The organism is Streptomyces sp. NPDC096013, from assembly GCF_044763565.1.
Classification (GTDB): domain Bacteria; phylum Actinomycetota; class Actinomycetes; order Streptomycetales; family Streptomycetaceae; genus Streptomyces.
Genome location: NZ_JBIWGK010000007.1, coordinates 228,730 through 342,914, shown reverse-complemented (window position 1 = coordinate 342,914; position 114,185 = coordinate 228,730). Strand labels below are relative to the sequence as shown.

The following is a 114,185-nucleotide window of genomic DNA, read 5'->3' as shown; positions in this document are numbered from 1 at the left end:
AAACTGCTGCTCCGCATCGACTACGACGACCCGGGCTCCCTCACCACCCTGGAGTCCACCGCCCGCGCCATCGACGACATGGCCGCGCGTCAACTCCCGTTGTTCGTGGAGCCGTTCATCAGCCGCCGTACCGACGAGGGCAAGCTGAGGAACGATCTCTCCGCCGAGGCCGTCATCAGGTCCATCGCCATCTCCTCGGGCCTGGGCGGTACTTCGGCCTACACCTGGCTCAAGCTTCCCGTCACCGAGAACCCGGACGACATGGCCGAGGTCATGGAGACCTCCACCCTCCCCGCCGTGCTGCTGGGCGGCGAGGTCGGCGACGACCAGGACGGCGCCTACGAGAAGTGGCGCGGCGCCCTGCAACTCCCCACCGTGCGCGGCCTGGTGGTCGGCCGCTCGCTGCTCTACCCGCCGGACGGCGATGTCGCCGCCGCCGTCGACACCGCCGTAGGACTGCTGTGAGGGCCGCGTTATGACGACCGTCGAGCCGTACGTCCCCGAGCTGTACGTCCCGAAGGGCTCCGCCGCCAACGCGCAGTACGCCGTGGACATCGACCCCGAGCGGGCCGGCTGGACCCACAGCAGTCTGCGGATCGTCGAGCTGGAGCCGGGCGGGACCCACCATTTCACCACCGGTGACAGCGAGTGGATCGTGCTTCCGCTCGGCGGTGGATGTACCGTGCGAATTGCGGACGAAGAGTTCCAACTCCTGGGCAGGGAAAGCGTATTCGCCGGAGTCACCGACTTCGCGTACGTCCCCCGAGACGCCCAGGTCAAGATCGCCTCCGGCGCGGGAGGCCGCTTCGCCCTGGCAGGAGCGAAGTGCGAGCGACGACTCCCCGCTCGCTACGGCCCCGCGCCGGAGGTTCCGGTGGAACGACGCGGCGACGGCACCAGCCTTCGCCGTGTCCGCAACTTCGCCTCGGCCGACGCCTTCGACTGCGACAAGCTGATCGCGGTCGAGGTCATCACCCCCGGCGGCAACTGGTCCTCGTACCCGCCGCACAAGCACGACGAGCAACGCGCGGGGGAGGAGACCGAGTTGGAGGAGATCTACTACTTCGAGATCGACGGCCCGAACGGTTTCGGCTATCAGCGCGTATTCCCCTCCCGTGAGGGCGGAGCAGACGTCCTCACGGAGGTCCGCTCCGGCGACGGCGTGCTCGTGCCCGACGGCTGGCACGGCCCGTCGATCGCCCAGCCGGGTCACGACATGTACTACCTGAACGTCATGGCGGGACCCGGCGAGGCGAGGGAGTGGCGGATCTGCTTCCACCCCGAGCACACGGAGGGTTACCGATGACCTCGACGACGAGGCTCACGGTCGCGCAGGCGCTGGTGCGGTTCCTGACCGCCCAGTTCACCGAGCGGGACGGCACCCGGCAGCGGCTGATCGGCGCGACCTGGGGCATCTTCGGCCACGGCAACGTGGCCGGGCTCGGCCAGGCCCTCATCGAGTACGCCGATGAGATGCCGTACCACCAGGGCCGCAACGAACAGTCCATGGTCCACGCGGCAGTCGGCTACGCGCGTCAGTCGAACCGCCTTGCCGCACAGGCCGTCACGACCTCGATCGGCCCCGGCGCCACGAACCTCGTCACCGGCGCGGCCCTCGCGACCGTCAACCACCTCCCGGTCCTGCTCCTCCCCGGCGACACCTTCGCGACCCGCCCCGCCGACCCGGTGCTCCAGCAGCTCGAAGTCCCGTACGCGGGCGATGTGTCGGTCAACGACTGCCTGCGCCCGGTGTCGACGTACTTCGACCGGATCACCCGCCCCGAGGCGCTGATCCCGGCGGCGCTCCAGGCGATGCGCGTGCTCACCGACCCCGTGCGGACCGGAGCCGTGACGCTGGCCCTGCCGCAGGACGTCCAGGCCGAGGCGTACGACTGGCCGGACGAGTTCTTCGCCGAACGCACCTGGCACGTACGGCGATCGGCCGCCGACCCGGATGAACTCGCCGCGGCCGTCAGGGCAGTTCGCGAGGCCAGGAGGCCGCTGATCATCGCGGGCGGCGGTGTCCACCACAGCCGCGCCGAAGCCGTCCTCGCCGAACTCGCCGCCGCCACCGGCATCCCGGTCGCCTCCACCCAGGCCGGCAAGGGCTCCCTGAACCACGACCACCCCCAGGACGTCGGCGGCATCGGCCACACCGGCACCGCCACCGCCGACGAACTCGCCCGCCTGGCCGACCTGGTGATCGGCGTCGGCACCCGCTACACCGACTTCACCACCGCCTCCGGCACCCTCTTCGAGAAGCCCGGCGTCCGCTTCCTCAACCTCAACATCGGTGCCTACGACGGCCACAAGCTCGCCGGACAGCCGCTGATCGCCGACGCACGGAGCGGACTGACCGCGCTGGCGGGGGAGTTGGGCCAGGGCGCGTACCGGGTCGCCGACTCCTACATCGCCGAGTACCGCGAGGACAAGGAGCGGTGGGAACAGCGCGTCGACGCCTGCTACGAGGCCGAGGAACCCGACGTACGCCCGACGCAGCCCCAGGTCCTGGGCGCGCTGGACGAGATCGTCGACGCCTCGGACATCCTCGTCAACGCGGCCGGATCGCTCCCCGGCGATCTGCACAAGCTGTGGCGGACGCGGTCGTTCGACCAGTACCACGTGGAGTACGGCTACTCCTGCATGGGCTACGAGATCCCGGCCGCGATCGGTGTGAAGCTGGCCGCGCCGGACCGGCCGGTGTGGGCGCTGGTCGGCGACGGCACGTACCTGATGATGCCGACGGAGATCGTGACCGCCGTACAGGAGGGCATCGCGATCAAGGTGGTGCTGATACAGAACCACGGGTACGCCTCGATAGGCGGCCTGTCGGAGTCGGTGGGCGGCGAGCGGTTCGGCACGGCGTACCGTCACCGTTCGCCTGTCGACGGTTCCTGCACCGGGGCACCGCTGCCCGTCGATCTCGCCGCCAACGCGGCCAGTCTCGGCATGCGGGTGCTGCGCGCGAAGACCGTCGGCGACCTGCGCGAAGCGCTCGCCGAGGCACGGGCCGCCGACACTCCCACATGTGTCTACGTGGAGACCGAAACTGCAGACACAGTGTCGGGCGCGCCTCCCGCGCAGGCCTGGTGGGATGTACCTGTGGCCGCGACCGCGACCCGGTCGTCCGCGGTCAAGGCACGTGAGCTGTACGAACGGCACGTCTCCACCCGACGCCGCCATCTGTGAAGGAGCAACTGGGCATGACGAAGATCGTCAACCACTGGATCGGCGGCAAGACCGTCGAAGGCGCCTCGGGCAACTACGGGCCGGTCACCGACCCGGCGACCGGCGCGGTCACCACCAAGGTCGCCTTCGCGACCGTCGACGAGGTCGACGCGGCCGTCGCCGCCGCCAAGGACGCCTACGCGACCTGGGGCACCTCGTCCCTCGCCAAGCGCACCACGATCCTCTTCAAGTTCCGCGCGCTGCTCGACGCCAACCGCGACGCGATCGCCGAGCTGATCACCGCCGAGCACGGCAAGGTGCACAGCGACGCGCTGGGCGAGGTCGCGCGCGGCCTGGAGATCGTCGACCTGGCGTGCGGGATCACCGTGCAGCTGAAGGGCGAGCTGTCGACGGAGGTCGCCAGTCGTGTCGACGTCTCCTCGATCCGTCAGCCGCTGGGCGTGGTCGCGGGCATCACGCCGTTCAACTTCCCGGCCATGGTGCCGATGTGGATGTTCCCGATCGCCATCGCGACCGGCAACACCTTCGTCCTCAAGCCGTCCGAGAAGGACCCGTCGGCGTCCCTGAAGATCGCCGAGCTCCTCGCGGAGGCAGGTCTCCCGGACGGCGTCTTCAACGTCGTCAACGGCGACAAGGTGGCCGTGGACCGCCTCCTGGAGCACCCGGACGTCAAGGCCGTCTCCTTCGTCGGCTCGACCCCGATCGCCCGCTACATCCACACCACGGCCGCCGCGAACCACAAGCGCGTCCAGGCGCTGGGCGGTGCCAAGAACCACATGCTGGTCCTCCCGGACGCCGACCTCGACGCGGCGGCGGACGCGGCCGTGAGCGCGGCCTACGGCTCGGCCGGTGAGCGCTGCATGGCCATCTCGGCCGTCGTCGCGGTCGGTTCGATCGGCGACGAGCTGGTCGCGAAGATCCGCGAGCGCGCCGAGAAGATCAAGATCGGCCCCGGCAACGACCCGACCTCCGAGATGGGCCCCCTCATCACGAAGGTCCACCGCGACAAGGTGGCGTCCTACGTCACCGGCGCGGCGGCCGAGGGCGCGGAGGTCGTCCTCGACGGCACGGGTTACACGGTCGAGGGCTTCGAGGACGGCCACTGGATCGGCATCTCCCTGCTCGACAAGGTGCCGACCACCGCGAAGGCGTACCAGGACGAGATCTTCGGCCCGGTGCTGTGCGTCTTGCGCGTCGAGACGTACGACGAGGGCGTGGCGCTGATCAACAGCTCGCCCTTCGGCAACGGCACCGCGATCTTCACCCGCGACGGCGGCGCCGCCCGCCGCTTCCAGCTGGAGATCGAGGCCGGCATGGTCGGCGTCAACGTGCCGATCCCGGTCCCGGTGGGCTACCACTCGTTCGGCGGCTGGAAGGACTCCCTCTTCGGGGACCACCACATCTACGGCAACGACGGCACGCACTTCTACACCCGCGGCAAGGTCGTCACCACCCGCTGGCCGGACCCGGCCGACGGCCCCTCCGGTGTGGACCTCGGCTTCCCGCGCAACCACTGAAAAACCCCGAACGGGGCCGTCCGCATCGCGGACGGCCCCTTTTTTTCGCCTACGACGGCTGCGGTTCCCGCACCGAGCCGAACCGGGACCGGCACTGCGTCCAGGTGCCGAACAGGCCACTCCAACCGCTCTGGATCAACGGATTCCGTAGGTGAACACCCATTGACGTGATGGTTTCCGTCAATGTTCCATCAGCGCGTGACCGACACCCTCTCCACTGCCGGGGCCGCCGTTTCCGAGGCGACGTCGGACAGCCCCCAGAGCCAGAGCAAGAGCCCGCAGCAGCTGAAGCGTTCCATCGGCATCGTCGGCGGCACCCTTCTCACGCTGTCCTGCGTGACACCGGCGTCCACGCTCTTCGTGGTCGTCCCCGACCTGTTCGGCTCGCTCGGCACCGCGACCGCCCTCACGATCGCGATCGGCTCGGTCCTCTGCGTCGCCGTGGCGTTCTGCTACTCGGAGCTGGGCACCCTCATCCCCAGCGCGGGCGGCGAGTACGCGATGGTGTCGACGCTGGCGGGCAGGCTCGCGGGCTGGCTGGTCTTCGTCCTCTCGCTGCTGGTCGTGATGATCGTCCCGCCGGTGATAGCGATGGGCACGGCGGACTACCTGGCCCCGATCGCCCATCTGAACCCGTCCATGACCGGCGCGGGCGTGATGCTCCTGGCCACCCTGGCGGGCCTGCTGGACCTGCGCGCCAACGCCTGGATCACGGGCATCTTCCTGGTCCTGGAGGTCATAGCGGCGGGAGTGGTGGCGCTCCTGGGCTTCACCCACAGCCGGCGAGGCCTCGGCAGCCTCACCTCGATGCAGGTCGCGGGTGCGCACGGCCACACGGACACGGTGACGGCGATGCTGGTGGTCTCGGGCCTGGCGATCGCCCTGTTCGTCACGCAGGGCTTCTCGACGGCGGTCTACCTCTCCGAGGAACTGGAGAACCCGCGCCGCAACGTGGCCCGCACGGTCCTCGCCACCCTCGCGATCTCGACGGTGATCATCCTGGTCCCGGTCGTGGCGATCACGATGGGGGCATCGGACCTCTCGACACTGACCGGCGGCGACATCAGCACCATGGTGACGGCGTGGTCCAACTCCGCGGTCGGCACCTTCGTCAGCCTCTGCGTGGCCCTCGCGATCATCAACGCCGGCATCGTCATGGTCATCCAGAACTCCCGAGTCCTCTTCGCCTCCTCCCGGGACAAGGCCTGGCCCCAGCCGGTCAACACCCTCTTCTCCAAGCTCGGCCGCTTCGGGTCCCCTTGGGTGGCCACCCTCGCCGTCGGCATCCCGGGCGCGATCCTCTGCTTCGTCAACCTGGACACCCTGTACGGCGTGACAGGCGTCTCGGTGACGGGCATGTACCTGCTCGTGGCGGTAGCGGCCCTGCTCTCCCGCCGAGGCCACCACCGCCACACCCACGCCTGGCGCATGCCCCTGTGGCCCGCGATGCCGATCCTCCTGATCGCGGTCCTGGCCTACATCCTGACCCAGCAGGAAACGACCTACCTGCTGTGGACGGGCGGCATCGTCGCGGCGGCAACTCTCTACTGGGCCCTGTACCTCCGCCCGCGCAGGGAGACCCGCTGGCTGATCTCACTCCCCGATGAGGACGAGGCCCCGAAGGGGCAAGGCCTCTAGGGGCGCGGGGAACTGCGCGACAAGCCACGACGCACCCGCACCCGGCACTCAACAGAACCCCCACCCCCCCCGCAGCCGTACTCCCAGCGCGGTACACAGCCATCCCCAGCTCACCCCAGGGTCTCCCCCAACTGTCAGAGACGCCCCGTACCGTTGAACGCATGGATCTTCGACTGCCCGGGCTGCGAGGCCGACGACGACTGCAACACCCCCGGCGCTGGCTGGCAGCCACCGCCGCGGTCGTCGTACTGGCCGCCGCAGGCACCTGGACGGCCGCGGCCTCGGACACCAAGCCCCCGGTCCACCAATCGGACCGGACGATGGCGATCGACGGCGTAAAACTCGACACCTCGTACTTCACGACAGGCGGATCGACCCGCCGCCCGGCCGTCCTCCTTGCGCACGGCTTCGGCGGCAGCAAAGAAGACGTACGAAAAGAAGCCGAGGACCTGGCCGGAGACGGCTACGCGGTACTGACCTGGTCGGCCCGCGGCTTCGGCAAATCCACCGGCAAGATCGGCCTGAACGACCCGTCGCGCGAGGTCAAGGACGTATCGAAGCTGATCGACTGGCTGGCGAAGCAGCCGGACGTGGAACTCGACAAACCGGGCGACCCGCGCGTGGGCATGGCGGGAGGTTCCTACGGAGGCGCGATCTCCCTCCTGGCCGCCGGCTACGACGACCGGGTCGACGCCATCGCCCCGGCGATCACGTACTGGAACCTCGCGGACGCCCTGTTCCCGAACGGCGTCTTCAAGAAGCTCTGGGCCGGCATCTTCATCAACTCCGGTGGCGGCTGCGCCAAGTTCGAGCCCACGCTGTGCCGGATGTACGACCGCGTCGCCGAGTCCGGCAAGCCGGACGCCCAGGCCCGCGCTCTCCTGGAGGCCCGCTCCCCCTCGGCCGTGGCCACCCGCATCAACGTGCCGACCCTCCTGCTCCAGGGCCAGACGGACTCCCTCTTCCCGCTCGGCCAGGCCGACGCGGCGCAGAAGGCGATCCGCGCGAACGGCGCCCCTGTGGACGTCGACTGGATCGCCGGCGGCCATGACGGCGGCGACATGGAGACGAGCCGCGTCCAGGCACGCGTGACGTCCTGGTTCGACCGGTACCTGAAGGACGACAAGAACACCGACACCGGGCCCGCCTTCCGCGTCACCCGCACCGGAGGCATCGACTCCACGGACGGCGCCGCCCTGCTGCGCGGCGCGGGCGGCAGCGCCTACCCGGGCCTGGAGAGCGACCCGCGCGCGTTCGCCCTGACCGGCCGCCGCGAGCAGTCCTTCACCAACCCGGCCGGCGCCAGCCCGCCCGCCGTCTCGGCCCTGCCGGGCCTGGGCAGCACCGGCGGCCTGTCCCAACTCTCCTCCCTGGGCATCGGCGTCTCCCTCGACTTCCCCGGCCAGTACGCCGCGTTCGACTCGGCTCCCCTCACCACCGGCCTCCGCATCACCGGCTCGCCCACGGTCACCGTCCACGTGAAGTCGACGAGCGCCGACGCCGTCCTCTTCGGCAAGGTCTACGACGTGGGCCCGAGCGGCACCCAACAGGTGCTCCCCTCCCAGCTGGTGACCCCCCTCAGGGTCGAGGGCGCCACGTCCGGCAAGGACGTCACGATCACCCTCCCGGCCATCGACTACGACGTCCAGAGCGGCCACCACCTGCGCCTGGTCCTCGCCTCGACGGACCTCGGCTACGCCTCACCGGCGGCCCCGGCGACGTACACCGTCACCCTGAAGAGCGACCTCAAGGTGCCGACGGCCCCCGGCGTCACCACGTCGGCGGCGACCCTCCCGTCCTGGGTGTGGTGGCTCCCGCTCGCGGGCGTGGCCATCGCCGTGGCCCTGCTGCTGACCGGCCGCCGACGCACCGCCACGGCACCCCCCGCCCCCGAGCTGGCCGAAGTCCCGCTCCAGATCACCGACTTGAGCAAGCGGTACGCGAAGTCGGCGGACCGGTACGCGGTGCGGGACCTGTCCTTCCGTGTGGAGAAGGGACAGGTGCTCGGCCTCCTCGGTCCGAACGGCGCGGGCAAGACGACCACCCTGCGCATGCTGATGGGCCTGATCAAGCCGGACGCCGGTGAGATCAGGGTCTTCGGCCACGCGATCCGCCCGGGCGCCCCCGTCCTCTCCAGGGTCGGCGCGTTCGTCGAGGGCGCGGGCTTCCTCCCGCACCTCTCCGGCCGCGAGAACCTGGAGCTGTACTGGCAGGCGACCGGCCGCCCGCCGGAGGACGCCCACCTGGAGGAGGCCCTGGAGATCGCGGGCCTCGGCGACGCACTCGCCCGCGCGGTCCGCACCTACTCCCAGGGCATGCGCCAGCGCCTCGCCATCGCCCAGGCCATGCTCGGCCTCCCGGACCTCCTCATCCTCGACGAACCGACCAACGGCCTCGACCCGCCCCAGATCCGCGAGATGCGCGAGGTGATGATCCGTTACGCGGCGGCGGGCCGCACGGTCATCGTCTCCAGCCACCTCCTCGCCGAGGTCGAACAGTCCTGCACCCACCTCGTGGTGATGGACCGGGGCCGCCTCGTCCAGGCGGGCCCGGTCGCGGAGATCATCGGCTCCGGAGACACCCTCCTCGTCGGCCTCGCGGCGGACATCCCCGACCCCCTCCTGGAGAAGATCGCGGCCCTCCCGGACGTGGACTCGGTGACCCGCGCGGAAGGCGGCCTGTTGCTACGGCTGGCACCGGCCGCCGGTGACCGGCTGGCCACCGCCGTCGACCTCGTGTCCGCCAACTCGCAGACAGGCGGGGCGAGTTCACCTGTCGGCGAGGTTGTCCCGGCCATGCCGGCATCCCCGCCCCGCGCAGAGGACCCGGCGCCCCTGCCACCCGCACCGGCCACACCCGGCCAACCCTCCACCCACGGCTCACCCACCGCGGCCCGCCTCCTCGTGGAACTCGTACGCCTCGAAGTCCCCGTCTCCTCCGTCGGCCCCCACCGCCGGCTCGAAGACGCCTTCCTCACCCTGATCGGAGGTTCCGCATGAGCACGCTCGCCGAGCCCGTAGAGGTGGCCTCCGGCTACCGGGCGGGCCGCACCCTGCCCCTGCGGGTCGAACTGGTCCGGCAGCTGAAGCGGCGCCGCACGCTGATCATGGGCGGCATCCTCGCCGCGCTGCCCTTCATCCTGGTCGCGGCCTTCGCGATCGGCGGCACCCCGGGCGAGCGCGGCTCCCAGGTGACCCTGATGGACACGGCCACCGCGTCCGGCGCCAACTTCGCCGCGGTGAACCTGTTCGTGTCGGCCGGCTTCCTCCTGGTCGTCCCGGTCGCCCTGTTCTGCGGGGACACGGTCGCCTCGGAGGCCAGCTGGTCCTCCCTGCGCTATCTGCTCGCGGCACCGGTGCCCAGAGCCCGCCTCCTCTGGTCCAAGCTGGTCGTCGGCCTGACCCTCAGCCTCGCCGCGATGATCCTGCTCCCGGTCGTCGCCCTCGCCGTCGGCACCGCCGCCTACGGCTGGGGCCCGCTGGAGCTGCCCACCGGCGGCGCCATCGGCGCGGGCACCGCGGCCCAACGCCTGCTGGTGGTCGTGGCGTTCATCTTCGTGTCCCAACTGGTCACCGCGGGGCTCGCGTTCTGGCTCTCGACCAAGACCGACGCCCCTCTCGGCGCGGTCGGCGGCGCGGTCGGCCTGACCATCGTCGGCAACGTCCTGGACGCCGTCACGGCCCTCGGCCACTGGCGCGACTTCCTGCCCGCGCACTGGCAGTTCGCCTGGGCGGACGCCGTCCAGCCGCACCCCGAGTGGTCCGGCATGATCCAGGGCACGGCGGTCTCCGTTACGTACGCCCTCGTGCTGTTCGCCCTGGCCTTCCGGGGTTTCGGCCGCAAGGACATCGTGTCCTAGGTCACCGGAGGATCTCCCACCGGTCTCGAAGGCCCTTGATCGCGACCCCTTCGAGACGCTTCCGCAACTCCCCGTAGCGCACATTCCCACCCCCTCCGCCGTCACAGTCGCAGAAGCCGACGTCAACGGACCGAGGGGGCACGGGAGATGGAGACCGACCGCACACGACCCGGGCAGGAGTACGCCCACCACCGCACCAGGAAACCTCGGCGCCTGCGCGCCACCCTGCTCGCCCTGACCGCGGCGGGCGGCCTGCTCCTCACCGCCTGCGGCGCGGGCGGCGGCAGCGACTCGAACACCTCCAACGCGACCGACCGCACCGGCTTCCCGGCCCCCGCCATCCCCTCCGGCGGTGACCACAGCGGCGAACGGGACGGCGAACAGACCGGCACCCCCGCCGACAAGGTCGCCCCACCCCCCGACTACCTCTCCACCTTCGCCCTCGACGTCGACACCGCCTCCTACGGCTACGCCCGCCGCGCCCTCGCCGACGGCCGACGCCCCGACCCCTCGACGATCCGCCCCGAGGAGTTCGTCAACAGCTTCCGCCAGGACTACGACCGCCCCCACGGCAACGGCTTCACGGTCACCGTCGACGGCGCCCGCACCGACCGGAGCGACTGGTCCCTGGTCCGCGTGGGCCTCGCCACCCGGCCCCAGTCCGGGGGGACCTCCACCGCCGAACGCCCGCCCGCCGCCCTGACGTTCGTGATCGACGTCTCCGGCTCCATGAGCGAGCCGGGCCGCCTGGACCTCGCCAAGAAGTCCCTCGACGAGATGACGGACCGCCTCCACGACGACGACTCCGTCGCACTCGTCACCTTCAGCGACGAGGCCGAGACCGTCCTCCCGATGACCCGCCTGGGCGGCCACCGAGGCCAAGTCCACAACGCCGTGGACGAGTTGGAGACCCAGTCCTCCACCAACCTCGGCGCGGGCGTCGAGACCGGCTACGCCACCGCCACCGAGGGCCTCCGCGAAGGCGCCACCAAGCGCGTCGTCCTCATCTCCGACGGACTCGCCAACACCGGTGACACCAAGCCCGATTCGATCCTCGACCGCATCGCCCACGAACGCCGCGACCACGGCATCACCCTCTTCGGAGTGGGCGTCGGCAGCGACTACGGCGACGCCCTGATGGAGAAACTCGCCGACAAGGGCGACGGCCACACCGCCTACGTCGCCGACGACGCCGACGCCCACAAGGTCTTCGTCGACCAGCTCCCGCAGAACATCGACCTCACCGCCCGCGACGCCAAGGCCCAGGTCGCCTTCGACCCCGAGACGGTCGAGCGGTTCCGCCTCATCGGCTACGAGGACCGCAAGGTCGCCGACCACGACTTCCGCAACGACAAGGTCGACGGCGGCGAGATCGGCCCCGGCCACACCGTCACCGCCCTCTACGCCGTCCGCACCAGGCCCGGCGCCGAGGGCCACCTCGCCACCGCGAGCGTCCGCTGGCTCGACCCGAACACCCGCGCCCCGCACGAGGAATCGGGCCAGCTGGAGACCGGCGCCCTGCACGACTCCCTGGGCAGCGCCCCGGCCACCTTCCAAGTCGACGCCGTGGCCGCCTACTTCGCCGACACCCTCCGCTCCACGGAGCTGCCCGGCAACCCCGGCCTCACCGAACTCGGCACCCGCGCCCACACATTGGCGAAGGAGACCGAGGACAAGGACGTACGCCAACTCGCCGAGGCGATCGACGAGGCACGCCGGACGGACTGAACCCACCGGAACGCACAGACCCCATTGACCTTCCCCTACTTGCGAGTAAGTTGACGCCCCAGCCACCGTCTCACCGTCGACCGGGAGCAGTCGCCATGGGCGTACGCAAGGACCTGAAGCGGGCGCGGCAACGCACCGACCTGGCGGCCCGCACCCGGGTCGAACTCACCAGGGACGAGCGGGGCGTCGTACGCGAGGCGAGCACACCGCCCCTCGTCCCGCGCCCGACGACCGGCAGCACCGCCGACCTCCCGTTCACCAACGCGGCGGAGGCCCCCGACACGGTGGTCCTCCGCCGCGAACAGCACGGCACCTGGCACCCCGTCACGGCGACCGCCTTCGCCCGCGAAGTCACCGCCACGGCCAAGGGGTTGGTGGCGGCGGGCCTCGAACCCGGCGGCCGGGTCGCGGTCATGTCCCGCACCCGCTACGAGTGGACGGTCCTCGACTTCGCCGTCTGGGCGGCCGGCGGCCAGACCGTGCCGATCTACGCGACCTCCTCCGCCGAGCAGGTGGAGTGGATCGTCCGGGACTCGGCCACCCGCTTCGTCCTCACGGAGACACCCGAGAACACCGGCACGGTCACCGCCGCCACCGCCCGCCACCCCCAACCCCCGCGCGTCTGGCAGCTGGACGCCGGAGCCATGGCCGAACTCGCCGCCCTGGGCGAGGAGTTGCCCGACGACGAGATCACCAAGCGGCGCGCCTCCCTCTCCCCCGACACGATCGCGACGATCTGCTACACCTCCGGCACCACCGGACGCCCCAAGGGCTGCGTCCTCACCCACGCCAACCTGCACGCCGAGGCCGCGAACCTGGTCGAGCTGCTGCACCCGCTCTTCACGGAGGTCACCGGCCAGGTCGCCTCGACACTCCTGTTCCTCCCGCTCGCGCACATCATGGGCCGCACCCTCCAGATCTCCTGCCTGATGGCCCGTATCGAGGTCGGCCACTGCCCGAGCATCAAGCCCGACGAACTCCGCCCGGCGCTGAAGGAGTTCAGGCCCACGTTCCTGGTCGGCGTGCCCTACCTCTTCGAGAAGATCCACGCCACCGGCCGCGCCACCGCCGAGAAGCTGGGCCGCGCCGCCTCCTTCGACCGCGCCGACCGCGTCGCGGTCCGCTTCGGCGCCGCCTACCTCGACAGGTTCCTCGGCACCGGCAAGGGCCCCGGCCCCGCCCTCTACGCCGCGTGGGCCCTCTACGACCTGCTGGTGTACCGCCGTATCCGCAAGGAACTCGGCGGCCGCATGCGGTACGCGATCAGCGGCGGCTCCCCGCTCGACCGCGACCTCAACCTCTTCTTCTCGGCCGCCGGAATCATCGTCTACGAGGGCTACGGCCTCACCGAGACGACCGCCGCCGCCACCGTCGTCCCGCCCCTGCGGCCCCGCCCCGGCACGGTCGGCCTCCCGGTCCCCGGCACCGCGATCCGCATCGCCGACGATGGCGAGGTGCTCATCAGGGGCGGGGTGGTCTTCGGCGCCTACTGGAACGACCCGGCGGCCACCGACGCCGTACTGAAGGACCAGTGGTTCGCGACCGGTGACCTCGGCGCGCTCGACGAGGACGGCTATCTCACCATCACCGGCCGCAAGAAGGACATCCTCGTCACCAACGGCGGCAAGAACGTCTCCCCGGCCGTCCTGGAGGACCGCCTGCGCAGCCGCGCCCCGGTCGGCCAGTGCCTGGTCGTCGGCGACAACCGCCCCTACGTCGCCGCCCTGATCACGCTCGACCCCGAGGCCCTCGCCCACTGGCTGTCGGTGCGCGGGCTTCCCGCGGACACCCCGCTCGCCGACCTCGTCGAGGACCCGCGTCTGCGCGCCGACGTCCAGAAGGCCGTCGACCACGCCAACCAGGCCGTCTCCCGCGCCGAGTCCATCCGCGCCTTCGCCCTGATCGAGGGCGAGTTCACCGAGGACAACGGCCTGCTCACCCCGTCCCTCAAACTCCGGCGCCATGTGGCGACGGCGGCCTACGCGGAGGACATCGAGGCCCTCTACGCGCGGCCCGAGTCGCGGCGGCCGTAGCGGAGTCGGTGTCACGACACGGAAGAGCGGGCCGCCGAGGTGCTCGGCGGCCCGCTCCTGTGGTGCTGGTGGGGTCAGCTGCCCACGGCGCCGTTGCCCGACAGGACCGGGATGTTGTCCAGGATGTGCGACAGCGGCTCGTCGCCCTTGGCCTGGGTGGAGTTCTCGGTGCACTGCTGGTTCTGCGGGGCCGAGAGGATCGGCACGTCCTGCAGGACGGTGATCGGCACGAGGCCGACCAGCGAGGCCAGGTTCGCCTTGACGGGCAGGCCGATGCAGGGCTTGTTCAGGGTGCCCTGAACAAGGGAGAGCTGGGGGCTCATGTCGCCCTTGGTCTCCTGGTTGCCGTACTTCTGCTCGGCGCCGTTGCCCTGGGTGGTGGTGACACCGTCGTCGTTGCCGATCGCCATCGCCGGGGTGGCGACGGCAGCCGAGACACCGGCGATGGAGGCGGCAACAGCCGCGGTCGCCCACAGCTTCTTCATGTTCAATCCCTTTCGGAGGACGGACTCCCGTTGCGGAGCCGCGCGATGATCAACTGGGTGCACGCCGCTTTGGTTGCGGCATCTGCACCGAATGGAGCAATAAGTCGGCTTACCCGCAGGCGAGTTGGCGCGCTCCGGGGCGGGTCGCTCGACGGGGGCCGCTGCCTGCTGGGGAAGGCAGGAATCCTGAATGGCAAACCAACGGGCCGCCGAGAGTTCGACGGCCCGCGGTGAACGTCCGCGAGGTCAGCTGCCCGCAGAGCCGTTGCCCGACAGGACCGGGATGTTGTCCAGGATGTGCGACAGCGGCTCGTCGCCCTTGGCCTGGGTGGAGTTCTCGGTGCACTGCTGGTTCTGCGGCGCGGAGAGGATCGGCACGTCCTGCGCGACGGTGATCGGCACGAGGCCGACCAGCGAGGCCAGGTTCGCCTTGGCGGGCAGGCCGATGCAGGGCTTGTTCAGCGAACCCTGGATGAGCGCCATCTGCGGGCTCATGTTGCCGTACGTGGCCTGGTTGCCGTAGATCTGCTCGGCGCCGTTGCCGTTCGTCGTGGTGACGCCGTTGTCGTTACCGATCGCCATCGCCGGGGCGGCGACGGCAGCCGAGGCTCCGACGACGGAAGCGGCGACAGCCGCAGCAGCCATAACCTTCTTGATCACTTGCGTGGTCCCTTCTGGAGTAACCCCGTCCACCGGAGCGACCTGAACAACTGGCACCCGGCCGCATGGTTGCTCCGATTCACTCCAATGGCCCAGATGAATCCAACCGGGTGAAGCCACGCAACCAATCCGGCCCGCCCCTGTTGATGGGGGAGCAGGAATTGTGTCTCTGCCAGGAAAGGACCGCAGAAATGCTCAAGAAGGCAATGGCTGCGACGGCTGTCGCGGCTTCCGTCGTCGGCGTCTCGGCGACGGCCGCCCCGCAGGCGCTGGCCATCGGCAACGACAACGGCGTCACCACGGTCAACGGGAACGGTGCCGAGCAGGCCTATGGCAACGCCAAGACGGTCGGCGACATGAGCCCCCAGCTGTCGCTCGCCCAGGGCGACCTGAACAAGCTCTGCCTCGGGGTGCCGGTCAAGGCGAACCTGGCTTCGCTGGTGGGCGTGCTGGTGCCGGTCACCGTCCTTCAGGACGTGCCGATCCTCTCGGCCCCGCAGAACCAGCAGTGTGCCGAGAACTCCACCCAGGCCAAGGGCGACGAGCCGCTGTCGCACATCGCCGACAACATCCCGGTGCTGTCCGGCAACGGAGCCATCGGCAGCTGACCGTACGCCTGAGTGTGACCCGGGCGGCCCGCCGGAATGTCCGTGCGGGTCGCCCGGTTTGCTGAACAAAGCTGTCTTCCCTTGAAGAGAAGCGTTTCTGCGTGGATGTCGTCATCCTGTCAATTCGGTGCGGACGATCGAGTGAATTGTCAGGTGACACGCGTTCTTGAGTTTCTTCCTGTGGCTGTCCCTCGTTTTACAGGGTGCAGGTCATGGTGCGAGCCGTCCAGGCTGTGCTCGCTCGGTTTCGGCCGTCAATTAGGCATGACCGCAGAGAAGGGAACGTTCATGAAGAAGAGCGCTGCTGTTGTCGCTGGTGCGATCATGGCTCTCGGTATGGCCGCCCCGGCCTTCGCCGACGCCGGTGCCGAGGGTGCCGCCATCGGTTCGCCGGGTGTCCTCTCGGGCAACGTGGTCCAGGTTCCCGTGCACATCCCCGTCAACGTGTGCGGCAACTCGATCGACGTGATCGGCCTGCTGAACCCGGCGTTCGGCAACACGTGCGTCAACGACTGACGACGTAACACCCCAGCCGTTCCGGCTGTTTCATGGCCGGCCTTGGACAGTTTCCGCTTCCAAGGCCGGCTTTTCCCACTTCAAGCAGGAAGACAACGAGATTGCGACAGACCCTGGGTAAGGGAATGGTCGCGGCGGCCGCCGCGACAAGCATTCTGTCCCTGTGCGGCAGCCCCGCCGTGGCCGACACGTACGCCGGCGGCGCTGCTACGGATTCGCCGGGCGTCCTGTCCGGCAACAGCCTCAAGGTCCCGGTCGACGTACCGGTCAACGCTTGCGGCAACACCGCCGACGGGGTGTCCGGGCTGAACCCGACGTTCGGCAACTCCTGCGCCGGCGGCACGGACCACCGGCACAGCGAGCACGCCTCCCACACCGGCCACCACCGGTCGCCCGCTCCGTCCTACGGCGACGTGTACGGCGACTCCGACGACGACTCGGGCTACGGCTCCGGAGACGACTCGGGGTACGGCTCCCGGGAGGACTCCGGGTACGGACACGGGGACCACACGAGGTACGGCTCCGGGTACGCGGATTACACGGGTTACGGCTCCGGGTACGGGCATCACACGGGTTACGGCTCCGGGGATCACTCGGGTTACGGCTCCGGGGATCACACGGGGTATGGCTCCGGGGATCACTCGGGTTACGGCTCCGGGGACCACACCGGCTACGGCCACGGTCACCACGTGGGCCACGGCCACGGTCTCCACGTGGGTCACGGCCACCGGGACCACTCCGGCTACGGCACCCCGGACTGCGAGGAGACGCCGCCTCCCACGGGCGGACACCACTCGCCCCCTCCGCACCACACGCCTCCGCCCCCGCACCACACCCCGCCCCCGCACCACACGCCTCCGGGTGGCCACCACACGCCCCCTCCGCACCACACCCCGCCCCCTACGGGTGGGCACCACACGCCCCCTCCCGGCGGTGGGCACCACACGCCTCCCCCTACGGGTGGGCACCACCACACCCCGCCTCCCGGTGGCGGGCACCACACGCCGCCTCCGAGCGGTGGGCACCACACCCCGCCTCCCGGTGGTGGCGAGCACACCCCGCCTCCTCCCATGGGCGTGCACCACACGCCTCCGCCCTCCGGTGGGGAGCACACCCCGCCGCCCGTTCTGGCGCACACCGGCAGTGAGGCCATGCTGGCCGCCTCGGCCGTCAGTGCCGCGCTGATCGCGGGTGGCACGATCCTCTACCGACGAGGCCGAGCCGCGTCCCGTAGGTGATGTACGCGGGGTGCCGGACGTCTCCGCCCGGCACACCCGCACCGCCCGTGCCTCAGCGCCGGGCGAGGTTCGGCGTGCTCCGTCGTCCCGGGGCCGGGATCATGCCCGTGCGCGGTTCCGAGTGCAGCCGGCGCCGGACTCCCCGCACCAGCGCGCCCGCCGTGTACGTGGCGCCGTGCACGAAGCGCATCGCCGGTCCGAAGCTCGCGGCCGTCACCAGGCCCGCCATGAACAGGCCCGGGTGCGAGGACTCGAAGTCCCGGCCCACTTCGGGGGAACCGTCGCCCACCGTCGCCAGGTTGCCCCTCAACTCACTTGAGAGCAGCCCGAGTCGGCCGGTCGTGGCCCTGAACCCCGTTGCCGCGATGACGTGTTCGGTGTCCAGGGAGCGGGTCCCGCCCTCCCGGCTCACCGTCTCCAGGCGTACCCTGCCCGGCACCGCGTCGGCCGCCGCGACCTCGTGGCCCAGCAGCACCTCCACCGCCGGTTCGACCCGGTCCCGCACCCACCAGGCGCCCGCGGGGCCGAGTGCCGTGGCGGCGATCCTGGCCCGGGTCGACTCGGGGAGGCGGTGGAAGAGGCCGGGGCGTTCCGCGTAGAACCAGTTGCGCCAGCCGCAGCCCAGGCCGCTGTGCGGGGAGCGGGCCGACTGCCACCACGGGCGTTCCCAGGCGGGCGGCACGTCGTTCCAGAACAGTTCGTCGGCGCGGGCCACCACCCGTACCCGCGTGCCCTGTTCGGCGAGCAGCGCGGCCGTCTCCAGTGCCGCCTGGCCGCCGCCGATCACCGTGACGTCCTTGCCGCGGAAGTCGTCCAGGGCGCTGTGGTGGCTGCTGTGCGAGACGAGGGAGCGGTCCAACCCCCGCAGTGCGGAGGGGATTTCGACGAACGGCATGACACCGACCGCGAGTGCGACGGTGCGGGCGTGCAGCACGGTGCCGTCGTCGGTGACCGCCTCGAAGCCGCCCGGCACCGGCGCGATGCGCTCCACCGTGCGCTCGTCGACCTCGGGCACGGCGTTGCGCGCGAACCACAGGCCGTAGTCGGCGAACATCTCGACCGGGATCGGCTCGCCGTGCCGGGACGTCACGCCCTGGCCCGCGCAGTACACGTCGAGCGGCCAACGGCCCTCGGGGTCGGAGAGGTTGGAGGCCCAGGGCTCCGACTTGAGGAACATGCCGCGGGGCATGTGGTCGCGCCAGGATGCCATCGGCCGGCCGAAGACGCGCAGGTTCAGCCCGGCGGACGCGGCGTGGGACGCGATGGACAGGCCGTACGGGCCCGCGCCCACCACCAGCAGGTCGTACATCAGCAGCTGCTCGCTTTCTCGTCGTCGGTCAACTCGGTCACCTTGGTCAGCCCGGCGGGTGCCACCGGCGTGTTGACGTGGCTCTCGCCCGCCTGGCGCACCACCCGGGCCTCCTTCGGACGGGCCGCGGGGGCTGTCCCGCCCAGCCGCTCGCGCACCTTGCGGAGCACGTGCAGGGCCCACAGTCCCCACATCGCCCGGCCGGGTGCCGGGTCGTCCGGCGCGTGCCAGGCCAGCTCGCTTCCGCCGAGGGCCGGGCGCAGCGCGCTGAGCGGCGCGTAGTTCTCGACCACGAACGTCCGGCCCGGTCGCGGCGACCCGTCCGGCAGCGGACGGTGGGTCAGGTCCAGGTGCTGGGCGCGGACGACGTCCAGGCCCGCGGTGTCGGCGAAGAGCCGGAACTGGGCGCCGGGCCGCGGGTTGAAGTCGAGCAGGTGGTAGCGGCCGGTCGAGCCGCAGCGGCGGAAGTCCAGGTCGAGGATGCCGCGGTAGCCGAGTGAGGCGGTGAGCCGTTCGGCGAGCGCCTGCACCTGCGGGTTGGGCGTCCAGCGGCCCACCGCCGTCAGGCCCGCGCCGCGCGGCCAGGCGCGCTGCTTGCGGCCGGTGCCGCCGCCGCGCAGGGCGCCCGACCGGTCGGCGTAGCCGTGGAAGAACCAGTCGCGGTCGGGCCCGGACGGCAGGAACGTCTGCAACAGCAGCCTGCTGCCCGCCTCCTCGGCGCGCAGGAACAGCTCGCGCGCCTCCTGCGCGCTGTGCACCACGACCGTGCTGCGCAGCCCGGTCCCGGCCGGCACCAGCCAGGGCCGGCTCCACTTCGCGACGACCGGCAGCCCCAGCTGCCACGCGGCGCTCGCCGCCTGCGCCGGGCTCTCCGGGGCCAGCGTCACCGGGTGCGGGATGTCCGCGTCCGCGCACACGGCGGCCAGTTCGGCCTTGTCCGCGACCCGTTCCGACAGTGCGCCGGGCTGCTGCGGGAGCAGGTACGAGGGCGTCAGCTCGTCCCGCAGCCGGCCGACCGCGACGGCGCTCGCGTCGTCCATCGGGATCAGCACGGCGGGACGCGCGATCCCGGCGGCGACCCGCCGCAGTGTGCCGGCGATCTCGGCGGGCGAGGCGCCGGCCGGCGGCGGGGGATGCATCTGGCAGACAAAGCGGGAGGTGCGTACGGGACTTGCGGCGGAAAGGGCGACCACATGCACCTCCACTCCCGCCCGGCCCAATGACCGCACGGCCCCCAGCGTTCCGTGGTGAAAGGGATTCCGGTCGATCCGCAACAGAACTGCGGGGACTCGGGTGTCAAGCAGCGACACGGACTGTTTCCTTCGGTTCGTTTCACCCGTGCGGGCGACAGGTGAACTCGGAAGCCGTAATGGCGGTGGCGTAATTCATATTCATATGACTGAGTGTCAGTAGAAGGAAAAGCAGAGTCGGAACGGAGTACGAGAGTGGAGAGAGGAGCAGACATGGCCCCACAGCAGCGACGGTCCCGGACCGCCCGGCTGGCCTTCATCGCGGCTACGGTCGCCGCGTCGGCGGCCTTCGCGTCGGGTCCCGGGTTCGCGGCGGGAGCGGAGGTGGCGCGGGCCACCGATCCGCCTGCTCCCGTGACCACCACACCCACGACTCCGGCCGTCGTCGCACCGGCGAAGGCGCCCGACGTCCCGAAGACACCCGGGGTCACCAAGGCGCCCGGGGCCACCAACGCGCCCGAGGCCGCCAGGACCCCCGGGCCGAAGGACGCCCCCGCGTTCGGTGCCTTCCTGGACTCCGGGGCCGGCGGGGTCGCCCGGATGGCCGCGCTCAGCGCGTGGCTGGGCGGGGCTGAACTGCGCGTCGGCCACACCTACCTGCCCGGGAACCACTGGAGCGACATCGAGGGCGCCCCCGGTCTCCTCGACGTGTGGGCGGACTGGCGGACCGAGAAGTCCGACCGGATGCTCGTGCTCAACGTGCCGATGCAGGAGGGCAACGAGGAGGGCGTCTCCGACTTCCAGGTGCGGCGGCTGCTCCAGCAGGGCGCGGCCGGTGAGTTCGATCAGCACTTCAGGGCCCTCGCCCGGAGGCTGGTCGACCTGAAGGTGCCGGACACGGTGATCGTGCTCGGCTGGGAGATGAACGGCACGACGTACACCTCTCGCTGCGGGCCGGACCCGGAGGCCTGGAAGAAGTACTGGAACAGGATCGTCACCACGATGCGCTCGGTGCCGGGCCAGAAATTCCGGTTCGACTTCACTCCGAGCCGCGGCCGGGACGCCGTGCCCTGGACGGAGTGCTATCCGGGGGACGACACGGTCGACATCGTCGGAATGGATTCGTACGACCAGCCTTCCGGACTGACGTTCGACGAGCAGGTGAAAGAGCCCTACGGACTTCAGGCACACGTGGACTTCGCGAAATCCCACGGCAAGCCGATTTCCTATCCTGAATGGGGACTCTTCCGAAACGGGGACAACGCGGAGTACATGAAGCGGATGCTCGCCTGGATGGACGAGCACAAACCGCTGTACAACACGGTGACCGACTACTGCCCGCACGGTGTGTGGCAGTGCTCGCAGAACCCGAAGTCGTCCAAGATCTACCGTTCGGTGCTGTTCGGCCGCACCGAGGACACGAACACGACACCGACCGCGCCCACCACACCCACCACACCCACGACTCCGGTCACCCCGGAGCCGGCCAAGCCCGTCACACCGCCCACCCCGACGCACCCGGCCAACTGCTCGCCGGTCGAGCTGGGCGACTGGGTGGAGTACTGGCTCGGCGGGAAGCTGTGCGTGAAGTTCGACTGGTGGCAGCGCGACCGCTGAGCCGGCGGTGGCGGGGGGCCGCTCACGGTCCGTCGCCACCGCGTTCCTTCCACTTCCGCACGAGCACCTTGCCCCGCCGGCGCGCGGCGACATCGCAGACGACCGCCCCCATCAGCGGCGCCGTCCGCCGCCGGGCCAGCAACAGCCTCTGGTTGACGACCGGTTCGGGCCGCCAGTGGTGCTTGTACGGTTCGTCCCCGCGCAGCAGGCTCAGCGTGCGCGGCTCGTCGGCACCGGTGTGCTCGGCACACGCGTCGAGCAGCATCACCGCGACATCCGCCTTCCGCTCCCGCAGCCGCGGATGCGCGCCGTAGAGATAACCTCCCGCGAGCCGCCGCGACAACAGCGTCAGATCTACGGCGACCACGTCCTCGTCGAGCCGGAACTCGGTGACGACGGCGTCGCCGGAGCGGACCATCGGCCCGACCGAGCGCACCAGGTGTTCGCAGAACCGGGACTGGAGGTGCTCGGCCGTCACCTTCCGTCCCTGCCACTGGAGTTGGTGCAGTTCCAGCAGCCGCCGCAGCGCTCCGTCCACGTCGTCCGGCTGTACGACGTGCCGCTCGACGCCGAGCGCGGTGAGCTTGCGGAGTTTGGCGCGGACGCGCTGGGCCTTGGAGGAGGGCAGGCGGGCGACCAGGTCGGCCATCGGCACCGCGGGCAGCTCCAGGCACAGCGAGTCGTGGACGCGGCGGCGCGGGCCGCGCCAGTGGTCGTAGACGCGTTCGACCGCGCCGCCGGGGCGTACCTCGCGGAAGTCGATCAGCGCGGTGCGGGCGGCGGAGGCGAGGGCCTCGGTGAGCGCGGCGACGGCCGGCTCGCCGTGTTCGTCGTCCAGCAGGACATCGCCGTAGTCGGAGATCGCGCCGCCGAGCGGGACCAGTGAGGGGACCGGGCTCCGGACGAGCATCAGGGGCGCGGCGGCGACGAGTTCGCGGCCGTCGCGGACAACGAGCAGGCGCAGGCGGCCCGTTCGGCCGTAGGACAGCCACCAGGAGTGCAGCCAGGCGTGGGACTGGAACGGGGTCGCCGCGCCGGACCTCTGGTACAACCGGCCCCAGGCCGGGGCCAGTTCGGCGAACTGCTGGGCGTCGGTGACGAGTTCGGTCGAGTACACCGGTGTCACAGGACGTCGGCCGCGGTGGCCGGGCTGGGAACGGAGGCGGGGCGGCCGGTCTCGTCGGTGGTGCGGCGCGGGCGGACGAGCAGCAGCAGACCGCCGAGGAGACCGCCCGCGCTCGCGCCGACCAGGCCGGTCACCGCGGCCGAGGCGGAGGAGGGGCCGGCCGGCTTGATGGCGCGGGCGAAGCTCTGGAGTTCGACGTGGGTCGAGCCCTTCGCGTCGTTCGCGTGCACGGTCAGCGAGCGGGAGACGGCGTTGGCCATGTCGGCGGCGAGGTCGGCACGCGCGGAGGTGGCCGTGACGGCGACCATCGGCGCGTCCGGCGAGGTCGCCGTCTGCACGCTCGACTGCAACGTCTTCACCGGCACACCCGCCCACACCTGCGCGTCCCCGAGCACCGCGAGCTGGGTGGCGACCCGGCCGTAGGCCTGCGCGAAGCCGAGGGCGGTGGAGGAGTCGGCCTTGTCGGTGGGGACGGCGATGACGTAGCTGGTGGCCGTGTACGTCGGGGCCTTGACGACGCCGTACGCCCCGCCGAGCAGGCCGCCGGTCACGGCGCCGGCCGCGAGGAGGGTCCAGGCCGGGAGGGCTTTCGCGCGGCTGAGGGGGCGGTGCTGTCGGATCTCGGTCATGAGGAACTGGCTCCCTGGGGTACGGGGGACGGCGACGACGTGGAGACCGCCGCGTACACGTCCATGAGGTGGGCGGCGCTGCGGGTGATGCAGTAGTGGTGGGCGGCGTCCGGGGCGGTGCGCGGACGCGGGCCCTGCGCGCGGGCCGCCGCCAGCGCGCGGGCGAAGACCTCGGGGCCGCCCTGGACCCGGCGGGCGGCGGGCGCGGCCTGCGGGGGGAGGTCCTCGATGGCCGGGCAGGACGCGTAGAGCACGGGCAGCCCGGACGCGAGTCCCTCGACGACCGCCAGGCCGAAGGCCTCCTCGGGGGACGGCGAGGCGAGCAGGTCCATCGCGGCGGTGAGGGAGGGCAGGTCGGGGCCCGGGGTGCCGTCCGGCACGTAGGGGCGCTCGCCGGTGAACAGGACCCGGTCGGCGACCCCGTAGTCATGGGCCGTACGGCGCAGGAGGTTCTCCTCGGTGCCGCCGCCGACCAGCAACAGCCAGTAGTCGTCCGGGAGTTGGGCCAGCGCGCGGACCAGCACGTCGAAGCGTTTGCCGGCGGCGAGGCGGCCGATGCCGCCGATGACGTACGCGCCCTCCGGGAGGCCGAGGCGCTGGCGGGTGCGCAGCCGCTGGACCGGGTCGAAGCGGAAGCGGGCCAGGTCGATGCCGTTCGGGACGACCGCGATGCGCGGGGCCGGCACGCCCCAGCGCTTGAGGCGTTCGGCGACGGTCGGGGAGACGGCGACCGTGGAGCGGCCCAGGCGTTCGCTGGCGAGGTAGAGGGCGCGGACCCCGGCGCTGAGGTCGCGGCCCTCCATCTGCGAGTCGCCCAGGGAGTGTTCGGTGGCGACGACCGCCTTCACACCCGCGATCCGGGCGGCGAGCCGGCCGTAGACGCAGGCGCGGTAGAGGTGGGTGTGGACGAGGTCGTAGCGGCCGGTGCGGATGAGGCGGACCAGGCGGGGGAGGGCGGCGAGGTCGCGGTTGCCGGTCATGCCGAGGTGGAAGACGCGCACCCCGTCGGCGGTCAGGCCGTCGGCGACCGCGCCCGGGTTGGTGAGCGTCACGACATCGCAGTCGACCGGCACATGGCGTACCAGCAGGCGCAGTTGCTGCTCGGCGCCGCCGACGCCGAGTCCGGTGATGATGTGCAGCGCCTTCATGCCAGGCCCTCCACCGGGCGGCGGCGCAGGCGGTGCAGCCGGTACTTGAGGAACAGGCGTACGGCGGTGTCGTTCTGCCCGATGTGGACGCGGGGGAGCGCGTGCGGGCCGTTGAGGTCGCCGGGGTCGATGGCGCAGGCGTAGGCGTAACCGGCCGCGCGGACGGCGTCCATCGCGCGGGCGTCGACCGTGCCGTAGGGGTAACAGAAGCCGTCCACCGGGGAGTTGGTCAACTCCCTGAGCTTGGACCGGCTTTCGGTGAGCTCGGCGTGCAGGGTGTCGTCGTCCGCCGTGGTGAGGTCGACGTGGGTGAGGCCGTGCGAGCCGATCTCCACGCCCCCGGCGGCGGCTCGGCGGATGCCGTCGGCGGTGAGGAGGGGTTTGCGCGGGCCCTGCGGGTCCCAGGCGTTGTCGCCGCCGAGCCTGCCGGGGAGCACGAAGAGGGTGGCGCCGCAGCCCCAACGGGTGAGCAGGGGAAGGGCGTTGTCGACGAAGTCGGCGTACCCGTCGTCGAAGGTCAGACCGACCAGGCCCTGGCCCTCGCCCCGGGCGCGGGCGGCGAGCAGGTCGGTCATGGAGACGCCCCGCAGACCGCGCCCGCGCAGCCAGCTCAGTTGCTGTGCGAGGCGGTCGGGGGAGACCGTGATGCGATAGGGGTCGTCGGAGCAGTCGCCCACGGAGTGGTACATCGCCACCCACGGGACCGGGCCCGTGACGCGTCTGCCGGTGGTCGGGGAATCAACGGAAGCGGCCATGCGAGAGCCTTCGTGTGACGGAACGTACGGATTCCAGTGCGGGTGCGAAGCCCTGGGCGCCCAGGGCCCAGCCGAGCAGGACGAAGACGACGGTGACGGTGGTGCAGCCGACGGCGAGACCGAGCAGCGGGGAGGGCAGCGCGTGGGCGACGAACGCCCCCGCGATGGTGGCGACCACGGCCGCCCGCACCGGTCGGCTCAGCTCGGTCAGGACCTGCCGGGTACGGATCGGGACGCTGCGCGGGCCCGACCCGTACAGCAGGAGTACGGCGGTGAAGGTGATGCCGGCGGCGTTGGCGACGGTGATGCCGATGACGCCCCAGGAGCCGACCGTCCAGGCGCCGATCCAGGTGGTCACGACGATGCCGGCGGCCATCGCGCCGACCGGGTACCAGGTGGGGCGGCCCGCCGAGAAGTAGGAGCGGACCAGGACGCCGACCAGGGTCTGGCCGAGCAGTCCGAGGGCGTACACGCGCATCACGCCGGCCGTGGCCGCGGTGTCGTGGGCGGTGAACGCGCCTCGCTGGAAGAGGAGTTGGATGATCTGCGGGGCGCAGGCGATCACCGTGGCGGCGCCCAGCAGCACCAGGCAGGCGGCGAGGGCGAGGTCCCGCTCCACGCGGTCGCGGGCCTTCTCCGTGTCGCCCTCGGCGAGCGCCCGCGCGACCACCGGAAAGGTGACCGTGCACAGCATCAGCGAGAGCACCATCGGCATCTGGGCGACCTTCTGCGCGTAGTTCAGATGCGAGATGGCGCCTGCCGGGAGGTTGGAGGCCAGGAAGCGCTCGATCAGTACCTGGGACTGGCGGCAGAGCGCGAAGAGCAGCACCGTGGCCATCAGGGCGAGGTTCATCGGGCGGGGCTCGGCGGGGCGTGTGTCCACGGTGGCGGGCTTGTGACTCGTCAACTGGCGCCACAGTGACGGGAGTTGGGTCAGTGCCATGAGGAAGCCGCCCGCCGCCACGCCGAGGGCCGCCGAGCGGACGCCCCAGTGGGCGCCGAAGGCGTACATCCCGGCGATGATGCCGATGTTGTACGCCACGTAGATCGCGGCCGGGGCGACGAAGCGGCGGTGGGCTCGGAGGGCCGCGCTGCAATAGCCGGCGAGGCCGAAGCTGAGGACGCAGGTGGCGGTGAGGCGGGTGCAGCTGATGGCCAGGGCCGGGTTCGGCAGGCCGGGGGCCAGGGCTTCCACCAGGTAGGGGGCTGTGCCGATGAGCAGTGCCGAGACCGCGACGAACGCCAGCGTGAGGCGGGGGAGGGTGGTGGTGACCAGGGAGCGGACCGGGTCGCCGGGGGCGCCCTGGGCTCTGCGGGCGAGGGCCATGCTGAACGCCGGGATCAGGGCGAAGGCGAGGCCGTCCTCGATCAGGAGGGTGGCGGCGAACTCCGGGATCGTCCAGGCGACGAGGAAGGCGTCCGTTTCGCTGCCCGCGCCGAAGAGGCGGGCCAGGGACTGGTCTCTGGCGAGGCCCAGGAGGGAGCCGGTGAGGGAGAGGACGGCCGTGATCAGGGCGGCCTTGGCCAGGAAGCCGCGGGAGTCCGGGGCGGGGGTGTGCTCCGGCGAGGGGGTCTGGGTGGGGATCTGCGCGGCGTCGATGGCTTTGCGGGCGCCGCGCTGTGGGGGCTGGTCGCGCAGTTCCCCGCCCCCCTTCGCGGGGTTGTCCCGCTCGGTGTTGCCCGTCACCGTCATGGGATCAGGGCCCCCTCGGTCGGCGCGGGGACCGGGGTCCCGGCCGTGGACCGGTTCTCCTCGGTCGCTCCGACCAGGGACCACCATGCCGCCAGGCCGAAGACGACGGCCGTGAGGACCGTGGACGGGCCGCCGATGTCCGCGTAGGCGAAGTCGATCAGTTGCCAGATCAGCAGGCCGGTGGAGACCAGCGCGCAGTCCAGGAACGGGAGTTCGGCGCGGTGGACGCGGAAGAGGCCGCGCAGGGCGCAGACCAGGAGGGCCAGCCAGCTGCCGGCCAGTGTGAGGAGGCCGAGGAGGCCCTGTTCGCTCAGGACCAGGAGGTACATGTTGTGGGGGGAGAGCAGGGGCTGTTTGAGGAAGGCGGCGCCCGCGCCCTCCGTGTCGCTGCCCGAGGACAGGGCCAACGACGCGTTGCCGTCGCGGTGTTCGGGGAAGCCCTTCAGGCCGACGCCGGTCAGCGGGTGTTCGCGCCACATCGCGGTCGCCGCCGCCCACATCGTGTAGCGGTCGATCACCGACTGGTCGGGGGCGTCGGTGACTTGGGTGATGCTGGCGATCCGCTCCTGGAGCATCGCCGTACCGACGCCGAAGCCGCCGACCAGGACCACGGCCGCCGCCGTGACCGCCGCCGCCACCTTCAGGGCGCGGCGCAGGCCCGCCAGGGCCAGGAGCAGCGCGCAGGTCGCGGCCGTCGCGATCCACGCGCCGCGGCTGAAGGAGAGGGCGAGAGGGAGCAGGAGGGCGAAGGCGCAGGCCGCGGCGATGGTTCGCCGGCGGCCGTCGTTCCGGCCCAGGGCCAGGGCCAGGGCGCAGATCAGGCCGAAGGACACGACCGTCGCCATGCCCATCACGTCGGTCGGGCCGAAGGTGCCCACCGCGCGGATGTCCTCGCCCTGGTAGGAGGCGCCGGTCGCGGTGACGTACTGCTTGACGCCGATCGCCCCCTGCCAGACCGCGAGCGCGACGAACGACCAGGCCAGGACACGGAAGTCGCGGCGGTCCCGGATCAGCAGCACGACCGCGGCCGGGACCAGCACGAAGATCTGGAGGTAGCGGCCCAGGCCGCTGAGACCCGCGCCCGGCGAGGACGCGTCCATCGCGGCGATCGACAGGCCCAGGACCGGAAGTCCCATGACCAGCATGGCCGTTGGGGTCAGCGGGCGGCGGCGGTCGCGCAGCAGGCGGATCGCGCAGTACAGCACCACCAGGCCGGAGACCGCGTCGGCCGGACCGGCGCCGCCCTCGCCCGGGGTGAGCGGCAGGCCGAGCAGGGCGATCACGGCGATGACCGGCAGGACGGGGGCGAACGTGTGGACTCGGCGCAGCACGGTCAGCTCCCCGTCGGACGTACGGGCAGGGCGGTGGCGGTCCTGCGGACTCGGTGGGTCACGGCTCAGCTCCCGGTCGGACGTACGAGCGCGGTCACCGTGCGGGCCAGGATGCAGACGTCCTGCCACAGCGACCAGTTGTCGATGTACGCGTTGTCGAACCGGCAGCGGTCCTCGATCGAGGTGTCGCCGCGCAGCCCGTGGATCTGGGCGAGGCCGGTGATGCCGGTCCGCATCCGGTGACGGGCCGCGTAGCCGGGGTAGGTCTGGCTGAACTGGGCGACGAAATAAGGGCGTTCGGGACGCGGGCCGACCAGGCTCATGTCGCCGGAGAGGACGTTCCACAGCTGGAGGAGTTCGTCCAGCGAGGTCTCGCGCAGGAAGCGGCAGAAGCGGCTCATCTGCGGCTCGCGCGCGACGCTCCAGCGGGTGGCCGCCTCGTGCTCGTCGACCGGGCGGTGGGTGCGGAACTTCAGCAGGGTGAAGGGGCGTCCGTCCTTGCCGATGCGCTCCTGCCGGAAGACGACACCGGGTCCGTCGGTGAGCCGCAGGACCACCGCGCACACCAGCAGCAGCGGGCTGACCAGCAGGAGCAGGGTGCCCGACACCAGCACGTCCAGGGTCCGCTTGCCGAGGCTGCCCGGCCGCCGCGAGCCCAACTCCAGCCTGCGGCAGGCGAATCCGGCGAGCTGGTCGCGCATCTCGTAGGAGGGCGAGTCGGCGTCGACCTCCCACACCGCGCAGCCCGACTCCGCCAACGCCCGCAGCAGCGGCCCGTGTTCGGACCGTACGGAGGGGTGGACGGTGAGGACGGCCCGCACGCCGTTCTGGATGAGGGCCCGCTCGACCTCCTCGCCGGTGGTCAGCACGGGCAGGCCCTCGGCGCCGTCCGGGTGGTCGGCGACGATGCCGACCGGCTCGATCCCGCAGGCCGGGTGGCGCAGTACGGCGGCGGCCACGCGCTGCGCGGTCGTCGCCGGGCCGATCACCAGGGCGGAGCGGGGGTGGCTGCGCAGGGCCTTGCGGCGGCGCCGGTGCACCGCGCCGCGGGCCGCGCAGCTCGCCGCCGTATGCAGGGCGAAGCCGAGAAGCAGGGTGCGTGGGGACAGCGCGCGGTCGGGGTCGTAGGCCGCGGTGAGGGCACCGACGGCGAGCCACGCGACGGCGATCCGGCCGCAGACGGCGGGCAGTTCGTCGAGGACGCGCGGTACGGCCCGGGGAAGGTGCGGGCGCAGCAGTATCGACCCGGCGATCAGCAGGGCCACCAGGAGCGGGCGGCGCCGGCCGCCGGTGAGCGCGAGGGCGCCCACCACGGCGGCGGTGAGGTCCGCGCCGAGCAGCGGCAGCGGTGAGACCGGTCGCGCGGGCGGGCGGTGGACCGGGAACCGGAAACCGCCGCCGGTTCGGCGGGGGATGACCGAGAGGTTCGAGAATCCGAGGTCCCGTGGCTGTCCGCCGGGGGAGGGGACGGTGCTTTCCGCAGTCACGAGTGGATGGACTCCCTGCACTCGGTGGGCACGACGGGTTTGCCGCCGAGGAGGTCGCGGTAGACGCCCGCGACCGCTTCGGCGGTGTGCCGCACGTCGTGCGTGGACTGGACGTGCCGGCGTCCCTGGTGGCCGAGGGACTCGCGCAGCAGCGGGTCGAGCAGCAGCTCGGCGACGGCTCCGGACAGCACGGCGGGGTTCTCGGCCGGGACCAGGCAGCGGGGCGCGAGAGCGGCGGGCAGGCTCTCGCGGGCGCCGGCGACATCGGTGACGACGACGGGCCGCCCGCAGGCCATCGCCTCCAGCGGGGCCAGGGCCATGCCCTCCCAGCGCGAGGGCAGCACCACCAGGTCGGCGGCCTGGTACCAGGGCCTGGGATCGGACACGGCTCCCGCGAACAGCACGGATTCCGGGGCGAGTCGGCGCAGCGCGTCCCGGTCGGGCCCGTCGCCGACGAGCACCAGCCGCGCCCTCGGCACCCGCCGCAGGACCTCGTCCCACGCCGTCAGCAGGACGTCCTGGCCCTTCTGCCGGCACAGCCGCCCCACGCACACCACCAGCGGCGCCGCCGGATCGACCCCGGCGAGCTGCTCGATCCCGGCCCGTACGGTGTCCACGGCGGCCGGGTGGAAGCGCTCGGTGTCGATGCCGTTGGGGATCACGCTCCAGCGGCCCGTGACCCCGGCCCGCAGACCGGTCGTACGCTCCGCCTCGCTCACGCACACCGTCCGGGTGGCCCAGCGGGCACCCCGGCGCTCCCAGCCGGTCGCGAGGGTGGCGGTGATCCCGCCGACCGCCTCGAACGACCAGGCGTGCGGCTGGAACACGGTCGGAATCCGCCCCCGCACCGCGAGCCGCCCGGCCAGTCCGGCCTTCGCGCTGTGCGCGTGCACCAGGTCGGGCCGCACCTCCTCGACCACCCGGGCGAGCCGCCGTACCTCGGAGACGAGCGCGGGACCCGGTGACCGGGTGGCCCCCCACAGGCGTACGTCGGCGCCGAGCGCCCGGACGCCGTCCGCGAGGGTGCCGCCCGCCGGGCAGGCGACCGTGACATGCAGGCCGGACGTGAGCTGAGCGCGGGTCAGATCCGTGATGACACGGGCGACCCCGCCGTCCACGGGCTGGGCGAGGTGCAGGACCCGTGGTCGAGGGTCGGTGGCTGGCTGGTGCATTGCGCGGTTTCCTCGCTCACGGGTGGCGCTCGGGACTGCGGGCGGGAACGCGCCTCACTGCTGGGCGTCGACGGCGACGAAGAGCGCCCCGAACCACGCCTCGTCCCGGTGGGAAACGAGCCGGAAGGCCAGCTGGTCACCGCCGGGACGCAGCGCCTTGCCGAGATCGAACACATCGGAGTCGTAGCCGAGCGTGTTCGCATACGCGGGCACACGCTCCACGGGCGCCGCCTGAGGGTCGCTGATCGTGGAATTCAGCACGTCATCACGGGGGTTGGCGCCGTCGCCGAGCGCGATGGCGTTCGTACGACCGGCCGTGAGCGTGAGTGAGTCCCCGGTGCGGCCGCGATCCCCGTTGTACGCCACCACGCCCGCGCGTCCCCCGGCGTGCGCGGGCACACGCACCCCGCGCAGACGGAGTTCCGCGCCGTTACGTGCGCCGAGTGCGTCGAAGCCGTCCCACAACTCCAGCCGTCGTAGCGGCTCCTGCGGCTTCTCGTACGCGACGACCAGGGTCCAGCCGCCCCACGCGCCGGCCGCGGACCTCCCCATCGCGGTGTTGACCTGGGCCACGGTGTAGAGGCCCGAACCGCTGTCCCGGACCAGCTTGGTGACGTCCGCCGAGGCCTGGAACGCGTCGGCGCCGCCGGCCACCCGGTGGCCCACGACCGTGTCCGCGAGGACCGCCTTGTAGGCGCCGCCGGGCTCCGCGATCAGCACCCGCCCGTCGTCCTTGGGCGGCTTCTGCTCGCCGACGCGGAGGTTGCCGCCCCAGTACAGCCGGGCGTACGTGGCCCGGGCGCCCTCGGGCAGCCGGACCTCCGCGCGCGAGGAGTTGTAGGTGTTGGGGTCGCTGTCGACGTCGACGTAGAACATGTCGAAGTCGCCGTTGACCGCCGCCTGTCCCTTGCGTACGGCGGGGCAGGCGGCCGAGTTCCCGCGGCAGCTGATGGAGGTGTTGGCCGCGCGGACGATGCCGCCGTGCTGGAGCGCGTGGTAGCGCTGGGCGAACGGGACGCGCCCGGCCTCGGGGGCGGGTGGGGCGGACGCGGCGGCGGCCGGGGCCCAGATCGTGGCGAGGGCGAGGGCGCCCGTCGACGCCCGGCGCAGCAGCGGGCCCAGGGAATTGCGCATGACCGGCGTTGCCCTTTCGGGAAGTACGGCCCCTATGTGCGATCTGATGGCTATAGGGGTACTTCGGGAGGTGCGCAACTCTAGTGGCTATCCGTATTAATCCGGCGAAACCTGGCAAGTGTGTCGGAATGGTGAAGTTCGCCCTCCGGGACATCACTCCGTTGGCGGCACAACCCCCGTGGGAGTCGCGCGTTGACACAGCGCCGGGCATCCCCGCCCGGGTGTTTGTTTCAACCCCAAGGAGCACCTCTCCATGTCGCGTATCGCGAAGGGCCTGGTCCTGACCTCCGTTGCCGCCGCCGCCATGGCGGGCACCGCCGGCATCGCCGCCGCCGACAGCGACGCGCACGGCGCCGCTGTCCACTCCCCGGGCGTGCTGTCGGGCAACGTCGTCCAGGTTCCGATCCACATCCCGGTCAACGTCTGCGGCAACACCGTCAACGTCATCGGTCTGCTGAACCCGGCCTTCGGCAACACCTGCGTCAACGGCTGACGTCCGCGCGCATCCCTTCGGCCGGCCGTTCCCCCGTGGTTTCCGCGGAGGGGCGGCCGGTTGGCGTTGGGGCGTGTTGCCCCGAATGGGCGGTAGCGGCTCCGGTCCGGCGTCACGGTCTTGACATGGCCCTCACCAGGCACGACGTCGCACCCGGGCCTGACGGGCGGTCACCCGGCGCGTTCGACCGGTTGCAGATGGTGGTGAGCGCTTTCACGGTGGGCTCAAGATCCGAAGCACCACCGAAAGGAACAACCCATGCGTGGTCTGCCCGCACGGCGCGTCGCGTCCTCCGTGCTCTGTGCCACCGTCCTGATCGGCATCGCCGGCCCCGCGGCCGTCGCGGCCGACAACGACTCGGCGCGGAAGCACGTCCACGCCGCGTCGAGCGCGCCGGTACCCAACGCTGACGCACTGCTCGCCCAGGTCAAGAGTCTCGGCGACGTCGGCGGCGTCCTCACCCCCGTCACCGACCTGCTGACCCAGGCGCTCAAGGCCGACAACGGCCAGCTCTCCGCCGACAAGGCGAAGTCGCTGGGCGACGCCGTCACCGCCGCCATCGCCAAGATCACCGCGGCGGCGCCCGCCGCCCCGGCGGTCCCCGCGACGCCTGCCGCGCCCGCGGTTCCGGCCGTGCCCGCGCTGCCCTCGCCCAAGAGCGCCGACGACTCCAAGGCCAAGGCGCCCGCCGACCTCGCCGGTGACGCGCTCGCCTCGCTCCAGAAGGCGGTCGCCACGCTGCTCGCCGCGGTCACCTCCGGCAATGTCGCCGGTGTCGTCCCGGCGGTCACCGGGGTGGTGACGGGCCTCGTCAACGTCGTGGCGGCCACGCTGCTCGGCAGCGGTCTGCCCGCGCCGAGCCTGCCGGGTCTGCCCGCGCTGCCGTCGCTCCCGTCGACGTCCTCGCTCCCGGCCGTTCCGTCGGTCCCCGCCGTGTGACACGAGCGGTCGCGAAAAGGCCGCCGGGCCGGTCCCCTTTTCCGGGGTCGGCCCGGCGGCCTTTTCCGGGTCACGGCCCTTTCATATGAGGATGGGAAACGCCGATGAGACACACCCCGCATTCGGGTGGGCAGCAGAAATTTTCTGCGCACGGGGTTTCCGCCCCGGCAGGAACTCGTTACACACGGCGACAGAATTCGCTCTGGTGACATGAGTTGCCGAAGAAAGGAACACGATGAAGTCCCTGAAGGCTGCCGCTGTCGTTGCCGGGTCCGTCGTCCTCGCCGGTGCCGCCGCGCCCGCGTTCGCCTACAGCCCCGCCGACGTGACGCCCACCAGCCTCACCGGCGCCGTCAACACCCTCACCAGTGGTCAGCTCCAGCCCGCCGACGTGATGCCGTTGCAGCACCAGTCGGACGCGCTCGACACCGAGAACAAGGGCTCCGCGCTCAACACCGTCAAGGGTGCGGCCGGCGCGCTGAACCAGCACAACCCGCTGCTCGGCGGTCTGCCCCTGCAGAGCTGAGTCTCCCGGTGCTGTTCGAGGGGCGTCGAGAGGCGTCCCTCGTTCGTGTGGCGGGGCGGCCGCGCCATCGGCCGGACGGGTGAGAACGCGTCAGGTGGTCTTCCGGCCCGTCGATAAGGTCGCGCGGTGACCTCAACCTCAAGCGAAACGCGTCCCTTCCGCGTCGCCGACCTCGGCACCCTCGTCGTCCTGGCGTGGAGCGGCGAGGCCCCCGACGGGGACATGCCCTACCTCCTCGCCTACACCCTGGGCGACGCCGCGGACGGCCCCGAGGCCGCCAGTGCCGCCGTGGAACGGCTGCTGACCGACAACCAGCTCCCGGTCGGGGGCAACGTCGTCGACGGCTCCACCAGGCCCAGCCTGCCGATCACCATGCTCGTCGAGGGCGGGCAGGCCGTCCTCAACATGCCGCAGCTCAACGCCCAGTGCGTGCCGCCGCCCGAGTGGCTCGCGGCGGTCGGCGAACGCGGCTTCGCCTACCTGGTGTTCACCACCCGCCCCTGGCCCGAGGCCGAGCCGGGCAAGGCCGTCACCCCCGAGGCGCTGGCCGAGTTCGCCGGCTCCGAGGAGACCCTGAACGCCGCCGCGCACATCATCCTGCCCGCCCGGAGCCTGCGCGGCTGACGACCGGACAGCGGGCGGGGATCACGAGTTCCGGCCCGCTGGCGGGAATTCCGGAAAAGCTGACTACTACGGCACCCGGGGGAATCTTGAACTGATGTCCTCCCCGGCCTCGTTACCCGGTCAGCACGCAGAGCCTCCGCATTCCGAAAGGGACCGTACTCGAGATGAAGTCGACCACCCGAGGAACCATCGCCGCCGTCCTCACGGCCGTCGCGGCCGCGGCCGGTGCCGCCGCGACCCCCGCCGCCGCGCTCGGCTCGGTTCCCGTGCCCGTGCCGCTCGGGGGCGCGGAGAGCGCCCTCGGCATGGAACTCCCCAAGCTGGGCGGGGAGGTGCCCGTGCCCATGCCGGGCACGCCCGAGGGCCCGCGGTACGTCGAGGGCCGCCTCATCCCCGAGCGGGTGCTGCCGCAGCTCCCGGTCCACGGCGGCCTCCCCGGCGCCGAGCTGCGCGCCCCGCTGCCGCACATCCTCGGCGACGGCTTCGACCACCTCGGCGTCAGCGTCCCCGCCTCCGACCTGCGCACGATGGCCCCCGGCCTGGCACTGGACGCCCCGCTGACCCCGCCGAACCCCCACAACTTCGGCCTCCCTGACCTGAAGGCGCCCCAGCTGGGCGTCCTGGCCCCGGTGCTCCAGACCGTGCCGGGCGCGGACCTGGTCACGGGCGCCGGCCTCTGAGCCGTAGCGCGGGAAGGACGAGGGCGGCCGCGGGGCCGGAGCGGATGAGGGCCCGGGTGTGCGACCCGGGCCCTTCCGTTTGCCGGGGTGACGGTGACCGCACGGGGCGCCGGGCGGTTAGGCCCTCGAACGAGCCGTAACGGACGAGGGAGTTGGGCCATGAGCGTGAGCGTCGGCGGAGTGCGGGTGGGCGGGGCGCCGGTGAGACCGGGACCGGTGCGCAGGACGCGGCGGGAGGCGCTGCGCGGGGTGTTCGGCGCCGCGCTCGCGGTGGCCCTCGTGCCCGTCGTCGCGGCCTCGCGGCCCACCCGCTCCGGCGAGGACCCGGGGGACACCGCCTTCGACGAGACGTACCGGGGCCGCCGGCTCCACGGCGTGCTGAAGGACGGCTGGCAGGTCACCGTGGACGGCCGGCCGCTGCATCTGATGCGGCGGGCCGACGGCACCTGGCTGAGCATGGTCGACCACTACCGCTCTTACCCCACCGCCCTGGCGGCGACCCGCGCCGCCGTCGACCAGCTGAGCCCCGGCCGGGAGTTGCGGGAGGCGGACGCGCCGATGCACATGGGGGGAGACCATGGCGTACACGCGTAAGGACGTCAGCACCCTCACCGCCGGCGAGAGACGGCGGTTCGTGGCGGCGCTCCTGGAGATCAAACGGCGGGGCGAGTACGACGAGTTCGTGCGCACCCACATCGAGTACTTCGTGCCCGACGGGGAGTACGGACTGCGCTCCGCGCACATGGCGCCCTCCTTCCTGCCCTGGCACCGGCAGTTCCTGCTCGACCTGGAGCGGGCGCTGCGCCGGGTCGACTCCTCGGTGACCGTGCCCTACTGGGACTGGACCCGGGACCGCTCCGCGACCGCCCTGCCCTGGACGAAGGACCTGCTCGGCGGCACCGGGCGGCGCTCCGACCACCAGGTGACGACCGGGCCGTTCGCGTACGCGGCGGGCAAGTGGAAGCTCACGGAGAACATCACCGACGAGCCGTACCTCACCCGGGACCTGGGCCGCGCCGGCTCGCCGATCGCGCTGCCGACGAAGAGCGACCTCGACAGGGCGCTCGCCGACCCGGTCTACGACGTCTCGCCCTGGGACTCGACCTGCCGCACCGGCTTCCGCAACCGCCTCGAAGGATGGGGCACCGGGTCGGGCAGCTCGTCCTGGCGCAACCACAACCGGGTCCACAAGTGGGTCGGCGGCGTGATGCTCGGCGGCGCCTCCGTCAACGACCCCGTGTTCTGGCTCCACCACGCCTTCATCGACCTTCAGTGGTCGCGCTGGCAGAGCAAGCACCGCGGCGCCCGCTACCTCCCGGCGAGGCCCCCGGGGGCGGGCGACGACCAGGAGGGGCGGATCGTGGCCCGGCAGCAGAAGATGCCGCCGTGGGACGTGACGCCGGAACAGCTGGAGGACGTCAGCGGCATCTACCGCTACGGCTGACCGGTCGCGGACACGGGAAGAGCCCCGGCGCCTGAGGTGCCGGGGCTCTTCGCGTACGTCCGTCCGCGGGTGCGGTCGGGTCAGTGGCCGTAGCCGTTGCCGCCGTAGCCCGGGCCGGGGTGGCCGGGGTGGTCGTGGCCGCTCACGTTGGCGCAGGTGTTGCCGAACGCCGGGTTCAGCAGGCCGATCACGTTGATCGTGTTGCCGCAGACGTTGACCGGGATGTGGATCGGGACCTGGACGACGTTGCCCGACAGGACGCCGGGCGAACCGACGGCCGCACCCTGCGCGCCCGCGTCCGCCATGGCCAGGCCGGCGCCGCTGAGCGCCACGGCACCCGTGCCGAGGGCGACCACGGCCGCCTTCGCGATGCGAGACATCACGTTCTCCTTTTGTTCGATGAGTGCGGTGGCAGGACTCGCCGCCGCACTTCGGGTTCAACGCGGCGGCGCATGGCTGGTAACGGCGCGAACGTGGGGATCACTCTTGGGGAACACTGCTTCGAGCGCCGGGATCGGGTGTTCGGCGGCCGGAAAACCGGTGCCCCCGGCGGCCGGATGTCCACTAATCTCCGGCCATGGCAACCGACCAACTGTTCCGTCTGTTCGCCGAGCAGAACCGGGTGCGGGCCTTCGCGGCGGTCGCCCTGGGCGCCGAGACCTCCGAGCAGGTCGCCGAGGTGGCGGGCCTGACCCCGAAGGGCACGGCCCTCGCGCTGCTGCGGCTGCGCGAACAGGGCGTGGTGAAGACCATGGACGACGGCGAACTCCGCGTCGACTACGACCTGTTCAGGAAGCTCGCCCGCGAGGACACCGAGCCGGTCGAGCCCGGCCCGGTCACCGGCGACGAGCACACCGACATGATCCTGCGGACCTTCGTCCGGGGCGGCCGGCTCATCCGCCTCCCGGCCCAGTGGACCCGCAAGCAGGTGGTGCTCCAGCACATCGCCGAGCAGACCTTCGAACCCGGCGTCGAGTACCCCGAGCGCACGGTCAACGAGAAGCTGCGCGCCTGGTGCGAGGACGGAGAGGTCGACCATGTGACGCTCCGGCGCTATTTGGTGGACCTCCACCACCTGCGCCGGAGCGAGGGCGTCTATCGTCGTCCGACCGCCGCCTGAGAATCGGACCGCTCCACGGCAGCCGTCGTGCGGTCCGTGGTCCTTACGGCAGCCGTCGTACGGTCCGTGCTCTCCGCGCCGGCTGTCTACGGTCCGCGGTCTCTACGGCAGCTGTCGTACGGGTGAACCCGCCAGGTAGGCCTGGATGTTCTCGACCGCCTGGCCGTAGTACGTCGTGTAGTTGGCTCGCGAGACATAGCCGAGGTGGGGGGTCGCGAGCAGGCGGGGTGCCGTGCGGAGCGGGTGGTCGGCGGGGAGCGGTTCGGTGTCGAAGACGTCGAGGCCCGCGCCCGCGATGCGGCCCTCGTGCAGGGCGGTGAGCAGGGCGTCCTGGTCGACGATCGCCGCGCGCGAGGTGTTGATCAGATACGCCGTCGGCTTGAGAAGGGCGAGTTCGGCGGGGCCGAGCAGGCCGCGGGTGCGGTCGCCGAGGGCGAGGTGGACCGAGACGAAGTCGCCGGTGGTGAGCAACTCCTCCTTGGACGCGGCGCGTTGGACGCCGACCTCGTCCGCGCGCTCCTTCGTGAGGTTCTCGCTCCACGCCGTGACGCGCATGCCGAAGGCCAGGCCCACCTGGGCGACGCGGCTGCCGATCCTGCCGAGGCCGAGGAGTCCGAGGGTGCGGCCGTGCAGGTCGGCGCCGACCGTCTGCTGCCAAGGGCCGCCGTCACGCAGGGAGTTGGCCTCCTCGACGATTCCGCGGGCGAGGCCGAGCAGCAGGGCCCAGGTGAGTTCGACGGGCGGGGTCGAGGAACTGGCCGTGCCGCAGACGGTGATGCCGTGGGCCCGCGCGGCGGCGTAGTCGATGACCGTGTTGCGCATGCCGGAGGCGATCAGCAGCTTCAGGCGGGGGAGGCGGGCGAGGAGGGAGGCGGGGAAGGGGACGCGTTCGCGCAGGGTGACGACGATGTCGGCGGTGGCGAGGGCGGCGGCCAACTCGTCCTCGCCGCCGAGGTGTTCGCGCAGGCTCACGACCTCCACGGTGTCCCCGAGCGGCGACCAGTCGGCGAGTCCGGTCGCCGCGTTCTGGTAGTCGTCGAGGACAACACAGCGCAGGGGCACGGCAGTTCCTTGGGTAGGTTTCCGGTGATCGTCCGGAACGCTACTCCTTGTCCAACGAGAGGGAGTTGGCCGTGCGGGTCGGCTTGCCCAGGGCCCAGAAGAGGACGCCCAGCAGCATGAAGCCGAGCAGCGGTACGGCCTCCGTCAGCAGGTACTTCCAGCGCTCGGCGTGGGTCCAGCCGTCCGGGGTGTAGTCGCCGCCGAACCAGTGGTCGCCGAGTCCGGGCGCGACCAGCTGCACGCTGGCGAACAGGATGAGCAGCGTGAGGACCGTGCTGATGGTGCGGGGGAAGGGCGCCTTGTAGGGGCGGGGGACGTCCGGGGCCTTGCGGCGCAGCACCGCGAGGGCCGGGAAGATGCCCAGGTAGCTGACCAGTGTGGTGGACACGGCGAGACCGAGGACCGCGCCGAAGAGCTTCGCCGCGCTGCCGCTGGTGAGCTGGTGGGCGAGGACCAGGACCAGGGTGGAGACCAGGCCGCTGAGGATGTTGACCCGGACCGGTGTGCCGAAGCGGCTGGAGATGACGCCGAGGAAGCGGGGCGCGGCGCCGTCGTAGCCGGAGACGGCGAGGGCGCGGTCGGAGCCCATGACCCAGGTGACGCCGGAGGACAGCACCGTGAGGATGAACAGGACCGCGGCGATGTCCCCGAGGACCGTGCCGGCGCCGCTGCTGGTGACGGTGCCGTCGGCGGCCACGTCACCGCCGTAGACCGTGAAGACCTGGCGGATCGCGTCGAGGAAGCCGCCGAGGCCGCTGATGGCCTTGACCGGGAGGACGAGGAGGATGCCGAGGATGGGGAGGGCGTAGAGGAGGACGGCGAGGGCGGCGCTGCGGAAGATCGCGAAGGGGACGTCCTTCTGGGCGTCGGTCATCTCGTCGCCCGCGGTGTTGGGGAGTTCGAAGCCGACGTAGTTGAACATCAGGACGGGGACCAGGCCGACGAAGCCCACGTACGTCGGGGAGAAGTCGCCGGGGCCGAAGCCGTGCAGGCCGTGCTTGACGCCGTAGATGACGACGGTGACGGTGAAGAGGCCGAGGAGGACGAAGCGGCTCCAGGCGCCGATGGTGGGAATCCACTTGCCGACGTCGAAGGAGAGGATCGCGGCGAGGACGCCCACCCAGATGAAGACGAGGGTGAAGACGTAGAAGGCCGGGGTGCTGAGGTCCTTGCCGTCGTTGAAGAAGGTCGTGTACGCCGTCGCGGCGGAGACGGCGAGGGTGCCGCCGAGCCAGACCGGGTTGGTGATCCAGTACAGGAAGTTGTTGACGGCACCCGCGAGGCGGCCGAAGGCGCGGCTGGTCCAGATGTACGGGCCGCCTTCCTCGGGGAACGCGGCGCCGAGCTCCGCGATCAGCAGCGCCGAGGGGATGAAGAACACCGCGGCCAGCACGATGAGCCAGGTGAAGGCCTCGGCGCCGGAGGAGGCCACCGTGCCGATCGTGTCGAGGCCGACGATCGTGCACAGGAGGAAGAACAGGATGTCGAAACGGCCGAAGTGCTTGCGCAGCTTCTCCCGCTCGGTCTGGGCGGCGGTCGGCACGCCGGCCGACCCGGAGTCGATCTGACCAGCGGCCACCGGGAGCTCCTGAGGGTAGTGGGGACGGCACGGGCGGGGTCGGGGTGGGGTGGAATCCGGCCAATGATCGGGCGCCCCGGCGGAAGCCACAAGCGGGTGGGGCCAAGTCTTGACCATGACGTATCCACCGGGCCATATCGGAAACCGTGCCGAAACATGCGGGAGATCAGGCCAGATCCGGTCAGGCCAGATCCGGTCAGGGCTGCCGGCTTCGCGAGGCGGACATAAAAAAAGCCCCCTGCCCGGCTTGCCGGTCAGAAGGTGTGTGCGCCCCCGGCAGGACTCGAACCTGCGGCCAAGCGCTTAGAAGGCGCCTGCTCTATCCACTGAGCTACGGGGGCCGGGTGTGTGGCCTCGGTCGTGGTGTGCCCGGGTGTGGGCCGGTCCGTGACGTTGCCGGGGACAAGGATAGGGCTCCCGGGTCCTTGTCCCTGTTGCCTCACCTCCGTGGCTCGATGTGGAGGTTCGGTGAAGCGGTCCTGATAATCGCAGGCAGGTACGAATCGTGCATCGCTTTTGGTGCCCGGCGCCACCGGTGTTGTGCACTCGTTATGCCTGGACTGTGCCCATGCCCCAGTCATCCCTTCCGTCCGTTGTGTTCTGTCGGCGCGCAGACATGCTCATATGCTTCAGAATTCCCCCAAAATTGGGCATTCTTCACATGTGGTGACCTTGGACGTACGGCCTCAGCTGCTCGACGCACTCTCCGCCCTGCGCGACCGTGTCGCCGCCGCACGCTTCCCGCTGCCCCTGGCGGGGGCTCCACGCGCGCGTGCCAACCGCGACGAACTGCTCGCCCAGCTCGACGACTATCTGGTGCCCCGCCTGAAAGAACCCGAAGCGCCGCTGCTCGCCGTCGTCGGCGGCTCCACCGGCGCGGGGAAGTCGACCCTCGTCAACTCCCTTGTCGGGCGCCGGGTCAGCGAGGCCGGCGTGCTGCGGCCGACCACCCGCACCCCGGTGCTCGTCTGCCATCCGGAGGACCATCACTGGTTCAGCGGCATGCGGGTGCTGCCCGACCTCACCCGCGTGTGGGTGCCCCATCAGGACCCGGCGGACGAGTTGCTCCTCCCCGGGGAGGACGGTATGCGCGTGCTGCGGATCGAGACCGCCGACACCCTCCCGCGCGGAGTCGCCCTCCTGGACGCGCCCGACATCGACTCCCTGGTGGCCGACAACCGCGTGCTGGCCGCCGAACTCATCTGCGCCGCCGACATCTGGGTCATGGTCACCACCGCCGCCCGCTACGCCGACGCCGTGCCCTGGCATCTGCTGCGCACGGCCAAGGAGCACAACGCGACCCTGGTCACCGTCCTCGACCGGGTGCCCCACCAGGTGGTCTCCGAGGTCTCGCGGCAGTACGGCGCCCTCCTCGCCAAGGCCGGCCTCGGTGACGTACCGCGCTTCACGGTGCCCGAACTGCCCGAATCCGCCTGGGGTGGCGGACTGCTTCCGGCCAGCGCCGTGGCCACCCTGCGCAGCTGGCTCGTGCAGCAGGCCCAGGACCCCGGCGCCCGGAACCAGTCCATGGCCCGCACGGCCTACGGCGTCCTCGACTCCCTCAAGTCACGCATGCCCGAACTGGCCAGTGCCGCCGCCGCCCAGTACGCGGCCGCGCTCCGGCTCACGGCCGCCGTCGAGGGGGCGTACGACAGCGAGCACGCGCGTGTGCGGAGCCGTCTGAACGCCGGGGCCGTGCTCGCCGGTGACGCGCTGAAGCGCTGGCGCGCCTTCCCGCTCGACTGCTCCGCCGGCGAACTGCTCGACGCCCTCGCGGAGAGCCTCGCCGCCCTCCTGCTGTGCGCCGTCACGGCCGCCGACGAGCGCGTGGACGACGCCTGGCGGCGCGAACCCGCCGCGGGTGCCCCCGGGCTCACCGACCGCGATCCGTCGCTGGAGAGCGCCGAACACCGCATCGGGATGGCCGTACGGCGCTGGCGGCGCGAGCTGGAGGAGTACGCCGAGGAGGAGGTCGGCGACCTCGACCGGAGCGTCGCGTCCGACCCCGAGGTGGTGGCCGCGCTGGTCGCCACCGCGCTGCTGGGCGGCCGCAGGGCACGCTCCGCGGGCGAGGGCCTCGCCGAACGGATCGGCGCCCACGGCGCGCTGCGGCTGCGCGACCGGGCCGGACGGCTGCTCAACGACCACCTGGACCGGGTCGTGCACACCGAGCGCGAACGGCGGCTCGCCCCGCTCGACGCCCTCGACGTGCACCCCGAACCCCAGGCCGAACTCATCGCCGCGCTGTCCGTACTTCAGAAGGAGAGGTGACCGGTGACTGCCGTCACTGACCAGGACCACACGGACGAGAGGGACCACGCCGGGCACACCGGGGACGCGGTCGCCCACCAGGACGAACACCGCGAGAACACCTCCCCCGGAGAGGGCGATCCGGAGGCAACTCCCGGTAACCGTCCCCCCGTAGACGACGCGGACGAGGTGAGCGACCTGAAGGACACCGACGACCACGCACGCGTGCCGTCCGACGCCGGAAGCTCCGGCCGTACGGAGTCCAAGGCAGCCGCGGACCCGGCGGACCCCGAGGAATCGTCCGGCTCCTGGGACGACGGGCTGATCGCGCGACGGGTCAACGAGACCACCGCCGCGCAGCAGGCCGCCGCCCTGGAGATCCGGGCCTCCCGCGCGCAGGCGGCCCACGCCTCGCACGTCCCGCACGTCCCGGCCCCGTTGGCGTACGACGGGCCGCTGCGGTCCCGTCTCGACGCGCTGCGGGAACTCGTGGGGCTCTCCCGCACCCGGCTCGACAGCGGCACCCTCGCCGAGGCCGGCCGGGTCCTCGACGAGGCGGCCGCGCGGCGCAGGCTCTCCGGGCAGCACACCGTGGTCGCCATCGCGGGCGCCACCGGCAGCGGCAAGTCCCAGCTGTTCAACTCGCTCGCCGGAGTGGCGATCTCGGAGACGGGCGTACGACGGCCCACCACCGCCGCGCCCATCGCGTGCAGCTGGAGCGACGGCGCGGCCACCCTCATCGACCGGCTCGGCATCCCGGGGCGGCTGCGCCGACGGCCCCTCCAGAGCGCCGAGATGGAGGCGCAGCTGCGCGGGCTCGTCCTGGTGGACCTGCCCGACCACGACTCGGCGGCGGTCGCGCACCGCGAGCAGGTGGACCGGGTGCTGGCCCTCGTGGACGCGGTGATCTGGGTCGTCGACCCGGAGAAGTACGCCGACGCGATCCTCCATGAGCGGTATCTGCGGCCGATGGCCGGCCACGCGGAGGTCATGTTCGTCGTCCTCAACCAGATCGACCGCCTCCCCGGAGAGGCCGCCGACCAGGTCCTCGACGATCTGCGCCGGCTCTTGGACGAGGACGGCATCGCGCTGGGGGAGTACGGCGAACCCGGCGCGACGGTGCTCTCCCTGTCCGCGCTCACCGGCGACGGCATCCCGGAACTGCGCGAGGTTCTGGGGCAGTTCGTGGCGGATCGTGGAGCAGCCGCACGGCGAATTTCAGCCGATGTCGACGCGGCCGCCTGGCGACTGCGGCCCGTCTACTCCACCGGGCGGCGCACCGGGCTCAGCGAGGAGGCGCGGGACGAGTTCGCCGCGCGGCTCGCGGACTCGGTGGGCGCCACCGCGGCGGGCGAGGCGGCCGAACGCGCCTGGCTGCGCAACGCCAACCGGGCCTGCGGCACCCCCTGGCTGCGGCTGTGGCGCTGGTACAACGACCGGCGCGAACCCACCACCGGCCGACTGCCCATCCGCGCCCAGGCCGACGAGGAGGCCACGGCACGCCAGCGCGTCGAACAGGCGGTGCGCACGGTCGCCGACCGGGCCTCCGGCGGGCTGCCGGCGCCCTGGGCACAGGCGGTGCGCGAGGCGGCCGTACGCGGGTCGCAGGGGCTGCCCGAGGCGCTGGACGAGCTGGCGGCGCGGGCCGGGCTGCCGGTCGGCCGGCCACCGCGTCCGGGCTGGTGGCCCGCCGCGGTCCTGGCACAGGCGTCGATGACGATCCTTCAAGTCGTCGGCGGGCTGTGGCTGGTGGGCCAGATCGTCGGGTTCATGACGCCGAACCTGGGCGTGCCGGTGCTGCTGATGGTGGCGGGCATCATCGGCGGCCCGCTCGTCGAGTGGAGTTGCCGCCTGGCGGCCCGCGGCCCCGCCCGGCGCTACGGCCTCGACGCGGAGCGCCGCTTGCGGGAGGCGGCGGCCGGGTGCGGCCGGGCGCGGGTGCTCGATCCGCTGGCCGCGGAGCTGCTGCGGTACCGGGAGGTGCGGGAGCAGTACGCGCGGGTCACGGGGGCGGGCGTCGGGTGACGCGGGGCGGGGGAAACGGGGGGTGACGCGGGGGGTGACGCGGGGGGTGACGCGGGGCGGGTGGAGCAGGGCGGGGAAACGGCGCGGGTGAACGGGGCCGGGGGCACGGCGCGTTGACCCCGGACGTCGTTCCCTCGTGCGGGTGACGTGGTTTTCCACAGGTGGGCGGTGGTGCACAGCGCTCAGCGGCTCGGGCTCGGCGGAGGCAGTCTGACTGAAGCCGTACGGGACGGACCCGTACGCGTTTCCGGCCGGCCTCGCGGGGCCGGGTCAGGGAGGGACGAGCGATGAACGACACCACGATCTGCGCGGTCGGCAATGTGGCGACCCAGCCGATGTACCGGGACCTGGCGACGGGACCGTCGGCGCGGTTCCGGCTGGCGGTGACCACGCGGTACTTCGACCGCGAGAAGAGCGTGTGGACGGACGGCCACACCAGCTTCTTCACGGTGTGGGCCAACCGCCAACTGGCCACGAACGTGGCGGCGTCGCTGTCGGTCGGCGACCCCGTCGTCGTCCAGGGCCGGCTGAAGGTGCGGACGGAAGTGCGCGAGGGCCAGCCGAACTGGTCCTCGGCGGACATCGACGCCGTGTCGATCGGCCACGACCTGGCGCGCGGCACCTCGGCCTTCCGCCGGGCCAACAGGCAGGAGGCGGCGGCCTCTCCGCCCCGTCCCGAGCCCAACTGGGAGACGCCGGACGGGGATTCGGCACCGGAATCCGCTTCATCAGGGTCATCGGGAGCGGAGCACTCCGACCAACACCGCGCGGAGCCGCTTGTGGTGACGTGATGTCAGGGAATGACCCTGGCTGATCGAAGTGCGGCTTATCGATGAATGCGCTCCGAAAGACCCGGTGGATTTGTCGATAAGCCCTGCTCGCAGACGATCTTGGGGATAACGATTCCGAGTCGGATCGGTTATCCGATGACCCGACTGGAGAAGGCGGTGCGCCCGCGTCCCTAGGATGCCGGGCATGGCTCGGGCACAGTTCCCGGTGCTCTGATTCTGCTGGTGGGACCGCACCCCCTGTGTCGACGGGTCCTGCTCGAAGGGGAATTCCGTGTCATCTGCGTTGTCTGTTCTCTCCGCGTTGTCCCTGCGCGGCCGGGGCGTCGCGCGCCTCGTTGCCGCGACCTGGGCGTGCGGGCTCGTCGCCGCCGGAGTGCTGGCCGCCGCCGGCCCGGCCGTCGCCGACGAGACACCGCAGACCCAGGGCGGGGCGACGGCCACGATAGGCGGGCTGAAGACGTACGGCACGGCCGTGCTCCACGACGCCGGCGGCAGCGATGTGCAGGTCTCCGCGGGCCTGTTCGAGATGTCCGTGGACGGCGGCGGCACCCTTCAGACGTACTGCGTCGACCTCCGCAACCCCACCCAGCGGGACGCCAAGTACCACGAGACCGCGTGGAGCGGGACCTCGCTGGGCGCCAACAAGAGCGCGGGCAAGATCCGTTGGATCCTTGAGCACTCCTACCCGCAGGTGAACGACCTGGCGGCGCTCTCCGCCAAGGCCGGCACCAAGGGCCTGACCGAGAGCGACGCGGCGGCCGGCACCCAGGTCGCCATCTGGCGCTACTCGGACGGCGCCGACGTCGACGCGGTCGACCCGCAGGCGGAGAAGCTCGCGGACTACCTGGAGAAGAGCGCGCGGAACGCGGCGGAGCCGAAGGCCTCGCTGACCCTCGACCCGCCCGCCGTCTCCGGCCACCCCGGCGAGCGGCTCGGCCCGGTGACGGTGCACACGAACGCGAGCGGGGTGACGGTGGCACCGCCCGCCGACGCCGCCACGACCGGGGTGCGGATCGTCGACAAGCACGGCAAGGCCGTCACCTCCGCGGCGGACGGCAGCCAGGTCTTCTTCGACGTGCCCGAGGACGCGGCGGACGGGTCGGGCGAGCTGACCGTGCAGGCGTCCACCACCGTCCCCGTCGGGCGGGCCTTCACCTCCGAGAGCAGAAGCCAGACGCAGATCCTCGCCGGTTCCAGCGAGTCGACGGTCGGCGCGGTCGCGAGCGCGGACTGGGCGAAGACCGGTGCCATACCGGCGCTCTCGGCGCGGAAGAACTGCGCCAAGGGCGGCGTGGACGTCACCGCGGCCAACGAGGGCGACGCGACGTTCACCTTCGAGCTGCTGGGCGTCGAGCACGGCATCGACGCCGGGACCTCCGAGACGGTGACGATCCCGCTCCAGGAGGACCAGGCGTACGACTTCACGATCACGGCGCCGAACGGCTACGAGAAGCGGTTCACCGGGGTCCTCGACTGCCGGACCCAGAGCGACGCGGGCGGTGACGTGACGCAGACGCTCAGCGAGCCGAGCCCGGCGACGGTCGGCGGCACCGCCGTCGACACCAACCTCGCCGAGACCGGCGGCTCCGGCATCACCCCGATGATCACGGTCCTCGCCCTCGGCCTGGTCGGCATCGGCGCCACGACCCTGGTCCTGCTCCGCGACCGCAAGCCGAACCGGGGCTGACGGCCCGGGCCCGCCTCGATTCCGGAGCGCGTCGACGCCCCGGTGCAACCGTCGGCGGGCCGGGGAGGTCCTACCCGCCATGACCGAAGCACGTGCGCGACCCGGCCTGGAGCCGTCGCCCGGTGTCCTCGCGGCGGCGGGCGTCGGGAGCCTGGCCCTCGGCGCCGTGGCGAGCTGGAGCGATCTCCTCCTGGTCGCAGGGGGCCGGGTGGTCCCCGGCTGGGGAGTGAGCGCGGTGCTGTTCGTGCTCACGCTCGCCCTGTGGCGGGCCTTCGTCCGGGCGGGCCGCCGGGTGGATGCCGTGCTGCTCCCGGCGGTGCGGCCGGGCTGGCTGCGGCCGGTGACCGTGCTGCTGATCGGCGCGGCGGTGTCCGGCATCGCGTGGGGAGCGCTGGACGACCTGATCTCGGACGCCCGGTACTACGTGCTGCGCCCCACGGGCCCCGGCGGCTGCACGGCCGTCGTACGGGAGACGTCGTTCCTCGTGATCGGCAATGGCGAGGCGTACGCGGTCGGGCGCACCGGTCTGGCGCTGGGCGAGGCGGGCTCATGGGTGGTGGACGACGGCTACCGGCCCGTCGCCGCGGGCACGTACACGCTGGACTGGGAGGGGGACGGCGGCCTGCTGGTGGTCAGCGGCTCGGGCACCGATCCGGTCGTCCGGGGCGGAATGACCGGCATCGACTGCGGATGGTGAGACAGGGCGCCGGCCGAAGCCCCAGCTCACAGCCCCCCGACCAAACGAGTTACCACCCAAGCCTGGACCTCAGGCAAGATGGTTAGGTCTGCCCACTCCAGATTTCAAGCTGCCGGACGGTTTCTCTTGGCTGAGTACATCTACACCATGCGCAAGACGCGCAAGGCGCACGGCGACAAGGTCATCCTTGACGACGTGACGCTGAGCTTCCTGCCCGGCGCGAAGATCGGTGTGGTCGGGCCGAACGGTGCCGGTAAGTCCACCGTTCTCAAGATCATGGCGGGGCTCGAGCAGCCCTCGAACGGCGACGCGTTCCTGACTCCCGGCTTCAGCGTCGGCATCCTCATGCAGGAGCCGGAGCTGGACGAAACCAAGACGGTCCTGGAGAACGTCCAGGACGGCGCCGCCGAGATCATGGGCAAGCTCAACCGCTTCAACGAGGTCGCCGAGCTGATGGCGACCGACTACTCGGACGCCCTGATGGACGAGATGGGCAAGCTCCAGGAAGACCTGGACCACGCCAACGCCTGGGACCTCGACGGGCAGCTGGAGCAGGCCATGGACGCGCTGGGCTGCCCGCCCGGCGACTGGCCGGTCGTCAACCTCTCCGGCGGTGAGAAGCGCCGCGTCGCGCTCTGCAAGCTGCTGATCGAGGCCCCGGACCTGCTCCTCCTCGACGAGCCCACCAACCACCTCGACGCCGAGTCGGTGAACTGGCTGGAGCAGCACCTCACGAAGTACGCGGGCGCCGTCGTCGCTGTGACGCACGACCGGTACTTCCTGAACAACGTCGCCGAGTGGATCCTCGAACTGGACCGCGGCCGCGCGATCCCCTACGAGGGCAACTACTCCACGTACCTCGACAAGAAGTCCGCCCGCCTCAAGGTCGAGGGCCGCAAGGACGAGAAGCGCCAGAAGCGGCTCAAGGAGGAGTTGGAGTGGGTTCGCTCCAACGCCAAGGGCCGTCAGACCAAGTCCAAGGCCCGCCTCGCCCGTTACGAGGAGATGGCGGCCGAGGCCGACAAGATGCGGAAGCTGGACTTCGAGGAGATCCAGATCCCGCCGGGCCCGCGTCTGGGCTCGATCGTCGTCGAGGTCCAGGGCCTTTCCAAGGCGTTCGGCGACAAGGTCCTCATCGACGACCTGAGCTTCACGCTCCCGCGCAACGGCATCGTCGGGGTCATCGGTCCCAACGGCGCCGGCAAGACCACGCTGTTCAAGATGATCCAAGGCCTCGAGACCCCGGACTCCGGCTCCATCAAGGTCGGCGACACCGTCAAGATCAGCTACGTCGACCAGAGCCGCGCCAACATCGACCCGAAGAAGACGCTGTGGGCCGTCGTCTCCGACGAGCTCGACTACATCAACGTCGGCCAGGTCGAGATGCCGTCCCGGGCCTATGTGTCCGCCTTCGGCTTCAAGGGCCCCGACCAGCAGAAGCCGGCCGGTGTCCTCTCCGGCGGTGAGCGCAACCGCCTGAACCTGGCGCTGACCCTCAAGGAGGGCGGCAACCTGCTGCTCCTCGACGAGCCCACCAACGACCTCGACGTGGAAACCCTGTCGTCGCTGGAGAACGCGCTGCTCGAGTTCCCCGGCGCGGCCGTGGTCATCTCCCACGACCGCTGGTTCCTGGACCGGGTCGCGACGCACATCCTCGCGTACGAGGGTGAGTCGAAGTGGTACTGGTTCGAGGGCAACTTCGAGTCGTACGAGAAGAACAAGGTCGAGCGACTCGGTGCGGACGCGGCTCGTCCGCACCGTGCCACCTACAAGAAGCTGACCCGGGGCTGATCTTCTTGCGCCACATCTACCGCTGCCCGTTGCGCTGGGCGGACATGGACGCGTACGGCCACGTCAACAACGTGGTCTTCCTCCGCTACCTGGAGGAAGCCCGTATCGACTTCCTGTTCCGCCCGGAGAAGGACTTCAAGCAGGGCTCGGTGGTGTCGCGCCACGAGATCGACTACAAACGCCAGCTCGTCCACCGGCACACACCCGTGGACATCGAGCTGTGGATCACGGAGATCAGGGCGGCGTCCTTCACCATCACCTACGAGGTGAAGGACGGCGACCAGATCTACGTCCGCGCCTCCACGGTCGTCGTGCCCTTCGACTTCGAGGCACAGCGCCCGCGCCGGATCACCGCCGAGGAACGCGAGTTCCTGGAGGAGTACCGGGATGACGACGAGGAGGAGGCCGTCGCCGCATGACGGTTCTCCACCTCGCCGACGAAGGGGAGGCGGCGGATCTCGCGGCCTTCCTCTCCCGGCTGCTTCACTACGACCGCGCCGCCGCCGTCCGCCTCCAGGCGGCCGGCACGGCCCTCGCGGTCTTCGGCCGCCCGCCGTCCTTCGAGGTCCTCGCCATCCGCGCGGTGCGCCTGGCCAAGCCCTACGAGGACGGCCTCGACGTCACGCTCGACGTGACCGTCTCCGCCGGTGAACTCCTGGAATCCCTGGACGAGTCGGCGGCCACGGCCGGGGTGCCGGCCGCGGTGACCGGCCCGCCGTGGGCCGGGGTGCTGCCCCCGCGCGGCGGCTGGACCCCCGAGTCCGGGCTGCCGGGCCCGCAGGCACTGCGCGGGATGATCACGGCCGGAGTCGCCGAATTCCGGTCCCGCACCCAGGAGTTGGCCCCCGAGGGCCGCACCCGTGCCGAACTCGACCGGATAGGGCGGGAGATCTGGTCCCGCACGGTCGGCGAGACCCCCCTCCCGGTGCGCGCCGTGCACGCGGCCCAGTCGCTCGGATTCCTGCGCCCCGGCGGGGAGTCGGGCCTGTTCTCGTCGGGTGCGTGGCTGAGGCTCCGCACCCCCTACGGCTCGATCGCGGTCCGCAGAGCGGGAGCCGGCGCGCTCGGCGTCAGCGTGCGCTGAGCCGGGTCATCCCTGTTCGCTGTCGTCCGGCCAGACCCCGATGTGGTCCGGCTCCAGCTCCAGGGCCACCCGGTCCCGCATGTTCAGCGTCTCCGTGTATTCGGCGGGGAGCTGAAGCCGTCCCGCCCGGTCCAGCATCGCGTACTCCCTCGCCACGACCGTCTCGTGGCCCGTCGTCGCGTCGACCTCGCTGCGCCGCAGGACCTCGGTGGAGGTGCGGCCGTCGCGGATGGCGACCGTGCGGCGGACCTCGGCGGCCACCGTCTGGTCGTGGGTGACGATGACGATGGTGGTGCCGAGCCGTTCGTTGGCGGTGCGAAACGCGGCGAAGACCTGCTCGGCGGTGTGGGAGTCGAGTTCGCCGGTGGGTTCGTCGGCGAGCAGGACGGCCGGGGCGTTGGCGAGGGCCACCCCGATCGCCACCCGCTGCTGCTGCCCGCCCGACATCTCGCGCGGACGCCGGTCGCGGCAGTCGGCGACCTCCAGCAACTCCAGCAGTTCCAGGGCACGTTCGGCCTTCGCCCGGCGCCCGGAGCGGCGGCCCGACAACTGCATGGGCAGGGCGATGTTCTGAGCTGCCGTCAGATAGGGGAGCAGATTGCGGGAGGTCTGCTGCCAGACGAACCCGACGACCTCACGGCGGTAGGCGAGCCGGTCCTTCGCGGCCATCGCCAGCAGATCCCGCCCGGCGACCCGGGCCGCACCGGCGGTCGGTGTGTCCAGCCCGGCCAGGATGTTCATCAGCGTCGACTTGCCGCTCCCCGAGGCCCCCACCAGGGCCATCAACTCGCCCTCCCTGACGAGGAGATCGAGTCCCTGGAGCGCCTGCACCTCGACCCCGTCCGTGGTGAAGATCCGGACCAGCCGGTCGCAGGTGATGAGCGCGTCATGGCCGTAGGCGGGCCGCTCCCGGTGCTCGGCGGCGCGGTCGGCCAGGTCGGAGAGGGTGGGGTTCGTGGTCATCGACGCTCTCCTCGGTCACAACTGCCCTCGACGTACACCATGTCGCTACGAGTCATCGCGCGTCCCCCGCCCTCAGCTCGCGTACCGATCCCCGCCGTCCGGACCACCAGGCCTGCACCCCGGCGACCCCCACGGCCACCACCAGCACCCCGAGCGCGGGGACGGTCAGCGACACCGGGTCGGTCCTCAAGTGGGCCTCCCCGAGGGGACTCTGTGCCGATGCCAGGGCCACCGAGGTCAGGTCGACGCCCGGGGCGAGCAGGCGGATCGTCGCCCAGCCGGTGAGCGCGCCGCCCGCCGCCGCCAACAGGGCCTGCGGCAGCGACTCCAGGACGAGCAGGCGGCGGCCCTGGGCCCGTGTGAGACCCATCGTGCGGAGGCGGGCCAGGAGCGCGGCGCGTTCCGGGGCGGCGCGCAGCAGGGCGAGGAGGAGGGCCAGGACGGCGTAACCGGCGCCCGCCGCCACCGCCGCCGCGTAGATGCGCCCGACGTCGGACTGGAGGGGCGAGTCGGCGTACCGGGCACGCTGCTCGGCGCGGACCGTCACACCGGCCGCGCTCCCGGCCGCCGAGCGCAGCGCGGCCCCGCTCACCCGGTCGCCGGTCACCAGCAGCGAGGTCGGGCGCGCCGCCGTACCGGGGAGTCCGGAGCGGTCGACGACCAGGAAGTCGGCGCCGGACAGGGCGGGGGTGGCGTCCCGGACCAGCACGATCCGTACGGTGACCGCGCTGGTGTCCGGCAGCCGCACGAGGAAGGGGCGGGTGCCGTACGCGCTCGCGACGGAGGGCGAGGCGAGCGCCGGGAGGACGGCATCCGAGCCCGCCGGCCGTTTCAACTGCCCCTGGGGGAAGGCTCCCAGACCCGAACGGCCCGCCAACTCCCCATAGGTGGACGGGTTCACGCCCACCAGCGGGACCGATTCCAGGCCGTCCAGGGGTTTCGCGTCGTAGGTGATGCTCACCTCGTCGAGACCGTGCACGCCCGGCAATCGACTGATCCTGCCCGGGAGTTGGGCGGGCAGGGGAGCGGTCGCGTCGAGGCGGGCGTCCGCGCCGACGGAGAGCAGGGCCGCGTGGTCGCGGGCGTCGCTCACCCCCGCGAGGACCGAGCCGCCGAACGCGGCCGTGGTGAGCGCGGTGAGCAGGGCCAGCAGCGGCAGGACCGCGGAGCCGGTCGTACGGCCCGCGCGGGCCAGTGACAGATGGGCCACCACGCCCCGCAGCCGGCCGGCCGGACGGGTCAGCCGACGGAGCAGGAACGGGTACACGCGCACCAGCACCAGGGCCGCGATCACGCCCACCAACACCGGTGCCAGCGACACCAGTTGGTTGCCCGCCGAGCCGGACGTGCCGCTTCTGCGCAGGGCCTCCACCGCGCCGGACGCCAGCACCAGCAGGGTGAGTTCGGCGACCGTACGGCGCCGGGACGGGCGGACGGTCGTGACGTCCTCGCGCGGGCCGTGGACGCGTACGGTCCGATGGGTCAGCGCGGCGCGCGCCGGGAGCGCGACGGACGCGGTGAGGACGACCGCGAGGGCCGCGCCGACGGCGTGGCCGCTGCGGCCCGCGGGGACGGCCAGCAGGGCCACCGCCAGGCCAAGTGCCCCCGCCGGTACGGCGATCACGGCCGTCTCCGCGAGCAGCCGGGCGGTGAGGCCGGGCAGGGAGGCGCCCCGGGCGCGGAGCAGGGCGAGTTCGCTGCGGCGGCGGTCCGCGGTGAGGGCGCCCGTCATGAGCAGCACGACGACGGCGACCGTGCCGGTGCCGAAGCCCGCGACGGCCGTCAACGGGCGCACCTCGGCACGGAGTTGGCCGTAGCTGGTGAAGACGTCGCTGAGGCCGGTGCTCACGTCGGTGTCGGGAGTGGTGTAGGTGCGGGCCAGTTGGAGGCCGGGGCCCGATTCGAGCGAGGCGACCGCGGTCTTCAGGCGGTCGAGGTCGTGGGCGTGCAGGGCGGACAGGTCCGGGGCCAACTGCCAGTACGGCACCGGCGCCGCGTCCGTGCCGAGCAGGGCAGGGGCCGCGTCCGGGGCCAGCAGCAGCGCGCCGAGCCAGTACGTCGGACGGTCCGGCGTCGGCAGGGCCACCAGGGTCGGGGTGCGCAGCAGGGGCTGGGTCGACCAGTAGGCGCCGCCGGGGTCGCGCGGGGTGAGGATGCCGGTGACACGGACGGCGAGCGGGGAGCGTCCCTCGCCGGGCACGTGGATCACCGAACCCACCTTGATGTGCAGGCTGGTGGCGGTCGCCTCCGTGACGGCGGCCTCCACCTCCCGGGTGTACGTGGTGACGAGACCGGCGGCGCGGGGCAACCGGCCCTGCCGTACGGTCGCGTGTCCGGCGAGGTCGCTCTGGGTGGCCGGGTAGACGCGCGCGGGCAGGCCGTTCGGCCGCGGTATCCAGGTGTCCGGCACGGCCGGGTTGTCGGACGGGCGCACGCCGTACGCCGACTGGGCGGGGTCGACGACGAGGGGGCGGTCGACCACGGTACGGACACGCTCGTAGCCTGTGCGCAGCGTGTCGGGGCGCAGGCCCGCCTCGCTCTGGTCCTCCGGGAGCGTCACGTCGGGCTGTGCGCCCGAGAGCTGGACGGAGGTCCGGCCGGGCCCCGCCTGCCGCGCGGTCTCCCGCAGCCCGGCGTCCTCGTAGCGGTCGAGCACGCGCGGGAACGCGGCGGCCAGACACGCGGTCACCGCGACCAGCAGCGCCAGCGCCCAGGCCGCGGCGGGGGCGGAGCGCAGCTGGGTGCGGAGCCAGGGGGCGGTCACCGGAACGTGGGACACCTCGGCACCCGTCACGCCCCCGGTCTTCGCGTCCTCCATCTCACTCACCCCCCTGCTCGCGGAGCGAGGTCGCCGGATCGGCCCGCCGCAGCGCCAGCGCCACCGTCACGACGAGCGGTGTCACCGACACCGCCACCAGCAGCAACGCCACCCGGGAGACAGGCAGTTCGACCAGGACGCGCGGCACCGGGCGGGTCGCCCGGGCCGTGAGGACGATCAGCGGGATCACCGCGCGGGTCAGCACGGTGCCCAGGGCCGTGCCCACCACGAGGGCCAGCGCGACCAGGACGCCCTGTTCGGCGGCGATCATCCGGGCCAGCTGGCGGCGCGGGGCGCCCAGTGCGCGCAGGACGGCGAACTCGGCGCCGCGCTCCCGCAGCGACCCCGCCGCGCTCACCGCGAAGCCGACCGCCGCGAGCGCCGCCGCCACCAGCGCCGCCGCGGCGAACGCCGCCTCGGGTCCGGCACCGAACGGGTCGTCGCGCAGCTCCTGCGCGATCTCCTCCCGCACCACGACCTCCGTGGGATCGACATCGGGCAGCGCCCGCACCGCCGTGGCCACCGCCGCCGCGTGCCCCGGCGCCGTCCGCAGCCACCACTCGGTGGGCGTGACCCCCGCGACGAACCGGGCCGCCAGCACCCGGTTCACGGACCGGAGGTCGACCAGCAGGGCACCCCCGTCCTGCGCGCTTGACGCACCCGCGTCACCTGTGGTGGGCAGTGCGCGCACCGCCGCCACGATCCGCACCGGCAGGTTCTCCCCGCCGAGCGTGACCTGCACCCGCTGCCCGGTGTGCGCGCCCGCCGAGGTCAGATAGCGGTCGGTGGCGAGGGCCGTGATCTCGGGCGGGGCGGGCTGGACGACCTGTAGCCGCACCGTGACGGCGGAGACCGTCCAGATGTCCTTGCCCGGGATGTATCCCGTGCCGTAGTCGACGGTCAGCGGTTTCGCCGAAGTCACCTTCGGCAGGGGCGGGTTGGAGCGCGCGCCGTAGGACTCGCTGGCCGCGGCCCGCCCCTTCCAGGCGGTGGGCAGCGGCAGCGGCCGGACCGTTCCCCGGGCGTCCGTGGCGCTCACCCCGCTGACCGTGAGCCGGTGCCGGGAGGAGCGCTCGCCGGGCTGGGGCAGGTCGAGCTGGAGTCCGGTGAGGGTCAGCGGGCCGGGTGACGCGGAGACGTCCGCCGTCAGGTCGTACTGCCGTCCGTCGGTGGGGAGTTGGCCGAGCGGTTCCTGGTACGGGGTGCCGTAGCGGTCCTCGACCGTGGCCGTGACGTCGGCCGTGGTCCGCGGGCCTGTGCCGCGGATGCCCGCCCGCAGCGTCAACGTGGTGGTTCCCGCCGGGATCTCACTGCCCGCCGTGCTTCCCCGGGGGCCCAGGCCGGCCAGCAGCGCGTCGGCCGAGTGCCCCGACGTCAGGTCCCCGCGCATCAGGACCGCGTCCGACGCGTGGGCCGTGTCGAGCGCCAGCACGGTCGCCGTGCGGTCGCCGGAGAGGGACTGGGAGGTGCGGACGGCGGGGGCGGCCTCCCGTACGCGGGGAAGGCCGGCGTAGGTCTCCGTGCGGCCCAACCCGCCCTCACCGGCGGCCAGTACACGCACCGGCACCCCGGCCTGGAAGTCGGCCTGGTCGCCCTGTGAGCGGTTCCAGGAGGCGCTCTGTCCGATGGCGAGCATGCCCAGCGCCAGGGCGAGCACCAGCAGTAGCACCGGCCCGGCACCGCGCATCGGGCGGCGGCTGAACTGCCAGCCCGCCAGCGCCGTCGGCAGCCCCCGCCCGGCCGCGGCCCGGCGCTCGGCCAGCCGCGCCACCGGCGGCAGCAGCCGTAGCGTCAGGACCGTGCCCGCGAGGAGGGCGAGCGCGGGGGCCGCGACCAGCAGGGGGTCGATGCCCAGCGTTCCGGAGGTGTCGGTGCTGACGGCGCCCGAGGTCTGCCGGTTCAGCTGCCAGTAGGCGACCCCGGCCACCACCAGCAGGCCGAGGTCCGCGCCCGCGCGCAGCGGAGCGGGCACCGCGCGGGCCCGGCCGCCCTCGAAGGACGAGGTGAGCGCGGGCAGCATCACCGCGAGCGCGCAGCCCAGGGCGACGGCCGCCGCGACCGGCCAGACCCCGCCCCGACCGCCCGCCGGAGTGTCCAGGCGCAGCCCGATACGGGCCAACGCGCCCTGTCCTGCCAGGAGGTGGGTGAGCGGTCCGGCGAGCAGCGGGGCGAGGGCCGTCGCCGGTACGGCGAGCAGCAGCGCCTCCGCCGCCGACAGCGCCGCCAGCCGCGCCCGCGAACTCCCGCGCGCTCTCAACAACCGGCTCTCGCCCGCCCGTTCGGTGCTCAGCAGCCGGGCCACCAGCAGCAGCGCGTAGCCCGCGAGCAGCGCGAGCTGGAGCGCGACGATCAGCAGGGTGGAGCGGGAGACGAGCAACGAGCGGTCCAGCCGGTCGAGTACGTCCGGCAGCGAGGTCGTCGCGGCCGTGACTCCCTTCACCGCGTGCCCAGTTCGCAGCGCGGCACTGCCCGCCCCGGCGCTCTCGCGCAGGGCGCCGATCCGCCCGGTGGTCAGCGTGGAGAAGTCGGCAGAGGCGAGCCACGCGGACGGCCCGGTGCTCAGCCGCCCGCCGGTGAGGGCCGAGGGATCGGCGAGCAGCGGGCCGTAGGTCGTGAAACCGGCCGTGCTGAGGCCGCGCCCGCGCAGATCGTCGAGGAGCCAGTAGGCGCCGTCCGCGACGGCGGGCCGGTAGACGCCGGTGACGAGGATGTGCGCCGCGGGCCCGCCGAGCCGGTCGACGAGGGCGAGCCGGGTCCCCGGCTTCACCCCGAGCCCCTCGGCGGCGGTGCGGGCCAGCGCGACCTCGATGTCCCCGGCGGCCGTGGCGCGCGGGAAGCGGCCCGAGACCAGACGCACCTGCGTCCGGTCCAGCGCCCCGAAGAAGGTGAGATCCGGGTCCCCGGACCGCGCGGCGGCCGGCTGGAGCGAGCGCGGCAGGGCGTACGGCCCCGAGCGCGCCAACGTCCGTACGGTGACGGGCAGTTGGCCGAAGGTCCGCTCCGCGGCCTTCCGTACGGCGTGCTCGGCGGCCGTGCGCTCGGCGGCCGGGACGTCGGCCTTGACGATCAGGGCGGTGTCGGGGGTGTTGCGGGGATCGTTCAGCGAGTGCCGGAGCGCCGCGTCGCCGATCGCGCCCGAGTACGCGGTGAGCGTCGTCAGGACCGCCGTCGTCAGCAGGACGGTGAGCAGCGCGGCGGCGAGCAGCAGCCGGTGCGCCCGCGCGCGTACCAGGACGAACCCCACCCCGGCCCCCCGCCGTAGTCCGGAACTCTCCCGGCGATGCTGTCAGAGAGGACCGGCCGCGAGTAACCGGTTGTGGGCACTGCTTGATCGGATCGTGACCGGAATCCGGCATCGTACGACCGGAATCCGACGTTCAGTGAACGGTGGTCAGCCCGCCGTGTTCACCATCGAGGCGGCGGCGTACGTCAGGTAGTTCCACAGCGTGTGCTCGTGCTCCTCGGACAGCCCGAGTTCGTCGACGGCGACCCGCATGTGCTTCAGCCAGGCGTCGTGCGCGGCCTGGTCGACCCGGAAGGGGGCGTGGCGCATGCGCAGGCGCGGGTGGCCGCGGTTGTCGCTGTACGTCGTCGGGCCGCCCCAGTACTGCATCAGGAAGAGGGTGAAGCGCTCCTCGGCCGGGCCCAGGTCCTCCTCCGGGTACATCGGCCGCAGCAGCGGGTCCCCGGCGACGCCCTCGTAGAAACGGTGCACCAGCCGGCGGAAGGTCTTCTCCCCGCCGACCTGCTCGTAGAAGGTCTGCTCCTGAAGCGTGCCGCGCCGAATCTCTTTCACGCTCCCATGGTCTCAGACGGGGCGGTCGAGGTTAAGGACGGACCGTAGGTATCAGAATTAGGGGTGTAAGGGGACACAAGGGGATGAGGATGGGCAATGGGTACCGTAATTGCACAGATAACCGCCGGGGTGGCGACCCGGACCGCGCGGGAGTATCTGCGCGTCAGCAAAGGCAAGGGGCGGACGGCCCGCAGCATCACCGATCAGCACAGCGGAAACCTCGCCTCCGAGCTGGAGTACGGCCCCTGGACGTGGGGCGAGCCGTACAAGGACACCGGCAGTGCCAGCAAGTACGCCACCAAGGCGCGCAGCGACTTCGACAAGCTGATGGACGACCTCGCGACCGGCGCTTTCGGCGAGCCCGGTGACGTCCTGGTCCTGTGGGAGATCAGCCGTCTCGCCCGTGAGATGGGGGTTGGCAACCGGATCATCAAGCTGTGCGAGGTGCGTAGCTACCTGATCCACGTGACGAGCGACGAGCGCCAGCCGTACGACCCCCGGAACTACAACGACTACGACCTCCTGAACCGAGGCATCCTCGACGCGGAGAAGGAGGCCCGGCGCCTGTCCGCCCGGACGCAGCGAGATGTGAACTCCGCCGCAGGGGAGGGTCGTCCGCACGTCAGAATCCCGTTCGGCTACGCCCGGGAATACGGAGTGATGGACGGCCGTCCCCGCTGCGTCCGTCAGTACCCGGGCCCGGAGGGCGGGAAGCTCATCGCCGAACTGTTCGTCCGTGCGGCCGGAGTGCGGGACAACCGGCTGGGTGATGAGTCTGTGGCGTTGCTCTACAGCAACTCCGTCGGGGACGACGCGCTCCCTGAGGCCGTCTATGCCATCGCGCAGGAATGGGCGGAGCGGGGCATCGTCAACGCGTCCGGCAAGCCCTTCCACGACGGCAACTTGCGGGAGATGCTGACCCGGCCCGCCTACGCGGGGCTGAGGAAGCACAAGGACATGCTGATCCCGGTGCAGTGGGAGGGGTAGGAGCCGATCGTGTCCCGCGAGGTGTTCGGCCGGGTGCAGCGCCTGTTCGCCGACCCGTCCCGGCGTACCCCTCGACACAGGCGTGCAGCACGTCCTGACCACCACGCTGCGCTGCGACCCGTGCGACGGTCCGCTGCCGCAAGGCCGGGGTTCCCGGCTACGAATGTGCCGAGAGGGGCTGCGTCCGCGTCGACAAGGCGGAGGTGGACCGCATCCTCCTCGGCGACCTGGCGGCCGTCGACCCGGGGATCGGCGAGGCGAAGCCCAAGTTGGGTGTCATCCTTGCGTACCTGTCCGCACCTCACCGGGTCGCCCGGCTCCGTGAGCGCCCGGCCGGGGGGCCCGGAGGAGCAGGCGACGCGCACCGAACTGACCGGGTTCCGGGCCGAGTTGGAGGAGCTGGAGGCAGCACCCCAGCCGAAGACGGCCCGCGCACGTATCCAGCGCACGGCCGACATGGAGGAGTTGGAGCAGGACATCGCTGTCCTGGAAGCCAAGCTCACCACGCCCGCGCCGCTCGCAGACCTCATCCCGGCCGACCCCGAGGCCGATCTGATTGCCTGGTGGCAGGTAGCCGACGTCCACCGCCAGCGTGCCGTGGCCGCTCTGCTGCTCACGCCTGAACTGCTCGGATAGGTGCGCATCACGCCATCACAGGGATGGAGGGACCCGGCGCCGGACCGGCTCAGGTGGGCCACTGCTACCTGACCCACGCCCGCATGACGGAGCCCCTGCCGACTGGTGGGGCACCGTGCTGTCTACCGGCCGAGCTGGGCAAGGAAGTCGTTCACGAACTTCTCAACCTCGGCCCGGCTCTTGACTTCCTCGACGTTCAGCCGGTCGACCACCTTCACGCCTGAGTGCAGGATCAGGCGGGTGCGGCTGTGGTCGCGCCCGGCGTGGCCCTTGTGCTGAGGCCCGTCGATCTCGATCACTCCGGCGTATCCGCGATACGTGATCAACAGGTCGGGCTCGAACGTCCAGCCCCGTGCCCGCATCCCGCCGAGCGGCATGATCCCGATCGTCTCGTTGTCCGGCAGTGCGGCTTGCCATTCCCTGAGCACTCGGTACACGTCCAACTCCCACTCGTTCGTGAAGCGGAGCTGATCTTCGACCGGGTGGCTGGGTTCGAGCTGCACCTTGCGGCCCTGGTTGCTGGGCTTGGGGCCGTCGGCGGTCTTGACCTGCCTGCGCCAGTCCGGGCCGAGGCGGGGGATCGATGGGCGGGCGACAAGCTCATCAACGGACTTGTTCGCGCCCCACATTGCCTGCCGCATCACCTCGGCGATGCTCTCCAGCTCCGCCTCGTTGTACGTGGGGTACAGGCCCGGCTCCACCACAAGCACGATCCTGTATCCCTCCTGGTCGTACTCGGTGTTCCAGAGCCGGACTTCAGCCGACGACACGTCGGCGATCATCCGCGCCGTATCGGTCTGCCCGAGGTGATACGCCAGCACCGCGCTTGTGCCGAGCAGCCACTCACTCACCAGGGGTGCGTTCGCCGGGGCGTCGAGGGCTATAGACATGTCGGGCGACGCCAGCTCATCACTCATGTACAGAATTGTGGCAGCCACCACCGACAACGGGCACGCTCGACGTTCCTCAACTTGGCCAGCTGGCAATCAGATTGAGCCCGACCGACACACGACGGAGCCCGGCCAGGCAGCATCACCGGCCGGGCTCCGTGCTGTTGGGGCTACCGTCATCGGTGACAGGTGCACCTGCACCGGTGCACGAGCAGGATTCCCCCGCCGTGGATCAACGGGACGTCCTGGGTCTGTCGGCAGTCGGCGTGCAAGTCTTCGTACCCGGGCTGCTGTGCGACCGCGCACTCGGCAGACAGGGCCGAGGTGTCCGTAGCCGGGGCGCTCACGGTGCCTCTCCCCGGCTCCGGGCGTTCGCCAGGGCCACGCCCGCCGACAGCCGCTCCGCATCCGTAGCGGGCCGGAGAGGGCCGTCTGCATCCCACTCGCGTCCACCACCCGGCGGCCGGAGCTGAAAGCGTGGACCCTCGCGCCCCATCACCCGACCGACCTTGCACGTTGCCTCGTCGTACACCAGGTCGCCGGTCTCCGGCTCGTACGTGTTCATGCGCACCCCCGCCGGATCACGTCGGCGAGCCGCAGCGCGACGTCAGTGCGTACCCGGCCGAGGGTGATCAGGTTCAGGGAGGGCGACGCCGTATCCGCCGCCAGGGACGGCAGGACGATCTCCGCCGCCGTCAGTGCTTCCCGGAGGGTTTCGACCGCCGCTGTGACATCCGAGGTGCCCGGCTCTTGCTGTGCTGTGACCATGAACTCAGCGTTCTGGTAGGCCAGTTGAGAGAGCTAGCGCCTATACCCGATTATTCTCAGGTAGGGACTGTCTATAGCCGTTTATGTCCACGAGGCCCCGGAGAATCTGTACCGTCCACTCCCGAGCACGGTGATCATGAGGTCATCAGTACCCGGCGAAAGGAACCGATCATGGCGCGTCGCCTGCGTTTCAACGGCACCGGGAGCGGCGTGAACGGCTGCCCGGCCGTGCACGAAGACCTCGACACCGGCGAAGTGATCATTCACGGACCCGCCCTCACCGACCCCGACGACATCGCCCGCCTGCGGCACCTGGGAGAGGGCGAGGTGCCCATCGTGGTCCCGCGCGAACTGCTCGTCGACTTCGGCCCCAAGGAGGTCAACCGCGTGCCGAACCTCATCGGCCTGGATGAGTTCGACCGACTGTTCACCGATTTCCAGCACACGGCCTGGCGGCTGGAGAATCGCCGCCGGTATGCCTCCGACGAGGTCACCGACACCTACGCGCAGTTCCTCCGGGGCGAGCCCGTCGACTGGGCAGGCAGGGATGCGGAGTGGTGCGCCGAGCGCCGCGAACAGACCGCCCTCGGCAAGCGGTTCGAGCGCGTACGCGTTGTCGACAACCCGCCCACGCCGGGCCAGCTCTACCTGCTCGACAACGCCAACCGCAACAGCTCCGTCGGTGAGGACATCCGGCAGCTTTGGCGGGCCGACGCCGAGCGCCTCCAGCTCCCCGAAGAGGACTTCTGGTTGTTCGACTCCCGACTGGTGGCCCGGCTCAACTTCGACGACGCCGACGAGCTGACCAACGTGGAGCTGATCACGGAGCCGGTGGAGGTCAACCGGTACGCCCAGGCGCGCGACGCCGCCACGCACTACGCCGTGCCGTACGAGGAGTTCGCGGCGAACCTGTCCGCGAAGTAGCGCACGACCAGGGAGCGGGACCGGTGACCACCGACTACCAGCAGGCGCGCGAAGCGCTAGGGGTACGGCTGCGCGAGCTGCGGCTATCGGCCCCGGACGGTCGGCTCACCGGTTCCGAACTCGCCCGGCGGCTCGGCTGGCCGCAGCCTAAGGTTTCCAAGCTGGAAAACGGCAGGCAGACCGCCACGCCCGACGACCTCCGCGCGTGGGCCGAGGGCATCGGCCAGCCGGACGCCTACGACGAACTACTTGCCCGGCTACGGGGGTTCGAGTCACACATCCGGTCGTGGCGGCGGCAGCTCGCTTCGGGACACAAGCCCGTCCAGGACACCCACCTGAGCGCACACACCGACGCCTCGGTGTTCCGGGGCTGGGAGTCGTCCATGGTCTTCGGCATCCTCCAGACCCCCGACTACGCCCGGTCGATCTTCACTCGGTACGCCGAACTCCAGCAGTCGCCCCGGGACACGGAGGACGCCGTCCGCTCCCGCATGAAGCGCCAGGAAGCCCTGTACGACCCCACCAAGCGCTTCCACCTGATCCTGTGGGAGGCCTCGCTGCGCGCCCTGGTGTGTCCGCCGTCGGTCCTGGCTGCGCAGCTCGACCGGTTGTCCGGTGCCGTCGGCCTGGACACGGTCGAGTTGGGGATCATCCCGTTCAGTTCCTCGCTCAAGATCCCGCCCGCCACAGCCTTCTGGGTCTACGACGACAGCCGTGTGATCGTCGAGACCTGGCATAGCGAGCTGTGGATCGAGGACGATGCCAGCGTGAACACGTATCTCCGCACGTGGAACACCCTTCGGGAGTCCGCCGTCTACGGCTCCGACGCTCACAGGGTCATCGGTGCCGCACGCCGGGACCTCAACGTCTGAGCACGACTGACGCGTCAGGGCTGCGAGGCCAGAGAACATACCCAGGCCAGAACGGTCGTCAGGAGTCTGGTCAGCGTGCTGATCAGCGCCTGCCGGCCATCCTGATCAGACCCTGACGGTGGTTGCCGTCAGACTCTGACCGCTCGGCCCGTGGCCGTCCTGCTCCCTGGCCACCGGAGCGCCCAGGCGGCTCCGCTGTTCCTGCTCTGTCCCGAGCCTCTGTCCCCCGTGTCCCGCTGTCTGTCCCGGGTGTCCCCGCCGGTGTACGTCCTGTGGGGTTCCGTCATCTCCGCGCGCTCCTCGGGGCCCGCGCGTGCTGGCTAGGCTGATCGACATGACGAACACCAGCGGCCGAGCAACGGCCGTTACTGACAAGGGCGAGGCACCTGTCATCATCGATCTCCGCCAGAAACAGGTCGGGTTCCTCACGTCCGAGGGTGGCACCGTGGCCATCTCGGACACGGACGTCTGGACGGAGATCGCCAACACCTGCCAACTTCGGCTCCGGCTCCCGGACGGCCGAGAAGGCTCCTTCACGGTGCTGGACGGAGCGGGCATGACACCTCCTCTCCCGGGGAGCCCGGTGAGGCTCCGTATCGAGCGCGCCGACGGCGAGACCTTCTGACCCAGCAAAGGAGCCTCGCCGGGTACGCCTGGCGGGGCCCCGCCGTCACCGGCCAATGTTGCGGCGCTCCAGCTTGTTGAGTTGGTCGAGAGCCGCCTTCAGGTGGCCCAGACCTGTATGTGCGGACGTAACCTGCTCGCCGAACCGCCTCTGGTCCGACTCCTGTTCTTGCCTGACTTGAGGGTCGTGATGGGCGTCCGGAAACCAGTCACTCATCCGCATGGGCGGCGCTGGGGCGAACGCTTTGTCCCAGGCTTGGGCCACTGCCCTCAGCTCCCGGCAGAGGATGCGGTCCTTCCTGCGCTCGGCCAGGTCTCGGATCGTGCGGGCGGTCTCACCTCGCTCGTCTTCCTGGAACCAGTCGACGGTGCGGCCCCCATTCGAGGTGATGTCCTCGAACCGCTTCCGAGTGGTGATCAGAGCCTCACGCAGCACGTCGTCTGCGGCCCCGAGGGCGACCTTGTGGCTTCGCAGCCACACCTTGCGCGCCCCTACGCTCAGGGTCCAGGCGAACGCGAGCCAGCCGGGGAGGAACTTGGGCCAATCGGCCCACCAGGGATCAGCAGCAGAGAGGAGCATGCCGAGAGTGTGTGGCGAGCGCGACGCCGACGGAAGCGATTTAGTTAAAAGCCGGCAAGACGTTCCCTCAGCTCAGGTGGCCCAGTACCGGTCGCTCGTCCTGCCGGACGAGCGACCGGTGCACCACCTTGGTCAGGCCGTCGGTGATGAGCATCCGCGTCCGAACGCGGTCCGCCGCCGCGAGCAGCTCGGGGCGCGTCAGCCCCGGGTGGGCGGCGACGAAATCACGCAGGATCATGCGCTGCCCAGGGTTCAGTCGCAGGGGCCTGTGGGCGCTCAACTGATCCACGCCCGGACTAAGTTGCCCGCGATCTGCTCCCGGACTTCCTCCGGCAGGTCGGGTACCAGGTCTCCGAGCGCACTCGTGCGCATGTCGAAGTCGTGGCGCAAGCTGTTCGGCCTGGACGCCCCGGAGCAACTGAACATCGCCCTCGAACGCAGGGTGGAAGAGGAGTCGGCCGACATCGCGGAGGTGCTGTTCAAGGTGATCCCCGAGGTGCTGGAGGCGGTCGACGTGGACGACACCTTCCGCTCCCGGCTGACCAGCTACGCCCTGGAACTGGCCGGCTGGCACCTGCGCGCCGCCGACGGCGAGGACCCTGGGCGCCCCGCGCCCCCAGGCGCCCCGGCCGCAACTCGCCCTGCCGCCCGGTCCGTCGGCCGCCGAGGAGCCCGCACCCTTCCGGCGCGAGCGGGACAGCGCGGATGACGTGCCGGATCAACTGGGCAACTTTGAGGACGAGTTCGGGAGCCTGGAGGACGATGATGAAGACTGACCGAGGCCGGGAGATCAAGCGGCGGCTGTGGGAGATCAAGCGCGACCCGGCGTCGGCCGAGCCCGGCGAGGCGCAGCATCTGACGGCCGAGTACCGACGGCTCCAGTCGGCCGACCGTGCTCCGGCGGCCTCTCGGTTCGAGCGCGAACGGACCCTGTCCGACCCGGTGGTGGATCCGGCCGACGGCCTGACCGAGGCCGACCGGGTCGCCGTCGAGACGTGGCCGCCGGAGCCGCGCGCCCGGCTGCACGACGGAGCCCTGACTCGGAAGATCCTGTCCTGGCGGGACTGAGCCACGAGACAACTAGTGATAGATGCCGTGGTCTTGAGCCAAATGGGCGATGATGGTGCATACGATCACGCCATGGCACTGCAACCAGTCGAGGCCACCCTGATCGTTGGGACAGCCTCGGTGTTGGCGTCGACGTCCGCTGTACTGGTCACCCATCGGTTGACCCGTGGCCGGGAACGCCAGCACCGCGTGTGGGACCGCCGGATGGACACCTACAAGGAGGTGCTCCGGGTACGCCGGGTCCTGGCTCAGCACCGGGCGGACGTCCTGCACACCAAGTCACCCAAGTTGGCCATCCACGACGTCGAGGGTGAGCTGAAGGCATTCATGCTGATGCAGGCCCAACTGGACATGTTCGGCTCGCCTGCGATCCGGGGTCTGGACACCTTGTCTCTGGCGGCGTTCAACCATTGGCACTCTGCGCTCTCGGAGTGGAGCGAGCTGCATGCCCGCGCCACGGCCCACTTCGGTGACAAGGAGATGTGGGCTGCGGCTGACTTGAAGTGGGCGGAGATTGAGGAGTTCGCGAAGACTGTTGACCAGGCGGACCGGCTTCTCGCTGACGCAGTGCGCGACGAGGCCGCGTTCAAGGAGCGCCGCCGGACCCCGTGGTGGTCTCGGCTGAAGACCCAGGTCCTGCGCGCCGGTCCCCGGCGCTGATCGGTCGAGGGCGGTACCGCGCAGCCGCCCGCAGCCTGACTACACTCCGAAACCGACCGTCTGACCCTTTTGCGCACCCACTCTGACCTGGGGTTTTCAAGGCTACGGAAAGTTGTTACAAAACCGCCCGTGGATTACCGACGACTTGAGGCTTAGGACCACTCGCCCCGCGGCCCGTACGGCAGGACAGTGGACGTATGAGCGCGCACGCTCTCGACAAGGACCTCGACGCCGTCGCCGTCGCCGCACGGGCGGAACTGGTGCGGGAGATTGGACTGAGCGGCGCCTGGGACACGGACCCCCGCTGGCGGGAGGTGTTCGCGGCGGTGCCCCGGCACCTGTTCGTGCCCTACTACTACGTCGCCTCCGCGGACGGACGCGGACAGGACCGGCTCTGGCGCGACAGCCCCGACCCGCACACCCGGGAGCGCTGGCTGCGCGGGGTGTACACCGACGGCCCGCTCGCCACCCGGCTCCGGGACGGCGAGCTGCTGTCCTCCAGCAGCCAGCCCTCACTGATGGCCCGGATGCTGGCCGAACTCCGGGTGACGGACGGCGACCGCGTCCTGGAGATCGGCGCGGGCACCGGCTACAACGCGGCCCTGCTCGCCCACCGGCTCGGCGACGACCATGTCACCACCGTGGACCTGGAACCCGAGATCACCGACGCCGCCCGCAGCCACCTCGCCGACGCCGGCTACCACCCCACCGTCATCACCGGCGACGGTACCCGGGGAGCCCCCGAACACGCCCCCTACGACCGCATCATCGCCACCTGCGCCCTGTCCACGATCCCCCGGGCCTGGCTTGCCCAGTGCACCCCCGGCGCCCGCATCCTGGCCCCCCTGGCCACCGGCCTGATCACCCTCACCGTCCACGACGAGACCCACGCGGAGGGCGCCTTCCTGGACACGGCGGCGTACTTCGTCCCCCTGCGCGGCACAGACCCCGCGGTGGAGGGCGAGATACCCCACCGCCCCGGCGACGACGAACGACTCCGCTTCCTCCTGACCCTCACCCACGGCGTCCTCGACCCGGGGGAGGCCAGGAACCTGTGGGAGCGCGAGGGCAGACCCGGAAGGGAGCGCTACGGCGTGACGGTCACCGGCGAGGGAGCACGGGCATGGCTGGAGGGAACCCCGCACACCTGGCCTCTCCGGTGACTACAGCGCCCCGAAAGGCGCGCGGGGCTGTGACATCGGCGGCTCCGCCGCAGGGCGCGACCGGCCACGACGGCGCGGCGGACGACGGACAACGCGGCGGAAGCCCTTCTAACCCCGCCGAACCGTGATCGTCGTCCACGCCCCCACATGCACCCGGTCCCCGTCCTGCAAGGGCACCGGCACGAAGGGCTGAATAGGCTCCTCGCCCCCGTTCACCGTCGTCCCGTTCGTCGAGTTCTGGTCGACGACCGCCCAACTGCCGTCCGGCTGCTGCACCAGCACCGCATGCTGATGCGAAACCCCCGGGTCCTCGGGCGGTACCGACAGATCGATGTCGGGAGACTCCCCGGTGGAGTGACGCCGTCGCCCGATGGTGATCTGGTTCCCGGTCAACTGCCGCTGCTGCTCAGGGGAGTACGCGGGCAGATTGAGCCCCGCGGCCTCCGGCCCCGAACGCTGCATCATCGCCAGGAAGTAGTCACGGTCGGGCCCGATCGTCGCCAGCCAGGTGGTCGGCTGCTGCTGATACGCGGGCCGTCCGGGCGGCGCCTGGGTGGAACCGGGCTGCGGATAGCCGTAGCCACCGCCCTGACCGGGGCCACCAGGTCCACCGGGACCGCCAGGCCCACCCGGGGAGCCGGGGGTCGGCGGGGAGATCACCCAGTCGTCGTCACCGCCGCCGAAGGGCGAGCCGCCCTGCCGCGGACGGTTCGTCTCCTGCGGGAACCCGGGCGGAGCCGGCGGCGCGGACTGCTGGAACGCCTGAGGGCCACCGCTCGTCTGACCGGGCCCCGCGGGCGGGGTCGGGCCGGGGGGCGGGGGGACCGGCCGGGAGGGGTCCTGGCCGCCGAAGTTTGGGGGACCCTGCGGGTTGGAGGGCTCGTTGCCGAACGGTCCGGGCGGACCCTGCCGCTCACCGCCGAAGGCACCGGGCCGACCGCCGCCGAACTCGTTCTGCCCGGGGCGTTCGTTGCCGAACTGGCCACCGCCGCCCGGGGAGCGCTCGTTGCCGAAGGACCCGGGCCGACCGGACGCCTCGTTGCCGAAGGGCGGGCGCGGGGGGCCGGACGGGTCGTTGTTGCCGAAGGGGGGCCGGGGCGGACCGGACGGGTCGTTGCCGCCGAAGGCATTGCCGCCCTGGCGCTCACCGCCGAAGCCCTGCGCACCCGGACCACCGGGACCGCCGCCCTGCCGCTCAGCGCCGAAGCCCTGCGCACCGGGGCCACCGGGGTTCCCGGGTCCACCAGGACCGCCGGGTCCGCCTTGCCGGTCGTTGCCGAAGCCCTGCGAGCCGCCGGGACCGCCGGGGCCACCCTGCCGGTCGTCGCCGAAGCCCTGCGAACCGGGACGCCCAGGCCCACCGGGCCCGCCCTGTCGTTCGCCGCCACCGAAACCACCGGGTCCGTTCGGACCACCGGGCCCACCGGTGCCCCCGGGCCGACCCGTGGGTTCGCTCCCGAACGGGGGTATGGGCTCAGCGGGCCGGTTCATCTGCGACGGCCGCGACCCCTGGTACTCGTAGGAGTCACCGCCGTACGACGGACCGGGGCCGCCGCCAGGACCCCCGCCGGGACCGGGCGGCTGCTGGAAGCGGGCCGCCGGGCTCGGGCCGGGAGACGTGGGCCGCGGGGCGGCCGGGGTGTACGACGTCGCCGTGTTCGTGAGGAAGTTCCACCGGCACTCCTCGCAGAACGGCGCACCGCCCTCACGGGGCGTGCGGCACTGCGGGCACAGCTCCGCCTCGGCGGCCGGGGTGCGGCCGGGCGCGGGCGGCGGGAAGCCGTAGCCGCCGCCGGGGGGCGGGGGAGGGGGCGGGGGTACGGCACCGGCCATGCGGTGACCGCAGACCTCGCACCAGTCGTCGGAACCCGACTGGTGTCCGTTCGGGCAGGTCGGCATGTCGGCGCGTCCCCCTTTCACACAGGGTCGTTCTCGGTCTCACGGAGTCGTGCTTGCCAGGTCACTTCTTTACACGAACAGTCTTTGTGGACCGTGTCTCGAGAGTCATCTCGTCGGCCTCCGCGACCTTCGCCTTCAGTCGCACAGTACCCGCCGCGGCATCGACCACGTCCACCACCTTCGCAAGCAGTTTCGCAGTATCCGCGTTTCCGGAGACGCTGGCGAGCTGAACGGCCCGTCCCAGTTTGGCCGTTGCTCCGTCGACATCTCCCGATTTGCGGAGATCGAGCCCTTGTTGGATGACTTGTGCCAGTTCGGCCTGGCCGGTGTAGTGCGCGACCTGGGGGTTGATGGAGGTCGAGGCCACCATGTCGTCGGTCCACACGGCCTTCACCAGGCCCTGGGCGCCCAGGTTCTGGGTGCTTCCTCCAGGCTGTGGGACGACCAGCGAGACCCGGGCGGCCAGCATCTCCTGGCCGATGCCGGCCTCGGGGACCTCGACGCACACGTGGTAGTCACGGGACTCGTCTCCCCAGGACCCGGTGGGATAGTCCCCCGCGCGGGGGCCCGCCTCGGTGCGCCGGTCGGTCAACTCCTCGACTCGGGGCGCGACTTGCTTGACGAACTTGATGGTTGTGCCCACCGGCGTCCACAGCCGCAGCGCGACGTCCGCGACCTCCTTGCCCATCGCCGTCTCCATCATCCGCGTGAAGTCGGCGGCGAGATGGGCCGGGTCCGCGACGATGTCGGCGGTGCCGAGCAGCGCGGAGGCGATCCCTGTGACTTCTTTCACTTCCCAGTCGGTGCCGACGCCCCGCGCGTCACAGGTGAACCGTCCGGCGCAGGAGCCGAGCGCGGCCTTCAGGTCCTCCGGTGCCTCGTGCTCGTTGCGGCCGTCGGTCAGCACGATGCCGTGGCGTATGGAGACGTCCGCCGAGGACAGCAGCCGGTCGGCGAGGCGCAGCCAGGTGCCGATCGCCGTGCCGCCGCCCGCGCTCAGCTTGCGCAGCGCCTGCCTGGCCTGGTCGCGGGTGCGGGCGTCGGCGACCGCGAGCCTGCCGCCGCCGGGATAGACCTCCTTGGCGACATGCGTGCCGCCGATCACCGCGAAGTGCACACCGTCACGCAGGGTGTCGATCGCGGCGGCCGTGGCGTCGCGGGCGTTGCGCATCTTGGTCGGCGGGTAGTCCATCGACCCCGAACAGTCGACCATGATCGCCACGGCGGCGTCCGGGCCCTGTCCGGCCGAGTACAGATGGGGCGCCGCGACCGGGCTCCCGATGGTGCCGCCGCCGGTCGAGGTGACCGTGACGATCGCGTTGACCTCGCGCCCGCCCTCCGGCAGGTACTCGTTCTGGTACACGTCGACCGAGAACTGTGGCACGTTCGACTTCGAGAAATTGGCCATGCCTGCTCTGTTCCCCCTCAAGTACCCCACCTGAATGGGGCGATGACTATGTGCGGACCGGTCCCCTCCGGTCCGCGACCATCCCTGTTTGTACGGCCTCAGCCGGATACTGCCCCTTGTGGCGGGGCCGGGAACGGCACGACGGCCACTGTTACGTTGTCGTGGCCCCCGCCGTCCAGCGCGTGACCGACCAGCACCTGGGCGCTGTGCAGCGGACGGACCGCCGCGTCGGCGGGGACGATCTCGGCCATCTCCTCGGCGGACTCCGCGTAGTTCCACAGCCCGTCCGTGCAGACCACCACCACTCCGGGGCGGTCCGGTTTGAACGAGGCGGTGTGCGGCTCCAGTTCGTACGCGTCCGCGCCGAGCCAGCCGGTGATCGCGTGGGCGCGCTCGTCGGCGTAGGCCTCCGCCTCGCTCATCAGGCCCGCGGCGACCATCTGGGCCGCCCACGAGTCGTCCTCGGTGAGCCGGGCCGGCGGTGAACTGCGGTCCACCGGGACCCAGTAGGCCCGGCTGTCACCGACCCAGCCGACGACCAGCAGGGTGGGGGTGACGACGGAGCCGACCAGGGTGCAGGCCGGCGCGTTCTGGTGCGGGGCGTGCTCGCGGGCCGTCGCGGGTTCCTCCGCGAGGGAGTTGACCGCGTGCGAGGCCGCGATGATCGCCTCGTGCATCGCCGTCTGCGGATGCGTCCCCCGCGGCAGCGCGGCCAGCAACGACTCACCGGCCTGCCGCGAGGCCGCCAGCGAGGCCGCGTCGGGCCGCGTCGCCGACGACACCCCGTCGCACACCACGGCGACCAGCGCGGGCGCCCCGTCGGGCAGCGCACACTGGCCCACGGCGAAGGCGTCCTCGTTGCGGTGATGGCGCAGCCCGCGGTCGCTGACCGCCGCGAGCGGCCCCAACTCCTGTTCCATGTGGTCGCGTTCGCGGGGCTGGGCGTGCCCGCAGTTCTCGCAGTAGCCGTCCGGGTCCACCCGGCCCGAGCGGCAGGCCACGCACACCTTGACGCCCTCGCCCGCGGTCGGCGGCTCGGCGGCGACCCGCGGGTCCGGCGCCTGCAAGGGGTACTCGTCCGGCTCCGGCGGCCGGTCGAACCGTACGCCCGTCGCCGCCGCGACCGGTGAACCGGCGGGCGGCGGCGGGGCGTTGGACGGCAGCGGGGTGCCGCCGGAGTCGGTGCCGGGCAGGTCCGTCGGGAGATGGACCGCCGGCGGGGTCTCGGAACTCTCCGGCTCCGGCACCACGGGCCAGTCCACGTCCGCCGCCTCCCCGGGCGCGGGCGGCACCGCGCCGTTCATGGTGAGCGTCGGGTGGTCGTCCGGTGGCGCGGGCACGGCGGACAGGTCGTACCCGCAGGCGCCGCAGAAGCGGTCACCCGACTCCAGCGGCTCTTCGCAGCTCGGGCAGGCGGAGAGCTGGGGCATCTGCGACATCAACTACACCCACGTCCGGGGGCGGTAACGGTTGGCACGTTCCACCAGGTCGATCCTCTCCTCGCCGTCCCGTGCCAGCCGGGCCAGCGTGCGGTACGAACGTTCCAGGCCGAAGCGGAGTCCCCGCTCGTCCAGTTCGCTGCCGAGCAGCTCCCGCCGCGTCAGCGGCACGGAACCCCGGCCTCCGGAGAGTATCCAGTCCAGCGCGCAGCCGAGGACCTCGGCCGACAACCGCTCGCGCCTGACCGCGTCCAGACCGTATCCCTCCAGCGCTTCCACCTGTCCGGCGGCAGCGGTCAGATCGTCCAGGAACGGCGTGTCGTCGGCCGCCGCGACCCGCTGCCGAAGCCGCGCCCGTACGGCGGCCACGCGCGCGGCCGTGTAGTGGATCGACGCCTCGGGCACCGATTCCAGTGTCCGTACGGCACCCTGCCGGTCGCCGGTCGCGAGCTGGACGCGGGCCAGGCCGAAGGCCGCGCTCACATAGCTCGGGTCGGTCGACCACACCAGGCGGTAGTACTCGGCCGCGTTGTCCAGCTGCTCCAGCACCTCGGCGCACAGGCCGAGCGCCAGCTTCGGCGCGGGCTCGCCCGGGAAGGCGTCGTAGATCGCGTCGAAGGACAGCGCGGCCGCCTCGTAGTCCCGGGTCGCCAGCGCGGCCACGCCGGTGTACCAGACCACCCGCCAGTCGTCGGGCCGCTCGTCCTCTAGTTTCGCCAGGGCGTCCAGCGCGGTGTACGAGTCGCCGTTCTCCAGCCAGGCGCGGATCTGCCGCAGCCGGGTCTCCACGGACGGCGAGGGCGCGGAGGCGAGCGCGCCGAGCAGTTCGGTCGCCGCGGTCGCCATCAGGCCCGCGAGGAAGCCCGCGTTCGGGTCGCTCGGGTCGACGTGCGGCACCGGCAGCGCGAGCGCCACGGCGGGGGAGTCGACCTCCTTGACCAGGCGCGGCGCGCTGCCGTTGAGCCCGGTCAACGCAGGCGCGCTGTGCGGCCGTTCGGCAAGTGCCGTGCCGGGGCGGCCACTTGGGGTGCGCTTCGGCGGGCGGGCCGCTCTCGCCCCCAGCGTCGACACGTCGCCGGCCAGTACCGGGACCAACTCCGTGTCCGTGACCTTCAGTTCGGGCCCGAACAGGGTGGACAGCGACGGGCGGGCCCGGCCGGTCTGCAACGAGACGACCTCGCGCAGCACGCCCGTCAGCTGCTCGGCCATCTCCTGCGCCGAGGCGAACCGGCGGGCCGGGTCCGGGTCGGTGGCGCGGACCAGGAGCCGGTAGAACGACTCGTAGCGGCGGAACACCTCGATGTTGTCCGGGTCGGGCAGGGAGTCCACGAAGACGTTCGTGTAGCCCTGGAAGTCGAAGGTCATCACCGCGAGCGTGCGGGCCACCGTGTACAGGTCGCTCGCCACCGACGGGCCGACCTCCGCGACCTCCGGCGCCTGGTAGCCGACCGTGCCGTAGATGGCCGACTCGTCGTCGTCCATCCTGCGCACCGCGCCCATGTCGATCAGCTTGAGCTGGTCCTCGGTCTGGATCGCGTTGTCGACCTTGAAGTCGCAGTACAGGAGGTTGCGGCTGTGCAGGTGGCCGAGCGCCTCCAGGGCCTCGATGCCGTACGCGCAGGCCTGCTCCACCGGCAGCGGATCGCGCTTCCCGCTCTCCGTACGGCGGTCGTTGGCGATCTCCTTGAGGGACTTGCCGCCGACGTACTCCATGACGATGTAGCCGTCGAGCGAGCCCGTCCGCTGGTCCAGGTGCTCCACGAAGTTGTAGATCCGCACGATGTTGGCGTGCTCGATCTCGGCGAGGAAGCGCCGCTCGGAGATCGCGGCCTCCATCGCGTCCTGGTCGCCGGTGTCGAGGAGACCCTTGAGGACCACCCAGCGGTCGGAGACCGCGCGGTCCACGGCGAGATACACCCAGCCGAGACCACCGTGCGCGAGACAGCCCACGACCTCGTACTGGCCGTGCACGATGTCGCCGGCCTCCAGCTTGGGCGTGAACGAGTACGGGTTGCCGCACTTGGTGCAGAAACCCTCCGTGCGCCCGGGGCTCTCACCGCGCGCCCGGCCCACCGGAGCACCGCAGTCCGAGCGCGAACAGAACCGCTTCCGCTCGGGCACCTCCGGGTTCTCCAGCACCATCTCGCGCGGGTCGGGCCGCGGTACCCCCGGCACCTGCACCAGACCGACGCCGAGCCGGCCGCGGCTCGAAGTGCCCGACGACGAGCCGGAGCTGCGCACCGACACCGAACGGCCGGTGGAGCGGCCCGACTCGGAGCGCGAGAGCCGCCCCGACACCGAGCGCCGCGACTTCGACGACTGCGACGACGTACGCGAACTGCGGCTGCCGGTACGGGAACTGCCGCTGCCCGACCCCCGCGAACCCTTGCCGCTGGCCATCCCCGTGGGCGGTGAACTGATCGCCCCGGTCGCCGACACCACCGGCGCCAGACCGCACGTGTCGCAGTACAGCTCGCCGCCGCCGACATCCTCGTACGAGCCCTCGCAGCCCGGCCGTTGACACGTGCGCTGTGTCCCGCTCATGACCGACCCCGCTTCTTCCTCGTCACTCACGCGCCCGGCCCCCTCTGGTCCTCGGGACCGCTCTGCGGGCGCGCCCGCGGAGCACTGAACTGCTCGGCCGCCGCATGTTGGTAGCGCAGCACCGCCTGCTCGGCGACGCGCAGGTCGCAGGGGGCGCTCCACAGCATGCGGCGGGCCGCGTCGTACCGCTCGACCAGCAGCGGGTCCTCCGCGAGGCCGTGCCGGGCCACCTTCGCCTTGTACGCGTCGAGACGGCCGCGCAGCTCCGCGCGGACCGCCAGCGGCTGGGTGACCGCCGTCAACGACTCGCGGGCGCGCAGCAGTTCGTCCTCCGCCTTCTGCTCCAGGGACTCCAGGAGCGGCGACAGACGGTGCCACTGGGCGTGTCTGCGGTACTCGGCGGCCGTCGACAGCTGCTCCTGGAGCACCGTCGGCGGGCCGCTGACGACCGGCACCTCCGTGGCCGCGATCTTCGCGAGGACCTCACCGCGCGCGGTGCGCGCCTCGGCGAGCGTGCGGTCCGCGCGGGAGAGGACGTCCCGCAGCTTCACCAGCCGCGCCTCCGCGTCCTGCCGGACGGTGAGCACGGCGTCGATCTCGCGCCGCACGTCCTCTAGGGCGCGCGCCTCCCGGTCGTAGACCGTGGTGTCCGGACGGCCGCCGCCGGGGGCCGAACTCCCCTGCGCCCGCACCCAGAAGGCCAGCGGGTCGGAGACCACGCGCTCGCGCAGGTCGGTCAGGACGCGGGTGATGCGTTCCAGGTCGTCGCCCGCCGGGTGTTCGCCCGGGCGGACGCCGACGGAGTGGGCGAGTTGGCGGGTGCGCTGCAACTCCGCGGCCAGTAAATCGATCCGGGCGGGCAGCGCCGACCACACCGCGTCGGCGGTGACGACCATGTCCAGCGAGTTCGCGTACAGGTCGTTCATCTCGTCGACGAGCGCGCTCAGCGAGAACTGGTGGCTCAGCTTGCTCGAACCACCCGTCAGCGTCGGCAGGTTGGCGGTGGCCGCGGCGGCGCCCGCGACCGTGACGGACTCGCCGCGCAGCAGCTCGGTCAGCTCGACCAGGTCCTCACGGTTCGACCAGCGGCGCCGGGCCCGGATGCTCTGGGCGGCGCGGAACGCGTCCGTGTAGGCGTCGAAGTACGCCCACAGCAGCGTGATCGACGCGTCCGTGGCCGCCCAGCGCTCCTTGGTCGTGCCGGTCAGCTCGGCGCCTTCGAGGAGTCTGCGGCCCGCGTGGTCCTGCAAGGCGAGGAGCGAGGTCTCGATCGCCTCGTGCTCCGCGCCGAGCCGCGCCAGCGCACGGTCCACCTCGTCCCGGTCCATTACCGGCCCGGGGGGTCCCGTGACGCCCATCGATCACCTCTCGCTGCGTTGTGTTCCGTGGAAGTCCGTTGTGTCGTGCCGTGGTTGATGGTCCGTCACGTGTAGTGCGGGGCCGGCGGGTCCGCCGACTCCGAATCCTTACCCAGCGTCGGCAGCAGCCATTTCGTGTACGACGCCCGCCAGCCGTCGGGGCTGGTGCGGTAGGTCTCCAGTATTCGGTTGACCCGGCGTACCAGATCGGTGGCGCCCCTGTTCATCGCCACGCCGTAGTACTCGGTGGTGAAGGTGGTGCCCTTCAGCTCCACCGTCGGGTCCTGCGCGGCCTGGCTCGCGGCGAGCGCTCCGTCGGTCACCACCGCGTCCGCCTGGCCGAGTTGGAGCTCCACGAGGCAGTCCAGCTGGTTGGCGACGGGGGGCAGGATCTTCACGGTGGCGGGCAGCTTGCCGCTCGCCTTGTCGCCGGTCAGCCGGTCGTTCGCCGTGGAACCCGACGCCGAGCAGACCCGCTTGCCGGCCAGGGAGCCGTCGTAGCCGGTGATCGTCGACGCCTTCGGGGCGAGAACCTGCTGGCCGGTGAGGAAGTACGGGGCGGAGAAGGCGACTTGGCCGGCCCGGTCGCAGGTGATCGTCATCGTGCGGACCACCATGTCGACCTGCTTGTCCTGGACCGCCGGGATGCGCTGGTTGGTCGGTATGGCCAGGAACTGGACGCTGTTGGCGGTGTACGAGCCGCCGAAGATGTTCTTCGCGATGGCGGTGACCAGGTCGATGTCGAAGCCCTCCAGGTCACCGGAGGAGCTGTTGGGGTTGCGGTACCCCCAGCGGTAGCTGTTCTGGTCGATGCCCACCTTCAGCACACCGCGCGCCTTGATGGCGTCGATCGTGGTGCCGTCGGCGTCCGAGGGGGACGGGCTCTGGTTCTGCACCGTGTTCTCGTCGCACTTGGGGGCCCGGGCCTGGGTGCCCTGGACCGTCCGCCGGCCGCCGAGGTCCGCGCCCGCCTCGCCGCGCGACTGGGTCAGCGGCAGCAGCAGCACGAAGGCGACCGCGAGGACGCACACGAGCGCCATCGCGCCCACCCCGCCCCAGCCGCGCAGGCTGGCCCGCAGTCGGCGCACACCGCTCAGCCGGCGGAAAAAGTCACTGCGCGCTCGCATCGTCACGCCCCCTCTCACCGGTACTCCGACAGCCTGCGCCCGATGCCCAGGACCGCGCCGGCCGCGCCGAGCGCCGCGAGCACCGCGGCCCCGACGGTCAGGCCGGTCATCGCGTCCAGGCCGTCGCCCGCGGACTTCCTGAACTCGCTCGTCTCGTGCTGGAGTGCCGTGTTCAGCGAGGCGTCCACGGCGGTGAAGCACTCGCCGGTCGCCCCGCTCTTGCCGATGACACCGTCACGGGCCTGCTGGTAGAGGCCCTTCTCGTTGTCGTCGCTGACCTTCGTGTGGCGGGAGATCCACACCTTCATCGAGCTGTTGGCGACCGCGACCGGCTTGCGGCCCGCGGAGTCGTCGGCGAGGGAGTCGGCCAGCTTGAGGCCCTTGCCGAGCTTGGCTATCTCCTGGTCGTATCCCCAGTCGTAGGCGTCCACGACCGTCTTGTCCGGCAGCGTCTTCGTCTCGGCGCCCCGGCTGACCAGGGTGAGGTTCTCGTCGCTGCGCGCCTTCAGGGAGGCGATCCGGGCGTCGTGCAGTACGTTCAGCGACTTCACGCCGTGGTCGTACGAGGCGTTCAGCCCCGCGCGGGCGACGGTGTGGCCGACGGTCAGCCACAGCAGGGCGACGGCGGTGGCGGCGGAGGCGGCGACCAGGCCGTGGTTCAACACCCGGTTCGTCCGCTGGTAGTTGCGCCGCTGGGCCCAGGCGAGACCGGCGAGCGCGAGGAGCCCGAGGGCGATCGCGAACCACGGGTACGGCGTCGCGTTGCCGTAGTCGTCGCTCAGCCGCTGGTTCTCCGTCGTGTACAGGTCCTCGGCCTTGGGCAGCATCTTGTTCTGCATGGTGTCGTTGGCGGCCCGCAGGTAGGCGCCGCCCACCGGGAAGCCCTGCCGGTTGTTGGCGCGGGCCGACTCGACCAACCCCTTGTACTGGGGCAGCAGTTCGTTGAGCTGTCTGATGGTCGTCGCCGACGACGAGCCCGGGTCGGTGTTCGCGGCGGCCGTCACGAGCTTCGCCGCGGCCGTCCTGATGTCCGCCTCGTACTGGTCGCGGGTCGCCTGTGTCTCCTGGAGGCCCGCCAGATAGCCGCTCGCCGCCATGGTGTTGGCGTCGGCCAGCGAGCGGTAGATGTCCGCCGCGTCCGAACTGAGCGGCTGGCTGTGGTGGAGGACGTCGTCGGCCGCCGTCGCGCGGCTGTCGGTCTGCCAGGCGGTGACCGCGCCGAACGCGACCACCAGCACGGCCAGCAGCGCGCCGATCGCGCGCAGCCGGCCCGGCTCGGTGGTGGCCGCCGCGCGCAGTCGGTCGACGCCCTCGGCGAGTGCCGTACGGCGCGCGGGCGCCGCGTCCGGCGTACGCCGGGGCGCGGGCGCCCCCGCCCTGGCCGGCTGCGGCGGCAGCACCGGCATCGTGGGCACGGCGGAGCCCGGTGGCGCCGTACTGCTCTTCGGCGGTTGTGTCACTGCTGACCTCCCCCAGGGTCATCCCGTCGCGGCAAGTATCGCCGCAGGGACTGACATTCCGCACCGGCCTTCACTGGATCTTGATCGGATCGCAGCGCGGCCACCGGATTTCCGGCACCACACAACGCCCCGCACCGCCCCCCTGTCCATGAATACGCCGTGGGAATCTGTTCGGTTCCCGGGTGTCAGTGCTCGTAGGAGGCCCTGGCCCGCGCATGTGCCTCGGCCGGGGCGCCCACATGGTCCAGACCCAGCAGGACGGACCCGAGGACCGGCCGCGCGGTGACGACCGTCGCCACCGCCTTCGGCGCCCTGGCGGCCAGCAACTCCCGTATACGGTCGTCCAGTTGCGGATGCCGGGCGGCGAGGACGCTGCCGCCGAGCAGTACCGGCGCCTCCTCGTCGAGCAGGTCGAGGCGGGTCAGCGCGACCGTCGCCATCGCCACGACCTCCTCCGCCATCCGGTCGACGATCGAACGGGCGACCGGGTCGCCGTCCGCCGCCGTGGCGAACAGCACCGGCGTCAGCTCGTGCCGCCGGTGGTGTTCGACGTGTTCGAGATGCAGGGCCTCGATGAGGCCGTACATCGAGTCCAGGCCGAAGTACGCGGGCAGTGTGCGCGCCAGCGCCGTGGGGCCGCCGCGGCCGTCCTCGGCGCGGGCCGCGTGCCACAGGGCCTCCTCCGCCAGGCCCCAACCGCCGCCCCAGTCACCGGAGATACGGCCGATCGCCGGGAAGCGGGCGGTGCGGCCGTCGGGGCGCATGCCGACGCAGTTGATGCCGGCCCCGCACACCACGGCGACACCGCGCGGTTCGGGGATGCCCGCCCGCAGGATCGCGAACGTGTCGTTGCGCACCTCGATGCTCGTGCCCCACCCGCGCGCGTGCAGCGCGGCGGCCAACTGCTCCTCCTCCACCGGGAAGTCGGCGTTGGCGAGACAGGCCGACACATGCTCCACCTCGCTCACCCCCGCCTCCGCGAAGGCGTGGGCGACGGCTTCGGCGACGGTGTCGACGGCCGTCCCGATGCCCACGACCGGGGGCCTGAACCCGCCGCCGCGGGCGGTGGCGAGGACGGTCCCGTCGGCCGCCACGACCGCGACGTCGGTCTTGCTGTTGCCCGCGTCGACGGCGAGGACACTTGCGGTCAGGCCCACGCGAGGTGCTCCCGGTTGTGCGCGATCAGCTGGTCGGTCAGGGCGTCGGCGTACTCGTACTGGCCGATCAGGGGATGCGAGAGCAGCGCCCGGAACACCCGCTCCCGGCCCCCGCGCAGCGCGGCCTCCAGAGCGAGGTCCTCGTACGCCGTCACGTTGGCCATCAGCCCCGCGTACAGCGGATCGACATCCGCCACGGCGAGAGGGGTAGCCCCCTTCGCACCGACGGCGGCCTGCACCTCGATCACCGCGTCGTCCGGCAGGAACGGCAGCGTCCCCTTGTTGTACGTGTTCACCACCTGGTACGGACTCCCGCCCCCGCCGAGCAGCGAGGCGGCGAGGTCGACGGCGGCCTCGGAGTAGTAGGCCCCGCCCCGCTTGGCGAGCAGCGCGGGCTTCTCGTCGAGGGCCGGGTCGGCGTACATCTTCAGCAGCTCGCGTTCCATCTCGGCCACTTGGGAGGCCCGCGACGGCTTCGTGCGCAGTTCCCGTACGACCTCGTCGTGCGCGTAGAAGTACCGCAGGTAGTACGACGGGACGACGCCGAGCCGGTCGATCAGGACCCGGGGCAGGCTCAGGTCGGCGGCGATGGCGTCGCCGTGTTCGCCGAGCAGCTTGGGCAGCACGTTCTCGCCCTCGGGACCGCCCAGCCGCACACCGGTCTCCCAGGTGAGGTGGTTGAGGCCCACATGGTCGAGGTGTACATCGGTCGGGGTGACCCCGAGGAGGTCCGCGAACTTCCGCTGGAAGCCGATCGCCACGTTGCACAGGCCGACTGTTCTGTGGCCGGCCTGGAGTAGGGCGCGGGTGACGATCCCCACCGGGTTGGTGAAGTCGATGATCCACGCGGCCGGGTTCGTCCGGCGGACCCGCTCCGCGATGTCCAGGACCACCGGTACGGTCCGCAGCGCCTTGGCGAGGCCGCCCGCGCCGGTCGTCTCCTGGCCGACGCAGCCGCACTCCAGCGGCCATGTCTCGTCCTGCTCGCGGGCCGCCTGGCCGCCGACGCGGAGCTGGAGCAGCACCGCGTCGGCGCCCTCGACACCGGCGTCCAGGTCGTCCGTCGTGACGATCCGGCCCGGGTGCCCCTGCTTGGCGAAGATCCGGCGGGCCAGGCCGCCCACCAGTTCCAGGCGTTCGGGCGCCGGGTCGACGAGGACGAGTTCCTCGACGGGCAGGGTGTCCCTCAACCGGGCGAAGCCGTCGATGAGTTCGGGGGTGTAGGTCGATCCTCCGCCGACCACGGTGAGTTTCATCTGGTTAACCCTTCACTCCGGTGAGCGTGACGCCCTCGACGAACGCCTTCTGCGCGAAGAAGAACACGAGGATCACGGGGGCCATGACCAGCACGGTCGCGGCCATGGTGAGATTCCAGTCGGTGTGGTGTGCGCCCTTGAACGACTCCAGGCCGTAACTCAGGGTCCAGGCACCGGGGTTCTCGGACGCGTAGATCTGCGGACCGAAGTAGTCGTTCCAGGCGTAGAAGAACTGGAAGAGCGCCACGGCCGCGATGCCCGGCTTGGCCATCGGCAGCACGACCCGCACGAGGGTCTTGAACTCGCCGCAGCCGTCGACCTTCGCCGCGTCCAGGTACTCGTTCGGGATGGTCATCAGGAACTGGCGCAGCAGGAAGATGGAGAACGCGTCCCCGAACGCCATCGGGATGATCAGCGGCCACAGCGTGCCCGAGAGGTCCAACTGCTTGGCCCAGAACAGGTACATGGGGATGATCACGACCTGCGGCGGCAGCATCATCATCGAGATGACCAGCATCAGCGACAGATTCCGGCCCCGGAAGCGGAACTTGGCGAGCGCGTACGCCACCGGGATCGACGACACGACGGTCAGGACGGTGCCGAGACCGGCGTAGATCAGCGTGTTCTTCCACCAGGTGAGGAAGCCCGGGGTGTCGAAGACCTTCCGGTAGTTGCCCCACTCCCAGGTGTGCGGGATGAGGTCGCGGCTCAGGGCCTGGCTGTCGCTCATCAGCGAGGTCAGGAAGACGAACACGAACGGCAGGGTGAAGAAGAGCGCGGCGGCGACGCCGAGCGCGTGGACGGCGATCCACTCCATGAACGCCTTGCGGCGGGCGGTGCGCTCGGCGGGGGTCACCGGAACCCTCAACTCCACCGGTTTGTCGAGTACTTGGGCCATGCTCAGTCACCTGCCAGGTTGAGGCCGCCCCGGCGCCGCATCAGGAACGCGGTGAACACCATCGACAGGGCGAACAGGACGAGTGCCACCACGCAGGCCGAGCCGTAGTCGAAGCGCTGGAAGCCGAGGTTGTAGACGAGCTGGGGAAGGGTGAGCGTGGACTTCTCCGGGTATCCGGGCTCGAACTGTGTGCCGGCGCCCTGGATGACGCCGGACGCGACCTTTCCGGCGATGAGGGGCTGTGTGTAGTACTGCATGGTCTGGATCACGCCGGTGACCACGGCGAACATCACGATCGGCGAGATGTTCGGCAGCGTCACGTACCGGAACCGCTGCCAGGCCGACGCGCCGTCCAACTCGGCGGCCTCGTACTGCTCCTGGGGTACGTCGAGCAGCGCGGCCATGAAGATGACCATCAGGTCGCCGATGCCCCAGAGGGCGAGCAGGGTGAGCGCCGGCTTGGACCAGGCCGGGTCGTTGAACCAGCCCGGGGCCGGGATGCCGACCTTCGCCAGGAGTGAATTGACGGGCCCGGTACCGGGGTTGAGGAGGAACGCGAACGCCATCGTCGCGGCGACCGGCGGCGCGAGATACGGCAGATAGAACAGCGTCCGGAAGACGCCCGTGGCTGTCTTGATCTTGGTGATCAGCAGCCCGACACCGAGGCCGAACACGACCCGGAGCGCGACCATCACCACGACCAGCCACAGGGTGTTGCGCATCGCGGGCCAGAAGTACGGATAGTTCTTGAAGACGTACGTCCAGTTCTTCGTCCCCACCCACGTCGGCGGCTTGAAGCCGTCGTAGTGCATGAACGAGAAATAGACCGTCGAGATCAGCGGGTACGCGAAGAAGACCGCGAAGCCGATCAGCCAGGGCGACATGAAGGCGAGGGTGCGAAGCGCCTGTTTCCGCTGTTTCGCGGCGAGTGCGGGGGTGCGGCGCTTCTTCGCCAGGGTGACTGTGCTCATGCTGGGGCTACTTCGCCTGCGCGATGTCGGTGTCGATCTGCTTGGCGGTGCTCTTCAAGGCGGAGTCCAGGTCCTTCACCTTGCCGCTCTCGTAGTCGTAGCCGAGGTTCTGGATCGTGGTCAGGTACACACCGCCGTTGATGGAGGCGGGACTTGTCGTCGAGTACTGGTTCGACGCGATGTCCAGGAACGTCTTGAAGCGCGGGTCGTACTTCAGCTTCGGGGACTTCAGGGCGGCGAGGGTCGAGGGCACGTTGTGGATGCCGTTGGAGAAGTTCACCACCGCGTCCGTGTCCGTGCTGATGTACTTGACGAACTCCCAGGCCGCGTTCTGCTTCTTGCTGGTCGCGGCGATACCGGTGATGGTGCCGGTGATGTAGCCCTTGCCGTACTGGGCGACCTGGTCGTCCGGCACGGGCAGCGGGGCAACTCCGATGTCCAGCTTGGGGTTTGCCGCCGTCGCCATTCCGAGCCGCCACTCGCCGTCCAGCTGCATCGCGACCTGGCCGGTGTGGAAGGGGTGCTTGTCGCCCCACTCGTCACCGAGCGTCGAGCGGTAGCTCTCCAGCTTCTTGAATCCGCCGAGTTCGTCGACGAGCTTCTTCTGAAGCGTGAATCCGGCCTTGAAAGCGGGGTCGGTGGCGAGCGCCGACTTGCCGCCCTTGTCGAAGTACGTCGGTGAGAACTGCGCGAAGATGTGCTCGGTCGTGGTCTCCCAGCCGTGGTAGTCCGGCATGAACCCCAACTGCGCGTACGTGTCGCCCTTGTCGATCGTGAGCTTCTTCGCGTCGGCCTCGAATTCGGACCAGGTCTTGGGCGGGCTGGTGATGCCGGCCTTCGCGAACTCCGTCTTGTTGTAGTAGAGCCCGTACGCGTCGCCCAACAGGGGTGCGGTGCACCGGTCTCCGTTGAACTGGGTGTACTCGTTCATCGCCTTCGGGAACGTCGTCTCCGGGTCGATGCCGTCCTTCTTGAAGAAGGGGTTGAGATCGACCAGGGCGCCCGACGAACAGAACTTGCCGACGTTGTTCGTGGTGAACGACGAGATCACGTCGGGCGACTTGCCGCCGCCCGTGCGCAGCGCCTGGTTGATCTTGTCGTCGGTCATGTTGCCGACGACATTCACATGGATGTTGGGGTGCGCCTTCTCGAACCCGGCGACCAGCGACTTCACGGCGCTCAGCTCGGAGGCCGCGCTCCAGGCGTGCCAGAAGTTGATGGTCACGTCCTTCGAGGCGTCGTCGGACGCACCGGACGAGGACTGACCCGTACAGGCGGTGGCAAGCAGGGCGAAGGAGGCGGATGCGGCGAGCGCGATGACCGCTTTCCGGGATATTCCGGGCATGACAAGGTCTCCCAAGGACAGGGCGGGGTGTGGTGTGGTGGTGGAGAGGCGCCGGGTGGGGCCGGGCGGACCGGGGTGGTGCGGGGCCGGGCGGGGCAGCTGGTTCGGGGAAGCCGGGGGTCGAAGTCGGTTCGGGGGAGCCGGGGTGGGGCGGTCGGGACGGGGGTCAGCGGGAGGTGTCGAAGACCTCGTCGCGGGTGGTTGCCAGTGCGCTCTCCAACGCGCCGCGCAGCACGGGGTGTTCATGGACGTCGCCGACGACGAGCCGGGGCCGTGACGCGGCCAGCTCCTCCAACTCGGCCTGGACCAGGGCACGCAGAGGTTCGCCGCCCGCGGCCAGCGAGCCACCGCTGAGGACGACGAGTTCGGGGTCGAGCACGGACACGAGCGAGGCGAGACCGGTCGCGAGGTGGGTCGCGTAGATCTCCAGGAGCTGCCGCTGGGGCCCGGTCGTGTGGTCGGCGGCGGTCGCGACGAGGGCGGCGGCGACCTCGGCGTAGGGACCCGTCGGGATCTCGGTGATGCCGAGTTCCCGGGCGAGCCCGGGCAGGGCCTGTGAACCGGCCAGGGCCTGGTAACCACCGCTGTTGGCCTTGGTCACCTGGCGGACCAGGGGCGCGCCCGGCACCGGCAGGAAGCCGACCTCGCCCGCGCCGCCGGTCCAGCCCCGGTGCAGCCGGCCGCCGAGGACCAGGGCGGCACCGAGACCGCCCTCGTTCCACAGCAGCACGAAGTCGCCGTGTCCGCGTGCCGCGCCGAGTCGCTGCTCGGCGATGGCGACGAGGTTCACGTCGTTCTCGTACTCCACCGGCATCGGCAGCGCGGCGGCGAGTTCGTCGAGCAGCGCGGGGGAGTGCCAGCCCGGCAGGTGCGAGGCGTACCGCAGCCGGCCGGTGTTGGGGTCGAAGGCGCCCGGGGTGCCGATGACGAGGCGGTGGATGTCGTCGCGGGCGAGCCCGGCGGCTTTCACCGCACCGTCGAGAGCGTCCGTCACCTGCTGGACGACGGGCTGGGCGGGCCGCCGGCCGGGTGTGGCGAGCTCGAACTCCCCCACGGTCCGGCCGGTGACGTCGGCGACGGCGGCGCGGATGCGCTCCGGCGTGACGTCGAGTCCGGCGGCGTACGCGGCACCCGGATTGACCACGTACAGCTGGGCGTTGGGCCCCGGCCGCCCCTCGCTCGTCCCGGTGGCGAGCACGAGCCCCGCCGCTTCCAGCCGGGCCAGCAGCTGGGACGCGGTGGGCTTGGAGAGGCCGGTGAGCTTGCCGATCCGGGTGCGGGACAGCGGGCCGTGCTCCAGGAGTAGGTCCAGGGCGGCGCGGTCGTTCATGGCGCGAAGGACGCGGGGGGTGCCCGGGGTGCCGGTGCCCGGGGTACCGGAGGTTCCTGCCATGTCGTGCGCCACCTGCCTTTCGAACTCCCGAACCACACAGCGTGTCACGTGATCACTGTTAGGAAAGTTTCCAATTGGGTGGGAGGAACGTAAGCCCGGGGCGAAGGGGGCGTCAATAGACACCGCCCCCGAGGCAACAGACTCGTTACCTGCGGGCGGTGGGGTCGGGCCGGACGGGGCGGGGCGCGGGGAGGCGCGCGGGGAGGGGCGTGGGGAGGGCGCGAAGGAAGTGGGGCGGACGGAGCGCGGGGCGTGAGGGTGTGGGTGGGGTGCTGGTGGGACGCGGCGCGTGGGTTCGCCGCGGTGCTCGGGACGGTCGAGACGCTCCGGGCGGCCCTCGGTCAGGGGGGCGTCACCTGGGCCGATGCGGGCGAGGACGTCGCGCTGTGGGCCGCGGTCGGTGTCGTCTTGGCGAGCGTGTCCTCGCTGTCGCTACGACGACGGGCCCACACGGCAGGTGTCGCCCTCACCCGGGATGTCCTCGCCGACCGTCAGATACGCCAACTCGGCGCGTTACGGCCCTCGGTGGGCTGGTCGGACCGCTGTTGGAGGCCGAGGAGGACGGGGTCGCGTCGTGGGGCCGGCCCAGGGGGGCGGGCGGTAGCGACGTCCGTCCTCCGGGAAGCGGGGCGCGCCCCAAGCGTTCCGCCCGCGCCGGACCCGCACGCTCCCGCCCGACCCGCACGCCCCGGTCCACCCCCCGCCGGACTCCTCGTACTTCTACCGCCCGGTCGGCCGCTGCGAGGAAATGGGCGAAGTGGCCGCCACCTGGGGTGAGTCCGCGTTGGAGTACACGGACGGCGCCGCGACCGACTCCGTGGGGTCCGCCGTGTCGTCCACCGGGTCGGCCGTGGCCCCGCCCACGATGCGGATGTTCGCCTCGTCGAAGGCCCGCTTGACCCGCCACCGGAGTTCCCGCTCGACGCCCACCGACTTGCCCGGCATGGTCCTCGCGGAGAGGCGCACGACCATGGAGTCGATCAGGACGCTGTCCAGGCCGAGGACCTCGATCGGGCCCCAGAGGAGCTCGTTCCAGGGCTCCTCCTTGCTCATCCGCTCCGTGACCGCGTCCAGCGTGGCCTTGACGCGGTCCAGGTTCTCGGACGCCCTCACCGTCACGTCCACGCCCGCCGTCGCCCAGCCCTGCGACAGGTTGCCGATGCGCTTGACCTCGCCGTTGCGGACGTACCAGATCTCGCCGTTGTCGCCGCGGAGCTTCGTCACGCGGAGGCCGACCTCGATGACCTCGCCGGAGGCGACGCCCGCGTCGATCTGGTCGCCGACGCCGTACTGGTCCTCAAGGATCATGAAGACGCCGGAGAGGAAGTCCGTGACGAGGTTGCGGGCGCCGAAACCGATCGCCACGCCCGCCACACCGGCGGAGGCGAGGAGCGGGGCGAGGTTGATCTCGAACGTCGCCAGCACCATCAGCGCCGCCGTGCCGAGGATCACGAAGGACGCCACCGAGCGGAGTACCGAGCCGATCGCCTGCGAGCGTTGCCGGCGGCGTTCCGCGTTGACCAGGAGGCCGCCCAGCGCCGTGCCGTCCACCGATTCGACCGTGCGGTTCATCCGGTCTATCAGCTTGGTGATCGCCCGCCGTACCGTCATTCTCAGGACCGCCGCTATCACCACGATCAGCAGCACCCGGAGACCGATCGCCAGCCAGGTGGACCAGTTCTGCTCCACCCAACTGGCCGCGTTGGTCGCGCTCTCCTGGGCGTCCTGGAGCGTGGGCACGGTCACCGCGGTCTCCGAGGGGCTCGGAGAGGGCGACGGCGTGGCGGCGGCCAGTAGGACGGCGGACAAGGACACGGCAGGTACCTCCAGGTGCTGCGTCCGCCCTCCGGCATGGTCCGACAGGGGCAAGGTCACGAATAGGTCACCAAGAGGGCGGGCCCACCACACTATCGGGGCATCGTGTGTGGATCGTTGCCATGTTCAGGGGAGAGGCTGTGCTCAGCCGGGAATGAACAGGTGGGACCGGTCCGCACCCGTCCCGGCCCCGTATCGCATGTGGTCGAAAACACTCCCAGCCCGTTACCGGGACATGGTGGCGCTTCCACCAGGCATGAGGGGAGACTGACTACAGATCGTCCCGGCGCGAGCCACGTGCCGCAGACGCACAAGGAGGCATCCGTGCCGCATGTCCTGGTCCTCAACGCGTCGTACGAGCCACTCGGCGTCGTACCGCTCCGCCGCGCGCTCGTCCTCGTCCTGGAGAACAAGGCAGTCTCCCTTGAGGAATCCGGCGCCTTTATGCACAGCGCAACCGTCACAGTCCCCGCACCCAGCGTGGTCCGGCTCAAGCGATTCGTACGGGTTCCCTATCGGGGGCCCGTTCCTCTTACCCGCCGGGCGCTCTTCGCGCGCGACGGGGGCCGGTGCATGTACTGCGGTGGCGTCGCAACCAGCGTCGACCATGTCATTCCGCGCAGCCGCGGGGGCAAGCACGTCTGGGACAACGTGGTGGCGTCCTGCCGCCGCTGCAACCACGTGAAGGCCGACCGGCATCTCTTCGAGATCGGCTGGCGGCTGCGCCACAAACCCGCCCCACCCACCGGTCTGGCCTGGCGCATCATCGGGACAGGCCACAGGGACCCGCGCTGGCTGCCGTACCTGCAGCCGTACGGCGCGGAGGACGCGATGGCCCGGATCGACGGCATCTCCGCCTGACGATCCGGGCTTTTGTGTACCCCGGCACGGCGGTACGGAGTCGTCCGCCCCGGCAGCCCCCCCGTGCTGCCGGGGCGGACCGTCACGCGTACCGCAGCTCGCCCGGCCGCACCGACCGCCGCAGCAGCGGCAGCGACGTCGCCGCCGCCAGCACACAGGCCGCGTACACACCGACCGGCACCAGCAGCGCCGCGTACGGCACCGGCACGTCCGTGTGCCGGGACACGGCGGCGCCGTACCAGAAGCTGATCGCCGTACCGCCGAGGCCCGCCACCGCGATCGCCGGGAACAGCGGCAGGGCGGTCTCCAGGAGGAGCGCGCGGGCCAGTACGCCGTGCGGCACCCCGGCCGCCACCTGCGCGGCCAGGCCCCGGCGCCGCACGGCGAGGGACTCGGCGGAGCCCACGGCCAGGGCCGTCAGGGCGAGCGCGAGGGCGAAGAGGACGGCGGCGGCCGTGAGGTCGAGGCCGGTCGTGTAGTACGCCATGCCCGTCGTGAGGTGGCCCGCACGGCGCCTCTCGGTGAGGTCCGCGAGCAGGATCTGCCGTACGCCCGCGAAGCCCGACCCCACGACCGTGACCAGCAGCAGTGCCGCGTGCGTGCGGGCGGTCGACCAGGGGTCCTCGCGCAGCCGTTCCGCCGCGATCAGCAGCGCGGGGCGGGAGGTGCCGGCGGCGAAGCCCTCACCCAGTTGGCGGGACGAGGCCCCGGAGAGCCAGATCGCGATCAGGCTGACCAGGGCGGCCAGGACGAGGACCGTCACCGGGCCCAGTCCGAAGGACACGGGGCTGCCGAGGACCGGTGTCAGCGCGAGGGCCGCCAGCGTCACCGCGAGCAGCCGGGTCGCCGTACCGAACAGCCTGCCCGGGCCGCGCACGGGCCGCACCCGCCGGACCCGGCCGATGGGGTCGGCCACCATCCGACGCAGCGCCACCGCGCTCACGGCCGCTCCCAGCACCGGCACGGCGACCACGACGATCCCGGCCCCGGCCCAGGAGGTCGCGTACGGCAGCAGCGGTACGGCGGCCACCGTCGCCGCCACCGCTCCGGCCAGGCACGCGAGCCCCGACTCCAGCGCCGCGATCCGCCGCACCTGCCACGGCCCGGCCCCTGCCAGCCGCAGCGCGGCCAGCCGCCGGTCCCGGTGCACCGCCCCGATCCGCGCGCACTGCCCGAGGAACCCGAGCACCGGGATGAGCAGCAGCCCGAGCGCCAGACTCACGTTCCGCCGGTCACCGGGGGAGTCGAACAGTCCGGAGCCGAAGGACACGGAATAGAACCCGTCCAGCGACAGCAGCGCCACGACGGCCAGTCCGATCCCCGTGGCCAGCGCGGCCCCGAAGGCCGTGAGCCCGACCCGCCACCACTCACGCCGGTCCGAACCCCGGGTGAGCAGCCAGGCCAGCCGCAGGTCCGTGAGCAGCGCCCTCATACCGTCACCCCCGCCGCCACGGTCCCGTCCGCCAGCCGCAGCTCGCGGTCCGCGTACGCCGCGACCTGTGCGTCATGGGTGATCAGCAGGACCGCCGTCCCGGACTCGCGGGCGGTCGTGACCAGGGCCGTCATCACCTGCTCGCTCGCCAGGGAGTCCAGCGCGCCGGTCGGTTCGTCCGCGAAGACGACCTTCGGGGAGGTGACCAACGCCCGTGCCAGCGCGGCCCGTTGGGCCTGGCCGCCGCTCAGTTCGCCCGGCCGCAGCTCGGCCTGCCGGCGCACCCCGAACCGCTCGAGCCACTCACCGGCCTCCGCCCGGGCGTCCGTGCGCGAGGCGCCCGCGAGCAGCAGCGGCAGGGCGACGTTGTCGACGGCCGTCAGCTCGGGTATCAGCTGCCCGAACTGGAAGACCACCCCGAACTCGGTGCGCCGCAGTTCGCTCAGCCGCTTCTCGGGCAGGTCGTCCAGCCGCTGCCCGGCGTAGGTCACCGTCCCCGTGTCCGGGCGGACGATCCCGGCCAGGCAGTGCAGCAGGGTGGACTTCCCGCTGCCGCTGGGGCCCGTGACGGCGAGGATCTCGCCGGTGCGCAGGTCGGCCGAGGCGCCGGTCAGCGCGCGGGTCCTGCCGTGTGTCCTGGTGAGGTCACGGGCCGCGAGGAGCGGCGCCGCCGTACCCCCGTTGTCGCTCATGCTTGGTCGACCTCCGCGGTCAGAGTGGTCAGCCGGGCCGCCGTCGTCGCCATCCAACGGAGGTCCGCGTCAAGGTGGTTGAGGGCATAGTCCGCCGAGAGCACGGTCGCGAGGTCGGTGCCCTTGGCGGTCTTGAGCGCCGTGAGTTCCCTCATCCGCTCCATGTGCGCGGCGCGTTGGGCCCGCAGATAGGCCTCCGGGTCGCCGTCGGCCAGGATCGAGACGACGACCTTGGCGAAGATCTCGTTCGTCACGAAGGGCGCGGGCGGCGCGATCTCCCCTGCCCAGCGGGCGAGTTCACGCGAGCCGTCGGCCGTCGCGCGGTACGCCGTGCGCTCCGGGCCGCCGTCCGAGCCGGTGCCGTCGACCTCCGCGAGACCGTCTCTGACCAGGCGCTGGAGGGTCGTGTAGACCTGCCCGTACGCCAGCGGGCGGGCCTGGGGGAAACGTTCGTCGTGGCGTCGCTTGAGGTCGTAGCCGTGGCTCGGTCCTCCGGCGAGCAGGCCCAGCAGGATGTGGCGGGTGCTCATGGCGCTCAGTATGCACTGGATACATGTACTGAGTGAATAGTGATCAGCCGGAAAGTCGGGGGGAGTGAGGGACGGGAGTGGCCGCGGTGGCACCCGTACCCCAACCTGGAGGTCTGCCGTCGCGTCCACTGGGTAGGGCTTGCGATGACCATCTCCCACGCTCGCCCGACACGACAAGGAGGCCCCCGTGGCCGCAGCATCGGCATCACTTCCGCGCCCGGCCCGCTCCAAACGCACCCTGGAGCCGGCTGCCGACCTCACCTCCGACCTGTTCTTCGTCGACTCCGAGGGCGCCTGGGCCGAGACCCCGCTGACCAGCGAACCGCCGCTGGCCGACGCCGAACCCCTCACCAGCGAGCCCCCGCTCGCCGACGCCACCCCGCTCACCAGCGAGTCCGCCGGCATTCCCGCCCCGCTGACCAGCGAGCCCGGCATGATCGACGACCCGATGACGACCAGCGGTGAACTCGCCGCCCTGGCCGACCTGTTCGCCGGCCCGGACTCGACGAGGCCCTAGATGACCGCACCCCGGCCCGCCGACACCCTCGGCGATGACCTGGCGCACCTCGCCGAACTGCACGGCGTCGCCACCGCCTACAGCCCCTCACCGGACCGCGTGGTCCCCGCCTCGGCCGTCGCGGTCGTCGCCGTACTGGCCGCCCTCGGCGTCGACGCGAGCACCCCGGAGGCCACGGCCGCCGCGCTCGCCGCCCGCCGACAGGAGCTGGCCGAACGGCTGTTGCCGCCCACCGTCGTCGGCCGCCACGGCACCACGCCCGCCGCCCTCGACGCGCTGCCCGCGGGCACCGTGCTGCACATCGAGACCGAGCAGGGGGAGGTGCGGGCGAGCGCCGCGCACCTCCCGCCCGGCGTCCACCACGTGACCGCCACCGCACCGGACGGCCGCGGCGCCGAGGCCCATCTCGTCATCGCCCCGGACCGGTTGCCGACGCCCACAGAGCGGTCGTACGGACTGATGGTGCAGGTCTACTCGCTGCTCTCCCGGCACTCGTGGGGCATGGGCGACCTCGGCGACCTGGGGGAGCTGACCGCCTGGGCCGGGCGTTCGCTCGGGGCCGGGTTCGTGCAGGTCAACCCGTTGCACGCGGCCGTGCCCGGCGCGCCCACCGACCCCTCGCCGTACCGGCCGTCCTCGCGCCGCTTCCCGGACCCGGTGTATCTGCGGGTGGAGGACGTCCCCGAGTTCGCGTACGTCGAGGAGGGCGAACGCGAGCGGCTGCGCGGACTCCTCGAACGGGCCGCCCGGCTGCGTGAATCCGTCCTGGACAAGGGCGCGTTGATCGACCGCGACGCCGTCTGGGAGCTGAAGCGCGAGGCGCTGGAACGCGTCCGCGAGGTCCCCCTCGGCCCCGGACGACGGGCCGCCTACGTCGACTTCCTCGCCCGCGAGGGCGAGGCGCTGGAGGACCACGCCACCTGGTACGCGCTCGCCGAGGTGCACGGCTCGAACTGGCGTCAGTGGCCGGCCGGCCTGCGCGACCCGCGCTCCTCCGAAACCGCCCGCGCCCGGGGCGAGTTGATGGACCGCGTCGACTTCCACTGCCGCCTCGCCTGGCTCACCGACGACCAGCTCACCGCCGCGCAGCGGGCCGCACGGGACGCGGGCATGCCGATCGGCGTCGTGCACGACCTCGCGGTCGGGGTGCACCCGGACGGCGCCGACGCCTGGGCCCAACAGGCCTACTTCGCCGCCGGGATGTCGGTCGGCGCGCCCCCGGACGCCTTCAACTCCCTCGGCCAGGACTGGGGTCTGCCCCCCTGGCGCCCCGACCGCCTCGCCGAGTCCGGCTACACCCCGTACCGCCGCCTGCTCCGCGCCCTCTTCCGCTACGCGGGCGCCCTGCGCATCGACCACGTCATGGGCCTGTTCCGCCTGTGGTGGGTCCCCCAGGGCCACCTGCCCACCGAGGGCACCTACGTCCGCTACGACGCCGAGGCCATGCTCGCCGTCCTCGCGCTGGAGGCCTCCCGCGCCGGGTCCGTGGTGATCGGCGAGGACCTCGGGACCGTGGAACCCGGTGTGCGCGAGACCCTCCAGGAGCGCGGGGTGCTCGGCACGTCGGTGCTGTGGTTCGAGCGGGACTGGGAGGGCGACGGGCGTCCGCTCGCGCCGGAGGAGTGGCGGGCCGACTGCCTCGCCACCGCCACCACCCACGACCTGCCGCCCACCGCGGCCCGGCTCACCGGCGAACACGTCGAACTCCGCGACCGGCTCGGCCTGTTGACCCGGCCGGTGGAGGAGGAGCGGATCGAGTCCGCCACCGACGTCGGCGAGTGGCTCGCCCTGCTGGCCCGGCTCGGCCTCGCCGAACAGCCCGGGGGCGGCGGGCGCCCCGCGTCCGAGGAGGAGGCGGAGATCCACGCCGTCCACCGTTTCCTGCTGCGCACCCCGGCCCGCATGATCGGCGTCTGGCTCCCGGACACGATCGGCGACCGGCGCCCGCAGAACCTGCCCGGCACGTGGGACCAGTATCCGAACTGGCGCCTTCCCGTCGCCGACGCGGAGGGGCGGCCGGTGACGCTGGAGGAACTGGCCGCTTCGCCGCGGCTGCACGCGCTGGTGGACGTGCTGCGGGTGGGGCTGAGGGAGGGGGCGGTCCCGGGTTCCGGGGCGGGCGCGGGCCCGGGGACAGGCCCGGAAAGCGGCCCGGGGACAGGCTCGGAGACGGGTTCGGGGGACGGCGGTGAAGGCGGTCCGTGAGGGCCCCGCGCCCCATACGGCACCCCCGGGCGCGCGGCCCGTTCGGGCGTTCGCTACGTTTGCGGTGTGGACAAGAAGAACGCCCTGCGCGCCGGCGCCCTGGCTGCCGGTACGACGCTGATGATGCTGCTCATGACGTCCCCCGCGCTCGCGCTCACCCGCGACGACGGCGACGACCCGGGCAAGGGCCTGAGCGTCGCCGAGACGCTGGGGCTCTATGTCCTGATCCCGCTGGCCCTGTTCGCGATCATCGCGGGCCTCGTCATGGCGCTGGACAAGTCCAAGGACCGCGCGCCGAAGGTGAAGTCCGGCACGACGTCCGGTACGGGCACGGCCGTCGACGCGAAGGCCTGACCCTCACACGCTCCGGAGGGCGTCCGCCTCACCCAGCACGGTGCGGCGGGCGCCTTCGGCATGTCCTGCGGCAGGCCCGCTGCCGCTGAACCCCTCTGCCGCTGAACAGCCTCGCCCGGAGCGGTCATCGCTCGGTCGAGGCCAGCAACTTTCTCAGCAGGTCGGCCAGTTGGCCGGCCTCTTCGTCGTTCAGGCCGGACAGGGCCGCCGTCTGGGTCGCGAGCCCGGAGCCGACCGCCGCGTCTATCACCGCCAACCCCTTCTCCGTCAGGGTGACTTGGAGCCCCCGGCGGTCGTGCGGGTCGGGGGAGCGGCGGAGCAGACCGGCCCGTTCCAGTTTGTCGAGGCGGCCCGTCATGCCGCCGGTGGTGAGCATCAGGGTCGCGGAGAGCTCGCGCGGCGAGAGGGTGTAGGGCTCACCGGCCCGGCGCAGGGTCGCGAGGACGTCGAACTCGCCGCGTGAGATGCCGTGCGGGACGTACGCCTTCTCCATGCGGTCGCCCATGGCCCGGGCGAGCCGGAAGATCCGCCCGAAGACCTCCATCGCGGCGGTGTCGAGGTCGGGCCGCACCGCCGCCCACTGCTCGACGATCGCGTCGACGGGGTCCTTGTCGTTCATGGGATGAGTATCCGCCGGTCAGCAGGTCGGTCGCAAGAAAGTGGATCACGAGTGAGTGGATCAAGGGTCAGTCGGTCACGGATTACTGGCTTGACGGTAAGTTGCTTAGCGGTAAGCTAGTTAGCGTCGACCTACTCCGGAAGGTGCCTCCCATGGCCAGACGCCCGGTCCTGACGGCGGCCCTCACCGCCCTCGCCCCCATCTCCTGGGGCACCACCTACGCCGTCACCACCCAGTTCCTTCCGCCCGACCGCCCCCTGTTCACCGGCCTGATGCGCGCCCTCCCCGCCGGTCTCGTGCTCCTCGCCCTCGCCCGGGTGCTGCCGCGCGGCGCCTGGTGGTGGAAGTCGGCGGTGCTCGGTGCGCTGAACATCGGCGCCTTCTTCCCGCTGCTGTTCCTGTCCGCGTACCGGCTCCCCGGCGGGATGGCGGCGGTCGTCGGCTCGATAGGCCCGCTCTTCGTGGTCGGCCTCTCCGCACTGCTGCTGGGCCAGCGGCCCACGGCCCGGAGCGTGCTCACCGGCGCCGTCGCGGCCTTCGGCGTCAGCCTCGTCGTACTGAAGGCGGCCGGAGCGCTCGACCCGGTCGGGGTGCTCGCGGCCCTCGCGTCCACCGCGTCGATGTCCACCGGCACCGTGCTCACCAAGCGCTGGGGCCGCCCCGACGGCGTCGGCCCGCTCGCCCTCACCGGCTGGCAGCTCACCGCGGGCGGGCTGCTGATCGCGCCGGTCGCCTTCCTGGCCGAGGGGGCGCCGCCCGCGCTGGACGGCCGGGCGATCGGCGGATACCTGTATCTCGCGCTGGCGAACACGGCGGTCGCGTACTGGCTCTGGTTCCGCGGCATCGGCCGGCTCTCCGCCACCCAGGTCACCCTCCTCGGCCCGCTCTCCCCGCTGACCGCGGCCGTCGTCGGCTGGGCCGCGCTCGGGCAGGCGCTCACGCCGGTGCAGCTGGCGGGGATGGCGCTGGCGTTCGGGGCGACGGTGTTCGGGCAGATCGGTCCCCGTACGTCTCCTGTTCCGGTGCGGGAGGTAGCGTCACGCGGGAAGACCGTGACGCAACGCCGGAGGCGCTCGTGGCCGAAGACTCCTGCCCCAGCTGTGGCAAGCCGCTCACCGCACGCGCGGGCCGTACCGGCCGGCGTTCCGTGTACTGTTCCGCCGCCTGCCGGCAGAAGGCCTACCGGGAGCGGCAGGGCGGTGGCGGGGTCGGAGTCGACGGGCTGATCAAGGAGATCGGGCGGCAGGTGGAGCGGCTGGTCCCGCAGCCGCCCTCCGTCCTGTACTCCGGTGTGACGGAACTGTCGTCGTCCGTCGCCCGGCTGAGACGGGTGGCACGGACCGCCCGGGAGACGGCCCGGGAACAGACCCCGGAATCCGTCACCCGGGAACCCGTCACGGAACTCCGGGCCCCCGTCGACGAAGGCGACTTCGCGGCCCTCGTCGAGTCCCACCGCCGGGAGATCCAGGTCCACTGCTATCGCATGACCGGGTCGTACAACGACGCCGAGGACCTGGTGCAGGAGACGTTCCTGCGGGCCTGGCGGGCCCGGGACACCTTCGAGGGCCGGGCCGGCGCCCGGACCTGGCTGTACCGCATCGCCACCAACGCCTGCCTGGACTTCCAGCGCCGTACGGCCCGCCGCCCCCAGCGCTACGAACCGCTGCCCGGCATGAACCACGGCGGTGGCGAGCCGCCCGCCCGTGTCACCTGGCTCCAGCCGTACCCCGACGACGAGTTGCCCTCCGCCGAGGAGCAGCCGGAGGCCGCCGCCGTCTCCCGCGAGACCCTCGAACTGGTCTTCCTGGCCGCCGTCCAGCACCTCCCGCCGCGCCAGCGCGCGGTGCTGGTGCTGCGGGACGTGCTCGGGCTGACCGCCGTGGAGACGGGCGAGGCCCTCGACATGACCGTGGCCTCGGTCAACAGCGCGCTGCAACGCGCCCGCCCCACCCTGCGCGACCGGCTGCCCGGCCGCCGCGCGGACTGGACGGCCACCGAACCCACCGACCGCCAACGCGCCCTGGTCAAGCGGTACATGGCCGCCGCCGAGCGCCTCGACCTGTCCGAGGTCGCCACCCTGCTCAGCGAGGACGTCACGCTCACCATGCCGCCGAACCCGTTCTGGTTCACCGGCCGCGACGCGCTCGTGGAGTTCCTGAGCATGAGCCTCGACGCCAAGTCACCGATGTTCTTCGGTCATTGGCGCCACCTCCCGGCCCGCGCCAACGGCCAGCTGGCGGCCGGGGGTTACGTCCGCCGCCCCGGTACGACCGTCTACCGCGCCCAGGTCCTCGATGTGCTCCGCTTCGGCGCCGACGACCGGATCGTGGAGATCACCTCCTTCGAACCGCATCTGTTCCCGGCCTTCGGACTGCCCCTGCGGCTGTGAGCCGCACAGGGGCGACCGATGAGCGGTGGGTCCCGTGTGCGTCTGTACAGCCGACTCGAACGACCCACGACCCGCAAGGAGAACCACCATGCTGCTCACCGACAAGACCGCGGTCGTCTACGGCGCCGGAGGCTCGATCGGCAGCGCGGTCGCCCGCGCCTTCGCCGCCGAGGGCGCCCGCGTCCACCTCGTGGGACGCACCCGGGAGACGCTGGAGGCCGTGGCCGCCGACATCAAGGACGCCGAGGTGGCCGTCGTCGACGCCCTCGACGAGAGCGCCGTCACCGAGCACCTCGCCCGAGTCGGCGACCTCGACGTCTCCTTCAACCTCGTCTCACGCGGCGATGTGCAGGGGCTCCCGATCACCGAGATGCCGGTCGACGCCTTCCTCGCGCCGGTGATCAACGGCACCCGCGCCAACTTCATCACCGCCCGCGCCGCCGCCCGCCGCATGGCCGAACGCGGTTCCGGTGTCGTCCTGACCCTCAACAGCGGCTCCGCGCACGGCAGTCCGATGATGGGCGGCACCGGCCCCGCCGACGCGGCGACCGACAGCCTGGTGCGCAACCTGGCGATGGAGCTGGGCCCGCGCGGGGTGCGCGCCGTAGGACTGTGGGCCGCCGGCATCCCCGAGACCCTCACCGTGGAGAAGCTCGGCAAGGTCGACCCCGGCCTCAACGAGGCGGCGATCCAGGGCATCCTCGACCAGCTGTCGACGCTGCGGATGACCCGCCGCAACCCCACCCTCGCGGAGATCACCGCGACCGCCGTGTTCCTCGCCTCGGACCACGCGGCGAGCATCACCGGCACGTTCGTGAACGTCACCGGCGGGATGTTCCCGGGCTGAGCGGCACACGGGAAGGGGCGCCCGGCACGATGCCGGGCGCCCCTCGTGGCCGTGGAAGGACCGGCTACGACGCCGTCGCGTCCGCGGCCTGGGCCTTCAGGGCGCGCTCGACACCCGAGCGGGACTCCGAGACCAGACGGCGCAGGGCCGCGTTGGGCTCGGCCGTCGTCAGCCAGGTGTCCGTGCGGTCCAGGGTGTCCTGGGAGACCTGGACCGACGGGTAGAGGCCGACCGCGATCTGCTGGGCGATCTCGTGCGACCGGGTGTCCCACACCTCCTTGACGGCGGCGAAGTACTTCTCCGTGTACGGCGCCAGGAGTTCCCGCTGATCCGTCTGCACGAAGCCCGAGATCACCGCCTCCTGAAGGGCGTTGGGCAGCTTGTCGGACTCGACGACCTGCGCCCAGGCCTCCGCCTTCGCCTCCGCGGTCGGGCGGGCGGCACGGGCGGTCGCCGCGTGGCGCTCACCGGCGGCCGTCTTGTCCCGCTCGTACTCGCCGGCGATCTCCGACTCGTCGAACCGGCCGACGGACGCGAGGCGTTCGACGAACGTCCAGCGCAGGTCGGTGTCGACGGCCAGCCCCTCGATCGTCTGGGTGCCCTCCAACAGGCCGTCCAGCAGGTCGAGTTGCTCCGGCGTACGGGCCGTCGCCGCGAACGCGCGGGCCCACGCCAGCTGGTGGTCGCTGCCCGGCTCGGCGGACCGGAGGTGCGCCAGCGTGGCGTCCGTCCAGCGGGTGAGCAGGGTCTCGCGGGCGGCCGGGTCGGCGTACAGCTCGATCGCCAGCTTCACCTGGCGGTGCAGCGACTGCACGACACCGATGTCGGACTCCTTGCCGATGCCCGACAGGACGAGCGACAGGTAGTCACGGGTGGCGAGTTCGGCGTCCCGCGTCATGTCCCAGGCCGAGGCCCAGCACAGCGCGCGGGGGAGCGAGGACTCGAAGTCGCCGAGGTGCTCGGTGACGAACGCGAGGGACTGCTCGTCGAGACGGACCTTCGCGTACGACAGGTCGTCGTCGTTGAGCAGGACCACGTCCGGCCGCCGCTTGCCCACCAGCTGCGGTACGGCGGTGAGTTCACCGTCCACGTCCAGCTCGACGCGCTCGTCGCGCACCAGCTTGCCGGTGCTCTCGTCGAGTTCGTACAGGCCGACCGCGATGCGGTGCGGGCGGAGCGTGGGCTCGCCCTTGGCACCGGCGGGCAGCGCCGGGGCCTGCTGGCGGATCGCGAAGGCGGTGATGACACCGTCCGCGTCCGTCTCGATCTCCGGGCGCAGGATGTTGATCCCGGCGGTCTGAAGCCACGCCTTCGACCAGGTCTTCAGGTCGCGCCCGGAGGTCTCCTCCAGCGCGCCCAGCAGGTCGGACAGGCGCGTGTTGCCGTACGCGTGACGCTTGAAGTACGCCTGCACGCCCGCGAAGAACTCGTCCATGCCGACGTACGCCACGAGCTGCTTCAGGACGCTCGCGCCCTTGGCGTACGTGATGCCGTCGAAGTTGACGAGGACGTCGTCCAGGTCGCCGATCTCGGCCATGATCGGGTGCGTGGACGGCAGTTGGTCCTGCCGGTACGCCCATGTCTTCATCGAGTTGGCGAACGTCGTCCACGAGTGCGGCCAGCGCGAGTCGGGGGCGTAGGCCTGGCAGGCGATGGAGGTGTAGGTGGCGAACGACTCGTTCAGCCACAGGTCGTTCCACCACTCCATGGTCACGAGGTCGCCGAACCACATGTGGGCCAGCTCGTGCAGGATGGTCTCCGCGCGCAGCTCGTACGCGGCGTCGGTCACCTTGGACCGGAACACGTACTGGTCGCGGATCGTCACCGCGCCCGCGTTCTCCATGGCGCCCGCGTTGAACTCCGGGACGAACAGCTGGTCGTACTTCGTGAAGGGGTACGCGTAGTCGAACTTCTCCTGGAACCAGGCGAATCCCTGCCGCGTGACCTCGAAGATGGCGTCCGAGTCGAGGTACTCGGCGAGCGAGGGCCGGCAGTAGATGCCCAGCGGCACGCTCTGCCCGTCCTTCTCGTACACGCTGTGCACGCTGTGGTACGGCCCGACGATCAGCGCGGTGATGTACGTCGAGATGCGCGGCGTCGGCTCGAACACCCAGGTGTCGTCCCGGGGTTCGGGCGTCGGGGAGTTGGAGATGACGGTCCAGCCGTTCGGCGCCTTCACCGTGAACTGGAAGGTCGCCTTGAGGTCGGGCTGCTCGAAGCTGGCGAACACGCGGCGCGCGTCCGGGACCTCGAACTGGGTGTAGAGGTACGCCTGTTGGTCGACGGGGTCGACGAAGCGGTGCAGTCCCTCACCGGTGTTGGTGTAGGCGCAGTCCGCGACGACGCGCAGGATGTTGGGGCCCTCCAGCAAACCGGCCAGGGCGATCCGGGAGTCCTTGAAAACCTCGCCGGGGTCGAGCGGGTCGCCGTTCAGCGTCACCTCGTGGACCGTCGGGGCGACCAGGTCGATGAAGGACTCGGAGCCGCCCTCCGTCACGTCGAAGCGCACCGTCGTCGCGGACCTGTAGGTCCCGCCCTCCTGCGCGCCGGAGAGGTCGAGATCGATCTCGTACGAGTCAACGGTGAGCAGCGTTGCCCGCTGCCGCGCCTCTTCGCGAGTCAGGTTTGTGCCAGGCACGCGGTCATCTCCTCGTTATGTGTGGGTTGCGCCATCCTTCCACGGGAGCCGAGGGAAGCGCGATGTCCGTTCGTGGACGTCCGTCGCACGGCCCGGCGTTGCCGGGGGCTCCGCCCCCAGACCCCCGTCGGCCCTGAAGGGGCCTCGTCCTCAAACGCCGGACGGGCTGAGAACCAGCCCCTCCGGAGTCCAAGGAGCGGGGCCCCACCCCAGCCCCTCCGGCGTTTGAGGAGCGGGGGTTCGGGGCGGAGCCCCGGCGGGGTCGAAGGGGCGGAGCCCCTGGGTGGGACGGGTAGGGGCGGCGGGGGCGAGGAGAGTCCCGTGTCAGCTCTTGAGTTCGGCCGCCACCAGCTCCGCGATCTGTACCGCGTTCAGCGCGGCACCCTTGCGGAGGTTGTCGTTGGAGATGAACAGCGCGAGCCCGTGCTCGACCGTCTCGTCGGCGCGGATGCGGCCCACGAAGGACTGGTCCTGGCCGGCCGCCTGGAGCGGGGTCGGGATGTCGGTGAGGGCCACGCCCGGGGCGCCGCCGAGGATCTCCGTGGCGCGCTCGACCGTGATCGGGCGGGCGAAACGGGCGTTGACCTGAAGGGAGTGCCCGGAGAAGACCGGGACGCGGACGCAGGTGCCGGACACCTTGAGGTCGGGGATCTCCAGGATCTTGCGGGACTCGCTGCGGAGCTTCTGCTCCTCGTCCGTCTCGTGCAGCCCGTCGTCGACGATCGACCCCGCGAGAGGCAGCACGTTGAACGCGATGGGCCGCTTGTAGACCTGCGGCTCCGGGAAGTCGACCGCCGAACCGTCATGCGTGAGCTTGTCCGCGTCGGCGACGACCTTCAGCGCCTGCCCGTGCAGCTCGGCCACACCGGAGAGCCCGGACCCGGACACCGCCTGGTACGTGGCGACGACCAGCGCCTCCAGCCCCGCCTCCGCGTGCAACGGCTTCAGCACCGGCATCGCGGCCATCGTCGTGCAGTTCGGGTTGGCGATGATCCCCTTGGGCCGGTCCGCGACGGCGTGCGGGTTCACCTCGGAGACGACCAGCGGTACGTCGGGGTCCTTGCGCCAGGCGGAGGAGTTGTCGATGACGACCGCGCCCTGCGAGGCGACCTTCTCGGCCAGCGCCTTCGACGTCGCACCGCCCGCCGAGAACAGCACGATGTCCAGCCCGGAGTAGTCGGCACCCGCCGCGTCCTCCACCGTCACGCCGTCCAGGACCGTCCCCGCCGAACGGGCCGAGGCGAACAGGCGCAGCTCGGTGACGGGGAAGTCCCGCTCCACGAGAATCCTGCGCATGACCGTGCCGACCTGACCGGTGGCTCCGACGATTCCGACCCTCACAGCGACTCCTTCATGTGTCCGTACGCATCCGTGCATGTCTGCGGCATTTCCATCATCCTGCCGATCCTGGTGTGCCTGTCCAATTCTTTGCGGCGCATGCCCGAGGAGTGGGACGCGGCCCGGCCGGTGTGACGTACCCCTCGAACCGTTTCCGGGCCCCGCCGAACGTTTCCGCCCCCTCCCGCGTCGTAGAGGAAACGCGGTGAGGGGGTGGCTTGTGCTGCGCAGAAAGGCCCGCCGGGTCCAGGAGGACGACGATCCTCTGGACGCGGCCCAGGAACGCCGGGTACGGGCGGTGCTCGCGCTCGGCGGGGTGCCGCAGGCGGATCTGCCGGACGGTGTCCAGCAGGTGCGGCTGCGGTTGCTGGAGCGGGCGGCGAAGGGCGACGAGGCGCCGCGCGATGTCTCGGCGTGGGCGGCGGTCGTCGCCTCGAACCTCGCCATGGACTGGCACCGCGCCAAGCGCCGGCAGGAGCGGGTGGGGGAGCGGCTGGCCTCCCTGCGCCAGCTGGAGCATCCCTCCGGCGAGGACACCAGCGTCCTGTCCCTGGCGGTGGCGCAGGGCCTGGACGAACTGCCGGACCAGCACCGCCAGGTCCTCGTCCTGCGTTTCTTCGCCGACGTGCCCGTGCGCGGGATCGCCGAGGAACTCGGCATCCCGGAAGGCACGGTCAAGAGCCGGCTGCACTCCGCGGTCCGCGCCCTGCGCGACCGCCTGCACGAGGACGAGGTGGTGTGACGTGGCCGCGGAGCGCAATGCACACGACGGCGTGGACGCGCTGATGGCCGCGATCACGGACGAGCCGCTGCCGGACGCGGCCCGCAGGGACGCCGGGTTCATGGCCGAGCACGCGGTCGCCACGGCCGACGTGGCGCTGCTGCGCGAGCAGCTGGGGATCATCGGGGAGGCGCTGTCGGCACCCCCGGCACCGGAACCCGTGACCAGGCCCGGCCCGTCCCGGCCGGCCAGGCGCCGCCGCCCCGCCCTGCGCGTCCTCGCCTACGGCACCCTCGTCACCGCCGTGATCGCCGGGACGGTCACCGGGGTCGCCTGGCTCGGCGCCCACAACGGCGGCGCCGGTGCCGACTCCTCCGCGGCCCAGGCCAAGGCCGAAGCCCCCGACAAGGTGTCGGGGGACGGCCCGCCGCCCTCCGACCCGGAGCAGGTGCTGGCCTGCGCCCGGCTCGTCGTCGAGGGCACGGTGGCGCGGGTGGAGACACGGGTGGACGAGCCCTGGACCACGGTCGTGCTCACCGTGATCCGCTCCTACAAGCCCGCCAAGAGCCCGTCCCAGGTGTCGTTCCTCCTCGACGGCGGAGCGAACCCGAGGCCGCGCGCGGGCCAGCACGTGCTGGTCGAGGTCGGCAGGGGCCAGCAGAACGCGAGCCTGTGGGCCGTCGGAGACACCCGCGTCGCCGCGAACCGCGCCTGGATCGTCGAGGCGCTGCCCGGCTCCCTGCGCACGACCTGCTCGCCCGGCTGAACGCGCGAGGGGCGGGCGCCCGCACGGACGCCCGCCCCTCACCGTCGGGTCAGCGCTACGGCGTGACCTTCTCGATCTTCACGCTGCCCACGCCCGCGACCGTGCCGCGCGCGTTGACCAGCTGGACCTGGCCGAAGAACTCGCGTCCCGCCGGGGCGGGGGCCAGGGCGGTGACGCTGCCCGAGACCGTCGCCGAGGCGCCCGTGGCGAGCTTCACCGGGGTCGAGGCGTCGACGCCGACCGTGCCGAGCGCCGGGGAGAAGAACACGTCCCGGTAGTCGTACGCGGTCGAGCCGGACGGCACCGAGTACCCGGCGACCTCGACCGTGTAGGTGCCGGCGGCCGGGGCGGCGATGGTGACCGCCTCCTCCGAGTCGCCGTCGGCGGAGGTGCCGACGACCGTGCCGGCGGCGTTCTTCACCGTCAGGTCCAGGTCCGCCGCCGTGTCCGACACATTGCCGATGGCGACGTTCAGGGACGTGGCGCCGGCGGGCACGTCGACCGTGGTCGTCTGGGTGACGCCCTCGGTGATGGTGGGCCGCGCGGTCAGCGAGGAGCCGAGCGGGCCGCCCTTCAACGTGCCGGTGAGGGCCGCGTAGTTGTTGGTCACCTTCCAGGAGGCGGTGGCCGGGGTGCCGACCTTCGCCTCGGGCACGGTCACGGTCTCCGGGTCGAAGGCCGCGCCGAGGACGGTGGCGTCCAGCTTGTACGGGTTGTCGAGCAGCGGCGAGGTGCGGCGCGACTCGACCTCGATCTCCCAGACACCGGCCTGCGGGTCGGCGTACGAGCGCACGTCCGGCTTGCAGCCGTTGCCGTCGAGGTAGTTGTTGTAGCAGTACGGGGTGCCGGTGTCCTCGACCGGGACACCGTACGGGTGGATGGAGATGAACCGCGTCTGGCTCTTGTCCTTCAGCCCGCTCATCGCGATCTCAAGGGACTTGGCGCCCTCGGGCACGGTCAGGAAGTACGACTGCGTGCTGTTGCGCTGCACCGAACTCGCGGTGGACCAGGTGTAGTCGACGGGCGAGGCGACGACGACCGTGGTGAGGATCTGCTTGTCGACGCCCTCGGTCTTCGGGTCGTCGACCTCCAGGATCGCGCTCTTGAGGCCCGAACTCCTGGGTGCCGCCTGCACCTTGACCGTCACCGGCTGGTTCAGCGGGAGCCTGACCTCGTCCGGGCCGACGATCCGGAAGGTGTCACCGGCGTTGTTCCCGAAGTGCAGCTCGTGCCGAACGGCCTTGTCCGCACCGGTGGTCCGGGTGAGGGTGATGTCGTACGTCTTCTTCGCGCCGGCCTTGAGGCCGCCCTCGCGGTCGTACAGCCCCGTGCCGAAGCCGGGGGTCTTGAGCGCGTAGTCGATCGCGGTGTCGACGGGAGCCTTCACCGTGTACTCGTGGGAGGTCGCGCCGTCCTTGATGGACTTCCACGCGTCCACGATGTTGATGAGGCCCGCGCCCTCCGCGTAGGCCTGAACACCCTTGATGTGATCGGCTGTCGAGGTCAGCGCGGTGCGCAGGGTCGCCGGGGTGAGCGCGAGGTGCCGCTGCTTCGCGGCGCTCAGCAGCAGTGCCGAGGCGCCCGCCGCCTGCGGGGAGGCCATCGAGGTGCCCTGGAGCATCGAGTAGCCGGCCGGCAGGGTGTAACCCGCCTCGGGGACCGGGGAGCCCGGCAGCCAGGTCTGGGTGGTGTTGATCGCGGCGCCGGGCGCGACGAGCGTCGGCGTGAAGCCGCCGTCCTCACGCGGGCCGCGCGAGGAGAACGGCAGCAGCTGGTACGAAGTCGCCACCTGCGAGCCGTAGTTGGCGGCCCAGGTCTGCTTCGAGATGGAGGCGCCGACCGAGATCACCTTGTCGGCCAGGCCGGGGTCGCCGATCGTGTTGGCGCCCGGACCGGAGTTGCCGGCCGAGATGACGAGCTGCACGCCGTAGGTGTCGATGAGGCGCGTGTACAGCGCGGCGCGCGCGTTGTTGCCGTCGTTCAGTGCGGGCAGGCCGCCGATCGACATGTTGACGATGTCGACACCGCGGTTGGCGACGAGGTCGATCATGCCCTCGGTGAGCGCCACGTTGGTGCAGCCGCCGGTCCAGGTGCAGGCGCGGGACGACACGATCTTCGCGCCGGGCGCCTCACCGTTCATTTTGCCGCCGAACAGGCCGTTCGCGGCGGTGATGCCGGCGACGTGCGTGCCGTGCTCGGACTCGATGACGCCGATGTTGACGAAGTCGGCGGTCTTGCCGACCCAGGACCCGCCGTACGGGTCCATCGGGACGTCCTTGCTGATCTGCACGACGAACGGCTGCCGCTCGACGACGTCCGTCGCCGGGTTGTCGGTCCCGAAGTACCCGATCTGGTAACCGTCCTTGTACGGCTTCATCGGGGTGTCGTCGCCGAAGTCCTGGTTGTTGTTCAGGTCGACCGTCACCGTGCCGGCCGCCGGGTCGTACAGCACACCCCACGAGTCGGTGGTGTCCCCGTCACGGTTCGCGTCGCCCGCCGCGTCACCGCCGGTGGTGTACGACTCCTTGAACGTGCTGATCTCGTACGACCCCGCGGGCGCCTTCCAACTCGTGCCGCCGTAGGTGAAGTTGGGGCCGGAGACGGCCGTCACCATCGGGCGCCAGGTCTGGTCGCCGTCGGCGATCGGGTCGGTGGAGGTGACCCAGTCGACGATCTTGCGCTCGCCGGTGGTGGTCTTCTGGAGCGCCGGGTGGCCGAGGTCGACGCCGGAGTCGAGGATGCCGATGGTGATGCCGCGGCCGTCCGCCTTCGGGTTCTTCTTCACGAAGTCGACGGCGCCCGTCTCGAAGGACGGGTTGTACGGGTTCTCGGCGGGGGTGTTCTTGTTCGGCGCGGAGTAAGTGGCCTTGCCGGTCGCCTTGGTGGCGCCCTTCGCGGTGTCCGCGCTCGGCGTCGGGTCGTCGAGGGCGATCTCCTGGCGGAGGTCGATGGCCTGCACCGAGGACAGCTTCGCGGCGGCGGCGATCGCCGAGTCGGCCCTGCCGGTCGGGACGGTGGCGCGGACGTAGCCGAGCTTGTCGTAGGTGCGGCCCACGGAGCCGCCCTTGACCGCGTCCAGCTGCTGGGCGACCTGTTCGGTCGCGCCCGGCGCGGTGGCGATCATCATCGTGACGTTCTTGTCGCCGTCGGCCTTGGCCGTGGCGAGCAGATCGGCGTCGTCCGAACCGAGCTTGGCGGCGGCGGACTTGACGCTCGGGTCCGCGGAGGTGGTGGCGGACGGGGAGTCGGCGGAGAAGGCCATGGGTATCGGCCCGGCCGCGGAGAGCGCGGCGACGAGACCGGCGGCCACGGATATTCGGGCCACGCGTCTCTGGTGGGAGAGGGTCATCGGCATCCCTTGTAGGTGAAGAATCCAGTGCCGGACGAAGGCACAGCTTTACCCAAGGGACAGTTGTTTGGGAAGTGTTGACCGAAACGCTATGAACGTATGGGGAAAACCCCCTATTCGCTCGGGGTGTTGGCCCGTGCGTAGTGGCGGGACGCCTTCGCGCGGTTGCCGCAGGCCGCCATCGAGCACCAGCGCCGGGTGCCGTTGCGCGAGGTGTCGAAGAAGCGCAGCACGCACGCCTCGTGGGCGCAGCGCCGGATGCGGTCCGGGGCGGTGGAGAGCAGTTCCAGATAACTGCGGGCGGCGAGCCAGCCGGGCCCCCACCTGGGGTTGTCGAACTCGGGAATCTCGCCGGGTCCTTCGGCGGTGAGGGTGGCGCGGATGCGTCCCATGGAGAGCACGGCGTCGAGGTCGCCGGTGCGGCCCTCGTCCAGGGCCAGCTTCAGCGCGGTGCGTGTGCTGTGGAGGTGCGTCAGGGTGATCGTGTCGGCCGGGAACCGCTCGTCGAGCCTGTTCGACGCGAGCCACACGGCGAGCCCGCCCGGGACCTCGAGCAGGTCCTGGAGGACTCCGTCCCGCATCCACCACGTGTTGAGCAGGTCGAGCGCGAGCGGCTCGCCGATGAGCGGCCGGGGGTCCTCGGTGAGGGGCGTCGGCTTCGACGGGGGCTTCGGCATGGCGGGTGCCTCTCTTCTGATCTAACCGGTCAAGAGTACGTGACCGGTTGTCCTCTCCGAGTCTAACCGTTAAAGTCATCGACAACGGTTATGTCAGCGAAGGGCTTCCCATGACCCTGCACCTCGGCCACACCGGCCTGAACGTCACCGACCTCGACCGCTCCCTCGCCTTCTACCGCGACGTCCTCGGCTTCGCGGTCCTCGCCGAGGGCAAGGAGCAGGACCGCCGGTACGCGTTCCTGGGCGACGGTGACGGTGACGGCCACCCCGTGCTCACCCTCTGGCAGCAGGCGCAGGGGCCGTACGACAGCGACCGCGCCGGCCTGCACCACCTCGCCTTCGCGGCCGACTCGATCGAGCGGGTCCGGTGGTACGAGGAGGCGCTCAGGGCCTACGGCGCCGAGTTCGCGTACGAGGGTGTGGTCGCCCACCGCGAGGGCGGCGCCTCGGGCGGCATCTTCTTCCACGACCCGGACGGCACCCGCCTGGAGATCTCGGTGCCGACCGGCGCGGAGAATGCCCCGGCCCCCAGTTCCGACGCCCCGACCTGCGGTTTCTTCTAGCCATGGCTGCCGCTGAGGCCGGAGAGACCTATCACGCGGGCTCCCGCGCCGTGCAGGACCGGGTCGGCGTGCGGGAATTCGCCGACCGCGTCGGCCAGATCATCGGCCAGGGCATCAAACCCGTGGCCGCCGCCTTCCTCGAACTCCAGCCCCTCCTGATCCTGGGCGCGGCCGACCCCGCGACGGGCCGGGTATGGGCCTCCCCGCTCGCCGGCACCCCCGGCTTCGTCCGCGCGACGGGCCCGCACCAGATCTCGGTCACGGGCGACCCCCGCCCCGCCGACCCCCTCGCGCGCGCCCTCGCCGACGCCGACGACCTCCCGGTCGGCACCATCGCCCTCGACCCCCGCACCCGCCGCCGTATGAGAGTGGACGGCCGACTCCGCCGTACAGCAGGGGGGTTGGCGATCGAGGCGGAGCGTGTGTTCGCCAACTGCCCCAAATACATCCAGCGGAGAGAGTCCTACGAGACGGTCGCGGACCGCGACCCCGCCCGCCCCCGGCACGGCACCGAACTGACCACATCCCAGGCCGAGTTCATCGCGGCGGCCGACACCTTCTTCCTCGCCACCGTCCACGAGCACGGCGCCGACGCCAGCCACCGGGGCGGCAACCCCGGCTTCGTGCGCCCGACTTCGCCCCGCGAGCTGGTCTGGCCCGACTACACGGGCAACGCCATGTTCCTCAGCCTCGGCAACCTCCTCGCCGACCCCCGCGCGGGCCTCCTCTTCCTCGACTGGAACACGGGCACCACCCTCCAGCTCACCGGCGAGGCACGACCGGAGTTCGACGAGCACGGCGAACGCAGGGTCCGCTTCACCCTCACCGAGGCGGTCGAGACCCCCGCAGCGGTCCCCCTCCGCTGGTCGCCCCCCGAATACTCACCTGCCAATCCGGCCCAGGGACATTAATGTCTGCCGGATGCGCAAGAAGCTGAGAGTCGCCGCCTACGCCGTCTGCGTCCGGGACGGCCGGCTCCTGCTCGCCCGGTCACCCGCGCCGGGCGGCGGACACGAGTGGGTGCTCCCCGGCGGCGGCATGGACCACGGCGAGCACCCGAACGACACCGCCGTACGGGAGTTGGAGGAGGAGACCGGCTACCACGTCGAGGTCACCGCACTGCTCGGCATGGACTCCATCCACCGCGTCGTCCCCTGGAGCTACCGCCGAAAGGTCGACCACCACGGCGTCCGGATCGTCTACGAGGCGAGGATCGTCGGCGGCGAACTGCGCCACGAGATCGGCGGCTCCACCGACATGGCCGCCTGGCATCCGCTCGACGACGTCCCCGGCCTCACCCGGGTCCCGCTGATCGACACCGCGCTGCGCCTGTGGCGGGAGCGCCCGCCCGTCGGACGGATCGAGCCCTCCCCGACATAGCCCCGGGACAGCTTCAGTACCCCGGCAGATGAACACGGAGTAGCGGCCTCCCGGCGGCTCGACGAGCGTTCACGAACGCACAGGGGCCGCCAAGATCCACGTACGGTGATCGGCGCTACGCGTTGCCGTCTCGTTTACGCGCAGGTCATCCCCGATGCCAAGCATCCAGTACGAGCGGGAACTTCGCGACCGCGATCGAAAACCGATCGCCGCGAACACCCGCGACCACTGCCGACGCAGTTCGTACTCGGGGAGATCGCGCCATGTCGCGCACACGCTCTGTCGCCAGCTCCGTGCTGGGGGTCAACCGCCGTACCGTCCTCGCCGCCACCGCGGCCGTGTCCGTCTCCGCAGGCGTCGGGTACGCCCTGCGCCCCACCGACAGCGCCGCCGCCACCGCCGACGCCACCGGTACCGGCGAGGCGCCCGTCGCACAGTCCCGGAAGGCACCGGCCGCACCCCTGGCCCCGTACACCAAGGGCACCACCCTCGCCACGGTCGCCGCCCCGCGTACCGGCTCCGGCTTCCGCCGCCTCGGCGACGGCGCCGGCTGGAAGCGCGTCGTACGCGCCGACCTCGCCGCCGCCAAGTCCGGCCGCGCGGGCCGTCGTACGGCACTCGCGTCGTTCGTGCAGTTCACCGATCTGCACCTGATGGACAGCCAGCACCCGCTGCGCCTGGAGTACCTGCGCTCCACCGACAAGCACGCCTGGCGCCCCCACGAGGCGCTCACCGTGCAGGGCGGGATCTCGCTGGTCGAGCGGGTCAACGCGCTGCGCGGCGCCCCGGTGACCGGCTCCCCGCTGCACTTCGTGATGACCACCGGCGACAACACGGACAACAACGCCACGTCCGAGCTGGAATGGTTCATGAAGATCATGAGCGGCGGCCGCTTCACCCCCAACACCGGCGACCCGCGCCACTACGAGGGCGTCCAGAACAGCGGCCTCAAGCTGTACTGGCAGCCCGAATCCACCGTGCGCGACGGCGACAAGCAGGTCGGCTTCCCGCATCTGAAGGGCTTCCTGGCCGCCGCGATCCGCGAGGTCCGCAGCCCCGGCCTCAACCTCCCCTGGTACTCCACGGTCGGCAACCACGACGCCCTCCCGCTCGGCTGCTTCGGCTCCCACGCCGACCCGTATCTCGCCGAACTCGCCATCGGCGGCAAGAAGTTGATGACCGCGACGGCGGCCGAGGCGAAGAAGCTCCAGAACTCGATCCGGGACGCCAAGGACCCCAAGGGCTCCGGCTACCGCGACTTCCTCAAGGCCCACGCGCGCTCGATGCGCTCGATCACGCCGGACGAGAAGCGCGCCCCCTACACCTCCGCCGAGTACCTCAAGGCCCACCTCGACCCGGCGTACCAGGGTCTCGGCCCGGTCGGGCACGGCTACTCCTCCGCGAACGTGGACGCCGGCACGCAGTACTACGCGTTCCGCATCGCCGACGACGTGATCGGCATCAGCCTCGACACCACGGACGCGGGCGGCCACTACGAAGGGTCCATCGGGGCAACGCAGTTGAGGTGGCTGGACAAGACGCTCCGCGACAACAAGGACTCCTACGCGGTGATCTTCAGCCACCACACCAGCAAGACGATGGACAACACCCGCCCCGACCCGGCGCACCCCACCGAGCGCCGCTACGAGGGCTCCGCGGTCGTCGCGCTCCTCGGCAGCCACCCGAACGTGCTGGCCTGGGTCAACGGCCACATCCACCGCAACGTCATCACCCCGCACTCGGCGCCCGACGGCCGCAGCTTCTGGGAGATCTCGACCGCCTCGCACGTCGACTATCCCCAGCTCGCCCGGGTCATCGAGCTGGTGGACAACAAGGACGGCACGCTCTCCCTCTTCACCACGCTGATCGAGTCCGCGGCCCCGCACCGCACCGACTTCTCCGACCTCACCCAGACCGGCCTCGCGGCCCTGTACCGCGAGCTGTCGTACAACGCGCCGGGCTCCAGCACGGTGCTGGGCGGCGACGCGAAGGACCGCAACACGGAACTGCTCCTGAAGAAGGGCTGACGGCCGCAGCCCACTCGCCCGGCCGCCACGCCACGCGGCCCGGACCAATTGACCCCCGGATAACCAACCGGACCCAGACACGAGACGCCCAGTTCATTCGGACGAAATGTCCGTGCCGCCTCATAACGGCTAACCCGCTGTTCACGGGGATGGCTCGATTCATACGCAAGGCGGGTGGTCGTGTGCGCGCTAGACACGAGCTGCACGTGCTGTCGGTCTACGAGGGGTTCTTCTCCGGAGGAGCCCGCATCGTCCACAGCGACGTCGTACTGGGGCTGGTCGAGGGCGGCCAGCACCATACGGTGCTCAGCATCCACGGAGAAGTACACCGAGAAGCAACCCGGCAGGCCATGGAGAACGACGCCTGCTACCAGCAGCTGACCGCGGCCGGCGTCGGCGTCTCCACCCTCGGCCGCAGCTTCCACGGCGACGGCGATCCGGTCACGGAAGGGTTCAGCGGGCCCGAACTCGCCGACACCGCCCGTGCCCTCGCCGACGCCGACGTCGTCCTGTCCCTCAAGGAGCAGCCGCTCTCCCTGCTCAACCGGGCGGGCCTGCCCCGCCGCCCGATCGTCGCGTGCCTGCACCGCTCGGACCCCGAGCACTCGGGCACCGCCCTCGACGAGCTGAAGTCCGCCATCGCCGACGGCAAGGTCGTCGCCGCCGTCTGCTGCGCGGAGTCCACCCGCGATGCCTACCAGGCCGCAGGCATCCCGCCCGAGGTCCTCCACGTCATCCCCAACGGCGTGGACCTGCTCCGCTTCCGTCCCGACCCGGCCCGGCGGCTTGCCCTGCGCGCCTCCCTCGGCATCCCGGACACCGCCCCCGTCGTCGTCTTCGCGGCCCGCTACGCCACGATGAAGAACATCCCCCTCTTCCTCCGCGCGGCCCGCGCATGGCTACGGCGCGAACCCGCCGGGCATGTGCTGATGTGCGGCGCGGGCATGACCGACCACGACCAGCCCGCCCTCTCCGCCGACATCGACGACGCCTTCGGGCCGGAGCGGGCCCTGCTCACCGACCGGCTCCATCTCCTCGGCGTGCGGCGGGACATGGAGACCGTCTACGCCGGGTCCGACGTCGTCGCCCTCACCTCGTCCTTCGGTGAGGCCGCACCCCTCTGCCTGATCGAGGGGATGATGTGCGGCGCCGTCCCCGTCGCCACCGACGTCGGCGACAGCGCCTCCATCGTCGCCGGACACGGCATCGTGACACCCCCCGACCCGGACGCCATCGCGTCGGCCTGGACCGAGGCGGTCGTAGGCCGCGCGGAGTTCGCCGAGGCCCACGCCCGCAGCCGCGAACGCTTCAGCCGTACGCGCATGATCGCCTCGTACGCCGCCCTCATCGACGGCCTGCACGCGGGACACACGACGACCAGCGCCGCCCCGCCGCCGCTGCCCGAACCCCTGTAGGGCGGACACGGGGCCTGTGGGGCAGACATGAGGAGGGGCCACCGACCCCCCGGTGGCCCCTCCTCTCCCCTCCTGATCCCGCCCCGGTCCGTCACTACCGGGGCAGCACCACGACATACGCGGCCGGATCGCGGTCGGCCGCCGCCATCAGCGCCGTACGGACCACCGCCGCCTGTTGCTCCTTCGCGTCCCGGAGCTTCTTCGGGGTGATGTGGACGACGGTGATGCCCAGCCGCTCCAGATGCTCGCGCTTGCGGGCGTACTCCGACCACAGGGCGTCGTCGTCCTGCCGATGGCCCTGGCGCGGGGCGCGGGTGTCGAGTTCCACGGCGACCGCCTGCTCGGGCCAGTACGCGTCGAGGCCGCCGAGGTGCGGGCCGCCGGGCAGGCGCAGGTCGACGTTCCACACCGGGTCGGGGAGGCCGTACTCGCTCACCATCCGGTAGAGGCGGTCCTCGGCGATCGCGCGGCCCTCGGCCAGCAACGAGTCCACCGCGTCCACCACGTGCGGGCGGCTCAGCAGCTTGGCGTTGTTCAACTCCCGTACCACCGCGGCCGGTTCGCAGTGGCCACCGCGTACCGCCTCGGTGAGCAGCCCGCGCACCGCGTTGGCGTCAGACAGCTCGGCCACCGCGTCCGCGAGGGCCCGCGGCACCGGGGCGACCGGGACGCCCCTCACCTGCCGCGGGGTGGGGAGCGAGGCGGTGCGGACGATCCGCGCGCAGCCCGTCGAGCGCAGCCGGCGCATACGGGGGACCAGGACGTCGAGCTGGTCGAGGGAGGCCAGTTCCGGGGCGGAGCTGAAGCCGTGCAGGGTCAGCGCGGCCATGCCGGTGAGCATCGTCTCCGCGTACACCGGGCGGTGCGGCTCCTCCGCGCCGGGCTGGACCGGGACCCCCGCCGTCCGCTCCCGCGCCGCGTACAGCAGTACCGCGTGCACCCGCTCCTCGCCGGTCGGCGGGCCGGAGTGCAGCAGGACCACGCCGGGGAGGAACTGCTGCCACGGACCGTCGGGGCGGCACTGCTCGTTCACCTCGGCCGCCGGGACACCGTGCGCCCGGAGCTGAGCCGTCGTCAGGACCCGGCGGTGGACCTCGGAGAGGTGGCTGAGGGGGCGGGGGGAGAGCGGGGTGTCGTGGTTCATGCAACGGGGTTTCCCGCGCGGCGTCCGCTCCCTAACCGCTGTTACACG

Annotated in this window: 101 protein-coding genes and 1 tRNA gene (1 of these 102 running past the window's edge); 52 read left to right on the top strand and 50 right to left on the bottom strand. The window is 71.6% G+C overall.

Annotation, left to right across the window (positions count from 1 at the left end):
- From ACIRB1_RS25090 to ACIRB1_RS25050, 9 genes are all read left to right on the top strand, one after another.
- Positions 1 to 465, top strand: the 3' portion of a protein-coding gene (locus ACIRB1_RS25090) for a deoxyribose-phosphate aldolase (protein WP_352182737.1). 405 nt of this gene lie to the left of the window's left edge; only the last 465 of its 870 coding nucleotides appear in the window; its start codon lies off the left edge, out of view; the stop codon is at positions 463 to 465.
- Between the two features lie 10 nt (positions 466 to 475).
- A complete protein-coding gene (iolB, locus tag ACIRB1_RS25085; protein WP_403467040.1) occupies positions 476 to 1,306 on the top strand; it encodes a 5-deoxy-glucuronate isomerase in 831 nt (276 codons plus the stop codon).
- Positions 1,303 to 3,189, top strand: coding sequence for a 3D-(3,5/4)-trihydroxycyclohexane-1,2-dione acylhydrolase (decyclizing) (iolD, locus tag ACIRB1_RS25080; protein WP_403467039.1), 1,887 nt, complete (start codon positions 1,303 to 1,305; stop codon positions 3,187 to 3,189). Before iolB ends, iolD begins: the two co-directional genes overlap by 4 nt.
- Before the next feature lie 14 nt (positions 3,190 to 3,203).
- Positions 3,204 to 4,706 (top strand): CoA-acylating methylmalonate-semialdehyde dehydrogenase, encoded by a 1,503-nt coding sequence (gene mmsA / locus ACIRB1_RS25075; RefSeq protein ID WP_352182457.1) that lies wholly within the window; start codon positions 3,204 to 3,206, stop codon positions 4,704 to 4,706.
- A 198-nt stretch (positions 4,707 to 4,904) separates the two neighbouring features.
- Positions 4,905 to 6,344 carry an APC family permease gene (locus tag ACIRB1_RS25070; protein WP_352182458.1) on the top strand — a complete coding sequence of 480 codons (1,440 nt, stop codon included), beginning with the start codon at positions 4,905 to 4,907 and terminating at the stop codon, positions 6,342 to 6,344.
- Positions 6,345 to 6,505: 161 nt separating this feature from the next.
- Entirely contained in the window at positions 6,506 to 9,343 is a 2,838-nt protein-coding gene (locus ACIRB1_RS25065; RefSeq protein ID WP_403467038.1) for a CocE/NonD family hydrolase, read from the top strand.
- A complete protein-coding gene (locus ACIRB1_RS25060; protein ID WP_352182460.1) occupies positions 9,340 to 10,203 on the top strand; it encodes an ABC transporter permease in 864 nt (287 codons plus the stop codon). Before ACIRB1_RS25065 ends, ACIRB1_RS25060 begins: the two co-directional genes overlap by 4 nt.
- A gap of 147 nt (positions 10,204 to 10,350) precedes the next feature.
- Positions 10,351 to 11,931, top strand: coding sequence for a von Willebrand factor type A domain-containing protein (locus tag ACIRB1_RS25055; RefSeq protein ID WP_403467037.1), 1,581 nt, complete (start codon positions 10,351 to 10,353; stop codon positions 11,929 to 11,931).
- 95 nt (positions 11,932 to 12,026) lie between these two features.
- Positions 12,027 to 13,964, top strand: a complete 1,938-nt coding sequence (locus ACIRB1_RS25050; protein WP_403467036.1) for an AMP-dependent synthetase/ligase — start codon at positions 12,027 to 12,029, stop codon at positions 13,962 to 13,964.
- Between the two features lie 74 nt (positions 13,965 to 14,038).
- Here ACIRB1_RS25050 and ACIRB1_RS25045 read toward each other — a convergent pair whose 3' ends face one another.
- Both ACIRB1_RS25045 and ACIRB1_RS25040 read right to left on the bottom strand, forming a co-directional pair.
- A complete protein-coding gene (locus tag ACIRB1_RS25045) occupies positions 14,039 to 14,449 on the bottom strand; it encodes a rodlin (RefSeq protein WP_352182463.1) in 411 nt (136 codons plus the stop codon).
- Between the two features lie 246 nt (positions 14,450 to 14,695).
- Complete coding sequence (locus tag ACIRB1_RS25040; RefSeq protein ID WP_352182464.1) at positions 14,696 to 15,109, bottom strand: rodlin; 414 nt, start codon at positions 15,107 to 15,109, stop codon at positions 14,696 to 14,698.
- Positions 15,110 to 15,300: 191 nt separating this feature from the next.
- Between ACIRB1_RS25040 and ACIRB1_RS25035 the strand changes: the two genes are divergently transcribed.
- The 3 genes from ACIRB1_RS25035 to ACIRB1_RS25025 all read left to right on the top strand — a co-directional run bounded on the left by ACIRB1_RS25035 (position 15,301) and on the right by ACIRB1_RS25025 (position 17,471).
- A complete protein-coding gene (locus ACIRB1_RS25035) occupies positions 15,301 to 15,717 on the top strand; it encodes a rodlin (RefSeq protein ID WP_403467035.1) in 417 nt (138 codons plus the stop codon).
- A gap of 288 nt (positions 15,718 to 16,005) precedes the next feature.
- Positions 16,006 to 16,233 (top strand): chaplin ChpD, encoded by a 228-nt coding sequence (gene chpD, locus ACIRB1_RS25030; protein WP_026178071.1) that lies wholly within the window; start codon positions 16,006 to 16,008, stop codon positions 16,231 to 16,233.
- A 101-nt stretch (positions 16,234 to 16,334) separates the two neighbouring features.
- Positions 16,335 to 17,471 (top strand): chaplin, encoded by a 1,137-nt coding sequence (locus ACIRB1_RS25025; RefSeq protein ID WP_403467034.1) that lies wholly within the window; start codon positions 16,335 to 16,337, stop codon positions 17,469 to 17,471.
- Positions 17,472 to 17,523: 52 nt separating this feature from the next.
- Here the strand turns inward: ACIRB1_RS25025 and ACIRB1_RS25020 are convergent, their stop codons facing one another.
- Positions 17,524 to 18,780, bottom strand: a complete 1,257-nt coding sequence (locus tag ACIRB1_RS25020) for an NAD(P)-binding domain-containing protein (RefSeq protein WP_403467033.1) — start codon at positions 18,778 to 18,780, stop codon at positions 17,524 to 17,526.
- Positions 18,780 to 20,090, bottom strand: coding sequence for an ATP-grasp domain-containing protein (locus ACIRB1_RS25015; RefSeq protein ID WP_403467032.1), 1,311 nt, complete (start codon positions 20,088 to 20,090; stop codon positions 18,780 to 18,782). The genes ACIRB1_RS25020 and ACIRB1_RS25015 overlap by 1 nt, the downstream gene beginning before the upstream one ends.
- A 153-nt stretch (positions 20,091 to 20,243) precedes the next feature.
- On the opposite strand from ACIRB1_RS25015, the gene ACIRB1_RS25010 reads away from it, so the two are divergent.
- Positions 20,244 to 21,587 carry a glycoside hydrolase family 26 protein gene (locus tag ACIRB1_RS25010; protein WP_403467031.1) on the top strand — a complete coding sequence of 448 codons (1,344 nt, stop codon included), beginning with the start codon at positions 20,244 to 20,246 and terminating at the stop codon, positions 21,585 to 21,587.
- A gap of 22 nt (positions 21,588 to 21,609) precedes the next feature.
- Here ACIRB1_RS25010 and ACIRB1_RS25005 read toward each other — a convergent pair whose 3' ends face one another.
- The 9 genes from ACIRB1_RS25005 to ACIRB1_RS24965 all read right to left on the bottom strand — a co-directional run bounded on the left by ACIRB1_RS25005 (position 21,610) and on the right by ACIRB1_RS24965 (position 32,062).
- The gene (locus ACIRB1_RS25005) at positions 21,610 to 22,713 is read right to left on the bottom strand and encodes a GNAT family N-acetyltransferase (protein WP_352182470.1); all 1,104 of its coding nucleotides are present in this window, start codon (positions 22,711 to 22,713) and stop codon (positions 21,610 to 21,612) included.
- Positions 22,710 to 23,342 (bottom strand): lipopolysaccharide biosynthesis protein, encoded by a 633-nt coding sequence (locus ACIRB1_RS25000; RefSeq protein WP_403467030.1) that lies wholly within the window; start codon positions 23,340 to 23,342, stop codon positions 22,710 to 22,712. The genes ACIRB1_RS25005 and ACIRB1_RS25000 overlap by 4 nt, the downstream gene beginning before the upstream one ends.
- Positions 23,339 to 24,490 carry a glycosyltransferase gene (locus tag ACIRB1_RS24995; RefSeq protein ID WP_352182472.1) on the bottom strand — a complete coding sequence of 384 codons (1,152 nt, stop codon included), beginning with the start codon at positions 24,488 to 24,490 and terminating at the stop codon, positions 23,339 to 23,341. Before ACIRB1_RS24995 ends, ACIRB1_RS25000 begins: the two co-directional genes overlap by 4 nt.
- The gene (locus ACIRB1_RS24990; RefSeq protein WP_352182473.1) at positions 24,487 to 25,245 is read right to left on the bottom strand and encodes a polysaccharide deacetylase family protein; all 759 of its coding nucleotides are present in this window, start codon (positions 25,243 to 25,245) and stop codon (positions 24,487 to 24,489) included. Before ACIRB1_RS24990 ends, ACIRB1_RS24995 begins: the two co-directional genes overlap by 4 nt.
- Positions 25,229 to 26,938, bottom strand: coding sequence for a murein biosynthesis integral membrane protein MurJ (gene murJ / locus ACIRB1_RS24985; RefSeq protein ID WP_403467029.1), 1,710 nt, complete (start codon positions 26,936 to 26,938; stop codon positions 25,229 to 25,231). Before murJ ends, ACIRB1_RS24990 begins: the two co-directional genes overlap by 17 nt.
- A complete protein-coding gene (locus ACIRB1_RS24980; protein ID WP_403467028.1) occupies positions 26,935 to 28,269 on the bottom strand; it encodes an O-antigen ligase family protein in 1,335 nt (444 codons plus the stop codon). Before ACIRB1_RS24980 ends, murJ begins: the two co-directional genes overlap by 4 nt.
- Positions 28,270 to 28,334: 65 nt before the next feature.
- Entirely contained in the window at positions 28,335 to 29,756 is a 1,422-nt protein-coding gene (locus ACIRB1_RS24975; protein ID WP_352182476.1) for a sugar transferase, read from the bottom strand.
- Positions 29,753 to 30,928: a glycosyltransferase gene (locus ACIRB1_RS24970; protein WP_403467027.1), complete on the bottom strand. Its 1,176-nt coding sequence runs from the start codon at positions 30,926 to 30,928 to the stop codon at positions 29,753 to 29,755. Before ACIRB1_RS24970 ends, ACIRB1_RS24975 begins: the two co-directional genes overlap by 4 nt.
- 54 nt (positions 30,929 to 30,982) lie before the next feature.
- Positions 30,983 to 32,062 carry a DUF3344 domain-containing protein gene (locus ACIRB1_RS24965; protein ID WP_403467026.1) on the bottom strand — a complete coding sequence of 360 codons (1,080 nt, stop codon included), beginning with the start codon at positions 32,060 to 32,062 and terminating at the stop codon, positions 30,983 to 30,985.
- 253 nt (positions 32,063 to 32,315) lie between these two features.
- On the opposite strand from ACIRB1_RS24965, the gene ACIRB1_RS24960 reads away from it, so the two are divergent.
- The 7 genes from ACIRB1_RS24960 to ACIRB1_RS24930 all read left to right on the top strand — a co-directional run bounded on the left by ACIRB1_RS24960 (position 32,316) and on the right by ACIRB1_RS24930 (position 36,768).
- The gene (locus ACIRB1_RS24960) at positions 32,316 to 32,555 is read left to right on the top strand and encodes a chaplin (protein ID WP_352182479.1); all 240 of its coding nucleotides are present in this window, start codon (positions 32,316 to 32,318) and stop codon (positions 32,553 to 32,555) included.
- 258 nt (positions 32,556 to 32,813) lie between these two features.
- Entirely contained in the window at positions 32,814 to 33,494 is a 681-nt protein-coding gene (locus ACIRB1_RS24955) for a hypothetical protein (protein WP_403467025.1), read from the top strand.
- A 235-nt stretch (positions 33,495 to 33,729) separates the two neighbouring features.
- The gene (locus ACIRB1_RS24950; RefSeq protein WP_329554820.1) at positions 33,730 to 34,020 is read left to right on the top strand and encodes a hypothetical protein; all 291 of its coding nucleotides are present in this window, start codon (positions 33,730 to 33,732) and stop codon (positions 34,018 to 34,020) included.
- A gap of 126 nt (positions 34,021 to 34,146) precedes the next feature.
- Positions 34,147 to 34,644 (top strand): DUF5949 family protein, encoded by a 498-nt coding sequence (locus tag ACIRB1_RS24945; RefSeq protein WP_352182481.1) that lies wholly within the window; start codon positions 34,147 to 34,149, stop codon positions 34,642 to 34,644.
- A gap of 164 nt (positions 34,645 to 34,808) precedes the next feature.
- On the top strand, positions 34,809 to 35,324 hold the full coding sequence (locus tag ACIRB1_RS24940; RefSeq protein ID WP_403467024.1) for a hypothetical protein: 516 nt from the start codon (positions 34,809 to 34,811) through the stop codon (positions 35,322 to 35,324).
- A 159-nt stretch (positions 35,325 to 35,483) separates the two neighbouring features.
- The gene (locus ACIRB1_RS24935) at positions 35,484 to 35,918 is read left to right on the top strand and encodes a tyrosinase family oxidase copper chaperone (protein ID WP_403467023.1); all 435 of its coding nucleotides are present in this window, start codon (positions 35,484 to 35,486) and stop codon (positions 35,916 to 35,918) included.
- Positions 35,902 to 36,768, top strand: a complete 867-nt coding sequence (locus ACIRB1_RS24930) for a tyrosinase family protein (protein WP_403467022.1) — start codon at positions 35,902 to 35,904, stop codon at positions 36,766 to 36,768. The genes ACIRB1_RS24935 and ACIRB1_RS24930 overlap by 17 nt, the downstream gene beginning before the upstream one ends.
- 80 nt (positions 36,769 to 36,848) lie before the next feature.
- On the opposite strand, the gene ACIRB1_RS24925 is transcribed toward ACIRB1_RS24930, so the two are convergent.
- Complete coding sequence (locus ACIRB1_RS24925) at positions 36,849 to 37,148, bottom strand: chaplin (RefSeq protein WP_352182485.1); 300 nt, start codon at positions 37,146 to 37,148, stop codon at positions 36,849 to 36,851.
- Between the two features lie 197 nt (positions 37,149 to 37,345).
- Here ACIRB1_RS24925 and ACIRB1_RS24920 point away from each other — a divergent pair, with 197 nt between their 5' ends.
- The gene (locus ACIRB1_RS24920) at positions 37,346 to 37,888 is read left to right on the top strand and encodes a DUF2087 domain-containing protein (protein ID WP_403467021.1); all 543 of its coding nucleotides are present in this window, start codon (positions 37,346 to 37,348) and stop codon (positions 37,886 to 37,888) included.
- A 102-nt stretch (positions 37,889 to 37,990) separates the two neighbouring features.
- Here ACIRB1_RS24920 and ACIRB1_RS24915 read toward each other — a convergent pair whose 3' ends face one another.
- The 3 genes from ACIRB1_RS24915 to ACIRB1_RS24905 form a co-directional block, all read right to left on the bottom strand.
- Entirely contained in the window at positions 37,991 to 38,950 is a 960-nt protein-coding gene (locus tag ACIRB1_RS24915) for a D-2-hydroxyacid dehydrogenase family protein (RefSeq protein WP_403467019.1), read from the bottom strand.
- A gap of 40 nt (positions 38,951 to 38,990) precedes the next feature.
- Positions 38,991 to 40,529, bottom strand: a complete 1,539-nt coding sequence (locus tag ACIRB1_RS24910) for an APC family permease (protein WP_403467018.1) — start codon at positions 40,527 to 40,529, stop codon at positions 38,991 to 38,993.
- A 268-nt stretch (positions 40,530 to 40,797) separates the two neighbouring features.
- Positions 40,798 to 40,870, bottom strand: a tRNA-Arg gene (locus tag ACIRB1_RS24905).
- 322 nt (positions 40,871 to 41,192) lie between these two features.
- Here ACIRB1_RS24905 and ACIRB1_RS24900 point away from each other — a divergent pair.
- The 8 genes from ACIRB1_RS24900 (at position 41,193) to ACIRB1_RS24865 (ending at position 50,854) form a co-directional block, all read left to right on the top strand.
- Positions 41,193 to 42,800, top strand: coding sequence for a dynamin family protein (locus ACIRB1_RS24900; RefSeq protein WP_352182489.1), 1,608 nt, complete (start codon positions 41,193 to 41,195; stop codon positions 42,798 to 42,800).
- Between the two features lie 3 nt (positions 42,801 to 42,803).
- On the top strand, positions 42,804 to 44,804 hold the full coding sequence (locus tag ACIRB1_RS24895; protein WP_403467017.1) for a GTPase: 2,001 nt from the start codon (positions 42,804 to 42,806) through the stop codon (positions 44,802 to 44,804).
- Between the two features lie 287 nt (positions 44,805 to 45,091).
- Positions 45,092 to 45,595, top strand: a complete 504-nt coding sequence (locus ACIRB1_RS24890; protein ID WP_403467016.1) for a single-stranded DNA-binding protein — start codon at positions 45,092 to 45,094, stop codon at positions 45,593 to 45,595.
- A 271-nt stretch (positions 45,596 to 45,866) separates the two neighbouring features.
- The gene (locus ACIRB1_RS24885) at positions 45,867 to 47,282 is read left to right on the top strand and encodes a Cys-Gln thioester bond-forming surface protein (RefSeq protein ID WP_403467015.1); all 1,416 of its coding nucleotides are present in this window, start codon (positions 45,867 to 45,869) and stop codon (positions 47,280 to 47,282) included.
- Between the two features lie 79 nt (positions 47,283 to 47,361).
- Positions 47,362 to 47,979: a hypothetical protein gene (locus tag ACIRB1_RS24880; RefSeq protein ID WP_403467014.1), complete on the top strand. Its 618-nt coding sequence runs from the start codon at positions 47,362 to 47,364 to the stop codon at positions 47,977 to 47,979.
- Positions 47,980 to 48,105: 126 nt separating this feature from the next.
- Complete coding sequence (gene ettA, locus ACIRB1_RS24875) at positions 48,106 to 49,770, top strand: energy-dependent translational throttle protein EttA (protein ID WP_328831374.1); 1,665 nt, start codon at positions 48,106 to 48,108, stop codon at positions 49,768 to 49,770.
- Positions 49,771 to 49,775: 5 nt separating this feature from the next.
- A complete protein-coding gene (locus ACIRB1_RS24870; RefSeq protein ID WP_266768773.1) occupies positions 49,776 to 50,189 on the top strand; it encodes a thioesterase family protein in 414 nt (137 codons plus the stop codon).
- Complete coding sequence (locus tag ACIRB1_RS24865; RefSeq protein WP_352182493.1) at positions 50,186 to 50,854, top strand: hypothetical protein; 669 nt, start codon at positions 50,186 to 50,188, stop codon at positions 50,852 to 50,854. Before ACIRB1_RS24870 ends, ACIRB1_RS24865 begins: the two co-directional genes overlap by 4 nt.
- A gap of 6 nt (positions 50,855 to 50,860) precedes the next feature.
- Here ACIRB1_RS24865 and ACIRB1_RS24860 read toward each other — a convergent pair whose 3' ends face one another.
- The 4 genes from ACIRB1_RS24860 to ACIRB1_RS24845 form a co-directional block, all read right to left on the bottom strand.
- The gene (locus tag ACIRB1_RS24860) at positions 50,861 to 51,817 is read right to left on the bottom strand and encodes an ABC transporter ATP-binding protein (protein WP_403467013.1); all 957 of its coding nucleotides are present in this window, start codon (positions 51,815 to 51,817) and stop codon (positions 50,861 to 50,863) included.
- A gap of 52 nt (positions 51,818 to 51,869) precedes the next feature.
- Positions 51,870 to 54,635: an FtsX-like permease family protein gene (locus ACIRB1_RS24855; RefSeq protein WP_403467012.1), complete on the bottom strand. Its 2,766-nt coding sequence runs from the start codon at positions 54,633 to 54,635 to the stop codon at positions 51,870 to 51,872.
- A gap of 1 nt (position 54,636) precedes the next feature.
- Positions 54,637 to 57,879 carry an FtsX-like permease family protein gene (locus ACIRB1_RS24850; RefSeq protein WP_403467011.1) on the bottom strand — a complete coding sequence of 1,081 codons (3,243 nt, stop codon included), beginning with the start codon at positions 57,877 to 57,879 and terminating at the stop codon, positions 54,637 to 54,639.
- A 147-nt stretch (positions 57,880 to 58,026) separates the two neighbouring features.
- Complete coding sequence (locus ACIRB1_RS24845; protein ID WP_403467010.1) at positions 58,027 to 58,431, bottom strand: globin; 405 nt, start codon at positions 58,429 to 58,431, stop codon at positions 58,027 to 58,029.
- Between the two features lie 96 nt (positions 58,432 to 58,527).
- Here ACIRB1_RS24845 and ACIRB1_RS24840 point away from each other — a divergent pair, with 96 nt between their 5' ends.
- Positions 58,528 to 59,418, top strand: a complete 891-nt coding sequence (locus tag ACIRB1_RS24840; RefSeq protein ID WP_403467009.1) for a recombinase family protein — start codon at positions 58,528 to 58,530, stop codon at positions 59,416 to 59,418.
- Between the two features lie 321 nt (positions 59,419 to 59,739).
- Complete coding sequence (locus tag ACIRB1_RS24835) at positions 59,740 to 60,054, top strand: hypothetical protein (RefSeq protein WP_403467008.1); 315 nt, start codon at positions 59,740 to 59,742, stop codon at positions 60,052 to 60,054.
- Between the two features lie 122 nt (positions 60,055 to 60,176).
- Here the strand turns inward: ACIRB1_RS24835 and ACIRB1_RS24830 are convergent, their stop codons facing one another.
- The 3 genes from ACIRB1_RS24830 to ACIRB1_RS24820 all read right to left on the bottom strand — a co-directional run bounded on the left by ACIRB1_RS24830 (position 60,177) and on the right by ACIRB1_RS24820 (position 61,712).
- Entirely contained in the window at positions 60,177 to 60,971 is a 795-nt protein-coding gene (locus tag ACIRB1_RS24830; protein ID WP_403467007.1) for a hypothetical protein, read from the bottom strand.
- 316 nt (positions 60,972 to 61,287) lie between these two features.
- A complete protein-coding gene (locus ACIRB1_RS24825) occupies positions 61,288 to 61,509 on the bottom strand; it encodes a hypothetical protein (RefSeq protein WP_403467005.1) in 222 nt (73 codons plus the stop codon).
- Entirely contained in the window at positions 61,506 to 61,712 is a 207-nt protein-coding gene (locus tag ACIRB1_RS24820) for a hypothetical protein (protein ID WP_403467004.1), read from the bottom strand. Before ACIRB1_RS24820 ends, ACIRB1_RS24825 begins: the two co-directional genes overlap by 4 nt.
- A 171-nt stretch (positions 61,713 to 61,883) precedes the next feature.
- On the opposite strand from ACIRB1_RS24820, the gene ACIRB1_RS24815 reads away from it, so the two are divergent.
- The 3 genes from ACIRB1_RS24815 to ACIRB1_RS24805 all read left to right on the top strand — a co-directional run bounded on the left by ACIRB1_RS24815 (position 61,884) and on the right by ACIRB1_RS24805 (position 64,133).
- Positions 61,884 to 62,636, top strand: coding sequence for a DUF6879 family protein (locus ACIRB1_RS24815; protein ID WP_403467003.1), 753 nt, complete (start codon positions 61,884 to 61,886; stop codon positions 62,634 to 62,636).
- 23 nt (positions 62,637 to 62,659) lie between these two features.
- On the top strand, positions 62,660 to 63,508 hold the full coding sequence (locus tag ACIRB1_RS24810; RefSeq protein ID WP_403467002.1) for a helix-turn-helix domain-containing protein: 849 nt from the start codon (positions 62,660 to 62,662) through the stop codon (positions 63,506 to 63,508).
- 334 nt (positions 63,509 to 63,842) lie between these two features.
- Positions 63,843 to 64,133 carry a hypothetical protein gene (locus tag ACIRB1_RS24805; protein WP_403467001.1) on the top strand — a complete coding sequence of 97 codons (291 nt, stop codon included), beginning with the start codon at positions 63,843 to 63,845 and terminating at the stop codon, positions 64,131 to 64,133.
- Positions 64,134 to 64,178: 45 nt separating this feature from the next.
- On the opposite strand, the gene ACIRB1_RS24800 is transcribed toward ACIRB1_RS24805, so the two are convergent.
- Positions 64,179 to 64,712, bottom strand: coding sequence for a hypothetical protein (locus ACIRB1_RS24800; protein WP_403467000.1), 534 nt, complete (start codon positions 64,710 to 64,712; stop codon positions 64,179 to 64,181).
- A gap of 67 nt (positions 64,713 to 64,779) precedes the next feature.
- On the bottom strand, positions 64,780 to 64,950 hold the full coding sequence (locus tag ACIRB1_RS24795) for a hypothetical protein (RefSeq protein ID WP_403466999.1): 171 nt from the start codon (positions 64,948 to 64,950) through the stop codon (positions 64,780 to 64,782).
- Between the two features lie 132 nt (positions 64,951 to 65,082).
- Here ACIRB1_RS24795 and ACIRB1_RS24790 point away from each other — a divergent pair, with 132 nt between their 5' ends.
- The 4 genes from ACIRB1_RS24790 (at position 65,083) to ACIRB1_RS24775 (ending at position 67,603) form a co-directional block, all read left to right on the top strand.
- Positions 65,083 to 65,421 (top strand): hypothetical protein, encoded by a 339-nt coding sequence (locus ACIRB1_RS24790; protein WP_403466998.1) that lies wholly within the window; start codon positions 65,083 to 65,085, stop codon positions 65,419 to 65,421.
- 56 nt (positions 65,422 to 65,477) lie between these two features.
- Positions 65,478 to 65,780 carry a hypothetical protein gene (locus tag ACIRB1_RS24785; RefSeq protein ID WP_403466997.1) on the top strand — a complete coding sequence of 101 codons (303 nt, stop codon included), beginning with the start codon at positions 65,478 to 65,480 and terminating at the stop codon, positions 65,778 to 65,780.
- A gap of 72 nt (positions 65,781 to 65,852) precedes the next feature.
- The gene (locus tag ACIRB1_RS24780; RefSeq protein ID WP_403466996.1) at positions 65,853 to 66,440 is read left to right on the top strand and encodes a hypothetical protein; all 588 of its coding nucleotides are present in this window, start codon (positions 65,853 to 65,855) and stop codon (positions 66,438 to 66,440) included.
- A 197-nt stretch (positions 66,441 to 66,637) separates the two neighbouring features.
- Positions 66,638 to 67,603 carry a methyltransferase domain-containing protein gene (locus ACIRB1_RS24775; protein ID WP_403466995.1) on the top strand — a complete coding sequence of 322 codons (966 nt, stop codon included), beginning with the start codon at positions 66,638 to 66,640 and terminating at the stop codon, positions 67,601 to 67,603.
- A gap of 108 nt (positions 67,604 to 67,711) precedes the next feature.
- Here the strand turns inward: ACIRB1_RS24775 and ACIRB1_RS24770 are convergent, their stop codons facing one another.
- From ACIRB1_RS24770 to ACIRB1_RS24700, 15 genes are all read right to left on the bottom strand, one after another.
- The gene (locus tag ACIRB1_RS24770; protein WP_403466994.1) at positions 67,712 to 69,502 is read right to left on the bottom strand and encodes an FHA domain-containing protein; all 1,791 of its coding nucleotides are present in this window, start codon (positions 69,500 to 69,502) and stop codon (positions 67,712 to 67,714) included.
- Positions 69,503 to 69,563: 61 nt separating this feature from the next.
- The gene (locus ACIRB1_RS24765) at positions 69,564 to 70,910 is read right to left on the bottom strand and encodes a VWA domain-containing protein (RefSeq protein WP_403466993.1); all 1,347 of its coding nucleotides are present in this window, start codon (positions 70,908 to 70,910) and stop codon (positions 69,564 to 69,566) included.
- Between the two features lie 98 nt (positions 70,911 to 71,008).
- Positions 71,009 to 72,352, bottom strand: a complete 1,344-nt coding sequence (locus ACIRB1_RS24760) for a PP2C family serine/threonine-protein phosphatase (RefSeq protein ID WP_352182501.1) — start codon at positions 72,350 to 72,352, stop codon at positions 71,009 to 71,011.
- Positions 72,353 to 74,893: a tetratricopeptide repeat protein gene (locus tag ACIRB1_RS24755; RefSeq protein WP_403466992.1), complete on the bottom strand. Its 2,541-nt coding sequence runs from the start codon at positions 74,891 to 74,893 to the stop codon at positions 72,353 to 72,355.
- A gap of 26 nt (positions 74,894 to 74,919) precedes the next feature.
- Positions 74,920 to 76,251, bottom strand: coding sequence for a hypothetical protein (locus ACIRB1_RS24750; protein WP_352182503.1), 1,332 nt, complete (start codon positions 76,249 to 76,251; stop codon positions 74,920 to 74,922).
- Positions 76,252 to 76,316: 65 nt separating this feature from the next.
- Complete coding sequence (locus tag ACIRB1_RS24745) at positions 76,317 to 77,378, bottom strand: glutamate ABC transporter substrate-binding protein (RefSeq protein ID WP_352182504.1); 1,062 nt, start codon at positions 77,376 to 77,378, stop codon at positions 76,317 to 76,319.
- Between the two features lie 14 nt (positions 77,379 to 77,392).
- Complete coding sequence (locus ACIRB1_RS24740) at positions 77,393 to 78,838, bottom strand: hypothetical protein (protein ID WP_352182505.1); 1,446 nt, start codon at positions 78,836 to 78,838, stop codon at positions 77,393 to 77,395.
- A gap of 185 nt (positions 78,839 to 79,023) precedes the next feature.
- On the bottom strand, positions 79,024 to 79,995 hold the full coding sequence (locus ACIRB1_RS24735) for an N-acetylglucosamine kinase (RefSeq protein WP_403466991.1): 972 nt from the start codon (positions 79,993 to 79,995) through the stop codon (positions 79,024 to 79,026).
- Entirely contained in the window at positions 79,986 to 81,251 is a 1,266-nt protein-coding gene (locus ACIRB1_RS24730) for a 6-phospho-beta-glucosidase (RefSeq protein WP_352182507.1), read from the bottom strand. Before ACIRB1_RS24730 ends, ACIRB1_RS24735 begins: the two co-directional genes overlap by 10 nt.
- A gap of 4 nt (positions 81,252 to 81,255) precedes the next feature.
- Complete coding sequence (locus ACIRB1_RS24725) at positions 81,256 to 82,149, bottom strand: carbohydrate ABC transporter permease (protein ID WP_403466990.1); 894 nt, start codon at positions 82,147 to 82,149, stop codon at positions 81,256 to 81,258.
- Between the two features lie 2 nt (positions 82,150 to 82,151).
- Complete coding sequence (locus tag ACIRB1_RS24720; protein ID WP_352182509.1) at positions 82,152 to 83,120, bottom strand: sugar ABC transporter permease; 969 nt, start codon at positions 83,118 to 83,120, stop codon at positions 82,152 to 82,154.
- A gap of 7 nt (positions 83,121 to 83,127) precedes the next feature.
- Complete coding sequence (locus ACIRB1_RS24715) at positions 83,128 to 84,465, bottom strand: ABC transporter substrate-binding protein (protein ID WP_352182510.1); 1,338 nt, start codon at positions 84,463 to 84,465, stop codon at positions 83,128 to 83,130.
- A 166-nt stretch (positions 84,466 to 84,631) separates the two neighbouring features.
- Complete coding sequence (locus ACIRB1_RS24710) at positions 84,632 to 85,858, bottom strand: ROK family transcriptional regulator (RefSeq protein WP_403466989.1); 1,227 nt, start codon at positions 85,856 to 85,858, stop codon at positions 84,632 to 84,634.
- A gap of 341 nt (positions 85,859 to 86,199) precedes the next feature.
- The gene (locus ACIRB1_RS24705; protein ID WP_403466988.1) at positions 86,200 to 86,328 is read right to left on the bottom strand and encodes a hypothetical protein; all 129 of its coding nucleotides are present in this window, start codon (positions 86,326 to 86,328) and stop codon (positions 86,200 to 86,202) included.
- Positions 86,329 to 86,578: 250 nt separating this feature from the next.
- Positions 86,579 to 87,673 (bottom strand): mechanosensitive ion channel family protein, encoded by a 1,095-nt coding sequence (locus ACIRB1_RS24700; protein ID WP_403466987.1) that lies wholly within the window; start codon positions 87,671 to 87,673, stop codon positions 86,579 to 86,581.
- Positions 87,674 to 87,997: 324 nt separating this feature from the next.
- Between ACIRB1_RS24700 and ACIRB1_RS24695 the strand changes: the two genes are divergently transcribed.
- Positions 87,998 to 88,534 (top strand): HNH endonuclease, encoded by a 537-nt coding sequence (locus ACIRB1_RS24695; RefSeq protein ID WP_020116449.1) that lies wholly within the window; start codon positions 87,998 to 88,000, stop codon positions 88,532 to 88,534.
- A gap of 82 nt (positions 88,535 to 88,616) precedes the next feature.
- Here the strand turns inward: ACIRB1_RS24695 and ACIRB1_RS24690 are convergent, their stop codons facing one another.
- Genes ACIRB1_RS24690 through ACIRB1_RS24680 form a run of 3 tightly spaced genes read right to left on the bottom strand, consistent with a single transcriptional unit; the run spans position 88,617 to position 91,188 of the window.
- Complete coding sequence (locus ACIRB1_RS24690; protein ID WP_403466986.1) at positions 88,617 to 89,966, bottom strand: ABC transporter permease; 1,350 nt, start codon at positions 89,964 to 89,966, stop codon at positions 88,617 to 88,619.
- Positions 89,963 to 90,658, bottom strand: coding sequence for an ABC transporter ATP-binding protein (locus tag ACIRB1_RS24685; protein WP_403466985.1), 696 nt, complete (start codon positions 90,656 to 90,658; stop codon positions 89,963 to 89,965). Before ACIRB1_RS24685 ends, ACIRB1_RS24690 begins: the two co-directional genes overlap by 4 nt.
- Positions 90,655 to 91,188, bottom strand: a complete 534-nt coding sequence (locus ACIRB1_RS24680; protein WP_352112530.1) for a PadR family transcriptional regulator — start codon at positions 91,186 to 91,188, stop codon at positions 90,655 to 90,657. Before ACIRB1_RS24680 ends, ACIRB1_RS24685 begins: the two co-directional genes overlap by 4 nt.
- Positions 91,189 to 91,426: 238 nt before the next feature.
- Here ACIRB1_RS24680 and ACIRB1_RS24675 point away from each other — a divergent pair, with 238 nt between their 5' ends.
- From ACIRB1_RS24675 to ACIRB1_RS24665, 3 genes are all read left to right on the top strand, one after another.
- A complete protein-coding gene (locus ACIRB1_RS24675; RefSeq protein WP_403467151.1) occupies positions 91,427 to 91,705 on the top strand; it encodes a hypothetical protein in 279 nt (92 codons plus the stop codon).
- The gene (malQ, locus tag ACIRB1_RS24670) at positions 91,706 to 93,910 is read left to right on the top strand and encodes a 4-alpha-glucanotransferase (RefSeq protein WP_352182515.1); all 2,205 of its coding nucleotides are present in this window, start codon (positions 91,706 to 91,708) and stop codon (positions 93,908 to 93,910) included. It begins immediately after the preceding gene.
- A gap of 66 nt (positions 93,911 to 93,976) precedes the next feature.
- Positions 93,977 to 94,264 (top strand): hypothetical protein, encoded by a 288-nt coding sequence (locus tag ACIRB1_RS24665; protein WP_352182516.1) that lies wholly within the window; start codon positions 93,977 to 93,979, stop codon positions 94,262 to 94,264.
- Between the two features lie 124 nt (positions 94,265 to 94,388).
- Here the strand turns inward: ACIRB1_RS24665 and ACIRB1_RS24660 are convergent, their stop codons facing one another.
- On the bottom strand, positions 94,389 to 94,883 hold the full coding sequence (locus ACIRB1_RS24660; protein WP_403466984.1) for a MarR family winged helix-turn-helix transcriptional regulator: 495 nt from the start codon (positions 94,881 to 94,883) through the stop codon (positions 94,389 to 94,391).
- A 152-nt stretch (positions 94,884 to 95,035) separates the two neighbouring features.
- Here ACIRB1_RS24660 and ACIRB1_RS24655 point away from each other — a divergent pair, with 152 nt between their 5' ends.
- The 3 genes from ACIRB1_RS24655 (at position 95,036) to ACIRB1_RS24645 (ending at position 98,119) form a co-directional block, all read left to right on the top strand.
- Complete coding sequence (locus ACIRB1_RS24655; protein WP_352182518.1) at positions 95,036 to 96,109, top strand: EamA family transporter; 1,074 nt, start codon at positions 95,036 to 95,038, stop codon at positions 96,107 to 96,109.
- Positions 96,031 to 97,272: a sigma-70 family RNA polymerase sigma factor gene (locus ACIRB1_RS24650; RefSeq protein ID WP_403466983.1), complete on the top strand. Its 1,242-nt coding sequence runs from the start codon at positions 96,031 to 96,033 to the stop codon at positions 97,270 to 97,272. Before ACIRB1_RS24655 ends, ACIRB1_RS24650 begins: the two co-directional genes overlap by 79 nt.
- Before the next feature lie 88 nt (positions 97,273 to 97,360).
- Positions 97,361 to 98,119 (top strand): SDR family oxidoreductase, encoded by a 759-nt coding sequence (locus ACIRB1_RS24645; RefSeq protein ID WP_352182520.1) that lies wholly within the window; start codon positions 97,361 to 97,363, stop codon positions 98,117 to 98,119.
- A gap of 64 nt (positions 98,120 to 98,183) precedes the next feature.
- On the opposite strand, the gene pepN is transcribed toward ACIRB1_RS24645, so the two are convergent.
- Both pepN and ACIRB1_RS24635 read right to left on the bottom strand, forming a co-directional pair.
- A complete protein-coding gene (pepN, locus tag ACIRB1_RS24640) occupies positions 98,184 to 100,757 on the bottom strand; it encodes an aminopeptidase N (RefSeq protein WP_403466982.1) in 2,574 nt (857 codons plus the stop codon).
- A 324-nt stretch (positions 100,758 to 101,081) separates the two neighbouring features.
- Positions 101,082 to 102,098 carry an aspartate-semialdehyde dehydrogenase gene (locus tag ACIRB1_RS24635; RefSeq protein WP_352182522.1) on the bottom strand — a complete coding sequence of 339 codons (1,017 nt, stop codon included), beginning with the start codon at positions 102,096 to 102,098 and terminating at the stop codon, positions 101,082 to 101,084.
- 217 nt (positions 102,099 to 102,315) lie between these two features.
- Here ACIRB1_RS24635 and ACIRB1_RS24630 point away from each other — a divergent pair, with 217 nt between their 5' ends.
- Together ACIRB1_RS24630 and ACIRB1_RS24625 are read left to right on the top strand one after the other, a co-directional pair.
- The gene (locus tag ACIRB1_RS24630) at positions 102,316 to 102,837 is read left to right on the top strand and encodes a sigma-70 family RNA polymerase sigma factor (protein ID WP_403467150.1); all 522 of its coding nucleotides are present in this window, start codon (positions 102,316 to 102,318) and stop codon (positions 102,835 to 102,837) included.
- A 1-nt stretch (position 102,838) separates the two neighbouring features.
- On the top strand, positions 102,839 to 103,582 hold the full coding sequence (locus tag ACIRB1_RS24625; RefSeq protein ID WP_403466981.1) for a hypothetical protein: 744 nt from the start codon (positions 102,839 to 102,841) through the stop codon (positions 103,580 to 103,582).
- A gap of 55 nt (positions 103,583 to 103,637) precedes the next feature.
- On the opposite strand, the gene ACIRB1_RS24620 is transcribed toward ACIRB1_RS24625, so the two are convergent.
- Together ACIRB1_RS24620 and ACIRB1_RS24615 are read right to left on the bottom strand one after the other, a co-directional pair.
- Positions 103,638 to 106,931: a S8 family serine peptidase gene (locus tag ACIRB1_RS24620; protein WP_403466980.1), complete on the bottom strand. Its 3,294-nt coding sequence runs from the start codon at positions 106,929 to 106,931 to the stop codon at positions 103,638 to 103,640.
- 113 nt (positions 106,932 to 107,044) lie between these two features.
- Entirely contained in the window at positions 107,045 to 107,608 is a 564-nt protein-coding gene (locus tag ACIRB1_RS24615) for a CGNR zinc finger domain-containing protein (protein WP_352182525.1), read from the bottom strand.
- Between the two features lie 110 nt (positions 107,609 to 107,718).
- On the opposite strand from ACIRB1_RS24615, the gene ACIRB1_RS24610 reads away from it, so the two are divergent.
- The 5 genes from ACIRB1_RS24610 to ACIRB1_RS24590 all read left to right on the top strand — a co-directional run bounded on the left by ACIRB1_RS24610 (position 107,719) and on the right by ACIRB1_RS24590 (position 112,993).
- On the top strand, positions 107,719 to 108,171 hold the full coding sequence (locus tag ACIRB1_RS24610; protein WP_403466979.1) for a VOC family protein: 453 nt from the start codon (positions 107,719 to 107,721) through the stop codon (positions 108,169 to 108,171).
- Positions 108,172 to 108,173: 2 nt separating this feature from the next.
- Complete coding sequence (locus ACIRB1_RS24605; RefSeq protein ID WP_403466978.1) at positions 108,174 to 109,082, top strand: pyridoxamine 5'-phosphate oxidase family protein; 909 nt, start codon at positions 108,174 to 108,176, stop codon at positions 109,080 to 109,082.
- Positions 109,083 to 109,092: 10 nt separating this feature from the next.
- Positions 109,093 to 109,551, top strand: a complete 459-nt coding sequence (locus ACIRB1_RS24600; protein WP_403466977.1) for an NUDIX hydrolase — start codon at positions 109,093 to 109,095, stop codon at positions 109,549 to 109,551.
- Between the two features lie 263 nt (positions 109,552 to 109,814).
- Positions 109,815 to 111,578, top strand: coding sequence for a TIGR03767 family metallophosphoesterase (locus ACIRB1_RS24595; RefSeq protein ID WP_403466976.1), 1,764 nt, complete (start codon positions 109,815 to 109,817; stop codon positions 111,576 to 111,578).
- A gap of 206 nt (positions 111,579 to 111,784) precedes the next feature.
- Entirely contained in the window at positions 111,785 to 112,993 is a 1,209-nt protein-coding gene (locus ACIRB1_RS24590; RefSeq protein WP_403467149.1) for a glycosyltransferase, read from the top strand.
- Between the two features lie 94 nt (positions 112,994 to 113,087).
- On the opposite strand, the gene ACIRB1_RS24585 is transcribed toward ACIRB1_RS24590, so the two are convergent.
- Complete coding sequence (locus ACIRB1_RS24585) at positions 113,088 to 114,137, bottom strand: hypothetical protein (protein WP_403466975.1); 1,050 nt, start codon at positions 114,135 to 114,137, stop codon at positions 113,088 to 113,090.
- Between the last annotated feature and the right edge of the window lie 48 nt (positions 114,138 to 114,185).

Bases quoted from the DNA above. Each gene is read 5' to 3' on its own strand.
- iolB (WP_403467040.1), top strand. From the start codon at position 476: ATGACGACCGTCGAGCCGTACGTCCCCGAGCTGTACGTCCCGAAGGGC.
- iolD (WP_403467039.1), top strand. From the start codon at position 1,303: ATGACCTCGACGACGAGGCTCACGGTCGCGCAGGCGCTGGTGCGGTTC.
- mmsA (WP_352182457.1), top strand. From the start codon at position 3,204: ATGACGAAGATCGTCAACCACTGGATCGGCGGCAAGACCGTCGAAGGC.
- ACIRB1_RS25065 (WP_403467038.1), top strand. From the start codon at position 6,506: ATGGATCTTCGACTGCCCGGGCTGCGAGGCCGACGACGACTGCAACAC.
- ACIRB1_RS25060 (WP_352182460.1), top strand. From the start codon at position 9,340: ATGAGCACGCTCGCCGAGCCCGTAGAGGTGGCCTCCGGCTACCGGGCG.
- ACIRB1_RS25055 (WP_403467037.1), top strand. From the start codon at position 10,351: ATGGAGACCGACCGCACACGACCCGGGCAGGAGTACGCCCACCACCGC.
- ACIRB1_RS25050 (WP_403467036.1), top strand. From the start codon at position 12,027: ATGGGCGTACGCAAGGACCTGAAGCGGGCGCGGCAACGCACCGACCTG.
- ACIRB1_RS25045 (WP_352182463.1), bottom strand. From the start codon at position 14,449: ATGAAGAAGCTGTGGGCGACCGCGGCTGTTGCCGCCTCCATCGCCGGT.
- ACIRB1_RS25035 (WP_403467035.1), top strand. From the start codon at position 15,301: ATGCTCAAGAAGGCAATGGCTGCGACGGCTGTCGCGGCTTCCGTCGTC.
- chpD (WP_026178071.1), top strand. From the start codon at position 16,006: ATGAAGAAGAGCGCTGCTGTTGTCGCTGGTGCGATCATGGCTCTCGGT.
- ACIRB1_RS25020 (WP_403467033.1), bottom strand. From the start codon at position 18,780: ATGTACGACCTGCTGGTGGTGGGCGCGGGCCCGTACGGCCTGTCCATC.
- ACIRB1_RS25010 (WP_403467031.1), top strand. From the start codon at position 20,244: ATGGCCCCACAGCAGCGACGGTCCCGGACCGCCCGGCTGGCCTTCATC.
- ACIRB1_RS25000 (WP_403467030.1), bottom strand. From the start codon at position 23,342: ATGACCGAGATCCGACAGCACCGCCCCCTCAGCCGCGCGAAAGCCCTC.
- ACIRB1_RS24995 (WP_352182472.1), bottom strand. From the start codon at position 24,490: ATGAAGGCGCTGCACATCATCACCGGACTCGGCGTCGGCGGCGCCGAG.
- ACIRB1_RS24990 (WP_352182473.1), bottom strand. From the start codon at position 25,245: ATGGCCGCTTCCGTTGATTCCCCGACCACCGGCAGACGCGTCACGGGC.
- murJ (WP_403467029.1), bottom strand. From the start codon at position 26,938: ATGACGGTGACGGGCAACACCGAGCGGGACAACCCCGCGAAGGGGGGC.
- ACIRB1_RS24970 (WP_403467027.1), bottom strand. From the start codon at position 30,928: ATGCACCAGCCAGCCACCGACCCTCGACCACGGGTCCTGCACCTCGCC.
- ACIRB1_RS24965 (WP_403467026.1), bottom strand. From the start codon at position 32,062: ATGCGCAATTCCCTGGGCCCGCTGCTGCGCCGGGCGTCGACGGGCGCC.
- ACIRB1_RS24960 (WP_352182479.1), top strand. From the start codon at position 32,316: ATGTCGCGTATCGCGAAGGGCCTGGTCCTGACCTCCGTTGCCGCCGCC.
- ACIRB1_RS24955 (WP_403467025.1), top strand. From the start codon at position 32,814: ATGCGTGGTCTGCCCGCACGGCGCGTCGCGTCCTCCGTGCTCTGTGCC.
- ACIRB1_RS24950 (WP_329554820.1), top strand. From the start codon at position 33,730: ATGAAGTCCCTGAAGGCTGCCGCTGTCGTTGCCGGGTCCGTCGTCCTC.
- ACIRB1_RS24940 (WP_403467024.1), top strand. From the start codon at position 34,809: ATGAAGTCGACCACCCGAGGAACCATCGCCGCCGTCCTCACGGCCGTC.
- ACIRB1_RS24935 (WP_403467023.1), top strand. From the start codon at position 35,484: ATGAGCGTGAGCGTCGGCGGAGTGCGGGTGGGCGGGGCGCCGGTGAGA.
- ACIRB1_RS24930 (WP_403467022.1), top strand. From the start codon at position 35,902: ATGGCGTACACGCGTAAGGACGTCAGCACCCTCACCGCCGGCGAGAGA.
- ACIRB1_RS24925 (WP_352182485.1), bottom strand. From the start codon at position 37,148: ATGTCTCGCATCGCGAAGGCGGCCGTGGTCGCCCTCGGCACGGGTGCC.
- ACIRB1_RS24920 (WP_403467021.1), top strand. From the start codon at position 37,346: ATGGCAACCGACCAACTGTTCCGTCTGTTCGCCGAGCAGAACCGGGTG.
- ACIRB1_RS24890 (WP_403467016.1), top strand. From the start codon at position 45,092: ATGAACGACACCACGATCTGCGCGGTCGGCAATGTGGCGACCCAGCCG.
- ACIRB1_RS24880 (WP_403467014.1), top strand. From the start codon at position 47,362: ATGACCGAAGCACGTGCGCGACCCGGCCTGGAGCCGTCGCCCGGTGTC.
- ACIRB1_RS24865 (WP_352182493.1), top strand. From the start codon at position 50,186: ATGACGGTTCTCCACCTCGCCGACGAAGGGGAGGCGGCGGATCTCGCG.
- ACIRB1_RS24860 (WP_403467013.1), bottom strand. From the start codon at position 51,817: ATGACCACGAACCCCACCCTCTCCGACCTGGCCGACCGCGCCGCCGAG.
- ACIRB1_RS24855 (WP_403467012.1), bottom strand. From the start codon at position 54,635: ATGGAGGACGCGAAGACCGGGGGCGTGACGGGTGCCGAGGTGTCCCAC.
- ACIRB1_RS24840 (WP_403467009.1), top strand. From the start codon at position 58,528: ATGGGTACCGTAATTGCACAGATAACCGCCGGGGTGGCGACCCGGACC.
- ACIRB1_RS24830 (WP_403467007.1), bottom strand. From the start codon at position 60,971: ATGAGTGATGAGCTGGCGTCGCCCGACATGTCTATAGCCCTCGACGCC.
- ACIRB1_RS24825 (WP_403467005.1), bottom strand. From the start codon at position 61,509: ATGAACACGTACGAGCCGGAGACCGGCGACCTGGTGTACGACGAGGCA.
- ACIRB1_RS24820 (WP_403467004.1), bottom strand. From the start codon at position 61,712: ATGGTCACAGCACAGCAAGAGCCGGGCACCTCGGATGTCACAGCGGCG.
- ACIRB1_RS24815 (WP_403467003.1), top strand. From the start codon at position 61,884: ATGGCGCGTCGCCTGCGTTTCAACGGCACCGGGAGCGGCGTGAACGGC.
- ACIRB1_RS24805 (WP_403467001.1), top strand. From the start codon at position 63,843: ATGACGAACACCAGCGGCCGAGCAACGGCCGTTACTGACAAGGGCGAG.
- ACIRB1_RS24800 (WP_403467000.1), bottom strand. From the start codon at position 64,712: ATGCTCCTCTCTGCTGCTGATCCCTGGTGGGCCGATTGGCCCAAGTTC.
- ACIRB1_RS24795 (WP_403466999.1), bottom strand. From the start codon at position 64,950: ATGATCCTGCGTGATTTCGTCGCCGCCCACCCGGGGCTGACGCGCCCC.
- ACIRB1_RS24790 (WP_403466998.1), top strand. From the start codon at position 65,083: ATGTCGAAGTCGTGGCGCAAGCTGTTCGGCCTGGACGCCCCGGAGCAA.
- ACIRB1_RS24785 (WP_403466997.1), top strand. From the start codon at position 65,478: ATGAAGACTGACCGAGGCCGGGAGATCAAGCGGCGGCTGTGGGAGATC.
- ACIRB1_RS24780 (WP_403466996.1), top strand. From the start codon at position 65,853: ATGGCACTGCAACCAGTCGAGGCCACCCTGATCGTTGGGACAGCCTCG.
- ACIRB1_RS24775 (WP_403466995.1), top strand. From the start codon at position 66,638: ATGAGCGCGCACGCTCTCGACAAGGACCTCGACGCCGTCGCCGTCGCC.
- ACIRB1_RS24770 (WP_403466994.1), bottom strand. From the start codon at position 69,502: ATGCCGACCTGCCCGAACGGACACCAGTCGGGTTCCGACGACTGGTGC.
- ACIRB1_RS24765 (WP_403466993.1), bottom strand. From the start codon at position 70,910: ATGGCCAATTTCTCGAAGTCGAACGTGCCACAGTTCTCGGTCGACGTG.
- ACIRB1_RS24755 (WP_403466992.1), bottom strand. From the start codon at position 74,893: ATGAGCGGGACACAGCGCACGTGTCAACGGCCGGGCTGCGAGGGCTCG.
- ACIRB1_RS24750 (WP_352182503.1), bottom strand. From the start codon at position 76,251: ATGGGCGTCACGGGACCCCCCGGGCCGGTAATGGACCGGGACGAGGTG.
- ACIRB1_RS24745 (WP_352182504.1), bottom strand. From the start codon at position 77,378: ATGCGAGCGCGCAGTGACTTTTTCCGCCGGCTGAGCGGTGTGCGCCGA.
- ACIRB1_RS24730 (WP_352182507.1), bottom strand. From the start codon at position 81,251: ATGAAACTCACCGTGGTCGGCGGAGGATCGACCTACACCCCCGAACTC.
- ACIRB1_RS24725 (WP_403466990.1), bottom strand. From the start codon at position 82,149: ATGGCCCAAGTACTCGACAAACCGGTGGAGTTGAGGGTTCCGGTGACC.
- ACIRB1_RS24720 (WP_352182509.1), bottom strand. From the start codon at position 83,120: ATGAGCACAGTCACCCTGGCGAAGAAGCGCCGCACCCCCGCACTCGCC.
- ACIRB1_RS24715 (WP_352182510.1), bottom strand. From the start codon at position 84,465: ATGCCCGGAATATCCCGGAAAGCGGTCATCGCGCTCGCCGCATCCGCC.
- ACIRB1_RS24710 (WP_403466989.1), bottom strand. From the start codon at position 85,858: ATGGCAGGAACCTCCGGTACCCCGGGCACCGGCACCCCGGGCACCCCC.
- ACIRB1_RS24690 (WP_403466986.1), bottom strand. From the start codon at position 89,966: ATGAGGGCGCTGCTCACGGACCTGCGGCTGGCCTGGCTGCTCACCCGG.
- ACIRB1_RS24685 (WP_403466985.1), bottom strand. From the start codon at position 90,658: ATGAGCGACAACGGGGGTACGGCGGCGCCGCTCCTCGCGGCCCGTGAC.
- ACIRB1_RS24680 (WP_352112530.1), bottom strand. From the start codon at position 91,188: ATGAGCACCCGCCACATCCTGCTGGGCCTGCTCGCCGGAGGACCGAGC.
- malQ (WP_352182515.1), top strand. From the start codon at position 91,706: ATGACCGCACCCCGGCCCGCCGACACCCTCGGCGATGACCTGGCGCAC.
- ACIRB1_RS24660 (WP_403466984.1), bottom strand. From the start codon at position 94,883: ATGAACGACAAGGACCCCGTCGACGCGATCGTCGAGCAGTGGGCGGCG.
- ACIRB1_RS24655 (WP_352182518.1), top strand. From the start codon at position 95,036: ATGGCCAGACGCCCGGTCCTGACGGCGGCCCTCACCGCCCTCGCCCCC.
- ACIRB1_RS24645 (WP_352182520.1), top strand. From the start codon at position 97,361: ATGCTGCTCACCGACAAGACCGCGGTCGTCTACGGCGCCGGAGGCTCG.
- ACIRB1_RS24620 (WP_403466980.1), bottom strand. From the start codon at position 106,931: ATGACCCTCTCCCACCAGAGACGCGTGGCCCGAATATCCGTGGCCGCC.
- ACIRB1_RS24615 (WP_352182525.1), bottom strand. From the start codon at position 107,608: ATGCCGAAGCCCCCGTCGAAGCCGACGCCCCTCACCGAGGACCCCCGG.
- ACIRB1_RS24610 (WP_403466979.1), top strand. From the start codon at position 107,719: ATGACCCTGCACCTCGGCCACACCGGCCTGAACGTCACCGACCTCGAC.
- ACIRB1_RS24605 (WP_403466978.1), top strand. From the start codon at position 108,174: ATGGCTGCCGCTGAGGCCGGAGAGACCTATCACGCGGGCTCCCGCGCC.
- ACIRB1_RS24600 (WP_403466977.1), top strand. From the start codon at position 109,093: ATGCGCAAGAAGCTGAGAGTCGCCGCCTACGCCGTCTGCGTCCGGGAC.
- ACIRB1_RS24595 (WP_403466976.1), top strand. From the start codon at position 109,815: ATGTCGCGCACACGCTCTGTCGCCAGCTCCGTGCTGGGGGTCAACCGC.
- ACIRB1_RS24585 (WP_403466975.1), bottom strand. From the start codon at position 114,137: ATGAACCACGACACCCCGCTCTCCCCCCGCCCCCTCAGCCACCTCTCC.